General features: G+C 72.7%; 113 protein-coding genes and 1 tRNA gene (2 of these 114 running past the window's edge). 39 read left to right on the forward strand and 75 right to left on the reverse strand.

The features are described 5' to 3' along the window. A protein-coding gene (purL, locus tag ASD10_RS00700) for a phosphoribosylformylglycinamidine synthase subunit PurL (RefSeq protein ID WP_056603194.1) crosses the window boundary here: on the reverse strand, positions 1-1,681 show its 5' portion. It extends 605 nt beyond the left edge of the window; 1,681 of the gene's 2,286 nt are visible here — the first part of the coding sequence; it begins with the start codon at positions 1,679-1,681; the stop codon falls past the left edge of the window. A 50-nt stretch (positions 1,682-1,731) separates the two neighbouring features. After that, on the reverse strand, positions 1,732-2,490 hold the full coding sequence (locus ASD10_RS00705; RefSeq protein ID WP_056603197.1) for a hypothetical protein: 759 nt from the start codon (positions 2,488-2,490) through the stop codon (positions 1,732-1,734). A 118-nt stretch (positions 2,491-2,608) separates the two neighbouring features. Between ASD10_RS00705 and ASD10_RS00710 the strand changes: the two genes are divergently transcribed. After that, positions 2,609-4,975, forward strand: coding sequence for a hypothetical protein (locus ASD10_RS00710; protein ID WP_056603200.1), 2,367 nt, complete (start codon positions 2,609-2,611; stop codon positions 4,973-4,975). Between the two features lie 27 nt (positions 4,976-5,002). On the opposite strand, the gene ASD10_RS00715 is transcribed toward ASD10_RS00710, so the two are convergent. Further along, positions 5,003-5,638, reverse strand: coding sequence for a hypothetical protein (locus tag ASD10_RS00715; protein WP_056603202.1), 636 nt, complete (start codon positions 5,636-5,638; stop codon positions 5,003-5,005). A gap of 50 nt (positions 5,639-5,688) precedes the next feature. On the opposite strand from ASD10_RS00715, the gene ASD10_RS00720 reads away from it, so the two are divergent. After that, complete coding sequence (locus ASD10_RS00720; protein ID WP_056603205.1) at positions 5,689-6,516, forward strand: EamA family transporter; 828 nt, start codon at positions 5,689-5,691, stop codon at positions 6,514-6,516. A 106-nt stretch (positions 6,517-6,622) separates the two neighbouring features. Here ASD10_RS00720 and ASD10_RS00725 read toward each other — a convergent pair whose 3' ends face one another. The 13 genes from ASD10_RS00725 to purB all read right to left on the reverse strand — a co-directional run bounded on the left by ASD10_RS00725 (position 6,623) and on the right by purB (position 19,010). After that, positions 6,623-7,483 carry an Fpg/Nei family DNA glycosylase gene (locus ASD10_RS00725; RefSeq protein ID WP_056603208.1) on the reverse strand — a complete coding sequence of 287 codons (861 nt, stop codon included), beginning with the start codon at positions 7,481-7,483 and terminating at the stop codon, positions 6,623-6,625. A 7-nt stretch (positions 7,484-7,490) separates the two neighbouring features. Continuing rightward, complete coding sequence (locus ASD10_RS00730; protein ID WP_082555934.1) at positions 7,491-8,582, reverse strand: alpha/beta hydrolase; 1,092 nt, start codon at positions 8,580-8,582, stop codon at positions 7,491-7,493. A 36-nt stretch (positions 8,583-8,618) separates the two neighbouring features. Continuing rightward, a complete protein-coding gene (locus ASD10_RS00735) occupies positions 8,619-9,959 on the reverse strand; it encodes a sodium:proton antiporter (RefSeq protein ID WP_235501725.1) in 1,341 nt (446 codons plus the stop codon). Between the two features lie 28 nt (positions 9,960-9,987). Beyond that, a complete protein-coding gene (locus ASD10_RS00740; protein WP_200938282.1) occupies positions 9,988-11,169 on the reverse strand; it encodes an Nramp family divalent metal transporter in 1,182 nt (393 codons plus the stop codon). 198 nt (positions 11,170-11,367) lie between these two features. Continuing rightward, positions 11,368-12,765, reverse strand: coding sequence for a DEAD/DEAH box helicase (locus tag ASD10_RS00745; protein ID WP_056603214.1), 1,398 nt, complete (start codon positions 12,763-12,765; stop codon positions 11,368-11,370). 183 nt (positions 12,766-12,948) lie between these two features. Beyond that, a complete protein-coding gene (locus ASD10_RS00750; RefSeq protein WP_056603216.1) occupies positions 12,949-13,227 on the reverse strand; it encodes a GNAT family N-acetyltransferase in 279 nt (92 codons plus the stop codon). A 14-nt stretch (positions 13,228-13,241) separates the two neighbouring features. Continuing rightward, a complete protein-coding gene (locus tag ASD10_RS00755) occupies positions 13,242-13,460 on the reverse strand; it encodes an SCO4848 family membrane protein (protein WP_056603219.1) in 219 nt (72 codons plus the stop codon). 85 nt (positions 13,461-13,545) lie between these two features. Next, positions 13,546-14,217 carry a phosphoribosylformylglycinamidine synthase subunit PurQ gene (purQ, locus tag ASD10_RS00760; protein ID WP_056603222.1) on the reverse strand — a complete coding sequence of 224 codons (672 nt, stop codon included), beginning with the start codon at positions 14,215-14,217 and terminating at the stop codon, positions 13,546-13,548. After that, the gene (purS, locus tag ASD10_RS00765; protein WP_056603225.1) at positions 14,214-14,471 is read right to left on the reverse strand and encodes a phosphoribosylformylglycinamidine synthase subunit PurS; all 258 of its coding nucleotides are present in this window, start codon (positions 14,469-14,471) and stop codon (positions 14,214-14,216) included. The genes purQ and purS overlap by 4 nt, the downstream gene beginning before the upstream one ends. Before the next feature lie 168 nt (positions 14,472-14,639). Beyond that, positions 14,640-16,196: a long-chain fatty acid--CoA ligase gene (locus tag ASD10_RS00770; RefSeq protein ID WP_056603228.1), complete on the reverse strand. Its 1,557-nt coding sequence runs from the start codon at positions 16,194-16,196 to the stop codon at positions 14,640-14,642. 70 nt (positions 16,197-16,266) lie between these two features. Beyond that, positions 16,267-17,130 (reverse strand): phosphoribosylaminoimidazolesuccinocarboxamide synthase, encoded by an 864-nt coding sequence (locus tag ASD10_RS00775; protein ID WP_056603231.1) that lies wholly within the window; start codon positions 17,128-17,130, stop codon positions 16,267-16,269. A 9-nt stretch (positions 17,131-17,139) separates the two neighbouring features. Beyond that, the gene (locus ASD10_RS00780) at positions 17,140-17,526 is read right to left on the reverse strand and encodes a DUF3592 domain-containing protein (protein ID WP_056603234.1); all 387 of its coding nucleotides are present in this window, start codon (positions 17,524-17,526) and stop codon (positions 17,140-17,142) included. Positions 17,527-17,588: 62 nt separating this feature from the next. Continuing rightward, on the reverse strand, positions 17,589-19,010 hold the full coding sequence (gene purB, locus ASD10_RS00785) for an adenylosuccinate lyase (RefSeq protein ID WP_056603237.1): 1,422 nt from the start codon (positions 19,008-19,010) through the stop codon (positions 17,589-17,591). 115 nt (positions 19,011-19,125) lie between these two features. Between purB and ASD10_RS00790 the strand changes: the two genes are divergently transcribed. Continuing rightward, positions 19,126-20,526, forward strand: coding sequence for an acyl-CoA synthetase (locus ASD10_RS00790; RefSeq protein WP_056603241.1), 1,401 nt, complete (start codon positions 19,126-19,128; stop codon positions 20,524-20,526). On the opposite strand, the gene purD is transcribed toward ASD10_RS00790, so the two are convergent. The 5 genes from purD to ASD10_RS00815 all read right to left on the reverse strand — a co-directional run bounded on the left by purD (position 20,523) and on the right by ASD10_RS00815 (position 26,192). Continuing rightward, positions 20,523-21,779 (reverse strand): phosphoribosylamine--glycine ligase, encoded by a 1,257-nt coding sequence (purD, locus tag ASD10_RS00795; protein WP_056603244.1) that lies wholly within the window; start codon positions 21,777-21,779, stop codon positions 20,523-20,525. The two genes, ASD10_RS00790 and purD, sit on opposite strands and share 4 nt — an antisense overlap. Before the next feature lie 90 nt (positions 21,780-21,869). Then, the gene (locus tag ASD10_RS00800; RefSeq protein WP_056603248.1) at positions 21,870-22,808 is read right to left on the reverse strand and encodes a hypothetical protein; all 939 of its coding nucleotides are present in this window, start codon (positions 22,806-22,808) and stop codon (positions 21,870-21,872) included. 202 nt (positions 22,809-23,010) lie between these two features. Next, positions 23,011-24,141: an Ig-like domain-containing protein gene (locus ASD10_RS00805; RefSeq protein WP_056603251.1), complete on the reverse strand. Its 1,131-nt coding sequence runs from the start codon at positions 24,139-24,141 to the stop codon at positions 23,011-23,013. Between the two features lie 145 nt (positions 24,142-24,286). After that, positions 24,287-25,570: an adenylosuccinate synthase gene (locus tag ASD10_RS00810; RefSeq protein ID WP_056603254.1), complete on the reverse strand. Its 1,284-nt coding sequence runs from the start codon at positions 25,568-25,570 to the stop codon at positions 24,287-24,289. Between the two features lie 88 nt (positions 25,571-25,658). Continuing rightward, on the reverse strand, positions 25,659-26,192 hold the full coding sequence (locus ASD10_RS00815; RefSeq protein ID WP_056603257.1) for a CGNR zinc finger domain-containing protein: 534 nt from the start codon (positions 26,190-26,192) through the stop codon (positions 25,659-25,661). Between the two features lie 38 nt (positions 26,193-26,230). Here ASD10_RS00815 and ASD10_RS00820 point away from each other — a divergent pair, with 38 nt between their 5' ends. Both ASD10_RS00820 and ASD10_RS00825 read left to right on the forward strand, forming a co-directional pair. Further along, a complete protein-coding gene (locus ASD10_RS00820) occupies positions 26,231-27,202 on the forward strand; it encodes a DMT family transporter (RefSeq protein WP_056603260.1) in 972 nt (323 codons plus the stop codon). Between the two features lie 9 nt (positions 27,203-27,211). Next, positions 27,212-28,102, forward strand: a complete 891-nt coding sequence (locus ASD10_RS00825) for a diacylglycerol kinase family protein (RefSeq protein WP_056603264.1) — start codon at positions 27,212-27,214, stop codon at positions 28,100-28,102. Between the two features lie 99 nt (positions 28,103-28,201). Here the strand turns inward: ASD10_RS00825 and ASD10_RS00830 are convergent, their stop codons facing one another. From ASD10_RS00830 to ASD10_RS00870, 9 genes are all read right to left on the reverse strand, one after another. Then, positions 28,202-28,615, reverse strand: a complete 414-nt coding sequence (locus ASD10_RS00830; RefSeq protein WP_056603268.1) for a DUF3151 domain-containing protein — start codon at positions 28,613-28,615, stop codon at positions 28,202-28,204. Between the two features lie 84 nt (positions 28,616-28,699). Beyond that, positions 28,700-29,719, reverse strand: a complete 1,020-nt coding sequence (fbaA, locus tag ASD10_RS00835) for a class II fructose-bisphosphate aldolase (protein WP_056603271.1) — start codon at positions 29,717-29,719, stop codon at positions 28,700-28,702. A 65-nt stretch (positions 29,720-29,784) separates the two neighbouring features. Continuing rightward, positions 29,785-31,149, reverse strand: coding sequence for an FAD-dependent oxidoreductase (locus tag ASD10_RS00840; RefSeq protein ID WP_056603274.1), 1,365 nt, complete (start codon positions 31,147-31,149; stop codon positions 29,785-29,787). 84 nt (positions 31,150-31,233) lie between these two features. Beyond that, positions 31,234-31,857 carry a TrmH family RNA methyltransferase gene (locus ASD10_RS00845; RefSeq protein ID WP_056603277.1) on the reverse strand — a complete coding sequence of 208 codons (624 nt, stop codon included), beginning with the start codon at positions 31,855-31,857 and terminating at the stop codon, positions 31,234-31,236. Further along, on the reverse strand, positions 31,854-32,504 hold the full coding sequence (gene pyrE / locus ASD10_RS00850; protein WP_056609745.1) for an orotate phosphoribosyltransferase: 651 nt from the start codon (positions 32,502-32,504) through the stop codon (positions 31,854-31,856). Before pyrE ends, ASD10_RS00845 begins: the two co-directional genes overlap by 4 nt. Positions 32,505-32,534: 30 nt before the next feature. Then, positions 32,535-33,224: a sortase domain-bontaining protein gene (locus tag ASD10_RS00855; protein WP_162248807.1), complete on the reverse strand. Its 690-nt coding sequence runs from the start codon at positions 33,222-33,224 to the stop codon at positions 32,535-32,537. A 193-nt stretch (positions 33,225-33,417) separates the two neighbouring features. Then, positions 33,418-34,575 carry an MFS transporter gene (locus tag ASD10_RS00860; RefSeq protein WP_162248808.1) on the reverse strand — a complete coding sequence of 386 codons (1,158 nt, stop codon included), beginning with the start codon at positions 34,573-34,575 and terminating at the stop codon, positions 33,418-33,420. Between the two features lie 32 nt (positions 34,576-34,607). Further along, a complete protein-coding gene (locus ASD10_RS00865) occupies positions 34,608-35,870 on the reverse strand; it encodes a DUF1501 domain-containing protein (RefSeq protein ID WP_056603286.1) in 1,263 nt (420 codons plus the stop codon). Beyond that, positions 35,867-37,333, reverse strand: coding sequence for a DUF1800 domain-containing protein (locus ASD10_RS00870; protein ID WP_162248809.1), 1,467 nt, complete (start codon positions 37,331-37,333; stop codon positions 35,867-35,869). Before ASD10_RS00870 ends, ASD10_RS00865 begins: the two co-directional genes overlap by 4 nt. A 200-nt stretch (positions 37,334-37,533) precedes the next feature. Here ASD10_RS00870 and ASD10_RS00875 point away from each other — a divergent pair, with 200 nt between their 5' ends. Further along, positions 37,534-38,691, forward strand: coding sequence for a pyridoxal phosphate-dependent aminotransferase (locus tag ASD10_RS00875; RefSeq protein ID WP_082555938.1), 1,158 nt, complete (start codon positions 37,534-37,536; stop codon positions 38,689-38,691). Between the two features lie 16 nt (positions 38,692-38,707). On the opposite strand, the gene ASD10_RS00880 is transcribed toward ASD10_RS00875, so the two are convergent. After that, the gene (locus tag ASD10_RS00880; RefSeq protein WP_056603292.1) at positions 38,708-40,219 is read right to left on the reverse strand and encodes a SulP family inorganic anion transporter; all 1,512 of its coding nucleotides are present in this window, start codon (positions 40,217-40,219) and stop codon (positions 38,708-38,710) included. Between the two features lie 156 nt (positions 40,220-40,375). On the opposite strand from ASD10_RS00880, the gene ASD10_RS00885 reads away from it, so the two are divergent. Then, positions 40,376-40,759, forward strand: coding sequence for a MerR family transcriptional regulator (locus tag ASD10_RS00885; RefSeq protein WP_056603294.1), 384 nt, complete (start codon positions 40,376-40,378; stop codon positions 40,757-40,759). On the opposite strand, the gene ASD10_RS00890 is transcribed toward ASD10_RS00885, so the two are convergent. After that, positions 40,756-41,343, reverse strand: coding sequence for a TetR/AcrR family transcriptional regulator (locus ASD10_RS00890; protein ID WP_056603296.1), 588 nt, complete (start codon positions 41,341-41,343; stop codon positions 40,756-40,758). The genes ASD10_RS00885 and ASD10_RS00890 overlap by 4 nt on opposite strands. Positions 41,344-41,366: 23 nt before the next feature. On the opposite strand from ASD10_RS00890, the gene ASD10_RS00895 reads away from it, so the two are divergent. Further along, entirely contained in the window at positions 41,367-42,557 is a 1,191-nt protein-coding gene (locus tag ASD10_RS00895; protein WP_056603298.1) for an MFS transporter, read from the forward strand. 33 nt (positions 42,558-42,590) lie between these two features. Beyond that, entirely contained in the window at positions 42,591-43,025 is a 435-nt protein-coding gene (locus tag ASD10_RS00900) for a YdeI/OmpD-associated family protein (RefSeq protein ID WP_056609748.1), read from the forward strand. 10 nt (positions 43,026-43,035) lie between these two features. Here ASD10_RS00900 and nhaA read toward each other — a convergent pair whose 3' ends face one another. The 3 genes from nhaA to ASD10_RS00915 all read right to left on the reverse strand — a co-directional run bounded on the left by nhaA (position 43,036) and on the right by ASD10_RS00915 (position 45,086). Continuing rightward, positions 43,036-44,322: a Na+/H+ antiporter NhaA gene (gene nhaA, locus ASD10_RS00905; RefSeq protein WP_082555940.1), complete on the reverse strand. Its 1,287-nt coding sequence runs from the start codon at positions 44,320-44,322 to the stop codon at positions 43,036-43,038. An 84-nt stretch (positions 44,323-44,406) separates the two neighbouring features. Next, positions 44,407-44,670 (reverse strand): metal-sensitive transcriptional regulator, encoded by a 264-nt coding sequence (locus ASD10_RS00910; RefSeq protein WP_056609750.1) that lies wholly within the window; start codon positions 44,668-44,670, stop codon positions 44,407-44,409. 17 nt (positions 44,671-44,687) lie between these two features. Further along, the gene (locus ASD10_RS00915; RefSeq protein WP_056603304.1) at positions 44,688-45,086 is read right to left on the reverse strand and encodes a DUF302 domain-containing protein; all 399 of its coding nucleotides are present in this window, start codon (positions 45,084-45,086) and stop codon (positions 44,688-44,690) included. Between the two features lie 134 nt (positions 45,087-45,220). Here ASD10_RS00915 and ASD10_RS00920 point away from each other — a divergent pair, with 134 nt between their 5' ends. Together ASD10_RS00920 and ASD10_RS00925 are read left to right on the forward strand one after the other, a co-directional pair. Then, entirely contained in the window at positions 45,221-47,374 is a 2,154-nt protein-coding gene (locus tag ASD10_RS00920) for an MMPL family transporter (RefSeq protein WP_056603307.1), read from the forward strand. 202 nt (positions 47,375-47,576) lie between these two features. Continuing rightward, positions 47,577-48,617 carry an alcohol dehydrogenase catalytic domain-containing protein gene (locus tag ASD10_RS00925; RefSeq protein WP_056603310.1) on the forward strand — a complete coding sequence of 347 codons (1,041 nt, stop codon included), beginning with the start codon at positions 47,577-47,579 and terminating at the stop codon, positions 48,615-48,617. Here ASD10_RS00925 and ASD10_RS00930 read toward each other — a convergent pair. Next, on the reverse strand, positions 48,604-49,083 hold the full coding sequence (locus ASD10_RS00930; protein ID WP_056603313.1) for a MarR family winged helix-turn-helix transcriptional regulator: 480 nt from the start codon (positions 49,081-49,083) through the stop codon (positions 48,604-48,606). The genes ASD10_RS00925 and ASD10_RS00930 overlap by 14 nt on opposite strands. An 83-nt stretch (positions 49,084-49,166) precedes the next feature. On the opposite strand from ASD10_RS00930, the gene ASD10_RS00935 reads away from it, so the two are divergent. After that, on the forward strand, positions 49,167-49,988 hold the full coding sequence (locus tag ASD10_RS00935; RefSeq protein ID WP_056603316.1) for an alpha/beta fold hydrolase: 822 nt from the start codon (positions 49,167-49,169) through the stop codon (positions 49,986-49,988). 160 nt (positions 49,989-50,148) lie between these two features. Here ASD10_RS00935 and ASD10_RS00940 read toward each other — a convergent pair. Next, a tRNA-Thr gene (locus ASD10_RS00940) sits at positions 50,149-50,224 on the reverse strand. A gap of 95 nt (positions 50,225-50,319) precedes the next feature. Between ASD10_RS00940 and ASD10_RS00945 the strand changes: the two genes are divergently transcribed. Further along, on the forward strand, positions 50,320-50,607 hold the full coding sequence (locus tag ASD10_RS00945; protein ID WP_056603319.1) for a chorismate mutase: 288 nt from the start codon (positions 50,320-50,322) through the stop codon (positions 50,605-50,607). Positions 50,608-50,700: 93 nt separating this feature from the next. Here the strand turns inward: ASD10_RS00945 and ASD10_RS00950 are convergent, their stop codons facing one another. The 6 genes from ASD10_RS00950 to topA form a co-directional block, all read right to left on the reverse strand. Next, entirely contained in the window at positions 50,701-52,221 is a 1,521-nt protein-coding gene (locus ASD10_RS00950; RefSeq protein ID WP_056603322.1) for an alpha/beta hydrolase, read from the reverse strand. Beyond that, positions 52,218-53,375 carry a DNA polymerase III subunit delta' gene (locus ASD10_RS00955; protein ID WP_056603325.1) on the reverse strand — a complete coding sequence of 386 codons (1,158 nt, stop codon included), beginning with the start codon at positions 53,373-53,375 and terminating at the stop codon, positions 52,218-52,220. Before ASD10_RS00955 ends, ASD10_RS00950 begins: the two co-directional genes overlap by 4 nt. Further along, positions 53,372-54,016: a dTMP kinase gene (gene tmk / locus ASD10_RS00960; RefSeq protein WP_056603328.1), complete on the reverse strand. Its 645-nt coding sequence runs from the start codon at positions 54,014-54,016 to the stop codon at positions 53,372-53,374. Before tmk ends, ASD10_RS00955 begins: the two co-directional genes overlap by 4 nt. 9 nt (positions 54,017-54,025) lie before the next feature. Further along, positions 54,026-55,210, reverse strand: a complete 1,185-nt coding sequence (locus ASD10_RS00965; protein ID WP_056603331.1) for a low temperature requirement protein A — start codon at positions 55,208-55,210, stop codon at positions 54,026-54,028. 12 nt (positions 55,211-55,222) lie between these two features. Continuing rightward, positions 55,223-57,319: a hypothetical protein gene (locus ASD10_RS00970; RefSeq protein ID WP_056603334.1), complete on the reverse strand. Its 2,097-nt coding sequence runs from the start codon at positions 57,317-57,319 to the stop codon at positions 55,223-55,225. Between the two features lie 67 nt (positions 57,320-57,386). Then, positions 57,387-60,185, reverse strand: coding sequence for a type I DNA topoisomerase (gene topA / locus ASD10_RS00975; protein ID WP_056603337.1), 2,799 nt, complete (start codon positions 60,183-60,185; stop codon positions 57,387-57,389). Between the two features lie 114 nt (positions 60,186-60,299). On the opposite strand from topA, the gene ASD10_RS00980 reads away from it, so the two are divergent. Genes ASD10_RS00980 through ASD10_RS00990 form a run of 3 tightly spaced genes read left to right on the forward strand, consistent with a single transcriptional unit; the run spans position 60,300 to position 62,953 of the window. Further along, complete coding sequence (locus ASD10_RS00980; RefSeq protein ID WP_056603340.1) at positions 60,300-61,517, forward strand: MFS transporter; 1,218 nt, start codon at positions 60,300-60,302, stop codon at positions 61,515-61,517. After that, complete coding sequence (locus ASD10_RS00985; RefSeq protein WP_056603344.1) at positions 61,514-62,011, forward strand: GNAT family N-acetyltransferase; 498 nt, start codon at positions 61,514-61,516, stop codon at positions 62,009-62,011. Before ASD10_RS00980 ends, ASD10_RS00985 begins: the two co-directional genes overlap by 4 nt. A gap of 33 nt (positions 62,012-62,044) precedes the next feature. Next, positions 62,045-62,953: an ATP-binding protein gene (locus ASD10_RS00990; protein WP_056603347.1), complete on the forward strand. Its 909-nt coding sequence runs from the start codon at positions 62,045-62,047 to the stop codon at positions 62,951-62,953. A 24-nt stretch (positions 62,954-62,977) separates the two neighbouring features. Here the strand turns inward: ASD10_RS00990 and ASD10_RS00995 are convergent, their stop codons facing one another. The 4 genes from ASD10_RS00995 to ASD10_RS01010 all read right to left on the reverse strand — a co-directional run bounded on the left by ASD10_RS00995 (position 62,978) and on the right by ASD10_RS01010 (position 68,253). Continuing rightward, positions 62,978-63,847 (reverse strand): maleylpyruvate isomerase family mycothiol-dependent enzyme, encoded by an 870-nt coding sequence (locus ASD10_RS00995; RefSeq protein ID WP_056603351.1) that lies wholly within the window; start codon positions 63,845-63,847, stop codon positions 62,978-62,980. Between the two features lie 61 nt (positions 63,848-63,908). After that, positions 63,909-65,375, reverse strand: coding sequence for a methyltransferase (locus ASD10_RS01000; RefSeq protein WP_056603355.1), 1,467 nt, complete (start codon positions 65,373-65,375; stop codon positions 63,909-63,911). A gap of 31 nt (positions 65,376-65,406) precedes the next feature. Beyond that, positions 65,407-67,812: a sodium-translocating pyrophosphatase gene (locus ASD10_RS01005; RefSeq protein ID WP_056603358.1), complete on the reverse strand. Its 2,406-nt coding sequence runs from the start codon at positions 67,810-67,812 to the stop codon at positions 65,407-65,409. 99 nt (positions 67,813-67,911) lie between these two features. Continuing rightward, positions 67,912-68,253, reverse strand: a complete 342-nt coding sequence (locus ASD10_RS01010; RefSeq protein WP_056603361.1) for an STAS domain-containing protein — start codon at positions 68,251-68,253, stop codon at positions 67,912-67,914. 144 nt (positions 68,254-68,397) lie between these two features. Between ASD10_RS01010 and ASD10_RS01015 the strand changes: the two genes are divergently transcribed. Both ASD10_RS01015 and ASD10_RS18550 read left to right on the forward strand, forming a co-directional pair. Continuing rightward, positions 68,398-70,710 carry a DEAD/DEAH box helicase gene (locus ASD10_RS01015; RefSeq protein WP_056603364.1) on the forward strand — a complete coding sequence of 771 codons (2,313 nt, stop codon included), beginning with the start codon at positions 68,398-68,400 and terminating at the stop codon, positions 70,708-70,710. A 59-nt stretch (positions 70,711-70,769) separates the two neighbouring features. Continuing rightward, positions 70,770-70,955 carry a hypothetical protein gene (locus ASD10_RS18550; protein ID WP_157432394.1) on the forward strand — a complete coding sequence of 62 codons (186 nt, stop codon included), beginning with the start codon at positions 70,770-70,772 and terminating at the stop codon, positions 70,953-70,955. Here ASD10_RS18550 and ASD10_RS18975 read toward each other — a convergent pair. The 7 genes from ASD10_RS18975 to ssd form a co-directional block, all read right to left on the reverse strand. Further along, positions 70,952-71,314 carry an Rv3654c family TadE-like protein gene (locus ASD10_RS18975; RefSeq protein ID WP_056603366.1) on the reverse strand — a complete coding sequence of 121 codons (363 nt, stop codon included), beginning with the start codon at positions 71,312-71,314 and terminating at the stop codon, positions 70,952-70,954. The two genes, ASD10_RS18550 and ASD10_RS18975, sit on opposite strands and share 4 nt — an antisense overlap. Then, on the reverse strand, positions 71,311-71,664 hold the full coding sequence (locus ASD10_RS18980) for a TadE family type IV pilus minor pilin (RefSeq protein WP_056603369.1): 354 nt from the start codon (positions 71,662-71,664) through the stop codon (positions 71,311-71,313). The genes ASD10_RS18975 and ASD10_RS18980 overlap by 4 nt, the downstream gene beginning before the upstream one ends. Before the next feature lie 62 nt (positions 71,665-71,726). Then, positions 71,727-71,900: a DUF4244 domain-containing protein gene (locus ASD10_RS18185; RefSeq protein ID WP_082555942.1), complete on the reverse strand. Its 174-nt coding sequence runs from the start codon at positions 71,898-71,900 to the stop codon at positions 71,727-71,729. 116 nt (positions 71,901-72,016) lie between these two features. Further along, positions 72,017-72,721 (reverse strand): type II secretion system F family protein, encoded by a 705-nt coding sequence (locus ASD10_RS01030; protein WP_056603371.1) that lies wholly within the window; start codon positions 72,719-72,721, stop codon positions 72,017-72,019. Continuing rightward, positions 72,718-73,524, reverse strand: coding sequence for a type II secretion system F family protein (locus tag ASD10_RS01035; protein WP_056603374.1), 807 nt, complete (start codon positions 73,522-73,524; stop codon positions 72,718-72,720). Before ASD10_RS01035 ends, ASD10_RS01030 begins: the two co-directional genes overlap by 4 nt. Then, positions 73,521-74,681 (reverse strand): TadA family conjugal transfer-associated ATPase, encoded by a 1,161-nt coding sequence (locus tag ASD10_RS01040; protein ID WP_056603377.1) that lies wholly within the window; start codon positions 74,679-74,681, stop codon positions 73,521-73,523. The genes ASD10_RS01035 and ASD10_RS01040 overlap by 4 nt, the downstream gene beginning before the upstream one ends. Next, complete coding sequence (gene ssd, locus ASD10_RS18555) at positions 74,678-75,736, reverse strand: septum site-determining protein Ssd (protein WP_056603380.1); 1,059 nt, start codon at positions 75,734-75,736, stop codon at positions 74,678-74,680. The genes ASD10_RS01040 and ssd overlap by 4 nt, the downstream gene beginning before the upstream one ends. 169 nt (positions 75,737-75,905) lie before the next feature. Here ssd and ASD10_RS01050 point away from each other — a divergent pair, with 169 nt between their 5' ends. Further along, positions 75,906-76,706 carry an HAD family phosphatase gene (locus ASD10_RS01050; protein ID WP_235501727.1) on the forward strand — a complete coding sequence of 267 codons (801 nt, stop codon included), beginning with the start codon at positions 75,906-75,908 and terminating at the stop codon, positions 76,704-76,706. An 18-nt stretch (positions 76,707-76,724) separates the two neighbouring features. Here ASD10_RS01050 and ASD10_RS01055 read toward each other — a convergent pair whose 3' ends face one another. Together ASD10_RS01055 and ASD10_RS01060 are read right to left on the reverse strand one after the other, a co-directional pair. Further along, the gene (locus ASD10_RS01055) at positions 76,725-77,588 is read right to left on the reverse strand and encodes an SGNH/GDSL hydrolase family protein (protein ID WP_056603382.1); all 864 of its coding nucleotides are present in this window, start codon (positions 77,586-77,588) and stop codon (positions 76,725-76,727) included. A gap of 331 nt (positions 77,589-77,919) precedes the next feature. After that, complete coding sequence (locus ASD10_RS01060; RefSeq protein WP_056603385.1) at positions 77,920-78,636, reverse strand: hypothetical protein; 717 nt, start codon at positions 78,634-78,636, stop codon at positions 77,920-77,922. Between the two features lie 48 nt (positions 78,637-78,684). On the opposite strand from ASD10_RS01060, the gene ASD10_RS01065 reads away from it, so the two are divergent. Next, positions 78,685-79,368 carry a class I SAM-dependent methyltransferase gene (locus ASD10_RS01065; protein WP_056603388.1) on the forward strand — a complete coding sequence of 228 codons (684 nt, stop codon included), beginning with the start codon at positions 78,685-78,687 and terminating at the stop codon, positions 79,366-79,368. Between the two features lie 28 nt (positions 79,369-79,396). Here ASD10_RS01065 and ASD10_RS01070 read toward each other — a convergent pair whose 3' ends face one another. The 3 genes from ASD10_RS01070 to ASD10_RS01080 are packed head-to-tail and all read right to left on the reverse strand — an operon-like array spanning position 79,397 to position 83,004. Next, positions 79,397-80,200: an FkbM family methyltransferase gene (locus ASD10_RS01070; protein WP_056603391.1), complete on the reverse strand. Its 804-nt coding sequence runs from the start codon at positions 80,198-80,200 to the stop codon at positions 79,397-79,399. Further along, the gene (locus tag ASD10_RS01075) at positions 80,197-81,540 is read right to left on the reverse strand and encodes an O-antigen ligase (RefSeq protein ID WP_056603394.1); all 1,344 of its coding nucleotides are present in this window, start codon (positions 81,538-81,540) and stop codon (positions 80,197-80,199) included. Before ASD10_RS01075 ends, ASD10_RS01070 begins: the two co-directional genes overlap by 4 nt. 18 nt (positions 81,541-81,558) lie before the next feature. Next, positions 81,559-83,004, reverse strand: coding sequence for a polysaccharide biosynthesis tyrosine autokinase (locus ASD10_RS01080; RefSeq protein WP_162248810.1), 1,446 nt, complete (start codon positions 83,002-83,004; stop codon positions 81,559-81,561). A 195-nt stretch (positions 83,005-83,199) separates the two neighbouring features. Between ASD10_RS01080 and ASD10_RS01085 the strand changes: the two genes are divergently transcribed. The 4 genes from ASD10_RS01085 to ASD10_RS01100 are packed head-to-tail and all read left to right on the forward strand — an operon-like array spanning position 83,200 to position 86,950. Next, complete coding sequence (locus ASD10_RS01085) at positions 83,200-84,165, forward strand: NAD-dependent epimerase/dehydratase family protein (RefSeq protein ID WP_056603400.1); 966 nt, start codon at positions 83,200-83,202, stop codon at positions 84,163-84,165. Then, on the forward strand, positions 84,165-84,968 hold the full coding sequence (locus ASD10_RS01090) for an FkbM family methyltransferase (protein ID WP_056603401.1): 804 nt from the start codon (positions 84,165-84,167) through the stop codon (positions 84,966-84,968). Before ASD10_RS01085 ends, ASD10_RS01090 begins: the two co-directional genes overlap by 1 nt. 8 nt (positions 84,969-84,976) lie before the next feature. After that, positions 84,977-86,188 (forward strand): DUF563 domain-containing protein, encoded by a 1,212-nt coding sequence (locus ASD10_RS01095; RefSeq protein WP_056603404.1) that lies wholly within the window; start codon positions 84,977-84,979, stop codon positions 86,186-86,188. Positions 86,189-86,203: 15 nt separating this feature from the next. Further along, positions 86,204-86,950 carry an FkbM family methyltransferase gene (locus ASD10_RS01100; protein WP_056603407.1) on the forward strand — a complete coding sequence of 249 codons (747 nt, stop codon included), beginning with the start codon at positions 86,204-86,206 and terminating at the stop codon, positions 86,948-86,950. Positions 86,951-86,978: 28 nt separating this feature from the next. Here the strand turns inward: ASD10_RS01100 and ASD10_RS01105 are convergent, their stop codons facing one another. Together ASD10_RS01105 and ASD10_RS01110 are read right to left on the reverse strand one after the other, a co-directional pair. Further along, on the reverse strand, positions 86,979-87,980 hold the full coding sequence (locus ASD10_RS01105) for a class I SAM-dependent methyltransferase (RefSeq protein WP_162248811.1): 1,002 nt from the start codon (positions 87,978-87,980) through the stop codon (positions 86,979-86,981). A gap of 53 nt (positions 87,981-88,033) precedes the next feature. Further along, a complete protein-coding gene (locus ASD10_RS01110) occupies positions 88,034-88,861 on the reverse strand; it encodes an SGNH/GDSL hydrolase family protein (protein ID WP_082555946.1) in 828 nt (275 codons plus the stop codon). A 68-nt stretch (positions 88,862-88,929) separates the two neighbouring features. Here ASD10_RS01110 and ASD10_RS01115 point away from each other — a divergent pair, with 68 nt between their 5' ends. Beyond that, a complete protein-coding gene (locus ASD10_RS01115) occupies positions 88,930-90,243 on the forward strand; it encodes a lipopolysaccharide biosynthesis protein (protein ID WP_056603416.1) in 1,314 nt (437 codons plus the stop codon). Between the two features lie 26 nt (positions 90,244-90,269). Here ASD10_RS01115 and ASD10_RS01120 read toward each other — a convergent pair whose 3' ends face one another. From ASD10_RS01120 to ASD10_RS18565, 7 genes are all read right to left on the reverse strand, one after another. Then, positions 90,270-91,034 carry an SDR family NAD(P)-dependent oxidoreductase gene (locus tag ASD10_RS01120; RefSeq protein WP_056603419.1) on the reverse strand — a complete coding sequence of 255 codons (765 nt, stop codon included), beginning with the start codon at positions 91,032-91,034 and terminating at the stop codon, positions 90,270-90,272. Further along, positions 91,031-92,383, reverse strand: a complete 1,353-nt coding sequence (locus ASD10_RS01125) for a class I adenylate-forming enzyme family protein (RefSeq protein ID WP_056603422.1) — start codon at positions 92,381-92,383, stop codon at positions 91,031-91,033. The genes ASD10_RS01120 and ASD10_RS01125 overlap by 4 nt, the downstream gene beginning before the upstream one ends. A gap of 6 nt (positions 92,384-92,389) precedes the next feature. After that, a complete protein-coding gene (locus tag ASD10_RS01130) occupies positions 92,390-92,632 on the reverse strand; it encodes a hypothetical protein (RefSeq protein WP_056603425.1) in 243 nt (80 codons plus the stop codon). Between the two features lie 104 nt (positions 92,633-92,736). Beyond that, complete coding sequence (locus tag ASD10_RS01135) at positions 92,737-93,591, reverse strand: cyclopropane-fatty-acyl-phospholipid synthase family protein (RefSeq protein WP_056603428.1); 855 nt, start codon at positions 93,589-93,591, stop codon at positions 92,737-92,739. After that, entirely contained in the window at positions 93,588-94,160 is a 573-nt protein-coding gene (locus ASD10_RS19525; RefSeq protein WP_056603430.1) for a serine O-acetyltransferase, read from the reverse strand. Before ASD10_RS19525 ends, ASD10_RS01135 begins: the two co-directional genes overlap by 4 nt. Before the next feature lies 1 nt (position 94,161). After that, positions 94,162-94,887, reverse strand: coding sequence for an FkbM family methyltransferase (locus ASD10_RS01145; RefSeq protein ID WP_056603433.1), 726 nt, complete (start codon positions 94,885-94,887; stop codon positions 94,162-94,164). Next, complete coding sequence (locus ASD10_RS18565) at positions 94,884-96,071, reverse strand: glycosyltransferase (protein ID WP_056603436.1); 1,188 nt, start codon at positions 96,069-96,071, stop codon at positions 94,884-94,886. The genes ASD10_RS01145 and ASD10_RS18565 overlap by 4 nt, the downstream gene beginning before the upstream one ends. A gap of 141 nt (positions 96,072-96,212) precedes the next feature. Here ASD10_RS18565 and ASD10_RS18570 point away from each other — a divergent pair, with 141 nt between their 5' ends. Together ASD10_RS18570 and ASD10_RS01160 are read left to right on the forward strand one after the other, a co-directional pair. After that, positions 96,213-96,881 carry a methyltransferase domain-containing protein gene (locus tag ASD10_RS18570; protein WP_162248812.1) on the forward strand — a complete coding sequence of 223 codons (669 nt, stop codon included), beginning with the start codon at positions 96,213-96,215 and terminating at the stop codon, positions 96,879-96,881. After that, entirely contained in the window at positions 96,878-97,609 is a 732-nt protein-coding gene (locus ASD10_RS01160; protein ID WP_056603442.1) for a class I SAM-dependent methyltransferase, read from the forward strand. The genes ASD10_RS18570 and ASD10_RS01160 overlap by 4 nt, the downstream gene beginning before the upstream one ends. Positions 97,610-97,631: 22 nt before the next feature. Here the strand turns inward: ASD10_RS01160 and ASD10_RS01165 are convergent, their stop codons facing one another. Next, positions 97,632-98,717, reverse strand: a complete 1,086-nt coding sequence (locus tag ASD10_RS01165; protein WP_056603445.1) for a glycosyltransferase family 4 protein — start codon at positions 98,715-98,717, stop codon at positions 97,632-97,634. Between the two features lie 38 nt (positions 98,718-98,755). On the opposite strand from ASD10_RS01165, the gene ASD10_RS01170 reads away from it, so the two are divergent. After that, on the forward strand, positions 98,756-100,216 hold the full coding sequence (locus tag ASD10_RS01170; protein WP_056603448.1) for a GuaB1 family IMP dehydrogenase-related protein: 1,461 nt from the start codon (positions 98,756-98,758) through the stop codon (positions 100,214-100,216). Positions 100,217-100,275: 59 nt separating this feature from the next. Here ASD10_RS01170 and ASD10_RS01175 read toward each other — a convergent pair whose 3' ends face one another. Continuing rightward, positions 100,276-100,851, reverse strand: a complete 576-nt coding sequence (locus ASD10_RS01175) for a TetR/AcrR family transcriptional regulator (protein WP_056603451.1) — start codon at positions 100,849-100,851, stop codon at positions 100,276-100,278. A 95-nt stretch (positions 100,852-100,946) separates the two neighbouring features. Between ASD10_RS01175 and ASD10_RS01180 the strand changes: the two genes are divergently transcribed. The 11 genes from ASD10_RS01180 to ASD10_RS01225 all read left to right on the forward strand — a co-directional run bounded on the left by ASD10_RS01180 (position 100,947) and on the right by ASD10_RS01225 (position 109,747). Beyond that, positions 100,947-101,534 carry a biotin transporter BioY gene (locus ASD10_RS01180; protein ID WP_056603454.1) on the forward strand — a complete coding sequence of 196 codons (588 nt, stop codon included), beginning with the start codon at positions 100,947-100,949 and terminating at the stop codon, positions 101,532-101,534. 10 nt (positions 101,535-101,544) lie between these two features. Beyond that, complete coding sequence (locus tag ASD10_RS01185) at positions 101,545-102,243, forward strand: energy-coupling factor ABC transporter ATP-binding protein (RefSeq protein ID WP_056603457.1); 699 nt, start codon at positions 101,545-101,547, stop codon at positions 102,241-102,243. After that, a complete protein-coding gene (locus tag ASD10_RS01190) occupies positions 102,240-102,854 on the forward strand; it encodes an energy-coupling factor transporter transmembrane protein EcfT (protein ID WP_056603460.1) in 615 nt (204 codons plus the stop codon). The genes ASD10_RS01185 and ASD10_RS01190 overlap by 4 nt, the downstream gene beginning before the upstream one ends. A gap of 86 nt (positions 102,855-102,940) precedes the next feature. After that, entirely contained in the window at positions 102,941-104,080 is a 1,140-nt protein-coding gene (locus tag ASD10_RS01195; RefSeq protein ID WP_056603463.1) for a sensor histidine kinase, read from the forward strand. A 46-nt stretch (positions 104,081-104,126) separates the two neighbouring features. Continuing rightward, positions 104,127-104,867, forward strand: a complete 741-nt coding sequence (locus tag ASD10_RS01200; protein ID WP_056603466.1) for a LytTR family DNA-binding domain-containing protein — start codon at positions 104,127-104,129, stop codon at positions 104,865-104,867. After that, positions 104,864-105,268 (forward strand): hypothetical protein, encoded by a 405-nt coding sequence (locus ASD10_RS01205; protein WP_082555947.1) that lies wholly within the window; start codon positions 104,864-104,866, stop codon positions 105,266-105,268. The genes ASD10_RS01200 and ASD10_RS01205 overlap by 4 nt, the downstream gene beginning before the upstream one ends. Further along, a complete protein-coding gene (locus ASD10_RS01210; RefSeq protein WP_056603469.1) occupies positions 105,265-106,770 on the forward strand; it encodes a cation acetate symporter in 1,506 nt (501 codons plus the stop codon). Before ASD10_RS01205 ends, ASD10_RS01210 begins: the two co-directional genes overlap by 4 nt. Before the next feature lie 184 nt (positions 106,771-106,954). After that, positions 106,955-107,293, forward strand: a complete 339-nt coding sequence (locus tag ASD10_RS01215) for a DUF485 domain-containing protein (RefSeq protein ID WP_082555948.1) — start codon at positions 106,955-106,957, stop codon at positions 107,291-107,293. Further along, entirely contained in the window at positions 107,290-108,954 is a 1,665-nt protein-coding gene (locus ASD10_RS01220; RefSeq protein ID WP_056603472.1) for a cation acetate symporter, read from the forward strand. Before ASD10_RS01215 ends, ASD10_RS01220 begins: the two co-directional genes overlap by 4 nt. Before the next feature lie 131 nt (positions 108,955-109,085). Beyond that, the gene (locus tag ASD10_RS18575) at positions 109,086-109,244 is read left to right on the forward strand and encodes a hypothetical protein (protein ID WP_157432399.1); all 159 of its coding nucleotides are present in this window, start codon (positions 109,086-109,088) and stop codon (positions 109,242-109,244) included. 38 nt (positions 109,245-109,282) lie between these two features. Then, positions 109,283-109,747: a phage holin family protein gene (locus tag ASD10_RS01225; protein ID WP_082555949.1), complete on the forward strand. Its 465-nt coding sequence runs from the start codon at positions 109,283-109,285 to the stop codon at positions 109,745-109,747. On the opposite strand, the gene ASD10_RS01230 is transcribed toward ASD10_RS01225, so the two are convergent. The 5 genes in view from ASD10_RS01230 to nth are tightly spaced (each overlapping or abutting the next) and all read right to left on the reverse strand, a layout consistent with a single transcriptional unit that may run on beyond the window. After that, positions 109,722-110,555 (reverse strand): hypothetical protein, encoded by an 834-nt coding sequence (locus ASD10_RS01230; protein ID WP_157432400.1) that lies wholly within the window; start codon positions 110,553-110,555, stop codon positions 109,722-109,724. The genes ASD10_RS01225 and ASD10_RS01230 overlap by 26 nt on opposite strands. Next, on the reverse strand, positions 110,552-111,724 hold the full coding sequence (locus tag ASD10_RS01235; protein ID WP_056603480.1) for a MarP family serine protease: 1,173 nt from the start codon (positions 111,722-111,724) through the stop codon (positions 110,552-110,554). Before ASD10_RS01235 ends, ASD10_RS01230 begins: the two co-directional genes overlap by 4 nt. Then, positions 111,721-112,368: a CoA pyrophosphatase gene (locus tag ASD10_RS01240; RefSeq protein ID WP_056603483.1), complete on the reverse strand. Its 648-nt coding sequence runs from the start codon at positions 112,366-112,368 to the stop codon at positions 111,721-111,723. The genes ASD10_RS01235 and ASD10_RS01240 overlap by 4 nt, the downstream gene beginning before the upstream one ends. Further along, positions 112,365-113,009, reverse strand: coding sequence for a TlpA disulfide reductase family protein (locus ASD10_RS18580; RefSeq protein ID WP_056603486.1), 645 nt, complete (start codon positions 113,007-113,009; stop codon positions 112,365-112,367). Before ASD10_RS18580 ends, ASD10_RS01240 begins: the two co-directional genes overlap by 4 nt. Then, positions 113,006-113,190, reverse strand: partial view of an endonuclease III gene (gene nth, locus ASD10_RS01250; protein ID WP_082556234.1) — the 3' end only. It continues 481 nt past the right edge of the window; 185 of the gene's 666 nt are visible here — the last part of the coding sequence; the start codon falls outside the window, past its right edge — the gene reads right to left on this strand; it ends in the stop codon at positions 113,006-113,008. Before nth ends, ASD10_RS18580 begins: the two co-directional genes overlap by 4 nt.

The raw sequence follows: 113,190 nt of genomic DNA on the forward strand, positions 1-113,190 counted from the left end.
ACACGTTGCCGCCCGTGACGGGGATGCCGAGCACGGCGCAGGCGTCCTTCAGGCCGTGGGTCGCCTGCTCGAACTGCCACATGACGTCGGGGTTCTCGGGCGAGCCGAAGTTGAGGCAGTCGGTCACCGCCAGCGGCAGGGCTCCCGTGACGGCGACGTTGCGGTACGACTCCGCGAGCGCGAGCTGGGCGCCCGCGTAGGGGTCGAGCTTGGCGAATCGGCCGTTGCAGTCGGTCGAGACCGCCACGCCGAGGTGGGTCTCGTCGTCGATGCGCACGACGCCGGCGTCCTCGGGCTGGGCCAGCACCGTGTTGCCCTGCACGTAGCGGTCGTACTGGTCGGTGACCCACGACTTGTCGGCCATGTTGGGCGAGCTGACGACCCGGACGAGCTGGTCCTGGAGCTCGTCGCCGGTGGTCGGTCGCGGCAGCTGCTCGGCCGCGTCGGCCTGGAGCGCGTCCTGCCACGCGGGACGGGCGTAGGGACGGTCGTACGTCGGACCGTCGTGCGCGACCGAGCGCGGCGGCACGTCGACGACGGTCTCGCCGTGCCAGTCGATCACGAGGTGGTCGCCGTCGGTGACCTCGCCGACCACGACGGCCTCGACGTCCCACTTCTCGCAGATCGCCATGAACGCGTCGAGGTGGTGCGGCTCGACGACCGCCATCATGCGCTCCTGCGACTCGCTCATGAGGATCTCCTCGGGCGACAGCGTCGAGTCGCGCAGCGGCACGGTGTCGAGCTCGACGTGCATGCCGCCGCTCCCGGCCGAGGCCAGCTCGCTCGTGGCGCACGACAGCCCCGCACCGCCGAGGTCCTGGATGCCGTTGACGACCTGCGCCCGGAACAGCTCGAGCGTGCACTCGATCAGGAGCTTCTCCATGAACGGGTCGCCGACCTGCACGGCGGGACGCTTGGAGGGACCGGTCGACTCGAACGTCTCGGACGCCAGGACCGACACGCCGCCGATGCCGTCGCCACCCGTGCGGGCGCCGTACAGGACGACCTTGTTGCCGACGCCCGACGCGAACGCCAGGTGCAGGTCCTCGTGGCGCAGCACGCCGACGCACAGCGCGTTGACGAGCGGGTTGCCGACGTAGGTCTCGTCGAACACGACCTCGCCGCCGATGTTGGGCAGGCCGAGGCAGTTGCCGTAGCCACCGACGCCGGCGACGATGCCGGGCAGGACGCGCGCGGTGTCGGGCGCGTCGAGCGGGCCGAAGCGCAGCGGGTCCATGACGGCGACGGGACGGGCGCCCATCGCGAGGATGTCGCGGACGATGCCGCCGACGCCCGTCGCGGCGCCCTGGTAGGGCTCGACGTACGACGGGTGGTTGTGCGACTCGACCTTGAACGTCACGGCGTAGCCCTGGCCGATGTCGATCACGCCGGCGTTCTCGCCGATGCCCGCGAGGGTGCGGCCGAGCGGTGTCTCCTGCGGCAGGTCGCCGAACTTCTTGAGGTGCACCTTGGACGACTTGTACGAGCAGTGCTCGCTCCACATGACGGAGTACATCGCCAGCTCGGCACCGGTGGGGCGTCGACCGAGGATCTCGCGGATCGTGTCGTACTCGTCGGGCTTGAGACCCAGCTCGGCCCAGGGCTGCGCCTGGTCGGGGGTGTCGGTGGCGTGGGCCACCGTGTCGAGGCTCGGCCGGACGGGGCTGGAGGCGTCAGTCACGCCCCGATCCTATCGGTCGTCGCGCCCCACCCTCGCCGCGCTGCGCACCGTCACCGTGGGAGCGACGGACGACGCGCGCCCGGCAGGCGTCCCGCGAGCGAGCTGAGCGGCTCGACCGCCCCGCTCAGGTCGCCGACCGCCGCGTTCAGGCCGGGGATCGCGGCTCCCAGCTCCTCGAGCCGGGGCGCCAGGCGGTCGAACGTCGCGCCGAGCGCCACGAGCCGGTCGAGGGTGCCGCCGGGGGCGAGGAGCCGCTCGAGCATCCCGCCGTCGGCCAGCAGCTGCTCGACCAGACCGCCGTCGGCCAAGAGGCGCTCGAGCACCCCGCCCTCGGCCAGCAGCGTGTCGAGCACTCCCCCGTCGACGAGCACGCGGTCGAGCGCGCCCTCCTCGGCGAGCAGGGTGTCGAGGGCTCCCCCGGGCGCGAGGAAGCGGTAGAGCGGGCCGTCCTCCGACAGCGCCCGGTCAAGGGGGCCGCCGGCCTCGAGCAGCCGCACGAACGGCCCGTCCTCGTCGGCCATCCGGTCGAGCAGGCCGTCGCGGGCCAGCGCCCTTCCGATCGGCCGGTCGTCGGCCGTCAGGTCCGCCAGGGTGTTGGCCAGCCCGATGGGCCCGCGCTCGTCGGCGAGGATGCGTCCGAGCTGGTCGAGCAGACCGCCCTCGCTCAGCAGCTGGCCCAGCCGGGCCCCGTAGCCGCCCTCGCGCAGGATCGGACCCGTGGGCGAGGCCAGCTGCCCCAGCCCCAGGGTGGCGCGCGTCGCCGCGACCGAGACGCGCACGGGGAGCAGGACGAGTCCGCGGAGATCCATGACGGCATCGTAGGACCTTGACATCGGCGGTGTCAGTGTCTGCGCGTCACCTACCCCCCGACGCACCGTTCCGACTATCGTTGAGCCAGCCAGGGGGCTACCGAAGGAGAGCCGAGCCGTGCCGGAGGACGCCGAGACCGAGGTCGCGCACCGTCCGTGGCCGCCCGCGTTCCCGCAGGCCTTCGTCGCCGCGACCCGTGCCCGGCTGGACGACCGCGGCGTCCTGGTGATCGCGGGCACCGACGGCGGGACGCGTGACCTGCTGGCCGCCGAGGTCGCGGGGCTGGTCGACCGTCCGTCGCTGCACCGGCACGTCTCCCGTCCGGGCGATGCGCACCGCGCCCTGTTCGTCCTCGAGCAGCTGTGGCGCGGCGAGCTGCCGCGGGGCGCCGACCTCGACACCGCCGAGACCCGCATCCGCGAGCAGCTCGCCGGTCACGCCGGCCCGCCCTGCATCGTGCTGGCCGACGCCGAGCTGTCCGACGCCGAGAGCCTCGACGTGCTGGTGCGGCTGGCCGCGGCCGGCGACCTGCGGCTCGTCGCGACCGTCGGCGCGACGTCGTCGGCCGTCCCCGACCGCCTGCGAGCGGCGGGCGACCTGGTCGAGATCGCGCCGCTCGACGCGGCGGACGTCGCCGCGCGCCTCGAGTCGCGGTTCGGCGTGCTGCCCGACCCCGCGGTCGTCGCCTTCGTGCTCGACCGGGCCGGCGGCTCGTACGAGCTCGTCCGGCACGTCGTCGACACGTCGGTCGACGCGGGGCTAATCGACGTGCACGACGGGATCCTGATGCCGGTCGACGCGTCGGTCGACGCCACCACGGACCGCGCCTCGACCGACCCCAGCCTCGTCGACCTGCTCGACGTCACCTCGCTGGTGGGTCTGCTCGACGTCGGCGAGTGCCGCGACGTCTTCGACCCGTGCGCGCTCGAGCCGGCCGTGCGCCGCGGCATCCTCGCGGTGGACGACGACGCGGTCGGCTTCGTGTTCGCGGTCGAGGCGACCTCGGTGCGGCGCACCATGACCCAGGAGCGCCAGCGCGCGCTGCACGACCGGTACGCCGCGGCGCTCGTGCGCAGCACCGCACGCCCCGGCGTCGCGCCCAAGGTCGCCGACTGGTGGACGGCGTCCGGGCGCCTGCTGCCCGTCGACCTCGCCGCCCGGGCGACGCGCGAGGCCAACCTGCAGGCGCGGTTCCGCCGGGCGCTGGTGCACTCCGACCCCGCCGCCAACGAGGAGGGTGCCGTCGTCGCCCAGGTCGAGCGGGTCTACGCCCAGGTGCAGCTCGGCCGGCGCCGGGACGTCGGCGAGATGTTCGACGGCATCGATCCCGCGGCCCTCGACGAGGACGGGCTCTACGTCTACCTGCACGCCGTCCACCTGGTCGACGACGACGACGAGCGCGAGCGCCTCGTGCGCCGCGCCGTCATGGTCGACGACCCGACCACCCGGCGGCGGCGCGAGGCCGTCCGCGTCCTGGCCGAGCTGACGCACCAGACGTTCTCCGGCAGCGGCGACCGGGTCGCCACCCGCCTGCGCGCCCTGACGTTCTCGGGCCAGCTGTCGCCCGGCAACCGGGCCCTGACGTTCATGGCGCTGTCGGCCGCCCTGCGCGGCTCGGCGCGGCCCACCCAGGCCGTCGAGGCCGCCGAGTTCGCCCGCGAGACCCTGCGCGCCGAGGAGGGCACGCTGCACGCGTTCCACCTCGACCCGGCGGGCGAGGTGCTGATCTCGGCCCGGGTGTCGGCGCTCGACCTGGACGGCGCCCAGCAGGCCGTCGACGCTTACGCGGCCGGGCCCTTCGGGACGGGCGGCGGGCGCCTGGCGCTGTCGATGCAGGCGTTCGTCAGCCGCCAGCGGGGCGCGGTCCACGACGCGCTCGCCGACGCGCACCGGTTCCTCAACGACCTCGGACCGCACGATCCCCACGAGCTGCGGGGATGGGTCGAGGCCATGGCGGCCGACTGCCTCGTGCACCTCGACCGGCCCGACGAGGCGGTGGCCGCCCTCGAGTCCGCGGCGCGGCACCCGTCCCGCATGCCCGAGACCGATCTCGCGCGCCGCACCACGATGGCGGCGACGCGCGACGCCCTCGCCGAGCCCGAGGAGGCGCTCGAGATCCTCGACGAGGTCATCGACGAGGCGGCTGCGCGAGGACTGCTGAACGCCCGCATCGAGGCGGCCGCCGCCGGCGTCTTGGTCGGTGGGCCCCCTCAGCTGCACCGTCTGCTCGACGCCGTCGACGACCTGGTCGACCCCACCGGCACCCCCGCGGCCTGGCAGCGGTTCGCCCGCGGCGTGCAGGCCTACGACATCCCGGCGATCGTCGAGCTGGCGATCGAGCTCGAGGCGGGGCACGCGCGGCTCATGGCGTCCGGCATCGCCCAGTTCGTGCTCGACATGGCGCGCCGCGCGACCGACCTGGACGACGCGACCCGTGCGCACCTGGCGACGCTCGCCGACCTGTCGGTCCCGCGCCGCGGCTGACCCGGCGGCGGACGACGACCGCGAGGCTCAGAAGGCGCCGGCGATCGTGCCGACCAGCGAGAACAGGGCCACGACGATCGAGACCGGCACGAGCCACAGCGTCGCGACCGAGATCGTGATCGTCGTGCCGATCTTCGGCGGCCCGAAGTAGCGGGCCCGGGGCAGGTCACCGATCTCGTCGATCCAGCGCCCCGTCATCTGGGTGCCGCTCCAGATGCCGCGCAGACGCCCCATGACCCGCCAGCCGCCCGAGGCGCCGGCGACCTGCGTCAGCATGCCGCGGGCCTCCTCGACCTTGCCGGTCATCGAGAGCATGACGGCCAGCTCGGTCGCGAGACGCCGGGGGTCGTCGACGGCCCTCAGGATGCGGTGGCGGCGTCCCCAGAACAGCCCGTTCACGACGGCCAGCACGACGCCCGCCACGAGCACGACCACGCCGACCCCACCGCCGGCCAGCAGGCCCAGCACCAGGGTCGCGGCGATGAACGGCACCGACAGCGCCCCCACGATCGCGGTCGGGATGCGCAGCACGCGCACCGCCAGCACGATGACCTGGGTCGCCCGCTCGGCGACCTCCGTCGCGCGACCGTCGGCGCGTGACGCGAAGTCGTTGACGGCGGCATTGGCCTGGGCGCCGAGCGCACCCGATCTGCGGAATCTCACGGAGCCAGCCTATCGACGTCCGCACGCCCCGGTACCCGTACGCTCGGCGCGTGGCCATCGTCCTGTCGCTCGTCTCGGCCCTCGCGTACGGGGTCTCCGACTTCCTCGGCGGCATCTTCTCGAAGCGGGCGCCGGCGTGGCAGATCGCGGTCGTCGGCCAGACGTCGTCGGGCGTCGTCAGCCTCGTCGCCGCGCTCGTCGTGGGCGGCTCGCCGACGGCGCACGACCTGGCGTTCGGGGCGCTGGCCGGGCTGGGCGGGGGCTTCGGCGTCGCCTTCCTCTACCGCGGGCTGTCGACCGCCCGGATGGGGGTCGTGGCGCCCATCTCGGCGATCGGGACGGCCCTGATCCCCGTCGTGGTGGGCGTCGCGACGGGCGACCGCCCCTCGACGACCGTCGTGATCGGGATCGTGCTGGCGTTCCCCGCGATCGCCCTGATCTCGCGGGTCGTCGACGACGACCCGGCGCACCGCGGCGGCGTCCTCGACGGGGTGCTGGCGGGGCTCGGCTTCGGGCTGCTGTTCGTGAGCCTCGGTCAGGTCGGCGACGACGCCGGGCTGATGCCGCTGGCGCTGTCGCAGGTCGCGTCGGTCGTCAGCGTCGTCGTGACGGCGACGGTGCTGCGGCACGCCTGGGTGCCCCGCACCCGCGCCGCGTGGTCGGCCGTCGTGATGGGCCCCCTGGGCGCGCTGGCGCAGGGCGCGTTCCTGTACGCCTCGCACCACGGACTGCTGTCGGTCGTCTCGGTGATCTCGTCGCTCTACCCGGCCAGCACCGTCGTGCTCGCCGCTGTCGTGCTGCGCGAGAAGATCCTGCGCTGGCAGGCCGTCGGCCTGATCACCGCTGCCCTGGCAGTAGCCCTGGTAGCCGCAGGCTGAGAACCCGCCCATCGGCCGAGCGAGCGCCAGCGAGCGAAGGCAGCCGCCCCCGGCGAAGCCGGGCCGCTGCGAGGAACGAGCAGCGGGTGCCGCGAAGCGGCGCGGCCTACTTCAGGAACTTGCTGGTCGTGCGGTCCTTGAGCGGCTTGCCGCCGGTCTGGCAGGTCGGGCAGTACTGCAGGGCCGACTGCGCGTACGTCACCTCGAGCACCGTGTCGCCGCAGACCGGGCACGTCTCGCCCGCGCGGCCGTGCACCCGCATGCGGGTGCGCTTGTCGTCCTTGAGCTCGTCGGCGGGCTTGCCGCGGGCCTCCTCGACCGCCTCGCGGAGCACCTCCTGCAGCGACGTCTCGAGGCGAACGATCTCGTCGTCGTCGAGGTTCTCGGCGATCGCGAACGGCGACAGCCTCGCGGCGTGCAGGATCTCGTCGCTGTAGGCGTTGCCGACCCCCGCGATGATCTTCTGGTCGCGCAGCAGGCGCTTGACCTGCATCCGGCGGGCCAGCAGCGGGCGCAGCTCGAAGCCGTCCGCGAGGGGGTCGGGGCCGAGGGCCGCGATGCCGGCGACATCGGTCGGCGAGGTGACGATGTACATCGCCAGGCCCTTGCGCGTGCCGGCCTCTGTCACGTCGAAGCCGATCGTCGGTCCGTCGCCGCGGTCGAGGCGGACCCGGGCGGCGATGTTGCTGGCGCCGAGCTTCAGGCGGGTGTCGGGCAGCCGGTCGGACCAGCGCAGCCAGCCCGCCTTGGCCAGGTGCACGACGACGTGGATGCCGCTGACGTCGATGTCGATGAACTTGCCGTGCCGGGTCACGCCGGTGACCTCGAGGCCGCTCAGGGCCGAGGCGGGCGGATCGAACGTCTTCAGGACCGCGAACGACGCGAGCTCGACCGACGCCACGACGGCGCCGGACATCCTCTCGTCGAGCAGCTCGACCAGCGCGTTGACCTCGGGGAGCTCGGGCATGCCTCCATCATCTCGCGTCGGCGGTCGATGTCGAGTCGTCGTACTGGCGGAAGAAGACCTCCATCGCGGGCCACGTCGTGCGGCGGGCCGCTCGCCCGGTCAGCACGCCGAGGTGTCCCCCGGGTGCCCGGACGAGCCGTCCGTCGGGCGAGCCCGTGACCAGGTCGAGCAGGTGGTGCACCGCCGCCTCCGGGGCGAGGGTGTCGCCGGTGCCCGCCACGACCAGCACGGGGACGTCGATCCTGGCCAGCTCGACGGGGCGTCCCGCGAGCTCCATCATGCCGGTCGCGAACTCGTTGGTGCGCATCACGACGTGGTAGAGCTGCCCGAACGTGCGGCCCGGGTAGGCGTACATCGACGCCATGAAGCGGTCGACGCCCTCGAGCTGCGCGAGGAAGTCGCGGTCGTCGGCGTGCGCCACCATCGCGAGCGGCTTCGTGAGGTACTTGTCGAGGCTCGAGATCTGGAAGCCCAGACGGGTCAGCGGCGCCGGCACACCGCCCATGGCCCGGTAGGCGGGGCCCACGAGGGGGCCGGCCACGCGGTCGATCGGACGCGCGACGGCCAGCAGCGGCACGCGCCGCAGGTCGAACGGACTGGCGACGGCGGTCGCGGACGCCAACGGCAGCTCGGGGTGGGCGGCCGCGGTGAACATCGTGAAGATGCCGCCGAGGCTCCACCCGGCCAGGTGCACCGCATCGGCACCGGAGTGGGCCGCGACGATGTCGACGGCGGCCGGCACCACGGTGTCGACCCAGTGCTCGATGCCGAGCCCGCGGTGGGCGAAGTTGACCGGGCCGTAGTCGGCCAGGTAGACCGGGCGGCCCTGGTGCACGAAGTACTCGACGAGGCTGCACCCGCGGCGCAGGTCGAACGCCAGTGCGGGCGCGGCCAGCGGCGGCACGAGCAGCACCGGGCGTCCGCGCGGCTCGATGCCGCGCACCGCGCTGTAGCGGTACAGCGTGAACGACGCGCGGTGCTCGACGATGTCGCGCGGCATGCCGCGCAGGTCGGCGATGGGCTTGCGCCGCAGCTTGTCGGTCAGGTTGGTGCGGGCTGCCCCGAGCCGGTCGGGGATCGTGATCGTCGGGAGTGCCACCCCGTGATTCTGGCAGAAGGGCTGCCCCGGCGTCCGTCAGTGGCGAGCCGCGGCGGTGCGGTGGTCGTCCAGCCAGCGCATCACGGGGGTCGCCGTCACGCCGTGCAGCACGACCGAGACCGCGATGACGAAGGCGACCGTCGACCACAGCGTGTCGGCGCCCTCGAACTCCTCGTGCCCCGTCGCGTAGGCCAAGTAGTACAGCGAGCCGATCCCGCGGATGCCGAAGAACGCGGTCGCCAGGCGCTCGCGCGGTCCGAGCCCCTCGCCGTCGACCCCCTGCTTCGGACGCGAGCCGATGCGCAGCGCGATCCAGGCCGTGACGGGCCGCACCACGAGCAGCAGGACGACGCCGACCGCGGCGCCGCGCCAGCTCAGCGCGTCGAGCAGCCCGTTGGAGAGCGCGACGCCGAGCAGCAGCAGGACGACCAGCGTCAGCAGCCGCTCGAGGCGCTCGATGACCTGGTGCATCAGGGCGTGGTAGTCGGCGCTGCGCTCCATCGACCGCAGCGTCATGGCGCACGCGAAGACCGCGAGGAAGCCGTACCCGTGCGCGACCTGCGCGACGCCGTACGACAGCAGCACGGCGGCGATCGCGAGCAGCGGCTCGCCGGTCTCGGCGGTGCGGATCGACGGACGCTTCGAGCGGAACGCGGCCTTCGCGAGCCCCCACCCCGTCAGCATGCCGATGAGCACGCCCACCAGGGTCTTGCCCACGACGTCCCAGGCCGCCCACTCGACGCCCCAGTCGGCGAGCGATCCGGCGCCGACGACGAAGATCGCGAGGTGGACGAACGGGAACGCCAGACCGTCGTTCATGCCCGCCTCGGACGTCAGCGCGAACCGCACCTCGTCGCGCTCGTCGATCTCGGCCTCGTCGAGGCCGTCCTCGGCGGAGTCGTCGGTCGTGGGCCCGGCCACCTGGACGTCGGAGGCGAGGACGGGGTCGGTCGGAGCCAGCGCGGCACCCAGCAGGATCGCCGAGGCGGGGGCCAGGCCCATGACCCACCAGCCGAGCCACGCCGTCGCCGCGATCGACAGCGGCATCGCGACGGCCAGCAGCCGCCACGTCGTCCCCCAGCGACGCCACGAGCCCCAGGCGCGGATGTTCAACGGCCGGTCGAGGGCCAGCCCGACGCCCATCAGCGAGATGATGACGGTGAACTCGGTCAGGTGCTCGATCAGCGCGCGGTCGTCGCCCGGCGTCAGGCGCACCGCGTCGGGCAGGGGCAGCAGGCCCATCAGGACGCCGAGGCCCAGGAGCACGACGGGCGCGGACAGCGCGACGGTCCGCAGCGCGGTCGGCAGGATCACGGCCAGGAGCAGGGCGACGCCGGCGAGCAGGTAGACGGCGTCGGCGTCGATCAGGTGGTCCACCAGTACTTCTTACCCGGTGATTGAACTCTCAACCCGAGATCGTGAGCCAGATCAGCGAGACGTTCAGGGCGATCACGACCGCGGCGACGACGCAGGCCGCGGCGGTCGTGGCGCGGGAGTTGACGTGCTCGCCCATGACGTTGCGCCGGGCCGTCAGCACCATGAGCGGCACGAGCGCGAACGGGATGCCGATCGACAGCACGACCTGCGACACCACGAGCGCCCGGCTCGGCTCGGCGCCGAGCCCCAGCACGACCAGCGCGGGGACGAGCGTCACGACCCGGCGCAGGAGCACCGGCAGGCGGACACCGAGCAGCCCCTGCATGACCTCGGCGCCCGCGGCACTGCCGACCGACGTCGAGGCAAGCCCCGACCCCAGCAGCGCGACGGCGAACAGCAGGGCGACCCCCGCGCCCAGCTCGGACGTGACGACCGCGTGGACGCCCTCGAGCGTGTCGGTCCCGGGCAGCCCCTCCAGGCTCGTCGCCGCCACGACGAGCAGCGACAGGTTCAGGACGCCGGCCAGCACGAGCGCCAGGACGACGTCGGTGCGCGTCGCCGACAGCAGCTCGCGCACGCTGCGCCCCTCGCCACGGGTGCCGAGCCGCGAGGCCGTGAGGCTCGAGTGCAGGTAGATGACGTGCGGCATGACGGTGGCGCCGATGATGCCCGAGGCGAGCAGCACGCTCTCGGACCCCTCGAACGTCGGGATCAGGCCCTCGGCCAGCGGCGACACCGCCGGCGGATCGATGAAGAGCCCCGCCATGAAGCCGACCGCGATCAGCGCGAGGAAGCCCATGATGACGCGCTCGAGCGCACCGGGGCCCCGCACGTCCCCGATCCGCAGGATCAGCATCGCGACCCCCGCGGTGACGACCGCACCGGCGACGAGCGGCAGGTCGAACAGCAGGTTCAGCGCGATCGCACCACCCACGACCTCGGCGAGATCGGTGGCCACGGCGATCGACTCGGCCTGCAGCCAGAAGGCGATGCGCGGGCCCCGCGGCAGCCGCTCGCCGACGTGCGTCGCGAGCGAGCGTCCCGTCACGAGACCGAGCTTGGCCGACAGGTACTGCACGAGCACCGCCATGACGTTGGCCGTCACGACGACCCACACGAGGGTGTAGCCGAACGTCGAGCCGGCGGTCACGTTGGTCGCGACGTTGCCGGGGTCGACGTAGGCCACCGCCGCGACGAAGGCCGGCCCCAGCAGGCCGACCCGCGGCAGTCGGTCCCGTACGAGCATGCAGACAGCATCCACCACCCGGGGCCGCACCAGGGGTCGGGTCCGCTCCCCCGGCGTCGCCGGCACCGCCGGCCTGACACGCTGGCACGACGAACGGCACCACCCCCGGGCGTACCGGGGATGGTGCCGTCGTGCTGCCGGTGGCCCCGAGGGGCCGAGGGCCTACGAGGAGGAGTAGACGGTGCGCGATCCGCCGCTGCCGCCGTTGCCGCTTCCGCTGCCGCCGCCGCTGCGACGACGTCCGCCGCCACCGCCGCGGTTGCCGCCACCGCCCTGCGGGCGTCCGCCGCCGTTGCCGCGGAACCCGCCCTGCGGGCGACCTCCGCCGCGGTTGCCGCCACCGCCGCCGTTGCCGCCGGAGCGAGCACCCTGGCGCACGGCCGAGGCGTGGGGCGCCTCGGTGCCGGCACCCGAGAGCGCGTCGACCGTCATGGGCGACGGCGCGGTGCGCGCGTCGTGGTGACGGGCGGTCACGCCGGCCTTGTTCTGCAGCTGGATGACGTCGCGCAGCGCCTCCGGCGTCGTCATCGTGACGACGGCTCCGGACTCGCCGGCGCGGGCCGTGCGGCCCGAGCGGTGCTGGTACGCCTTGTGCTCGGCGGGGGCGTCGTAGTGCACGACCAGGCCGATGCCGTCGACGTGGATGCCGCGCGCCGCGACGTCCGTCGCGACGATGACGCTGGCGCGGCCGCTGCTGAAGGCCTCGAGGTTGCGCTCACGGTGACGCTGCGAGAGGTCACCGTGCATGTCGACGGCCTCGATGCCGTTCTGCGTCAGCTGCTTGGCCAGACGCATCGCACCGCGACGCGTCCGCGTGAAGACGATGCTGCGGGGGTTGGCGCGCAGCAGGTCGAACGCGGCCTTCGACTTCTCGGTCGCGGCGCTGACGAGCACGTGGTGCTCCATCGTCTCGACCGAGCTCTCGCCGGAGTCGACCTCGTGCAGCACGTGCTGCGGCAGGTGACGCTTGACGAGCTTGTTGACGTCGCCGTCGAGCGTCGCCGACAGCAGCAGGCGCTGGCTGCGCTCGGGCGTCTTGGTGAGGATCGCGTCGATCGGCTTGTAGAAGCCGAGGTCGCACAGGTGGTCGGCCTCGTCGAGGACCGTGATCTCGATGTCGTCGAGCGTCATGCAGCGGCGGTCGAGCAGGTCGGTCAGGCGGCCCGGGGTCGCGATGACGATGTCGACGCCGTTCTTCAGCGTGTTGATCTGCTTGTTGATCGGCACGCCGCCGTAGATCGTCGTCAGGCGCAGGCCCATCTTCTGGGCGAGCGGCTCCATCGCGGTGCGGACCTGGGTGGCCAGCTCGCGGGTGGGGAGCAGGATCAGGCCACGGGGGGCCTTGGAGCGGCTCGTGCGACCCGCGAGGCGCGCCAGCACGGGCAGGCCGAAGGCCAGCGTCTTGCCGGAGCCGGTGCGGGCGCGGCCCAGCACGTTCTTGCCGGCGAGGGCGTCGGGGATGACGGCCATCTGCACGGGGCTGGGGGTGACGATCTCCTGACGCGCAAGCGTCGTGACGATCGACTGGGGAAGGGACAGGGTGGAGAAAGTGGGCAGCACAGGGCTGCCAGCAGGCTGGTTCAAGAAACTCTCAGACGTCTTTGGGGGCGATGCCCGCACACCGTTCACGCGGATTCGCGCTACTTCGTCGGGCCGGAACAGCGCAGGAATTGCGCGTTCACGTGTTCACATACTAGCAGTGAGGCCACGGCGGCGACGATTCGTCGCGCTGTGACCCGGGACTCAGGCCAACAGGTCGGCGTACTCGGGGTGCTTGACGACGAAGTTCGCGACGTACGGGCACTCGGCGACGATCTTGAGCCCGCGGGCCCGGATGTCGTCGAGCGCACCCGTCACCAGAGCGCTCGCCAGGCCCTTGCCCTCGAACTCGTCGAACACCTTGGTGTGCGGCATCGTGACGATCTCGCCGTCCTCGACGGCCTGCGTGATGCCGGCGAGCGTGCCGTCGACGAAGATCTCGTAGCGCTGCTGGTCGGCGTTCAGGGAGACGGTGTTGGTCATGACTGGTGCAACGCTCAGACCAGCGCGGCGATTCCCACGACGCCGGTCGCCAGGCCCAGCGTCAGCGAGACCGTCACCAGCACGACGTGCACCGTCAGGAACGTCGTGGCCCGGCCGGCCTCGTCGCGAGCCCGCGGGTCCTTCAGCACGCGGCGCAGGAACGGGGGCCACACGACGACGTTCCACACGCCGGCGACGATCAGCAGGACGGAGACGGCGACGGGAAGATCCATGCGCCCATTCTGACGGACGCCCGCGTCGGTGCCTGAGCCACCCATCAGGAATCCGATGCGTGGCTCAGGCACCGCTCCGGGCGGGTCAGACGGAGGTGAGGGCCTTGACGGCCGACGTGAAGAAGCCGAGCCCGTCGGTGCCGGGACCGGTGAGGTCCTCGACGGCGTGCTCGGGGTGTGGCATCAGGCCCACGACGTTGCCGCGCTCGTTCGTGATGCCCGCGATGTCGCGCAGGGACCCGTTGGGGTTGACGTCGACGTAGCGGACCACGACCTGGCCCTCGCCCTCGATGCGGTCGAGGGTCGCCGCGTCGGCGACGAACCCGCCCTCGCCGTTCTTGAGCGGGACGGTGATCTGCTGACCGACCGAGTAGTCGGACGTCCACGCGGTCGCCGCGTTCTCGACCTGCAGGACCTGGTCGCGGCAGATGAACGTGCGGTGGTCGTTGCGGATCAGCGCACCCGGCAGCAGGTGCGACTCGCACAGGATCTGGAAGCCGTTGCAGATGCCCAGGACGGGCATGCCGCCGTTCGCGGCCGCGACGACCTCGGTCATGACGGGCGCGAAGCGGGCGATGGCGCCGCAGCGCAGGTAGTCGCCGTACGAGAAGCCGCCCGGCAGGATGACGGCGTCGACGCCCTGGAGGTCGTGGTCGCCGTGCCACAGCGCGACGGGCTCACCACCGGCGAGGCGGACGGCGCGCTGCGCGTCGGTGTCGTCGAGCGACCCCGGGAACGTGACGACGCCGATCCTCACGCGATGACCTCAGCGCCCTCGACGCGCACCTCGTAGTCCTCGATGACGGGGTTCGACAGCAGCGTCTCGGCCAGCTGGTGCACCTCGGCGAGCGTCGCCTCGTCGGCGACGTCGACCTGGAGCTCGAACCGCTTGCCCTGGCGGACGTCGGTGACGGCGTCGAAGCCCAGACGCGGCAGGGCGCCGTGGACGGCCTTGCCCTGGGGGTCGAGGATCTCCGGCTTGGGCATGACATCGACGATGACGCGGGGCATGCCCCGAATCCTACTGGACCTCGCCGTGCTGGGTGACGACAGCGTTCCCGAACGCTGACGAGAGACTTGCCGCCCCTCGACGAGGCTGCCGTCGGCGGATCCGCCCACGTCTCGCACGCTCGTCGAGGGGCACCAGGTCGCTCCTCAGCAGCTCTCGTGGCCTTCGGCCTACGAGAGCTCGCGCTTCAGGATCTTGCCGGTGGACGTCATGGGCAGCTCGTCGAGGAACTGGACGGCCCGCGGGTACTTGTAGGCCGCGAACTGCTCCTTGCCCCAGGCCACGAGATCGGCCTCGGTGACGTCGTCGTGGTCCTTGTTCTTGACCACGACGGCCTTGATCTCCTCGCCGTGCTGCTCGTTCGGCACGCCGATGACCGCGACGAGCGAGACCGCCGGGTGGCTCATCATGACCTCCTCGATCTCGCGCGGGTACACGTTGTAGCCGCCGCGGATGATCATGTCCTTGGAGCGGTCGACGATGAAGTAGAAGCCGTCGTCGTCCTTCTTGGCCAGGTCGCCCGAGCGGAACCAGCCGTCGCGGATCGCCTCGGCCGTCGCCTCGGGGCGGTCGTAGTAGCCCTTCATGACGTTGTGCCCCTTGATGGCGATCTCGCCGACCGCGTCGGGACCGGGCTCGACGTCCGACCAGTCGTCGTTGATGAGCTTCATCTCGACGCCCGGGATCGGCTTGCCGATCGAGCCGACCCGCGGCTCCTCGCCGTACACCGAGAACGACGCGACCGGCGACGTCTCGGACAGTCCGTAGCCCTCGAGGATCGTGACGCCGAAGCGCTCCTTGAAGTTCTTGTGGATCTCGCCCGGCAGTGCCGAGCCGCCGGCCGCCGCGACCCTCAGCTTCGCCGCGATCGCCGACACGTCGATCGTGTCGTCGAGGGCGCCCAGCAGGCCCCAGTACATCGTCGGGACGCCCGCGAAGTACGTCACCTCGTTGCTGATCATGAGGTCGAGCGCGGCCTTGGCCTCGAAGCGCGGCAGCATCACGATCGTGCCGCCGAACGCGAAGGCGCCGTTCTGGATGCAGGTCTGGCCGAACGAGTGGAACAGCGGCAGCACGCACAGGTACGTGTCGGGGTTGCTCTCGTCGGCGCCGAACAGGTCGGTGCCGGCCAGCGCGTTGTCGCGCATGTTGCGGTGGCGCAGCTCGGCGCCCTTGGGCTGTCCCGTGGTGCCGGAGGTGTAGAGGATGACGGCGGTGTCGTCGTCGTCGCGCTCGACGGTCTCGAACGTCGCGGGCTGCTCGGCCACGAGCGGGGCGAAGTACTCGGGCGGCGAGATCGGCTCGGGCCACTTGGCGTCCATGCGGATCAGAAAGAACTCGGTGCACGTGTCGGTGGCCTCGAAGCCCTCCCACGCGTTCTCGCCGATCGGCAGGTCGGGGGTGCCCTCGAACGCGAAGTAGGCCTTCGCGTCGGAGTCGGCCAGGTGGTACGCCACCTCGCGCGGACGGAGCAGGACGTTGAGGGGCACGACGGTGCCGCCGGCCTTCAGGATGCCGTAGTAGACGATCGTGAAGTACGGCAGGTTCGGGCACGACAGGGCCACCTTGTCGCCCGGCTCGATGCCGCGCTCGACCAGCAGGTTGGCCACCTGGTTCGCGGCGGCGTCGACCTGCGCGTAGGTCAGGCGCGTGTCGCCGAAGACGATCGCGGTGCGGTCGGCGTACTTCTCGACCGAGTTCTCCAGCAGGGCGGCAAGATTGGCCACTTCGACTCCTCAGGTGTGACGACGGTCTCTGCAGCCTACCTACCGGCGAGTACGTCAGCCCGGCGGTCGGTCAGAACGTCTCGCCGGACAGCGTCTCGAAGGCCTGCACGTACCGGTCGCGGGTGCGCTCGACGATCTCGGCGGGCAGCGTCGGGGGCGCGGCGTCGCCCGCGCGGTCCCACCCGCTCTCGGGCGACAGCAGCCAGTTGCGGACGATCTGCTTGTCGAACGACGCCTGCGCGCGTCCCGGCTCCCAGTCGTCGGCGGGCCAGAAGCGGGACGAGTCGGGGGTCAGCACCTCGTCGCCCAGCACGATCGTGCCGTCGGCGCGCGTGCCGAACTCGAGCTTGGTGTCGGCCAGGATGATGCCGCGCTCGCGCGCGACCTGCTCGGCACGGGCGTAGACCTGCAGCGTCAGGTCGCGCAGCGCCGTCGCCGACTCCGCCCCGATCGTGTCGACGACCTGCTCGAACGAGACGTTCTCGTCGTGCTCGCCGAGGTCGGCCTTCGTGGCGGGCGTGAAGATCGGCTCGGGGAGGCGGTCGCCGTCGACCAGCCCGGCGGGCAGCGGCACGCCGCAGACCTCTCCGGTCGCCTGGTAGTCGAGCAGGCCGGAGCCGGTCAGGTACCCGCGCACGACGCACTCGACCGGGAACATGTCGAGCTTCTCGACGACCAGCGCACGTCCGCGCACGACCTCGGGGACGTCGGTCGAGACGACGTGGTTCGGGACGAGGTCGGCCAGCTGGTCGAACCACCACAGCGACATGCGGGTCAGGATCTCGCCCTTGTCGGGGATGCCGGGCTCGAGCGCGTGGTCGAAGGCCGAGATGCGGTCGGACGCGACCATCAGCAGACGGCCGTCGGCGACCTCGTAGAGGTCGCGGACCTTGCCCGAGTGCAGGTGGGTGGCTCCAGGGATGTCGAGTGGCACGCCGACAGCCTAGAGCAGGACGATCCCGATGACGGCGCCCGCGACGACCAGGACCCCGCCCGTCGCGAGCAGGATCCGCACGAGCCGGACGGCCTCCTGCTCGGTCACGTCGAGCCGTGCCCGACGGGGGTCGGCCGGGTCGAGCAGCACCGACACCTCGTCGCCGACCGCGAACGGCGTGGCCAGCGGCCCCGGCACCCTCAGGCGGCGCCCGTCGGGGATGCGGTACTCGATGCGCGGCGGGACCTTGACGCCGTCGCCGACGTCGATCACGGTGCCCGGCACCCGCCGCCAGTCGGTCGGCACGCGGCCCAGCGTCCGCCGCCGCCGCAGCCCCCACCAGACGAGCCAGCCGCCCACGAGCAGCAGGCCGAACGGGAACAGGGAGACCGACACGTCACGAGCGTAGGCGCGCCCGGGCGTGGCCGCAGGACGGCGGGCGCCCGGGCAAGACCGGACTAGAGGATCGAGCCCGGCGTGTAGGCGGCGGCCTCGGGGCGCTCGGCGACGAGCTGCTCGACGCGGGCCACGACGGAGCGCACCTGGCTGACCGCGGCCCCCGTGAACTCGATCGGCGAGGCCACGAGGCTCGCGAGATCGGCCTCCGACAGACCGAGCCGCTCGTCGGCGGCGAGCCGCGCGAACAGGTCGTTCTCGGCGGCGCCCTGCTCGCGCATCTCGAGCGCGACCGCGACGGCGTGCTGCTTGACGGCGTCGTACGCCGACTCGCGGCCGCGTCCCTGGCGGACGGCGGCCATCAGCACCTTGGTCGTCGACAGGAACGGCAGGTAGCGGTCGAGCTCGCGCTGGATGACGGCCGGGAACGTGCCGAACTCGTCGAGGACCGTCAGGAACGTCTCGAACAGGCCGTCGGCGGCGTAGAACGCGTCGGGCAGCGCGACGCGGCGCACCACCGAGCACGACACGTCGCCCTCGTTCCACTGGTCGCCCGCCAGCTCGCCGACCATCGACACGTAGCCGCGCAGGATCACGGCCAGGCCGTTGACGCGCTCGCACGAGCGGGTGTTCATCTTGTGCGGCATCGCGCTCGAGCCGACCTGGCCGGCCTTGAAGCCCTCGGTGACGATCTCGTTGCCGGCCATCAGCCGGATCGTCGTGGCGAGGTTCGACGGCGCGGCCGACAGCTGCGCCAGCGCCGTCACGACGTCGTAGTCGAGCGAGCGCGGGTAGACCTGGCCGACGCTCGTCAGCACCGTGTCGAAGCCGAGGTGACGCGCGACGCGCTGCTCGAGGTCGACGAGCTTGGCCTCGTCGCCGCCGAGCAGGTCGAGCTGGTCCTGCGCCGTGCCGACGGGGCCCTTGATGCCGCGCAGCGGGTAGCGGGCGACCAGGTCGTCGAGTCGCGAGACGGCGTACAGCAGCTCGTCGGCCACGGTCGCGAAGCGCTTGCCCAGCGTCGTCGCCTGCGCGGCGACGTTGTGGCTACGGCCCGCCATGACGAGCTCGGCGTGCTCGGTCGCGAGGCGGCCGAGCCGCGCGAGCGTCGCGACGGCGCGGTCGCGCATGACCTCGAGGGAGGCCTTGATCTGCAGCTGCTCGACGTTCTCGGTCAGGTCGCGTGACGTCATGCCCTTGTGGATGTGCTCGGTGCCGGCCAGCGCCGCGAACTCCTCGATGCGCGCCTTGACGTCGTGGCGCGTGACCTTCTCGCGCTCGGCGATCGAGGCGAGGTCGACCTGGTCGACGACGGCCTCGTACGCCTCGATGACGCCGTCGGGCGTCTCGACGCCGAGGTCCTTCTGCGCCCTCAGGACGGCGATCCACAGGCGGCGCTCGAGCACGATCTTGTGCTCGGGCGACCAGATGCGGGCGATCTCGGGCGAGGCGTAGCGACTGGCGAGGACGTTGGGTGTGGTCACGGCACCATTGTCCCTGCGGCCGCAGCGGGTTCGTCCATGCCCCTCGGTCGGCGCGGCTATCGTCTCGACCACGACGACGGACCGCCGTCGACCCGCCGAGACGAAAGGGCGTCCCGTGCTGCTGACCTCCCTCCACGGCCCCGCCGACCTCGAGGACGCCGTGACCGTCGGCGACGCCTCGCTGTCGCGGGCCGACCTGCTGGCCGCCGCGACGCGGTTCGCCGCCTCCCTGCCGGACGACGGCCCGGTGGCGGTCGACGCGACGGCGTCCCTCGACACCGTGGTCGCCGTCGTCGGGTGCCTGCTGGCCGGCGTCCCGGTCGTGCCGGTGCCGCCCGACTCCGGTCCGGCCGAGCTGGCGCACGTGCTCCGCGACTCGGCCGCCACGACCTGGGTCGGCGGGGCCAGGCCGTCCGTCGACCTGCCGCGGCTCGACGTGGGGGACGGGACGACGCGGCGCGCGGTTCCGTCGCCGGCGTCCCTGACCGAGGGGACGGCGATGATCGTCTACACCTCCGGCACGACGGGATCGCCCAAGGGCGTCGAGATGAGCCACGGCGCGCTCGCCGCAGGACTCGACGCCCTGGCCGACGCCTGGGCGTGGACGCCCGACGACGTCCTGGTGCACGGTCTGCCCCTGTTCCACACGCACGGGCTGATCCTCGGGGTGCTGGGCAGCCTGCGCGTCGGCTCGCGGCTCGTGCACACCGTGACGCCCCGGCCCGAGCGGTACGCCGCCGCGAAGGGGTCGATGTACTTCGCGGTGCCGACGGTGTGGTCGCGCGTCGTCAAAGACGAGGCGTCGGCTCGCGCCCTGGCCGGCGCCCGCCTGCTCGTCTCGGGCAGCGCACCCCTGGTCGTCTCGGTGTTCGAGGGCCTCGCCGCGCTCACGGGGCACGCGCCGATCGAGCGCTACGGCATGACCGAGACCATGATCACCCTCAGCACCCGGGTCGACGGCGAGCGACGTCCCGGCTGGGTCGGCACGCCGGTGCTGGGCGCCGAGACCCGCGTCCTGGCCGAGGAGACGGGCGAGCAGGTCGCCGCCGACGGCGAGAGCATCGGCCGGCTCGAGGTGCGCGGCCCGATGCTCTTCGACGGCTACCTGGGGCGGCCGGAGGCGACCGCCGAGACGTGGACCGACGACGGCTGGTTCGTCACCGGCGACCTCGCGACGCGCGACGCGCACGGCTTCCACCGCCTGGTCGGACGCGCGTCGACGGACCTGGTGAAGTCGGGCGGCTACCGGATCGGCACGGGCGAGATCGAGGCGGCGCTCCTCGACCACCCCGCGGTCGAGGAGGTCGCCGTCGTGGGCCTGCCCGACGACGACCTCGGGCAGCGCGTCGCGGCCTTCGTCGTCACCGCCGGGTCGGCTCGCGCCGGCCTGGAGGCCGAGCTGATCGACCTCGTCGCCTCGCAGCTGTCGTGGCACAAGCGGCCCCGGCAGGTCGTCTTCGTCGACAGCCTGCCCCGCAACGCGATGGGCAAGGTGCAGAAGACCCAGCTCGGCTAGGCCCCCGCGGCGTCCTCCGCCGCGGTGCGGGCGATGTCGGTGCGGTGGTGCCCGCCGCGGATCGCGATGCGGTCGACCCCGGCGTACGCGCGCTCGCGGGCCTCGGCGAGGTCGGCGCCGACCGCCGTCACCGACAGCACGCGTCCGCCCGCCGTCACGAGCCGTCCGTCGACGACCGCGGTCCCGGCGTGGATGACGTCGACGCCGTCGAGCGCGTTCGCGGCGTCGACCCCCGTGATCTCGTCCCCCGTGACGGGCGACTCGGGATAGCCCTCCGACGCGACGACGACCGTCACGGACGACGCCCGGTCCCACTGCGGGAGGCCGACCTCGCCCAGGGTGCCGGTCGCGGCGCCGTGCAGCAGCGCCGACAGCGGCGTGCGCAGCATCGACAGGATCGACTGCGTCTCGGGGTCGCCGAAGCGGGCGTTGAACTCGATGACCCGCACGCCCCGGCTCGTCAGCGCCAGGCCCGCGTAGAGCAGTCCTTGGAAGGGCGTTCCGCGGCGTGCCATCTCCTCGACCGTCGGCACCAGCACGCGGCGGGACACCTCGGCCACGAGGTCGTCCGGCGCCCACGGCAGCGGCGTGTAGGCGCCCATGCCGCCGGTGTTGGGTCCGTCGTCGCCGTCGAGGGCGCGCTTGAAGTCCTGGGCGGGCTGCAGAGGCAGCACGGTCTCGCCGTCGGTGATCGCGAACAGCGACACCTCGGGTCCGTCGAGGAACTCCTCGATCACGACGCGGTCACAGCCCGCCGCGTGGTCGATCGCGGCCTGGCGGTCGTCGGTCACGACGACGCCCTTGCCGGCTGCCAGCGCATCGTCCTTGACGACGTAGGGCGGGCCGAAGGCGTCGAGCGCGTCGACGACCTGCTGGGGCGTCTCGCACACGTGGGCCAGCGCGGTGGGCACCTCGGCGGCGGCCATGACCTGCTTGGCGAACGCCTTCGACCCCTCGATCTGCGCGGCCTCCTTGGACGGGCCGAAGCACGCGATGCCGGCGGCCCGGACGGCGTCGGCGACGCCCGCGACGAGCGGCGCCTCGGGCCCGACCACGACGAGGTCGACCTGCAACGAGGTCGCGAGGGCCGCGACGGCGTCCCCGTCGAGGGGGTCGACGGGGTGCAGCGTGGCCACGTCGGCGATGCCGGGGTTGCCGGGCGCGGCGTGCACCTCGGTGACCTGCGGGTCGCGGGACAGGGCGAGGGCCAGGGCGTGCTCGCGGCCGCCGGTGCCGATGACGAGGGTCTTCACGGGACGCCACTCTAGTGGGACGGGCGGGGCCCCCGGACGCGACGAGGGGCCCCGACCTCGTGGTCGGGGCCCCTCAGCGGGTGGTGGGTGCTACTTCTTGACCGTCACCGCGCGCGAGATGCTGACGGGCTTGATCGTGTCGGTGCCGACGACCGTGACCTTCAGCGTCGACTTGCCCTTGGGCAGCTTGCCGAGGCTCAGCTTGATCTTGCCGATGCTGTTGACGGTGCCGGAGGCGACCTTCTTGCCCTTGGCGTAGCCGTCGACCTTGAGGCCGCGCGGGGCCTGCTTGCCGTCCACCGTGACCTGGACGTAGACGTTGACCGTGTTCTTGGTCGTGATCTTGCCCGACTTGGGCGAGAACTTGTAGAACTTCGCGGCCGAGACCAGCTGGACGACGGGCTCCTTGAACGTGTAGGTCGTGCCGTCCCACGTGATGTCGGTGACGGTGGCGGGCTTGTCGGACTGGACGCCGAAGCCGATGACCTTGTAGTCCGGTCCGAGCGCGGCGATGATGTCGCGCAGCGGGGTCGGCTGGTTGGCCGGGATGCTGCCGATCGCCTTGCTGGACGCCCACTCGTCGGTCAGCTTGATGCGGCTGCCGTCGTCGTCGAGGCTGCGGATCGTGGCGAACTGGTTGCCCGCGATCGCGGTGCTGCGCAGCGGCACCTGCAGGTTGGCCGTGCCGACGGTCGTCGTGAAGTCGGCGGCGGTGATCTTCGACGCCAGGTCGAAGTTGCGGTTCGCCGCGTTGGGCGCGATCGTCGCGTCGTTGTCGGCGTACCCCTTGATGACCTGCGAGGGGCCGTTCGAGAGCTCGAGGCCCTTCACGGTGACCTTGGCTCCGGTCGGGTTGTTGTCGTATCCCTGGTGCCAGGCGGTGTAGACGGCCGCGGTGGGCTTGACCTCGGCGTTGGTGACGTTGACGGTCGTGGCGGCCTGCGCGGCGGGCGCGAGGACGAGGGCCGAGGCGACGAGCGCGCCGATGCCGGCGACGGCGCCGGAGCGGCGGGTGGCGGTACGGGTCATGGGAGTTCCTTGCTGTAGGTGCGACGGACTGCTTCGTCCGCTGTCGGCCAGTGATCTGGCTCTCCCATGTGATCACAGATTCAAGACAGTGTGACGTGAATGGACGGTCTGTCTCCAAAAAAGTTGGACGCGCGTCCCGGTCGCACCACGCGCGAAGGGCCCCACCCGAACCGGGTGGGGCCCTCGTGTCGCGCGGCGTCGACTACTTGCGGACGCGGACCGCGACGGAGGAGCTGCCGCCGTTGATCTTCGACGAGCCGGACTGGACGACCTTCAGCGTCGCCTTGCCGGCCGGCAGCTTGTTCGGCAGGCGCAGCTTGACCTTGCCCGTGCTGTTGACCTTGCCCGTCACGACCTTCTTGCCCTTGGCGTAGCCGTGGACCGTCGTGCCCTGGGCCGCGGGACGGCCGTCGACCTGGACGACCGCGTAGACCGAGACCGTGCTGCGCACGGACGGGCGGCTCGGGTGGATCCGGTAGATCGTCGCCTTGCCCTTGAACTTCTCGACCTTGACCGTCACGGTGCCCGTCGACGAGCCGCCGCGGCCGTCCGTCACGGTGTAGGTGAAGGCCCCGTTGCCCTTGAACCCGCGGGCGGGCGTGAAGGTCGCGGTCGTGCCGGTCGCCGAGACGGTTCCGCCCACCGGGCCGCCGACGGAGTACGTCAGCTCGTTGCCGTCGACGTCGGACGAGGCCAACGTGACCGTCAGCGGGGTCTCGATGCGCGTCGAGACCGTCGAGCTCGGGGCGCTGGGGGCGGTGTTCTTGAACAGGTAGGTCGTGCCGTCGAAAGCGATGCTCTTGACGGTGCTCGTGCCACCCGATGCGTCGACGCCGAAGCCGTTCACGGTGTAGTCGTCCTTGACCTGCGCGCCGATCTCGTCGATCGTCGCCGAGTCGCCGGCGGGGATGTCGCCGATCGCCGTGTCGGTGGTGAACTCGCCGGCGGTCGCCGAGGGGCGCAGCGTCGCGGGCCCGCCGGCGATCGCGTCGTCCGACAGCAGCAGCACGAACGACGCCGCGGTGCCGGACGCGCGCTCGACCTGCGCGGTCGAGAGGGCGGCCAGCTTGACCGTCGACCCGGCCGGGTAGCCGTTCAGGACGCGCGACGTGCCCGCGAGCTCGAGGCCGTCGTTGGTGATCTGGTTGGTCCCGGCGGCGTCGGCCTGGTACCAGCCGAACGTCGTGGTGCCGTTCTTGGCGATCTGCGACTCGCGGACGTCGGCGATCGCGTCGGCCGCCTGGGCGGACGGGGTGAAGAGCAGTGCCGAGGTGACGAGGGCGCCGATGGCGACGCCCGCCCCTGCGCGGCGCGTGGTGATGAGTTGAGTCATGAGAATCCCTTGCAATCGATCCCCCCGGACCCCCCGGAGGATTGCCGGTGATCGGCGCACCCACCTCGGCTCGATCGCGAGACAGGCTGACCCCAGTGGATCACACCCGCCCCAGCAGGCCCAATCGCCTCCGACGTCCGGACCGTCAGAGCAGGTCGTGGCGGACGATCGACTGCTCGCGGTCGGGGCCGACGCCGATCGTCGAGATGCGCGCACCCGAGATCTTCTCGAGCGCCAGCACGTAGTCCTGGGCCGCCTGCGGCAGGTCGTCGAACGTGCGCGCACCGGAGATGTCCTCGTGCCAGCCGGGGAACATCTCGTAGATCGGCTTGGCGTGGTGGAAGCCCGTCTGCGTCATCGGCATCTCGTCGACCCGCTCGCCGTCGACGTCGTACGCGACGCACACGGGGATCTCGTCCCATCCGGTCAGGACGTCGAGCTTGGTCAGGACGAAGTCGGTGACGCCGTTGATGCGGGCGGCGTAGCGCGCGATCGGCGCGTCGTACCAGCCGCAGCGGCGGGGGCGCCCGGTCGTGGTGCCGAACTCGGCACCGTTGGCGCGCAGGCGCTCGCCGTCGTCGTCGAACAGCTCGGTCGGGAAGGGGCCCTCGCCGACACGGGTCGCGTACGCCTTGACGATGCCGATGACCCGGGTGATCTCGGTGGGAGCGATGCCCGAGCCGGTGCACGCGCCACCCGTCGTCGCCGAGGACGACGTGACGAACGGGTAGGTGCCGTGGTCGACGTCGAGCAGCGTGGCCTGACCGGCCTCGAGCAGCACGGTCTTGCCGTCGCGCAGCGCGTCGTGCAGGAGCAGCGGCGTGTCGGCGACCATCGGACGGAGGCGGTCGACGTACGTCAGCAGCTCCTCGACGACCTCGTCGACCTCGACCGAGCGGCGGTTGTAGATCTTGCTCAGGATCTGGTTCTTGAGCTCGAGCGCGCCCTCGACCTTCTGGCGCAGGATCTTCTCGTCGAACAGGTCCTGCACCCGGATGCCGAGGCGGTTCATCTTGTCGGCGTAGGTCGGGCCGATGCCGCGCCCGGTCGTGCCGATCTTGCGGCTGCCCAGGAAGCGCTCGGCGACCTTGTCCATCGTCCGGTTGTAGTCGGCGATGACGTGCGCGTTGGCGCTGATGACGAGCTTGGACGTGTCGATGCCGCGCTCCTCGAGGCCGTCGATCTCCTCGAACAGCACCTTCAGGTCGACCACGACGCCGTTGCCGATGACCGGGACGCACCCGGGGCTCAGGATGCCGCTGGGCAGCAGGTGGAGGGCGTACTTCTGGTCGCCGATCACCACCGTGTGGCCCGCGTTGTTGCCACCGTTGAACTTCACCACGTAGTCGACGCGACTACCCAGGATGTCCGTGGCCTTGCCCTTGCCTTCGTCGCCCCACTGGGCTCCGACGATGACGACTGCGGGCATGGGATGCACCACCCTCACACATGCGACAAGCCCCGTTCTCGCGGGGCTCTTACCGGTTCACCCTAGCGGAGATCGGCGTCGCGCGGGGCTAGCCGGACTGCCGCGCCCGGTACGCGGCGACGGCGGCGCGGTTGCCGCACGCGGTGCTGCAGAAGCGCCGGGACCGGTTGCGCGACAGGTCGAGCACCAGCCCGCCGCAGTCGTCGTCGGCACAGACGCCGAGCCGCGACATCTCGTCGGCGCGGATGACGTCGATCATCGCCATCGCGGTCTCGACGACGATGCGGGTCGCGAAGGGGCGCTCGTCCTCGACGGCGTGCAGGTGCCAGTCCATGGCGCCGTGGCGCACGAGCTGCGGCAGCGCGCCGGCCTCGCGCAGCAGCTCGTTGACGAGGCCGACGGCGTCGTCGCGGTCGCTCGTGAGCAGGCGCCGCAGCACGGGTCGCAGCTCGCGCAGCTCGTCGAGCTCGGCCCGGTCGCCGTCGAAGCGTCCGGTGTAGCCCTGCTCGGCGATGAACTCCGCGACCTGCTCGGTCGAGACGAGGGTGTCGGGCTCCTCGGCCGAGTTCGCGAGCGCGACGGCCGCCACGAGGGCCGCTTCGGTGTCATGGGCGAAGACCATGTTGACACCTTACAGGCAACGCCTTAGTGTCACATGCCATGACAGCCGTGACCCATGACATCGAGCTCGCCGGCTCGTCCCGCACCTCGTCCGGGATCGCCTTCGCGGTGGCCGGCGCGGCGTCGTTCGCGATGTCGGGCCCGATGGCCAAGGGGCTCATCGCGGCCGGATGGTCGCCCGGGTCCGCCGTCACCGTCCGGGTGCTGCTCGCCGCGGCGATCCTCGCGGCACCGGCCGCCGTCGCCCTGCGGGGTCGCTGGCACCTGCTGCGCGCCAACCTCTGGCTCGTCGCCGCCTACGGCCTGGTCGCCGTGGCGGGCGTGCAGCTCGCCTACTTCAACGCGGTCGACCACCTGCAGGTCGGCGTCGCGCTGCTGATCGAGTTCACGTGCCCCGTCGCGGTGCTGGCGTGGATGTGGTGGCGCCACCACCAGCGTCCGTCGCGTCTCACGGCGATCGGCGCGGTGCTCGCGATCGCGGGGCTGTTCCTGGTGCTCGACCTGACGTCGGGCGCCGCGATCGACCTCGTCGGGCTGGCGTGGGCCTTCGCGGCCATGGTCTGCGCCGCGGTCTACTGGGTCATGTCGGCCGACGAGGACAACGGCCTGCCCGGCATCGCCCTGGCCGCCGGCGGCCTGACGTTCGGCGGGCTCGCGCTGCTGCTCGGCGGGATCGTCGGCATCATCCCGCTGGCCGCCTCGACCGCCGACGTCGAGCTCGCCGGCTCGATGTGGCCGTGGTGGGGGCCCATGCTCGTCCTCGGCGCCGTGACGGCCGGGCTCGCCTACGTCCTCAGCATCGAGGGCAGCCGCCGGCTGGGCTCGCGCCTCGGCTCGTTCGTCGGGCTGGCCGAGGCCGTGTTCGGCGTGGCGTTCGCGTGGCTGCTGCTCGCCGAGACGCCCCGGGCCGTCCAGCTGCTCGGCGGGGCGCTGATCCTGCTCGGTGTCGTCGGGGTCAAGCTGGGCGAGCCCCGGCTCGACGCACCTGCGGCGCCTGGCACGGCCCCGTAGGGTGCGGGGGTGCCCTCTCTCCTCGCCATCGCCAACGCCGACGCCGGCAGCTCCGACGACGCCGCGGTCGACGAGGTGGTCGCGGCCCTCTCGGGGGACGTCGACGTCGAGCTCGTGCGGACGTCCAGCCCCGACGACCTCGCCGAGGCGCTCGCGAGCCGGCCGGCGCTCGACGGCGTCGTCGTGCTCGGCGGCGACGGCAGCCTGCACGCCGTCGTCCAGGCGATCCGCGACGCCGGCCGCCTCGCCGACCTGACGGTCGGGCTGGTGCCGCTCGGCACCGGCAACGACTTCGCCGCGACGCTCGGCCTGCCCGAGGAGCCCGCCGCCGCGGCGCGGGTGGTCGTCAGGGGCACCACCAAGGCCATCGACCTCGTGATCGACGGTGACGACGACGTCGTCGTCAACGCGGCGCACATCGGCATCGGTGCGGAGGCGGCCGCGGCGGCCAAGCCCTACAAGAAGGCGCTCGGCCCGGTCGGCTACGCCGTCGGCGCGGCCATCACGGGGCTGAAGGGCCTCACGACGCCCGGCGCGCGCCTGCGCGTCACGGTCGACGGCCAGACCCTGACCCGCAAGGAGCCCGTCATCCAGGTCGCGATCGGCAACGGCCGGTACGTCGGCGGCGGCGCCCCCCTGCTGCCGCGCGCCGATCCGTCCGACGGGCTGATCGACGTGTCGGTGTCGTACACCGAGTCGCCGCGACGACGCATCGCGTACGCGTTCAGCGTCCGCCGCGGCGAGCACCACCGCCGCGACGACGTCGTCTACCTGCGCGGCAGCACGATCGAGGTGCAGGGCGACGCGCTGCGGTGCACCAGCGACGGCGAGCTCACCGAGGCGTCCACGCGCCACGCGTGGCGCATCGAGCCGGGCGTCCTGACGATGTACGTCCCCTGACGCCCCACCCTCCGCGGTTCACCACGGTCCCGTGGTGAACCGCGTCCGCCCGGGGGAAGGCTCCCCCGGGCGGACGCGGTCTGCCGCGGTCGGACGGTCTCAGGCGGTGCGGGTGACGAGCTCGGCGTAGGCCTCGGGGCTCGACTCGTGCAGGAACTCGCGGCAGCGGTGCGCCTCGCCCTCGTCGCCGAGGCGCTCGGACGCGTCCGCCAGTGCGGCGAGCGAGCGCAGGAACGCGCGGTTGGGCTCGTGCTCCCACGGCAGCGGACCGTGGCCCTTCCAGCCGTTGCGGCGCAGCAGGTCGAGCGAGCGGTGGTAGCCCGTGCGCACGAAGGCGTAGCCCTCGAGGTCGCGGCCCTCGGCGAGCGCGAGCTCGGCCAGCGTGACCCAGGCGAGCGCCGAGTCGGGGTGCAGCGACGCGACGGTCTGCGGGCTGTCGCCGGCGGCGAGCTCGGCAGCGCCGGGATCTTCGGGCAGGAGCGTGGCGGGCGGTTCGCCGAACAGGTTCGTCATGCCCTCATCCTGTCAGGCCCGCCCAGATCCCCAGGTTCACCCCGAGAACTTCCGGGGTGAACCTGGGAATCGGCGACCCGGGGGTCAGAGCGAGGTGCCGGCGCTCCGCAGGGCCGTGCACGCCTCGGCCACGCGGGCGGACATGCCGGCCTCGGCGGCCTTGCCCCACGCGCGAGGGTCGTACTGCTTCTTGTTGCCGACCTCGCCGTCGACCTTCAGGACGCCGTCGTAGTTGCTCAGCATCCAGCCCGCGATCGGACGCGTGAACGCGTACTGCGTGTCGGTGTCGACGTTCATCTTGACGACGCCGTAGTCGACGGCCGCCGAGATCTCCTCGGGCAGCGAGCCCGAGCCGCCGTGGAACACCAGGTCGAAGGGCGACTCCTTGCCGTACTTGCCGGCGACGGCCTCCTGCGCGGCCTTCAGGATCTCGGGCTTCAGCGTCACGTTGCCGGGCTTGTACACGCCGTGGACGTTGCCGAACGTCAGCGCCGTCAGGTAGCGGCCCTTCTCGCCGAGGCCCAGCGCCTCGGCCGTGGCCAGCGCGTCCTCGGGCGTCGTGTAGAGGTGCTCGCCCATGCCACCCTCGACGCCGTCCTCCTCGCCGCCGACGATGCCGATCTCGACCTCGAGGATGATGCGGGCGGCAGCGGCGGCGGCCAGCAGCTCCTGCGCGATCTGCAGGTTCTCGTCGAGCGGCACGGCCGAGCCGTCCCACATGTGCGACTGGAAGTAGGGCAGTCCGCCGGCGTCGACCCGCTCCTGGGAGGCGGCGATCAGCGGACGCACGAAGTCGTCCAGCTTGTCCTTGGGGCAGTGGTCGGTGTGCAGCGCGACGTTGACCGGGTACTTCTTGGCGACCTCCTGGGCGAACGCCGCGAACGCGAGCGAGCCGGAGACCATGTTCTTGACGGTCGGGCCCGAGAAGTAGTCGGCGCCACCCGTCGAGACCTGGATGATGCCGTCGCTCTCGGCCTCGGCGAACCCGGCGAGGGCGGCGTTGATGGTCTGCGACGACGAGACGTTGATCGCCGGGTAGGCGTACGACTCGCGCTTGGCCTTGTCGAGCATCTCGGCGTAGACCTCGGGTGTGGCGACGGGCATGCGAACTCCAGTGGGTAGAGGGGGCGGCCCCGCCAGTATTCCAGTTGATCCGTGTCGGGGACGGACTACCCTGCGAGCGCCTTGACGGCGGCCCGCGCCGCGACCTGGATAGGGCTCCACACCGACGAGAACGGCGGCGCGTACGCGAGGTCGAGCATCACGACGTCGTCGACGGTCATGCCCGCGACGACGGCCGTGGCCGCGACGTCGATGCGCAGCGCAGCGTCCTCGGCGCCGACGATCTGGGCGCCGAGCAGCCGCCGGGTCGACCGGTCGGCGACCATCAGCACCGTCATGCTGCCGGCCCCCGGCATGTAGCCGGCCCAGTTCGACGTCTCCTTCGACACCACGACGGGGTCGAAGCCGGCGTCGCGCGCCTGCTTTTCGCCCAGACCGGTACGGGAGATCTCGAGCGAGCAGAACTTGGTGATCGCGGTCTGCACGACGCCCGGGAACGTCAGCCGCGGCTCCTCGCCCAGCAGGTCGGCGGCGAGGCTGTCGGCCGCGACCATGCCCTGCTTGTTGGCGTGCGTGCCCAACGGCAGGTGGATCAGCTCGCCGGTGGTGCGGTCGCGCGTGACGACGCAGTCGCCGGCGGCCCAGATGTCGTCGAAGCCCTCGACCCGCTGACGGTCGTCCACGACGATGCCGCCCTTCGCGCCCAGCGGCAGCCCCGCGTCGTCCGCGAGCGACGACCGCGCCGATACCCCGAGGCCCAGGATCACGAGGTCGGCCGGCAGGGTGCCGTCGTCGGTCTCGACCCCCGCGACGCGGCCCGAGTCGTCGAGCGCGAAGCCCTCGACGTCGACGCCGGTGCGCAGGTGGATGCCGCGCTTCTTCATGGCCTCGGCGACCTGGTCGCCGAGCTCGGCCTCGATGATCGGCATGACGGTCGGTGCCCGCTCGACGACGGTCGTGTCGAATCCGCGCGCGACGCACGCCTCGGCCATCTCGAGCCCGATGTAGCCGCTGCCCACCACGACGACGTGCCGCGGCTGCTTCGCGAGCTCGTCGAGGATCACCTGGCCGTCGTCGAGCGACTGGACGCCGTGGATGCCGTCGCCGTCGATGCCCGGCAGGTCGGGGCGCAGGGGCTCGGCACCCGTCGCGATCACCAGCCGGTCGTACGGCACGGGATCGCCGTCGCGGACCGACACGGTCCGTGCCGCGGGATCGATCGCGGTCGCCTCGACGCCCAGGCGGACGTCGATGCCGTTCTCGCGGTGCTTCTCCGGCGATCGGGCGACGAGGTCGTCGGCCGAGTCGACGTCGCCGGCGACCCAGTAGGGGATGCCGCAGGCCGAGTACGACGTCCAGGTGCCGCGCTCGAGGACGATGACCTCGTCGTCGTCGCCGAGGCGCTTCCGCACGCCCGACGCGACCGACATGCCGGCTGCGTCCCCACCGATGACGACCACGCGAGAGCTCATGCGTCGAGCCTAGGGGCACCCCGCGAGTGGCGCAGGATGGTCGGCTGCCGCACCGCGGCCCGCCAGCCCTGCGCCGCTCGCGGGTCAGGGCGTGGCGTGCTGGCGGATCCAGGCGTGCATCGCGATCGCGGCGGCGGCGCCGGCGTTGATCGACCGCGTCGACCCGAACTGCGCGATCGACAGGGTCTGCTCGCTGACCTCCCGCGCCTCGGCCGACAGGCCCGGACCCTCCTGGCCGAACAGCAGGACGCACGCCGCGGGCAGCGTCGCCGACTCGATCGGCACCGATCCCTCGACGTTGTCGATGCCCAGCACCGGCAGACCCTCGCCGGCGGCCCACCGCGCGAAGACGTCGACCGACTCGTGGTGCCGCACGTGCTGGTACCGGTCGGTCACCATCGCGCCGCGACGGTTCCAGCGCCGGCGGCCCACGATGTGCACCTCGGCCACCGCGAAGGCGTTGGCCGTGCGCACGATCGAGCCGATGTTGAAGTCGTGCTGCCAGTTCTCGATCGCGACGTGCAGGGGGTGCCGGCGTCGGTCGAGGTCGGCGACGATCGCCTCGAGCGTCCAGTAGCGGTAGCCGTCGACGACGTTGCGCCGGTCGCCGCCGGCCAGCAGCTCGGGGTCGTAGTGGTCGCCCGCTGGCCACTCCCCCGGCCACGGCCCGACGCCCACCGGCTCCGTGGGCCCGGTCGGCTCGCTCATGCGGAGACGCCGAACTCCTCGCGGTAGGCCCGCACGGATCCGAGGTGCTCGGCGTGCCGTCCGGTCTGCTCGACGAACTCGATGATCTGGTCGAACGTGATGATCGAGACGACCGGCACGCCGAAGTCGCGTGCGACCTCCTGGATCGCCGAGAGCTCGCTGTCCGCCCCCCGCTCCTGCCGGTCGACCGCGACGACGATGCCCGCCAGGGTGGCCCCCGCGGCGGACACGATCTGCTCGACCTCGCGGATCGCGGTGCCGGCCGTGATGACGTCGTCGACGACCAGCGTGCGGCCCCGCAGCGGGGAGCCGACGATCGACCCGCCCTCGCCGTGGTCCTTGGCCTCCTTGCGGTTGAAGCACCACGGCACGTCGAGGTCGTGGTGAGCCGACAGCTGCACCGCCGCCGCCGACGCGATCGGGATGCCCTTGTAGGCCGGGCCCATCAGGACGTCGAACGCCAGACCGCTCTCGACGATGGCGTCGGCGTAGAACCGACCGAGGTCCGCGAGCCGGGCGCCCGTGTCGAACAGGCCCGCGTTGAAGAAGTACGGCGACGTGCGCCCCGACTTGAGGGTGAACTCGCCGAAGCGGAGCACCTCGAGATCGAGGGCGAGCTCGATGAAGTCGCGCTGGTAGTCGTGCATGGGCACCACCCTAGGCCCCGGTGCGGACGGTCAGAGGGCCGTGACGATCTTGCCGGTGCGCTTGTCCTCGGTGGAGACCAGGTCGCCGATCACGACGCTGCGGTTGCGGGTGTGGAACAGCTCGGAGCACGTCAGCATCGTGATGACCGCCTCGGTCGGACGCTCGCCGGCCGCGTCGGGGTCGGGCACGCGCTGCAGCGGCCAGCCGACCGAGAAGTCGACCGTGATGGACGTGCCGGAGTTGCGCAGCTTGTACGTGAAGATCCTGCGGCGCGTCTCGACGACGACCTCGTCGCCCTTCTTGAGCTGGGGGAACTTGGTGAACGGCTCGCCGTGCGTGACGCGGTGGGCCGCGATCGCGAAGTTGCCGATCTCGCCAGGGTCGGCGCTCTTGGGGTCCCAGCCGACGCCCGAGGCCAGGGCCTTGTCGCCGAAGCCCTTCACGATCGGCTGCTCGTAGTCGCGGCCGAACCGCTCGACGCGCAGCAACCCGACGTCGTCGCCGTCGACGCCGTTGTCCCAGCTGCTCGAGATCGCCTGCTTGACCTCGGCCTGCTTCTGCTTGGCGATGACGTTGGTGCCGTAGTACTGCCACGCGCAGAACAGCAGGAAGCCGATGCCGGCCAGGATCATCGCGATGCCCAGCAGCAGGACGATCCGTCGCACCGGCCCCGGACGGGACGGTCGCGGTGGCCCGGTGGGCGCGATCGTGGCGGTCATGGGTTGGATTCTCCCATCCGGGACGCCGCCGTGCCCGGCCGTCGAGAATTTCTCGGCGATTTTCCGCAATCGCCTGCGCGGCTTGCGCGGCCCCTCTATCATCGGAGGTGCAGGGTCGGTGTGCTTCACGCCGTCGGCGCCTGTTGTCGGCCCACCGTTTCACCCCCCGAGAACGGTGGGCCGACTTATGTCCTCACACCGGTCGACCAGAGCGAGTCGTCCGGAACGAGCGGGCCGTGAGCAGGACGACCGGGACGGTCACGAGCGGGATCACGAACGCCCACCTCAGGTGGTCCGCCGTCGCCGCGGCCCCGATGAGCCCTCCCCCCAGGATCGCGCCCAGGTAGTTGGCGATGTTCATCCGCGCGATCGCGACGTCGCGGGCCGCGGGCGGCACCGCCGCCGCGAGCGCCGCGAACGCCAGCGGCGCGAGGATCGCCAGGCCCAGACCCGTCACGAAGAAGCCCGCGATCGCGACGACCGGCAGGGGCGAGACCACGACCGTCAGCAGGCCCGCGAGGCCGATGCTCGTCCCGATCGTCACGACCGCGGCGGCCCCCAGCCGGCGGACGACCAGGTCGCCGCCGAAGCGCGAGACCAGCGCGCCGGCCTGGTAGGCGCCGTAGGCCAGCGGTGCGACGGACGTCGAGGCGTCGAGGGCGTCCTCGAGGTAGACCGTGCTCCACGTCAGGGTGCCGGTGTCGGCGGCGTAGAACACCAGCACGACCAGGCCGAAGACCAGCACCGGGCGCCACGGCAGGTCGAGTCCGGCCGACGACAGCCCGGGGTCGTGCTCGCGCGCGTCGACGAAGTGGGGGGCCGCTGCGGTCGAGACGAGCCACGTCACGGCGGCCACGGCGGCGAGGGACGCCGCGAACGGCACGTCGATCTCGGCGACGCCCGCGGCGTACAGCGCCCCGACGATGCCGCCGACCGACCACAGGCCGTGGAAGCTCGCCATGATGCTGCGGCCGTGGGCCTCCTGCACGCGGACGCCCTGCATGTTCATGCCGGCGTCGACCGCACCGACGCCGAGCCCGTAGACCACGAACGCCACCGCCAGCAGGGGGGTCGACGGCGCGAGCCCGACCAGCAGGGCGCCGGCCCCGATCGTCAGCAGGGCGATGCGGAAGGCCACCGCGCTGGAGCGGCGCTCGGCGACGACGCCCGCCAGCACGCTGCCGACGCCCGACACGACGGCGACCAGCACGAGGATCGCCGTCAGTCCGCCGTCGTCGATGCCGAAGCGGTCCTTGATGCGCGGGGCCTGCGTCACGATCGCGGCGAACACCAGCCCCTGCAGGAAGAATCCCGCCGCCACGGCACCGCGGGTCCTGCGAAGGTCGCTCATCCGCGTCATCGTAGGCCGCAGGAGGGGCAGCGTCAGCGCATGAAGCCGAGGGGCGCCCGCGCGACCCCCGGGAAGACCTTCGAGAGGTCGAGCGACGAGAAGCGCGAGCCCAGCACCTCCATCAGGACGGCGCGGTAGTCGGTCGTCATGGCGAGGTCGCCGTCGACCTGCTGGACGGTCCCGAGACCGGGCCAGCGCGCGTAGTAGCCGCCGACGACTCCGGCGCCGAGGGCCAGGACGGCGTTGCCGTAGCCGTGGTCGACGCCCCGCGAGCCGTTCTCGGTGAGCCGGCGGCCGAACTCGCTGAGCGTCACGACCGTGACCCGAGAGGCGTCCGGACCGAGGTCGGTGAAGAACGCCGCCAGGCACGCCGCGAGGTCGGCGATGCTGTCCTTGACCCGCCACTGCAGGTCGACGTGGTGGTCCCAGCCGCCGGCGTCGACCGCGACGGCCTTGACGCCGACCTTGGCCCGGATGAGCCCGGCGGTCGAGCCGAGCGCCTCGCCGAGCGCCGAGTACTTCGGGTACGTGACGCCCGACGGCGCGCCAGCACCGACGGCGCTCGCGATGTCGGACGCACGACGGCCGAGCGTCAGCGCGTCGACGCCGGCGGGCCCGAGGGGGCCTTGGTGGCCGGCGTACTGCGCCTGCAGCGACGACGACACCCGCTGCATCATCGTCGCGTCGGTGTGGAACGGCAGCTGGAGGTCGTCGAAGCCGCCGGTCGCGAGGCTCGGGGCGGGGCCGACGAGCGATGTCGGGGTGACGGTCGACCCGATCTGCATGCCGTCGAACAGGTCGGGCGCGGCCGACAGGCCCGAGATCATCCGGTTGATCCAGCCGATGCGCGCCGAGCTGCCGGCGTCGGCGTCCTCGAGCAGCTCCATCGCCTCGAAGTGGCTGCGGTTGGGCGACGGCAGACCGATCGCGTGCAGCCCCGCGACCTGTCCCGCGGCCCACATGCCCTGCAGCGGCGCGAACGACGGGTGCAGGCCGAACGTCGCGTTCGGGCGCAGGAGCCGGTCGTACGCGATCGACGTCGTGGGCCGGGCCGCGTAGTAGGCGGGCTCGGCGTGCGGCACGATCATCGACAGCCCGTCGGCGCCGCCGCGCAACGACACGACGACCAGGATGTTGCCCTCCGTGGCGCCGTAGACCGTCGACGTCAGGACGTCGCCGAACATCGAGGTCGTGACGCCCGCCATCGCGGCGAGGCCCGCGGCCTTCAGGATCGATCGCCGGCTCACGCCGTAGTCGTCGCAGCCGCAGACGTCGTCGTTCGGCACCGTGCTCATCGGAGCATCCCCTCGGGAGCGTTGAGGACCGAGCCGCGCACGACGGTCCACGTCCAGTCGGAGACCGCGGTCGCGTCCTTGAAGCTGCGGCCCTCCGTCGTGTTCAGGGCGTCGGCGACGCCCTTGCGCAGCGCGGCCGTCGCGGGGCGACCGAGCAGCATGCGCGACTGGTGATCGGTCAGCTGGCCCAGCGTCTGGGGCCACGCGGCCGGCATCAGCTCGGCGCGCGCCGGGATCGAGACGTCCTTGGCCCCCCACCAGTTGCCGGCCAGGGCGTAGTGGATGTTCCAGCTGCGGACGATGCGGGCCGGCGACGTCCACGTCGTCGACGTCTCGGGGAAGCCGTCGGGGCGGGGCCAGTCGAACTGCTTCTGGCCCACGGTGCCGCTCATCCAGACGACGTGCCGCGCGAACGCCGCGTCGTCGTCGGCGGCGACGGGCCTGGTGCCCAGCACGCGGGCGCAGTTGACGACGTCCTCGGTCGGGGTGCGGACCTTGAGGCCCGCCGAGGCTGCGAACTCGGGGTGACGCACCAGGGCGCGCAGCGTCGCGCGGATGTCGGTGTCGGACGCCCGGTAGGCGTCGGCGACGGCCGTCACGATCTCGTCGGACGGGGTGTCGGAGACGAACCGCAGGCACAGGCGTCGCGCGAGCCGCCGGGCCGTCGCGGGGTGCCGGGCCAGGTGGTCGAGGTACGCCGCGACCACGGGACGTCCGTCGGCCTGGGCGTTCGGGTGCGTGAAGTCCATGACCGAGACGGCGCCGACGTAGTGGTCACGCGGGTCGTAGGAGGCCGCGTACCCGTCGAACACCTTGACCTTGAAGCCCGTCAGGATGCGCGCCGAGCTCTTGACGTCGGCCTCGTCGTAGCCCGCGGGGCGTCCGACGGTGTACAGCTCGAGCAGCTCGCGCCCGAGGTTCTCGTTGATGCCGTTCTTGGTGTTGGACGAGTTGTTGAGCCAGCCCGACATCGCGGGGTGGACGATCGCCTCGCGCAGCATCAGCCGGAAGCGGCCCAGCGCGTGGCGGCGGATCACGTCGTCGAAGGCGGGGCGCCACGGGAACGACCGGTCCTCGCCGGCGGGGATGTAGAGCAGGTTCGACCAGAAGTCGGCCATGACCTCCTGCACCTGGCGGCGGGCGACGATCTTGCGGGCGAGGGTGTAGCTCGACAGGTCGTAGCCGAAGTCCCACGCGCTCTTCTCCTCGCGCGTCACCCGGGCCCAGGCCGCGTCCGGCGTGTCGGCCAGCAGCGGGAACCACGACCTGACACGCGTGCCCGCCGTGTCGACGAGTCGGGTCGGCGCGAGCTGGCGCTCGAACCACTGCTGCCAGCCCCCGGCGGCCCGCAGGTCGGTCACGACCTGCTCGTCGACGCCGAACGTGAAGCGGCTCGCGACCAGCTGCTGCCGCGCGTCGAGGGTGGTCGGCACGGAGGCGGACGACAGTCGTGTCGCGCTCACGGCGATCCCCTTCGGACGGTCCTCCCACGGTCGTGCCGACCCACTGCGACGTCGGGGCTCCCGTGCCCGACGTCCGGCGCCACGAGGGACTCCCGACCCTCGGCACCGGTCCTGCATGACCTGACCTGGGCCCAGCGTAGGACCGGGGAGGGTCGCCCGCACACGAATCGGCCGAGGACGTCCGCGGATACAGTCGGGGGGTGAAGACCTCCAGCACGCGGATCGCCGGGCTCGGGACGACGATCTTCGCCGAGATGAGCGCCTTGGCCGCCCGGACGGGTGCCGTCAACCTGGGGCAGGGCTTCCCCGACACCGACGGCCCGGACGACGTCGTCGACCGAGCCGTCGACGCCCTGCGATCGGGCCGCAACCAGTACGCGCCGGGCGCGGGGGTGCCCGAGCTGCGCGCCGCGATCGCCGCCCACCAGGGCCGCTTCTACGGCCTGACCGTCGACCCCGACGACGAGGTCGCCGTCACGACCGGTGCGACCGAGGCGATCGCCGCGGCCCTGCTGGGCCTGGTCGACCCGGGCGACGAGGTCGTCGTGCTGGAGCCGTACTACGACTCGTACGTCGCGATGATCCAGATGGCGGGGGCCGTCCGGCGCCCCGTGACGTTGCGCGCGCCCGACTTCCGTCTGCCGGTCGACGAGCTGCGGGCCGCCGTCACGCCCCGCACGACCGCGATCCTGCTCAACTCGCCGCACAACCCGACCGGCACGGTGCTCGACCGCGCCGAGCTCGAGGCCGTCGCGAGCCTCGCGATCGAGCACGACCTGGTCGTGATCAGCGACGAGGTCTACGAGCACCTGACGTTCGACGGCGTGCCGCACGTCCCGATCGCGACGCTGCCCGGCATGGCCGAGCGCACCCTGACGATCTCGAGCGGCGGCAAGAGCTTCTCGTTCACGGGCTGGAAGATCGGCTGGGCCACGGGTCCCGCACCGCTCGTGCGGGCGGTGCTCGGTGCCAAGCAGTTCCTGACGTTCACGTCGGGCTCACCGTTGCAGCCCGCGATCGCGCACGCGCTCGACGCCGACGACGACTACTTCGCGGCGTTCACGCAGCGGCTGCAGTCGCAGCGCGACCTGCTGAGCGCCGGGCTGGCCGACATCGGCTTCGACGTGTTCGTGCCGCAGGGCACGTACTTCGCCACGACCGACATCCGTCCGCTCGGCTTCGACGACGGGATCGACTTCTGCCGGTCGCTGCCCGAGCGGGCGGGGGTCGTCGCCGTCCCGCAGCAGGTCTTCCACGACGACGTCGAGGCGGGCCGCCCCCTGGTGCGGTGGGCGTTCTGCAAGCGTCCCGAGGTGATCGCCGACGCCCTCGAGCGGCTCGGCGCCCTGCGCCGCTGAGCCCGCGGCGCCGCCCTCAGTGGCCGGACAGCCCGCCCGTCAGGCGTCCGTGGCGCTCGGCGCTGGCGGGGTCCAGGCCGACGATCTCGACGGTCTTGCCCTTGCGCTCGTACTTGGTCGTGATGGCGTCGAGCGACGCGACGGTCGAGGCGTCCCAGATGTGCGACCGCGACAGGTCGATCACGACGTGCTCGGGGTCGTCGACGTACTGGAACTGCGTGTAGAGGTCGTTGCTGGAGGCGAAGAACAGCTCGCCCGTGACGGTGTAGACCGCCTGGGGCGCGCCGTCGGGGCCGGTGCCGACGCTGCGGTGGGTCTCGGTGAGGTGCGCGACCCGGCGGGCGAACAGCGTCATCGCGACCAGCACGCCGACGCCGACGCCGATCGCCAGGTTGTGCGTCAGGACCGTCACGACGACCGTCGCCACCATGACGGCGGTCTCGCTCTTGGGCATCCTGCGCAACGTCGACGGCTGGATCGAGTGCCAGTCGAAGGTGCCGACCGACACCATGATCATGACGGCGACGAGGGCCGCCATCGGGATCAGCGCGACGACGTCGCCGAAGCCGACGACGAGGACGAGCAGGAAGACGCCCGCGAGGAACGTCGAGATGCGCGTGCGGGCACCGGACGCCTTCACGTTGATCATCGTCTGGCCGATCATGGCGCAGCCGCCCATGCCGCCGAAGAAGCCCGTGACGACGTTGGCGGCGCCCTGGCCCCAGGCCTCGCGGGTCTTGTCGGAGTGCGTGTCGGTGATGTCGTCGACGAGCTTGGCGGTCAGTAGCGACTCGAGGATCCCGACCAGCGCCATCGCGACGGCGTACGGCGCGATGATCTGCAGCGTCTCGAGGGTGAACGGCACGTCGGGCACGAACCAGGCCGGGAGGCTGTCGGGCAGCTTGCCCTCGTCGCCGACGTCGGGCACGTTGATCGCACCGACGACCGTGAACGCGGTCAGCGCGACGATCGCGACCAGCGGCGCGGGGATCACGGCGTTGATGCGCGGGAAGCCGACCATCACCGCGATGCCGACGGCGATCATGGGGTAGACGGCCCACGGGACGTCGATCATGTGGTCGATCTGCGCCTCGAAGATCAGGATCGCCAGGGCGTTGACGAAGCCGACCATGACCGAGCGCGGGATGAACCGCATGAGCTTGGCGACGCCCAGCACCGCCAGGACGACCTGGATCACTCCGCCGAGCAGCACCGTCGCGATGAGGAAGTCGAAGCCGTGCTCCTTCATGACCGGCGCGATGACCAGGGCGATCGCTCCGGTCGCGGCCGAGATCATGGCCGGCCGGCCGCCGAGGAACGAGATCGCGACGGCCATCGTGAACGAGGCGAACAGGCCGACCCGCGGGTCGACGCCCGCGATGATCGAGAACGAGATCGCCTCGGGGATCAGCGCGAGCGCGACGACGAGGCCGGCGAGCACCTCGGTGCGCAGCAGCTTGGGCGACCGAAGTGCGTGCAGGACGCTGCCCTCGGCGTGGGGGGATCGGGGGGACGTGCGAGGTGACACAGGCTTCTCCTGGGACGCGCCCGTGGGCGCGAGGTCGTGTGCGGGGGCGGCCGCGCGATGGGCCACCATGGTGGTGCCGGCGATGCGCCGGCGAAGTCTGGACACAACTCTACCGCAACGTAAGGGTTGGTCCACAACCGATGGTGGAGGACGTCCATGGCGATGCACATCGGCGAGGTCGCGGCCCGCACCGATCTGTCGCTGCGCAGCCTCCGGCACTGGGAGGACGTCGGGCTGGTCGTTCCGTCCGGGCGTTCCGAGGGAGGCTTCCGGCTCTACGCCGAGGAGGACGTCGAGCGGATCCTGTTCGTCCGTCGCATGAAGCCCCTGGGCTTCACGCTCGACGAGATGAAGGCCGTCATGGCCGATCTCGCCGCCCTGCGCGACCCGGGCGCCGGTGCCGACGACCGCGCGCGGGCCGGCGAGCACCTCGCGGACGTGCAGCGCGACGCCGCCGAGCGGCGCGCCCGGCTCGAGCGCCAGCTCGCGATGGCCGACGAGTTCCTGGGCCTGCTCGCGACCGAGCTCGACGCGCCCTAGCCCCGGGCCCGTCCGTTCGCCCACGCCGCGTCGAGCAGGGCGACGGCGACCGAGCGGGCGACGGACGTGTCGAGGTCGTCCCGCCGCAGCCGCATCGCCAGGTGGCCGCTGACGACGAGCAGCAGCTGCTCGGCGACGGCGGACGCCGCGCCGTCGCCGACGACCGGTGCCGCGCGGTCCCGCAGCCCGTCGCGCAGGGTGTCGGTGTCGCGCGCGAGGGCCAGCACGATCTCGTCGGGCGGGTCGAGGTACTCGGCCGCCGCCCCCAGGAAGGCGCACCACCGGGCGCCGAGCGGGCGCGCGCCGAACCGGTCGAGGGCGTCGAACACGGCCAGCAGCGCGTCGCGAGGCGTCGCCGCCTCGTCGGCCGCGTCGCGCCACACGTCCATCCAGGCGCGGTGGCGGCGTTCGAGCGTCGCCGCCACGAGGGCCTCCTTGCTGGCGTAGCCGCGGTACATCGTCGCGGCCGAGACCCCGGCCCGCGCCAGCACGGCGTCCACCGGCGTGAGGTTGATGCCCTGCGAGAAGAACAGCTCGTCGGCCGCGTCGAGCAGCCTGGTCTCGGTGGAGGTGCGCAGGGGCATGGTCTCAGCCTAGACTCGACGAAGTGAAACGTACGTTTTTATTTGAGGGAGCCCGCCCCGCAGCCCTCGTCGCGTCGGGCCTGGGACTCGTCGCGGCGACCTACGGCCTCGTCCGCCTGGCGTACGGCCTGTTCCTGCCGGACGTCCAGGCCTCGCTCGGGCTCGGGTCCACAGCGTCGGGACTGATCTCGGCCGGCGCGTCCGTCGCCTACTGCGCCGGCGCCGCCGCGGGGTTCGTCTGGGCGTCCTCCCGCCCGAGGCGGTTGATCGTCGCCGCGATCACCGGTGCGGCGGTGGGTTCTGCCGGCATGGCCGCGGCTCCGGGCCCGTCGGTGTTCGGGATCGCCGCCGTGCTCGCCTCGACGGGGGCCGGGCTGGCCTCCCCCGCCCTGGTCAGCATCGTGCGGCGGACCGTCGCGGCGACCGACGACGCGCGGCACCAGGCCGTCGTCAACGCCGGAACCGGACCGGGCCTGGTGGGCGCAGGCCTGCTGGCCCTCGTCCTGCTGCCCGACTGGCGGCTCGCCTGGTACCTCGTCGCAGGGTCCACCGTCGCCGTCGGTGCCGCCGTGCTGCTGCTCGACCGGGGTCGGGACGCCCCCACGGACGGCGGACGACGCCCGCTGCCGTCGCGCGCCTGGCTGGCGTCGCACCGTGCGCCGATCGCGTCCGCCCTGCTGATGGGCGCGGGATCGGCGGCCGTCTGGAGCTTCGGCCGCACCCACCTCGTCGCGGCGGGCGTCGGCGAGCAGGCCTCGGTGCTGGCATGGATCGCGATCGGCGTCGGCGGCACCGCGGTGGTCGCCTCGGCCGGGCCCATGGGGTCTCTCTCCCCGCGCGCCGCCTGGTGCCTCACGACCCTGGTGACGGGAACGGCCACCGCGACCATCGGGGTGTCCACCGGCGCACCGGCGCTTCTGGCGTGCGTCGCGTTCGGCTGGGGCTACACCGCGGGCAGCGGCGCGCTCATCGCGTGGACGACCGCGATCGACCCGCGCCACGCACCGTCCGGCACGTCGATGCTGTTCGTCGTGCTGGTGCTGGGCCAGGCGCTCGGCGCGGCGGCGCTCGGCGGCGCGATCCCGGCGACGGGATCGTCGGCAGCGTTCGTGGCGGCGGGCACGGTGGCGCTGCTCGCTGCCGTCGCGCCCTTCGCACCGTCGGCACGGACGGGCTCACCGAAACCGAAGGTGGCGGCGGGCACCCGCGCCTAGGATTCGTCCCACGGGATCGAGGAGGTGCTCGACGTGGTCACGTTCACCACACGACTGCTGCAGATGGGCAACAACGTCGGCATCGAGGTGCCCGAGGACGTGGTCCTGGGCTTCGGTGCCGGTCATCGCGTGCCCGTGACGGTGACGCTCAACGGCCACACGTACCCCTCGACGATCGCCACCATGGGCGGTCGCTTCCTCGTCCCGGTGTCCAGGGCCGTCCGTGAGGCGGCAGGGGTCGCCGGGGGCGAGGATCACGACGTGACGCTCCGGCACGACACCTCGCCGCGCCGCCCCGACCTGCCGGACGACCTCGCCGCCGCGCTCGACTCCGCAGGACTGCGAGAGGCGTTCGACGCACTGCCGCCCGGACGTGCGAAGGAGCACGTCCGGACCGTCGTGGACGCCAAGAAGGCGGCGACACGGGCCGCGCGGGTGCAGAAGGTCGTCGACGCCCTCTCGGGCTGAGGGGACGACCTCAGGTGCCGTACACGTCGGGCACGCCGTCACCGTCGGCGTCGATCGCCTCGCGCTCGGCGATGCGCGCATAGACCTTGTCGCGGCGCCGCAGCACGACCGCCGCGAGGACCGCCGCGAGGAGCGATCCGGTGAGGACCCCGACCTTGACGTGGTCGTCACGATCTGACCCGAGCCCGTAGGCGAGGTCGCCGATCAGCAACGACACCGTGAAGCCGATCCCCGCGAGGACCGCGACGCCGAACACGTCGGTCCACGCCAGCTCGTCGTCGAGACGGGCGCGGGTGAAGCGGGCGAACAGCGCCGTGGTGCCGAAGATGCCGACGGTCTTGCCGACGACCAGGCCCGCGATGATGCCGAGGGCGATGGGATCGCGCAGGGCCTCCGACAGACCGGACAGGCCGCCGACGGCCACGCCCGCGGCGAAGAAGGCGAACACCGGCACCGCCACGACCGTCGACAACGGACGGACGAGGTGCTCGAAGTGCTCGGCCAGGCCGATGCCGTCGCCGCCGTCGCGACGCAGCACCGGCACCGCGAAGCCGAGCAGCACGCCCGCGACCGTCGCGTGCACGCCCGACTCGTGCATCAGCGCCCAGGTCGCGACCGCCAGCGGCAGCAGGAGCCACCACGAGCGGATGCGCCGCTGCACCGCGACGGCGAACAGGGCCAGCGGCACCAGCGCCGCCGCGAGGTACCCGACCTGCAGGTCGGACGTGTAGAAGATCGCGATGATCGTGACCGCCAGCAGGTCGTCGACCACGGCGAGGGTCAGCAGGAACGTCCGCAGCGCCACGGGCAGGTGCGAGCTGACGACGGCCAGCACGGCGAGCGCGAACGCGATGTCGGTCGCGGTCGGGATGGCCCAGCCGCGCAGGTCGGAGCCTCCGCCGGCGTTGACCGCGACGAACACGAGGGCCGGGACGGCCATGCCGCCGACCGCGGCGACGACCGGCAGCGCAGCCCGGCTGGGATCGCGCAGGTCGCCCGCGACGAACTCGCGCTTGAGCTCGAGACCCACGACGAAGAAGAAGATCGCGAGCAGGCCGTCGGCGGCCCAGGTCGCGAGCGTCAGGTCGAGGTGCAGCGCCGACGGACCGATGCGCGTCTCGGACAGACGTTCGTACGACCCACCGGCGGGCGAGTTGGCCCACACCAGTGCGACGACGGTCGCGACCAGCAGCAGGGCGCCCCCGACGGTCTCCTTGCGCATCAGCTCGGCGATGCGCTGCGCCTCGGGCCAGCTGCCGCGGGACAGCAGGGAACGGGACGAGCGGTGGTCATTCACGAGAACGGGCTCCAATGGGGGTCGACGACGTCATGCCGACCAGACTTCCCGGCGCACCTCACACCAGCCTACCGGAACGCCCCCTCACGCCAGGCTCAGGAAGAGCTTCTCCATCTTCTGGGCGTCCACCCCACCGAGACCGTCGCCCTGGGCGATGCAGTGCTGCATCCCGGTCGAGACGATCGCGTAGCCCGCGCGCGAGAGCGCCTTGTTGACGGCCGCGAGCTGCGTCAGGACGGACTCGCAGTCGGACCCCTCCTCCATCATCCGGATGACGCTGCCCAGATGTCCGTGCGCGCGCTTCATGCGGGTGATGATGGCCTTGATCTCGGCGGGGTCCAGGCCCATCGCCTCCGCGTCGGCCATCAGGCGTTCCCGACCAGGCGGAGCAGCTCGGTGAGGCGGCGGCGCGCGTCCTCGGCGACGTCCTGCAGCGCGGCGCCCCCCGGCGCCATCGTCGTCATGACCCGTGGATCGAGCGTCTCGACGATCGTCTCGTCACCGTGCGCGCGGACGACGACGTTGCACGGCAGCAGGGCCGCGACCGACGGGTCGGCCTGGGTCGCGGCGTGCGCGAGCTCGGGCCGGCAGGCGCCGAGGATGATCTGCGGCTCGACGTCGACGCCGAGCTTGGCCTTGAGGGTCACCTGCATGTCGATCTCGGTCAGGACGCCGAAGCCCACGTCGGGGAGGTGTCGACGCACCAGGGCGACGGTCTCGTCGTACGTCCTGGTCGTCGCGGTGGTCATGGTCATCGATGTCATGGTCGCTCCTCGTGCTCGGGGGTGTTCACACCGATCCTACATCCCCCCTGGGGGATGTGTTACGGTCACGTCATAACCCCCCGGGGGGTTGTCACATCCACCACACGACACCCGAACCTCGCAGGACGGACCCCATGACGACGACCTCGACTCCCCCACGGCTCGACACCTCCGCGACCCGGCCCGGCCCCCTCGGACGACTCGGCCTGTGGCTCGTCGCGCACGCCCGTCTCGTCACCGCGGGGTGGATCCTGGTCGTGGTCGCCCTGGGTGTCTTCGCCCCACGGGTCGAGAGCGAGCTGTCGGGCGCGGGCTGGCAGGCGGACGGCTCACCGTCCGTCGAGGCTCGCGAGCTCGCCCGCACCCACTTCGGCGGTCAGGCCTCGTCGGCCATCCAGGTCGTGGTGCACCGCGACGACGGCCCCGTCACCGAGGGACGGGGCGCCGAGGTGATCGCCGCCGTCACGGCCCGGCTCGAGGCCGAGCCCCGCATCGCCGACGTCGTCGCGCCCCAGGCCGGGGCGACCCTCAGCGCCGACGGACTCACCGCGATCGTCATGGCCGGGGCCGGCGTCGACACGAACGAGATGGTGCGGGTCGCGACCGATCTCAAGCAGCCGCTGCAGGATCTCTCCGGCGACGGGATCGAGGTCGACCCGACGGGCTCCTCGCTGCTGTGGTCCGACTTCAACGAGGCCAATCTCGAGGCGATGCTGACGTCCGAGATGATCTCGTGGCCCCTGACCCTGACGATCCTCGTCATCGCCTTCGGCGCGCTCGTGGCGGCCGGCCTCCCGCTGCTGCTGACGCTGGCCGGCCTGGTCGCCTCCGCCGGCTCGCTCGTGCTGATCAACGAGCTCGTGCCCGTCTCGATCTGGGCCATGAACTTCGCGATGATGTTCTCGCTCGCCCTGGGCATCGACTACGCCCTCTTCCTCGTCGTCCGCTACCGCGCCGCCCGGATGGGTGCGGGGCTGACGGCACGACGAGCCGTCGCCGAGACGATGGACACCGCCGGCAAAGCCGTGCTGCTGTCCGGGCTGACCGTCCTCGTCTCGCTGTCGGCGGTCATGCTCGTCCCCTCGCCGTCGTTCCGCTCGATGGCCGGCGGCATCATGATCTCGGTCGTGTTCGTCCTGGCGGCGACGCTGACCCTGCTGCCGATCGTGCTGTTCGCGCTCGACCGCCGCATCGACCGCTTCTCCCTGCCATGGGTCACGACGGGCCAGCACCGGTCGCGTCGCTTCGCGGCCTGGGGCGAACGGCTGTGGCAGCGACCCGCCGCCTGGGGCGCCGCCTCCGTGATCGTCCTCCTCGCGCTCACCTCGCCCGTCGTCGGCCTGAGGACCTCGATGCCGTCGATCGGCGTCCTGCCGGACGACGCCTCGGCACGCGTCGGGTACGACCGGGTGCAGGACGCCTTCGGCGACGGCGCGCCGGGCACGCTCCAGGTCGTCGTCGAGGCGTCGCAGGCCGAGGCCGCCTCGAGCGTCCTCGTCTCCGATCCCGGCATCGCCGGGGCCCAGCCCGCACGGCTCGCGACCGACGGCTCCGGGCTCGCGATCGTCCAGGCCGTGCCCACCGTCGACCCGTCGGACCCGGCACTGGCGACGACGGTCGACCGCCTGCGCTCCGAGCTGCCCGACACGGCTCTGGTGGGAGGCGCCGCCGTGGAGAACATCGATCTCAAGAGCCAGCTCGACCGGTCGACCCCGCTCGTGATCGGCGTCGTGCTCGCCCTGGGCTTCGTGCTCCTGCTGGTCGCCCTGCAGGCGCCGTTGATCGCGCTGCTCGGCACGCTCGTGAGCCTGCTGTCGACCGCCGCGGCCTTCGGTGTCGCACGACTGGTCTTCCAGGACGGCTGGGGCGCCGGGGTCCTCGGCTTCGAGAGCCAGGGGTTCCTCGACGCGTGGGCGCCGGTCTTCTTCTTCGCGATGATCTTCGCGATCGCGATGGACTACACGGTCTTCCTGCTGGCCTCGGCCAAGGAGCACTACGAGCGGACGGGCGACCCGAAGGAGGCGATGGTCGGCGCCCTCGCGCACTCCGGCCGGGTGATCTTCGCCGCGGGCGCCGTCATGGTCGTCGTGTTCTTCACCTTCGCCCTGTCCGGCCCGCTGCCGCCCAAGGAGATGGGTGTCGTCCTGGGCGTCGCGGTGCTGCTCGACGCGTTCGTCGTCCGGCTGGTGCTGCTGCCCGTGCTGCTGCGACTCACGGGCCATGCGGCCTGGTACGCCCCCGCGTGGCTGCGGCGGGCACTGCCCACCATCACCTTCGCGCACCACTGACCAGAGGAGAGACCATGTGCAGACCCGTCCGGTGCAGGACGTGCGGCAGGACGACGTGGGCCGGGTGCGGCCAGCACGTCGCCTCGGTGAGGGCGATGGTGCCGGACGAGGAGTGGTGCACGGGCCACACCGGCCCCGACGCACCCCGGTGGTGGCAGCGTCTCCGACGATGACCGCCGAGGCCGCCCCTAGGCTGGCCGTCATGCGCGCCGTGATGTTCGACGAGTTCGGTCAGCTGCCCCGCGTGGTCGAGGCTCCGGCTCCGACCTGCCCACCCGACGGCGTGGTCGTGCGCGTCGCGTCCACCGGGCTGTGCCGCAGCGACTGGCACGGCTGGCGGGGCCACGACGCCGGCATCTCGCTGCCGCACGTCCCGGGTCACGAGCTGGCCGGGACGATCGCCGAGGTCGGCGAGCAGGTCACGTCGTGGACGGTCGGCGACCGCGTCACGACGCCGTTCGTGATCGCCTGCGGCGTCTGCGCGTCGTGCCGCCGCGGCGACCACCAGGTCTGCGACGACCAGCGTCAGCCCGGCTTCACGGGGTGGGGGTCGTTCGCCGACCTCGTCGCGATCGAGCGTGCCGAGGTCAACCTGGTGCGCATCCCGTCGGCGATGTCGTTCGACGTCGCGGCGAGCCTGGGTTGCCGCTTCGCGACGGCGTACCGGGCCGTCGTCCTCGTCGGGCGGGTCACCGACCAGGAGTGGGTCGTGGTGCACGGGTGCGGCGGCGTGGGCCTGGCCGCCGTCATGGTCGCGGCGTCCCGCGGCGCGCGGGTCGTGGCGGTCGACGTGTCGCGGGCGTCGCTCGAGCTCGCGGCGTCGGTGGGGGCGACGACGCTGCTCGACCCCCGCGAGATCGACGTGCCGTCGGTCGTCCGCGAGCTCACGGGCGGTGGCGCCGACGTCTCGATCGACGCGATCGGGCACGAGGCCGTCGTGACGCAGTCGCTGGCGAGCCTGCGCACGCGCGGGCGCCACGTGCAGATCGGGCTCGTGGCCGGTGCCGGCGCACCGCTCGCCGACCTCATCGGCACCGTCATCGGCTCGGAGCTGCAGGTGCTCGGCAGCCACGGCATGGCCGCGCACGACTACCCGCCGATGATGGACGAGATCGCCGCGGGACGGCTGCGTCCGGACCTGCTGATCCGCGAGGCCATCGGTCTCGACGACGTCCCCCACCGCCTCGCGGGTCTCGACGAGCTCGGATCGGGTGCCGGAGGGGCCACCGTCATCCGGCTGTGAGCCCACCGCCGTCCCGCACCCGGGCGGTCATGGCCTGCTCGACCCTGCGCAGCGTCGTCTGCAGGTCGCGCAGCTCGTCGGGCGTCATGCCGAGGTCGTCGCGGATCGTGCACTGCACCTCGTCGGACGCGGCGTGGACCGCCCGGCCGGCGTCGGTCAGCGTCAGCCGCACCGATCGACGGTCGGCCTCGTCGTGCTCGCGGACCAGCAGCCCGCTGCCCTCCATGCGGCGGATGATCGGCGTCAGCGTCGCGTGGTCGAGGCGCAGGGCCTGCGCGACGCCCTTGATCGTGCTGGGTCCTGCCGAACCGAGGTGGAGCACCACGAGGTACTGCGGATAGGTGATGCCGTGCTCGTCCAGCACGGGGCGGTAGCGGCGCGTCATGGCCCGGGACGCCACGTAGAGGTCGAAGCAGACCAGCGCGTCGAGCGCGTCGTCGACCTGCTCGGGGGTACTGCGCGTCATGCCTTCTCCCGGCTTCGAGTTGTGACGTCTCCGCCCCGGTGGCAGATTGTCTAGTGCACAAGATATCTCACCGAAGGGGCATCATGGCTGACATCGACGTCAACAACATCTCGCTGCACATCACCGACTCCGGAGGCGACGGTCGTCCCGTCGTCCTGATCCACGGCTGGCCGCTCTCGGGCGCCTCGTGGTCCGAGCAGGTCCCGGCGCTCACCGAGGCCGGCTACCGCGTCATCACCTACGACCGCCGCGGGTTCGGCGAGTCCGACAAGCCCGAGTCGGGCTACGACTACGACACGTTCGCGGCCGACCTCGACGGCCTGCTGACCTCGCTCGACCTGACGGACGCCTCGCTCGTGGGCTTCTCGATGGGCGGCGGCGAGATCGCCCGCTACATCGGCACGAACGGCACCGACCGCCTGCACTCGGTCGTCTTCGCCGGCGCCGTCCCGCCGTACCTGCTCAAGACCGACGACAACCCCGACGGCGGCCTCGCCGAGTCCGACGTCCAGGAGATGGAGGACGGCGCGCGCACCGACCGCGAGAACTTCCTCGACGGGTTCACGACGAACTTCTTCAGCGTCGACGGCGAGCTGAAGGTCACCGACCAGCAGCGTCAGGACGCCATCGCGCTCGAGCAGCACGCTCGTGACGAGGCGCTGGTCGCGTGCATCGGCGCATTCGGCCGCACCGACTTCCGTGACGACCTGACCAAGGTCGACGTGCCGACGCTCGTCATCCACGGCAACGGCGACGCCGTCGTCCCGTTCGAGGTCTCGGGCAAGCGCACCGCCGAGGCCATCTCGGGCAGCGAGCTCGTCGTGGTCGAGGGCGCACCCCACGGCTTCAACGTCAGCCACGCCGCCGAGTTCAACGCGGCACTGCTGGACTTCCTGAAGAAGTAGTCCCGAGCACGACCGGAGCCCACCTGCCCCTTCGGGGTGGGTGGGCTCCGTCGTGCCACGTGGGAACAACGCGACCAGGTGTGGGGCGAGCGGCCGGCCCCCCACGCGAAAGACCCCGGGCCGACGCGGTCCGGGGTCTTGGTCGTCATCGTGCCGTGCGTGGAGCCGCCTGTCGGAATCGAACCGACGACCTTTTCATTACGAGTGAAACGCTCTACCGACTGAGCTAAGGCGGCCACGGTCCGCCGGGGATCGCCCGCCGAACCGAGAGAAACTCTACCCCGTGCCGACCCGGGGCACACACCGGGCCGGTCACCGTAGACTCGCACGCGTGACTGACACGACGCGCGCCGAGCTCGAGGAGATCCGCGCCAGCATCGACAACATCGACGCGGCACTGATCCACATCCTGGCCGAGCGCTTCAAGTACACGCAGCGCGTCGGACGTCTGAAGGCCGAGCACGACCTCCCGCCGTCCGACCCGGCCCGCGAGGAGCGTCAGATCACCCGGCTCAAGGGCCTGGCGCTGGACGCCGACCTCGACCCCGCCTTCGCCGAGAAGCTGCTGAACTTCATCATCGCCGAGGTCATCCGGCACCACGAGGACATCCGCGGCTGAGCCGACTCCCTCGGAGGACGACGGAGAAATCGGGACTTGTCCGCGTCGGCGCGGACGAATCCCGATTCTCGGGTCAGCGACCCAGCGGGCCGATCAGCAGGTCGTGACGGCCTTCGGGACGGTTCCGTCGGCCAGGTAGGAGTCGACGGCCCGGGTGATGCACGAGTTGCCCGACAGGTAGGCCGTGTGGCCGTCGCCGTCGCGCGTCAGCAGCACGCCCGAGTCGAGCTGCTCGGCCAGCGCCTCGGCCGACTCGTACGGGGTCGCCGGGTCGCGGGTCGTGCCGACCACGACGATCGGCGGGGCGCCCTTGCCGTCGATCTGAGGCAGCGGGTTGGCCGACTCGATGGGCCAGTCGGTGCAGCCGAGCGCGCCGAAGGCCAGCGCCCGTCCGAACACGGGTGACTCCTCGACGAACCGGGGGGTCTGCTTCTCGACGTCGGCCAGCGTCAGCCCGCCGGGGCTGTCGAGGCAGTTGACGGCGCTGATGACCTGGCCGCCGTTGCTCGCGTACGTGCCGTCGGGCTTGCGCTCGAAGTAGGCGTCCGACAGGGCCACCAGCACCGAGCCGTCGCCTTTGAAGGCCGCGGTCAGGGCCTGGGTGAGGTACGGCCACGTCTCCTTGTCGTACAGCGTCACGGCGACGCCGTAGAACGCGAGACCCTCGGTCAGCTCGCGACCGCTGCCCCCCGGCAGCGGCTTCGCGTCGAGCTGCTGCATCAGGTCGGCGATCTTGGCGACGCCGGCGTCGGCGTCGTCGCCGAGCGGGCAGTCGTCGGACGTCACGCAGTCGGCGGCATAGGCCGCGAGCGCCCGCTGGAAGCCCTGGGCCTGCGCGAAGCTCGACTCGACGGGACCGAGCGTCGGGTCGACCGCGCCGTCGAGCACCATGCGACCGACCTTGTCGGGGAACAGCTCGGCGTAGACCGCGCCGAGCTCGGTGCCGTACGAGGCGCCGAACCAGTCGAGCGTCCTGCGACCCAGCAGGGCGCGGACGACGTCCATGTCGCGGGCGACCTCGACGGTCGACACGTGGGCCGCCAGCTCGCCGGAGTTGGCCAGGCAGGCCTCGCCGAGCGCGGTGCCCGCGGCGCGGGACGCCGCGATCTCGGCGGCGTCGTCGGGATCGGGGTCGCCGGCCGCGTAGGCGTCGAACTTCTTGTCGGACAGGCACGTCAGCGGCGAGCTGAGCCCGACGCCGCGCGGGTCGACGCCGACGACGTCGGCCGAGCGGCGGACGTCGTCGCCGAGCGAGCTCTTCATGGTGGCGGCGAAGTCGATCGCCGACCCGCCGGGACCACCCGGGTTGACGAAGACGCTGCGCGTGCTGTCGCCCGTCGCGGGGTAGACGACCATGCGCAGCCGGGTCGTGGCGCCGTCGGGCTCGTCGTAGTCGATCGGCACCGTGACCCAGGCGCAACGGCCGCCGTCGCAGTCGGACCACGTGAGGTCCTGCGTGTAGAACGACGACAGGCCCTCGGGCGCCCCGGCCTTCAGCGGCGTCGGCTCGTCGAACCCGCCCGACGAGCGGGTCGCGAAGGCGGCGTAGACGGCGACGCCGACCAGCAGCGCCAGGACGACGGAGAGCACGAGGGTCGTGCGGGCACGGGTCATCGACGGAGTCCGATCATCATGCTCTCGAGGGCGAGCAGCGGGGCGGCGTTGGCGGTGAGGGCGGCACGGCACTCGACGATGGCATCGATCGCGCCGATGGTCGACTCGGGCGTCCACATGCGGGCGATCTCGTGGACGTCGTCGGCGACGTCGGCGTTGACCAGCGCGGCCCCGTCGGTGCACTGCACCGCGAGGACGTCGCGGCAGAACGACAGCAGGTCGAGCAGCACGCCGTCGATCGCATCGCGCGTCAGCCGGGTGCGGCGGCGCTTCTGGTCCTTCTCGAGGGTCGCGGTGGCACCCGCGTAGCCGGGGGGACGGCGGCCGCGCTCCTCGACGCCCCACGCCTGCCGGACGTCGGCGAGCTCGCGCTCGTCGGCGGCGTCGCAGAACGCCGCGGCCCGCGCCGTCGCCTCGTCGCTGACGCGCTGCGCCGCCGACATGCAGTCGCCGAGGCCGCGGATCGACAGCGGGATCGACAGGATCATGCGTCGCCGCTGGCGGGCGTCGGCGTCGCGCGCCAGACCGCGCGCCCGGCCGATGTGGCCCTGCGACGCCGCCGCGACGGCCTGGGCCATGGCCGGCTCGACGCCGTCACGCTCGACCAGCAGGCGGGCGATCGCCGCCGTGCCGGGCGTGCGCAGGACGACCGAGCGCGACCGCGACCGCAGCGTGATCATGACGTCGTCGGCCGCGGGCGCGCAGAGCATCCAGACCGTGTGCTTCGACGGCTCCTCGATCGCCTTGAGCAGCGCCGCGGCGGCCTGATCGGTCAGACGGTCGGCGTCCTCGACGATCAGCACCTGCCAGCGGCCCAGCGCCGGCCGCAACGACGACGCGCGCACGTACTCGCGGATGCCGTCGACGCCGATCGTCAGCCCCTCGGTCGTGATGACGGTGATGTCGGGGTGGCTGCCCGCCATGGCCGTCGTGCAGGAGTGGCACTGCCCGCAGCCGCCGCGCTCGCACTGCAGCGCCGCGCCGAAGGCCAGCGCGGCGTTGGACCGCCCCGAGCCGGGCGGGCCCGTGAAGAGCCAGGCGTGCGTCATCGAGCGGCCGTCGCCCGACGCCGAGGCCACGGCGCTGCGCAGCGTCTCGACGACGGGCTCCTGACCGACCAGATCGGCCCACACCGACGTCGTCGACGTGGTCACGGGGCGCCGACCTGCGCGAGCCACGGCTCGACGGCGGCGCGGACCTCGTGGTGGATCTCGTCGGGCGTGCGGCCCGCGTCGACGACGAGGTAGTGCGCGGGATCGACCGCCGCGAGGTCGAGGAAGTGCTGGCGCACCCGCTGGTGGAACGCCAACGGCTCGGACTCGATGCGGTCGGCGCCCTCGAACCGCGTGTGGCCGATCGCCGGGTCGATGTCGAGCACGATCGTCAGGTGCGGGCGCAGCTCGGACGTGGCCCAGCGCGCTACGGCCTCGAGCTCGGCGACACCGATCTCGCGACCGGCCCCCTGGTAGGCCAGCGTCGAGTCGACGTAGCGGTCGGTCAGCACCACGGTGCCGTCGGCCAGTGCCGGCAGCACGACCCGGTCGACGTGCTCGGCCTTGTCGGCGGCGTAGATCAGGGCCTCGGTGCGGGGCGACAGCACCCCCGTGTCGTGGTCGAGCACGATGCGGCGCAGGACCTGCCCGACGTCGGTGCCGCCGGGCTCGCGGGTCAGCAGGACGGGGTGGCCCAGGCCCTCGAGCCACTCGACGAGCAGCGCGGCCTGCGTCGACTTGCCGGCCCCCTCGCCGCCTTCGAGACAGAGGAACAGCCCGGTCTCGGTGAAGAGGGGATCCATGGGGCGAGCCTAGTCGGCGGCACCGACGCGGGCGACGCCTGCACCGGCGCGATCGTCCGACGTCAGCACCAGCTCGGACGTCAGCAGCGCGACGCAGATCAGCCCGACCCACAGCTCCGACACCGGCACGAACGTCACGGCGACGCACGCGGCGATCGCCGCCGCGAACGGCCCCGCGGTGCGGATCGAGGGATCGTGCAGGCGGACGTTCACGACCCACAGCGCGGCCAGCGCGGCAGCCACCGGCCCCGTCACGAACGCGCTGCTGACGACGTCGGACACCTCCGCGTGGTGGCCGTAGAAGGCGATGCGCGCCGACAGCCCCACTCCCACGGCGGCGGCCGCGCCGAAGATCACGTAGTGCCCGAAGCCCCAGACGTAGCCGACGTCGTTGCCGGTCAGGACGTCGCCGTTCTCGCGGGCGAAGTACAGCCACCAGGCGCAGAACGTCACGAGGACGCCGCCGGCGACGACGAACCACAGCTCGACCGGCGGATCCTGCTCGGCGAAGGCGGCCTGGAGGGCCAGCGTGACCGACAGGATCGTCTCGCCCAGCACGATGATGAAGAACAGCCCGTAGCGCTCGGCGATGTGGTGCGGGTGCCACGGGGTCGTGCCGGCGCGCTCGGCCCACACCGGCACGGCGAAGTCGAGCGCCACCAGGACGACGAACAGCCACACGGGGATGTCGCGGGCCGTGACGACCAGCGCGACGACCCAGCCCAGCTGGACGGCCGCCAGCCCGCCGACGTACCGCAGTGCCGTCGTCCGCCGCTCGGGGTGCCCGGCGGCGGCCCGCAGCCACATCAGGACGAGGCCGACGCGCATGATGACGTAGCCCACGACTCCCAGCGTGAAGTCGTGGTCGAACATGCGGGGCACCCCGGCGGCGAGCACGAGCGAGCCGAAGACCTGCAGCAGCGTCAGGACGCGGTGCACCGTGTCGTCGGGGTCGTACGCCGAGCTGAACCAGACGAAGTTGAGCCACGCCCAGAAGATCGCGAAGAACGACGCGGCGAACCAGATCAGCCCGTGGGCCACGTGCCCCTCGGCGATCTCGTGCTCGAGCGTCAGCGCGCCCTGGGCGATCGCGACGACGTAGCAGAGGTCGGTGAACAGCTCGAGCGGCGACGCCACCCGGTGCGCCTCGTGGGGATCACGGGGGCTCAGTGGCCTGACGAGAGCGCGCATCATGGGGGGAGTCTGTCAGTCCACGCCGTTGAGCACGTCGACCGCCGACAGGAGGTCGCCCTGGTCGTAGTTGTCGACCGCGACGAAGTTCGGCAGGCGGCCACGCTGGTCGCGACACTGCTGCAGACGCGGCAGCAGGACGGGCTCGGCGTTGACCTCGCGCGCGTCGGTCACCCGCGACGAGTAGTTGCTGAGCCAGTGGTTGACCAGGAAGAGGGGCGCGTCGGCGGTGCCGCGGAACGGCTCGCAGCTGAACTGGTCGGCGCTCGTGAACGAGAACGGCGTGTCCTGCACCTCGGTCCTGCTGTCGATGAGCCACGGGGCCTGCGCTCCGCCGCTGGAGTTCTCGAGCAGGAAGACCACGCGGCGTCCCGACGCGATCATCTCGCCCAGGGTCGGCCACGGCTCGCCCGCCGCCGGGACGTGGACGTACGGCATCAGGCCCGCGCGCTCGACGAGTGCCGCGGTGTCGGCGGCCGAGACCTCGTCCTGGACGAAGAACGTGACGACCTCGCGCGGGTGCCGGTCGAGCCATCCCTTGACGTCCACCATGAGCGGCTCCCACTTCGTCGAGCCGAGCTCGCAGAGCGCGTGGCACAGATAGGGCTCCGCGCGGCCGGTCGGGGTCAGGCTCAGGGAGTCACGCAGGCGCAGGGCGCTCTGGACGAGCTCGGGGCCGTACGTCGCCTCGGCCTCCGCGAGGCCGGCCGAGCGGCTCTCCTCGGTGTTCGCGACGACGCCGGAGCGCTGCGTGCCCTGCCCGTTCCAGCTGTCGACGAGGAGCACGCGGATGCCGTCGTCGAGCTGCCGCAGGATGCCGTGCGGCTGCTCGCCGAGGAACCACCCGGGCTGGTCCGCCGCCGACATCGAGTTGTGCGTCGCGGGGAAGGCCACCTGGTCGAACCGGCGGTCGCACAGCTGCACGTGACCGTTGCACGCGTCGTCGCCGGCGGCGACAGTGGCGGCGACGGGGAGGTCGTCGCTCGCCGGCAGGGCGGCGACGACGAGCAGCGCCACCAGCGCCACGCCCGCGACGACCGCCACGACCGGACGTCCGCTCCTCGGGGCCGCCCCCGACGGACGGCCCGCGCGCTCCAGCACCGCCAGCACTGCCATGCGTCCCAGCACCTGGGCCCCGCTGAGCGCCAGCAGGAACCCGACGACCGCTCCCACCACCCCGACCACGAGGACGGGACGCAGCACCAGCAGGACGCCCGCACCGAGCATGATCGCCGCCCGCAGCGCCTCGGCGGCGGGATCGGCGCCGCGGTCGAGCAGCGCCGCGCGACCGCGGCGCAGCAGCGTCGCGGGCTCGAGGGCGGACCCGCGACTGCCGGCCGCCCGCAGCACGAGCCCGACGGCCGCCGTGAGGCCGGCCGTCCACCACAGGGACCCGTCCAGCTCACCCCACGCCGCGCGGCCCAGGGCCCCGGCCAGCGACCGGTCGTCGGCCTGCGACGCGGCCAGGCTCCCGGCGACGAGCAGCAGCGCGACGAGCCCCGACGCCGCCAGGGCACCGGCGCCGACGTGGCGCACGGCCGAGCGCCAGCCCCGCTCCCTGACGCGTCCCGCCACGACGATCAGCGTCACGCCCAGCAGCGGGCACAGCCAGGCCAGCAGGTCGACGAGCCGAGCGGCGTCGACCACCCCGTCGGACGCGCTCTGCCCACCGATCGACGCCAGGGTCAGGTCGAGGTCGCGCGGGATGACGGCCTCGGTGCTGGGCGACACCGTCGTGATCGCCGCGACCAGCAGCGCTCCGACGTCGGCGAGACGCAGCACGACCTGGTCGTCGTCGTCCGACGTGAGGGCCTGGTGCAGCGGGGTGACCGTGGTGCGGACGACCGGCCCGAGCGCCGGGCTGGCCACCAGCGCGGTCGAGGCCGACTCGATCAACGGCCGCAGACCCGTCAGGTCGGGCTGCTGCTCCAGCAGCCGGTCGGTGACGAGCAGCCCGAGCTGCCGGGCCACCGCCGGGTCGGCGCGGACCGCGTCGACGTGCTCGGCGAAGCGGTCACCGTCGAGCACCTGACGGTTGACGACGCCGGCGACGAGACCGACCGCGAGCAGGAGCGACCCGGTGACGAGCAGCAGACGGGCCAGCACCCTCATGAGACGACCTCCGGCGACGACGGCGAGGTCGCCACCTCGCACTGTAGACCCGCCGGGGGTCGGGGCGTCAGGCCTTCTCGGCGGCCGTCTTCCTGGTCGTCGTCTTCGTGGCGCCGGTGGTCTTGGCGGTCGTCTTCTTCGTCGCCGTCTTCTTGGCCGCCGTCTTCTTGGCCGCGGTCTTCTTCGCGGGGGCCTTCTTGGTGGCGGCCTTCTTGGTGGTCTTCTTGGCGGTCGTCTTCTTGCCGCCCTTCTTGGCCGGCCCCTTGGCGCGGCGCTCGGCCAGCAGCTCGAAGGCCCGCTCGGGCGTCAGCGTCTCGAGCGAGTCGTCCTTGCGCAGCGTCGCGTTGTACTCGCCGTCGGTGACGTACATGCCGAACCGGCCGTCCTTCGCGACGACGGGGCTGCCGCTGACGGGGTCGTCGCCGAGCTCCTTGAGCGGGGCGGCCGCGGCCTTGCGTCCGTACGTCTTGGGCTGGGCGTAGATCGCCCTGACCTCGTCCTCGGTGATCGTGAGCAGCTGGTCCTCGCGCTCGAGCGAGCGCGAGTCGGTGCCCTTCTTGAGGTACGGGCCGTAGCGGCCGTTCTGCGCCGTCACCTCGACGCCGTCCTCGACGTAGACGACGCGCGGAAGCGTCAGCAGCTGCACGGCCTGCTCGAGCGTGATGGTGTCGAGGTCCATGTCCTTGAACAGGCTCGCGGTGCGCGGCTTGTCGGCCTTCTTGGCACCGTCGGGCAGCGCCTCGGTGACGTAGGGGCCGAACCGGCCGTTCTTGGCCGTGATCGCCAGGCCCGTCTCGGGGTGGTCGCCGAGCTCCTTCTCCAGGCCCGAGGGCGTGGCGAGCAGCTCCTTGGCCTTGTCGAGCGTCAGCTCGTCGGGCGGCAGGTCGTCGGGCACGTTGGCGCGCGTCGGCACCTCCTTGCCGTCGTCGCCCTTCGTGAACGGGGGGCCCTCGACGTACGGGCCGTAGCGGCCGACGCGCAGGTCGATGCCCTCGCCGAGCGGGAACGTCGCGAGACCGCGGGCGTCGATGTCGGGCAGGTTCTCGATCAGCCGCTTCAGGCCGGTGTTGCCCTCGCCGCTGCCGGTCCAGAAGCCCTGCAGGACGTTGAGCCGCTCCTCGCGGCCGTTCGCGACCTCGTCGAGGACGTCCTCGAGCTCGGCGGTGAAGTTGTAGTCGATCAGCCGCGGGAAGTGCTGCTCCATGAGCCGGATGACCGAGAACGCGATCCAGGCCGGCACGAGGGCCGTGCCCTTCTTGTAGACGTAGCCGCGGTTCTGGATCGTGCCGACGATCGAGGCGTACGTCGACGGCCTGCCGATCTCGCGCGTCTCGAGCTCGCTGATGAGCGAGGCCTCGGTGAAGCGCGACGGCGGCTTGGTCTCGTGCCCCGCCTTGCCGAGCTCGGCGGCCGTGACGGTCTGGTCCTGCGACAGGTTCGGCAGCTTGGTCTGCTGGTCGTCGCCCTCGGCGTCGGCGTCGTCGTTGGACTCGACGTAGGCCTTGAGAAATCCGTAGAACGTGATGGTGCGGCCCGACGACCCGAACACGACGTCCTCGCCGGACGTCGCGGTGGCGCCGATGCGGATCGACACCGAGTTGCCCTTGGCGTCGTTCATCTGGCTGGCGATCGTGCGCTTCCAGATGAGCTCGTAGAGGCGCAGCTCGTCGCCGCTGAGGCCCGTCGCCTGGGGCGTCTTGAACTTCTCGCCGGCCGGGCGGATGGCCTCGTGGGCCTCCTGCGCGTTCTTGACCTTGCTGGCGTAGGTGCGCGGCTTCTCGGGCAGGTAGGCGTCGCCGTAGAGCTCGAGCACCTGGGCGCGGGCCCCGTCGAGCGCGGTCTGCGACAGCGTCGTGGAGTCGGTGCGCATGTAGGTGATGTGCCCGTTCTCGTACAGCCGCTGCGCGACCTGCATCGTGCGGGCGGCACCGAAGCCGAACTTGCGCGAGGCCTCCTGCTGCATCGTCGTGGTGCGGAACGGGGCGTAGGGCCGCCGCGTGTAGGGCTTCTCCTCGACCGAGCGGACCGTGAACGGCTGGTCGGCGAGCGCGTCGGCCAGGGCGCCGGCCTGCGTCTCGTCGAGGTGGGCGACCTTGTCGGACGTCAGCGCGCCGGTGTTGTCGAAGTTCGAGCCCGACGCGATCCGCTTGCCGTCGACGCTGAACAGCTTGGCCGGGAACTGGCGCGGGTCGAAGCCCTCGCCGGCGTCGAACGTCGCCTCGAGGTCCCAGTACGACGCGACGCGGAACGCCATGCGCACCCGCTCGCGCTCGACGACCAGGCGGGTCGCGACGGACTGCACGCGGCCGGCGGACAGGCCGCTCATGACCTTCTTCCAGAGCACCGGGCTGACCTCGTAGCCGTACAGGCGGTCGAGGATGCGGCGGGCCTCCTGCGCGTCGACGAGGTCCATGTCGATGTCGCGGGGGTGGGCGATCGCGTACTGGATCGCGTCCTGGGTGATCTCGTTGAAGACGATGCGCTTGACCGGCACCTTGGGCTTGAGCTCGTCGAACAGGTGCCACGCGATGGCCTCGCCCTCGCGGTCCTCATCCGTCGCCAGGACGAGCTCGTCGGCGTCCTTCAGCAGCTTCTTGAGCTTGGTCATCTGCGACTTCTTGTCGGCCGAGACGACGTAGATCGGCTCGAACTCGGAGTCGATGTTGACGCCCAGGCGCGCCCACGACTCGCCCTTGAAGGCGACGGGGACCTCGTCGGCACCCCGTGGCAGGTCGCGGATGTGGCCCACGGAGGCGTCCACGACATAGCCGTCCCCGAGGTAGCCCGCGATGCTGCGGACCTTGTTGGGGGACTCGACGATGACGAGCGTGGTCACAAGAACTCCTGGGGTGGTCGGACGGGGCATACGCTAACGCGTCTCGTCAAGGAACGCCGAACCGCACTACTACAGAGCGTCGTTGATGGAATCGCGCGGCCACCGAGACGCATCGACTGTCAGCGGCCGGTGAGAGGATGTCCTGTGGCTTTCTCGGGGTATGCGCAGCTGTGGGCGGACCGTCGCGTCCGGGCCCTGCTGGTCGCGGCGTTCTTCGCCCGCATCCCCGCGATGACCGCTCCCCTGGTGCTGACGCTGTTCGTCGTGCGCGAGCTCGACGCCAAGTTCGTCATGGCCGGCGTCGTGGCCGCCGCCTCGACGGTCGGCGCGGGCATCGGCGCACCGTGGCGCGGCCGCCTGATCGACCGGCTCGGCATGCGGCGCGCGATCGTCCCGTCGATCGTCGCGGTCGCGGTGCTCTACCCACTCGCCGCCATGACGACGTCGCCGCTCGTGCTGGCCCCCATCGCGTTCCTGATGGGGCTCTTCCTCATCCCGATCTTCTCGATCGTGCGGCTGTCGCTCAGCGTCATGGTGCCGCAGGACCAGCACCGCACGGCGTTCGCCGCCGACAGCGTCATCGCCGAGGCCGGCTTCATCATCGGGCCGGCCGTCGGCGGCATCCTCGTCATCCAGGCCGGCGCCGACGTGTCGCTCGCGCTGATCGGCGCGTGCGAGGTCGTGGCCGGGCTGATCTTCTGGCGGCTCGACCCACCCACCCGGTCCGACGCCGCCCCCGACCGGAGCGCCGGCACCACGACGTCCGCGCCGGTCTCCTGGGTGTCGAGCCAGGTGCTGTTCCTGTTCCTGATCTCGGCCGGCACCATGATCGCGCTGATCTCGACCGACCTGGGCATCGTCGCCGAGCTCGACGACCTCGACCACGTCGGATCGGTCGGCATCGTCTTCGGCGCGTGGGGCCTGGCCTCGCTGGTCGGTGGGCTGCTCTACGGCGCCCTCGACTTCTCGGTGCGTCCGACCTGGTTGCTGCTGGCCCTGGGCGTGACGCTGATGCCGGTCGGCCTGGCCGACAGCGTCTGGGTGCTCGCGCTGTGCGTCATCCCCACCGGGTTCCTGTGCGCACCCACGATGTCGGCCGCGAGCGAGTGGATCGCCAAGCTCGTCCCCGAGCAACGGCGCGGCGAGGCGATGGGCTGGCAGGGCACGGCGTTCACGATGGGCGGCGCCGCGAGCTCGCCCGTCATCGGCGCGGCGATCGACGGGGTCGGTCCCTGGGGCGGCTTCCTCGTCGGCGGCTCGATCGCGACGCTCATCGCGGTCGTCGCCTTCGCGGGCCAGCTCGTGCCCCGGTGGCGGCCCGACACGGCCGGGCACCTCACGTCCTCGGGGGCACCCCGGTGACGGCCGCGCTCGTCCGCGACGCCACCGGGTCCGACGCCGCCGACCTGCTGGCGATCCACAACGAGGCCGTCCGCACGACGTCGGCGATCTGGGACGAGGACGAGGTCGACCTCGCCGACCGCGCGGGCTGGCTCGACGGACGCCTGTCGGCCGGTCTGCCCGTGCTCGTGGCCGAGGTCGACGGACGCGTCGTCGGCTACGCCTCCTACGGGCCGTGGCGTCCCCGCTCGGGATACCGGCACACGGCCGAGGACGCCGTCTACGTGCTGGCGGCGCACCACGGGCAGGGCCTGGCGGCGAGGTTGCTCGACGCCCTCCTCGACCGTGCCCGACGCGACGACCTGCACCGCATGGTCGCGATGATCGAGTCGGGCAACACCGTCTCGATCGGGCTGCACGAGCGCCGGGGCTTCCGGGTCGTCGGGCACCTGCCGGAGGTCGGCCGCAAGTTCGACCGGTGGCTCGACCTGACGATGCTGCAGCTCGATCTCTGACGAGACCGGCACCGCAGGCCTAAACTGACGCCCGTGGTCCCTCGCACCCCCGATCCGGTCGTCCCGCCCGACGGGGTCGACGGCTGGGCCACATCGGCGCTCGACGAGCTGAGCCGTCTGCCGGGCGTGGCCCGCGCCGGGGTCGCCGTCGTCGAGGGCGGCGGACGACGTCTGCTCTTCACCGCCAGCGACCGCCCCCGCGGCGCGACCCACGAGTGGTGCCATCTCGACGCGTTCGCGACCGCCCCGCTCAACCACGCGATCGCGACGGGCGACCTGGTCGGCGAGGCCCTCGCCGACCTCACCGCCCGGGACCGTCGGTGGGCCGACTTCGTGGCCGCTCAGCGCGACACCCCCTACGTCGCGGTGGCGGTCGTGCCGTTCGCCGACGAGCAGCGCGCCCCCGGCGGCTTCGTGCTCTACTACGAGCGGTCCCAGGCGTTCGACCCGGCGCAGCGCGCCGACCTGCGCGAGACCGCCGAACGTCTCGGTCGCGCGCTACGGACGATCCTGCGGCCGGCCGCCGGCCCCGCCGTCGCCCCGCACCGACCGATGCCCGGGACCCTCGTCGCGGAGCACGAGATGCCGGCGGACGCAGCGGGGGTCGGCGTGGCCCGACGCTTCCTGCGCGAGACCCTCACCGACTGGAGCGTGGCCGCCGACGCCGCCGACCGGGCCGTCCTGTGCCTGTCGGAGCTGGCCACCAACGCCCTGATCCACACCGGCGGCGGCTGCCACGTGCGGGTCGAGCTGCTCGACGGCGTGCTCACGACGCGCGTGCACGACAACGGGGCGACGGCCGAGCCGCGGGTGCGCGCCACCCACGACCCCCTGCCGGGCAACGGGCACGGGCTTCGGCTCGTCGACGCCCTGGTCGACGACTGGGGACGCACGACCGACGCGCACAGCGCCGCCGTCTGGTTCGCCCTCGCGGTGTCGTAGCCGCCGACAGGGTCGATGCGGAGCTCAGCGGTTGAACAGACCGCCGAGCGTCTTCGCGGCGGTCTTGAGCCCCCGGCCACCGGGCAGTCCCGGCACCTGGTCGATGATCGGCGTCAGCGCCAGCAGGCCGCCGAGGTGCTTGACCTTGAGATGGCGCAGCGTCACGAGCCGCACGGGGTCGGCCCGACCCGCCGAGGCCTCGAGGAGGTCCTCGGCGCTGCCCGACACCCGGGGCCCGTGGGCGGAGCCCTCGACCAGGTCGACGGTCCAGCCGCCGTCGGCCCGCGACGCGAACGCCCACGACGCCTCGTCGGCGTCGATGCCCACCGACGCCTCGATCCCCTCGCGGGCCGCGAGGCAGCCGGTCGTGTCGGCGAGCGCGGCGACGCCCGAGGCCAGCAGCCGCGGGTCGACGTCGGCCCGCACCGCATCGGCGACGTCGAGGGCGTGCAGCGCGAGCTCGTAGCAGCCGGCGTGCACGAGCGTCAGCAGCGGGACCGGGCCGAGCTGGCTCGCGACGGGCTCCAGACCGGCCGCGGTGCCGACGGTCGACGACAGCACCTCGACCACGGCGTCGCGAGACGCCTGCAGCGCCGCCAGGATCTCGTCGGCGGACGCGTCGCCGTGCGCCACGATCATCGCGGCGTTGACGGCGTCGGGGTCGAGCGGCGTGTCGACCGCGTCGGTGCCCCGCGTCTCGAGCGCCGCGCGCAGCGACGACTCGCCGTCCCACGTGCCGAGGTGCAGCACGACGTCGCGCACGGTCCAGCCGTCCAGCCGGGTGCGGGCCGACAGGTCGACGTCGGCCACCAAGGCGATGAACGCGTCCCAGCTCGCGGTCACCGCGGCCGGCAGGTCGTACGCGTCACTCGTGGCCAGTCCCTTGTCGGTCATCGGTCGAGCATCCCAAGGGACACCGGGGCACGCATCCGCAAGCGGCCGTCGACGGGAGGCGTCACACCAGGAAGCCGTCGTCGACCAGCTCGCGCACCGACGGCGCGTACCGCTGCCGCAGCTCGACGGGATCGCGACCCAGCAGCGACCCGAGGGCGTCGAGGATCTGCCCGGCCGTCAGATCGCCGTCGCTCGCGCCGACCAGGCCGGCCTCGACGGTGTCGACCTGCCGGGTGCGGCGCACGCCGTGCTGCAGGCGCACGACGATGCTCTCGGGATCGTCGGCGCCCGCAGCCCCACGGGTCTCCTCGACGAGGTCGATCGCCTGCCGGAAGCGACGGTCGAGCAGCTGGGCGTCGTCCGCGCCGCGCAGCGCGTCGACGCGCCGCCCCCACGCCGCCACCCCGGGCCCGACGGGCTGCGCGATCTCGCCCGCCCACTCCTCGAGGCGGTGCACCGGGGTCGCGGACGTCTTGCGCAGGCTCAGCCAACCGAAGCCGATCGCCTCGATGCGCTCGCTCGCGAACCAGTCGAGCCACGCGTCGTAGCGCTGCGTGTAGTCGGGCGCCGTCGCCAGGCCGGCGTCGGCCAGCCACATCTCGACGTACGCGGCGGGGTCGACGAGCTCGCGCTGGAGGATCCACGCGTCGAGCGGGCGTCCGTCGAGCCAGCGGCCCAGGTCGTCGTGCCAGTCGAGGTCGTCGTGGTGCGCCCAGTTGGCCAGGATCTGGCACCAGCCGCCGTCGTTCAGGTGCGTCTCGGCGTTCTCGACGAGGTGCCGCACGACGCTGTCGCCGGGCATGCCGGAGTCGCGGTAGACCAGCACCTGGCTGCCCGGGGGCGAGATGACGAACGGCGGGTTGGTCGCAATCAGGTCGAACATCTCGCCCGCGACCGGCTCGAACAGGCTGCCGTCGCGGACGTCGACGTCAAGCTCGTTGAGCTCGGCGGTGAGCCGCGCCATCGCGAGGGCTCGCGGGTTGACGTCGGTCGCGACGACGTCCTGCGCGTGCTGCGCCAGGTGCAGGGCCTGGACGCCGCAGCCCGTGCCGAGGTCGAGCGCGCGCCCGATCGGCTCGCGGATCGTCAGCTGAGCCAGCGACGACGAGGCCTCGCTGATCCCCAGGACGTACGACGGGTCCATCGGCGCCTGACGGCCATCGAGGCCGGACGTCGGATCGCACACGATCCACCAGTCGTGCTCCTCGTCGCCGTACGGGCGGACGTCGACGAGCGCCCGTACCTCGCCGCCCGACGCGACGAGCATGCGGGCCGCCACGAGCGGCTCGACGAGCCCGGGCAGGGCGGCGTCGGCGCGGTCGCGGTCGACCGGCACCTGGAGGGCGAACAGGCGCACGAGGGTCGCCAGGTCTCCTCCCCCGCGCGTCGCCCGCTGCGCCGGGACGGTCTGGTTGCGACCGAGCGCGCGGTGGGCGTCGTCACCCAGCAGGGCGTAGACGCCGTCGACGGTGAAGCCGGCGCCGCGGAGGGCGGACCGGAGGGCAGGAACGTGCGCAGACCCGAGCATGCCCCCAGCCTGTCACCCCGCGGCTCCGCGGCTAGGCGGCGGGTTCCGGCTCGACGGCGTCGGTCTCGAGGGTGATGGGGCGACGCTTCGAGACGTAGACCGCGACCGCGATGACCAGGGCCGCGACACCCGCGATCGTGTAGCGGATCGGCTCGCTCGCGTCGTCGCCGTAGGTGAACTTGATGATCAGCGGGACGATCAGCAGCGACACCAGGTTCATGACCTTCAGCAGCGGGTTGATCGCGGGCCCGGCGGTGTCCTTGAACGGGTCGCCGACGGTGTCGCCGATGATCGTCGCCTCGTGCGCCGGCGATCCCTTGCCGCCGTGGTTGCCGTCCTCGACGAGCTTCTTGGCGTTGTCCCACGCGCCGCCGGCGTTGGCGAGGAAGACCGCCATCAGCAGGCCCGTGCCGATGGCGCCGGCCAGGTAGGCGCCGAGCGGTCCGACACCCAGCCCGAAGCCGACCGCGATCGGGGCGAAGATCGCGAGGATGCCCGGCGTCGCGAGCTCGCGCAGCGAGTCGCGGGTGCAGATGTCGACGACCTTGCCGTACTCGGGACGACCCGTGCCCTCCATGATGCCGGGGATCTCGCGGAACTGGCGGCGCACCTCGTAGACGACGGCGCCGGCCGCGCGGCCCACCGCGTTGATCGCCAGCCCGGAGAACAGGAACACGACCGCCGAGCCGATGATGAGGCCGACCAGCAGGCTCGGGTCGCCGACGTTGAGGATGCCCTGCAGCACCGTGTAGTCGCTCTGGTCGAGACCGTTCGCGAAGGCCTCGAGGGCCCCTTGATCGGTGACGTCGATGGCTCGCAGGATGTCGGAGAACGACTCCTTGATGCCGTCGGCGAACGAGCCGAACAGGGCCGTCGCGGCCAGGACGGCCGTCGCGATCGCGATGCCCTTCGTGATGGCCTTGGTGGTGTTGCCGACGGCGTCGAGCTCGGTGAGGATCTGCGCGCCCTCCTCGTCGACGTCGCCTGACATCTCGGCGATGCCCTGCGCGTTGTCGCTGACGGGCCCGAACGTGTCCATCGCGACGATGACGCCGACCGTCGTCAGCAGGCCGCAGCCCGCCAGCGCGACGGCGAACAGCGACACCACGATCGAGCCGCTGCCCAGCAGGAACGCGCCGAACACCGCGGCGCCGATGACCAGGGCCGTGTAGACCGCCGACTCGAAGCCGACCGACAGCCCCGACAGGATGACGGTCGCGGCACCGGTCAGCGACGTCTTGCCGACGTCCTTGACCGGACGCGTCTCGGTGCCGGTGAAGTAGCCCGTCAGCGCCAGGATGACCGCCGCCAGCACGATGCCGATCAGCACCGCGACGATCGCGATGATGCGCGGGTCGCCGTCGAGCGTCGAGGGGTCGGCGGTCTGGAAGAACTGCGTGACGAGCTGGTTCTCCTCCTGGCCCGCGGCGAAGTCGAGGCCGCTGAACGACGACGGCAGGTAGAACCATGCGGCCGCCGACGACAGGACGGCCGAGATCAGGGCCGTCGCGTAGAACGAGCGGTTGATCGTCGTGAGGCCGCCCTCGCCGGCGCGCGGACGGGTCAGGTAGACGCCGGCGATCGCGGTCAGCGCGCCGATCGCAGGCACGACGAGCGGGAAGACGAGCCCCTGCTCGCCGAACGCCACCGAGCCGAGGATCAGGGCCGCGACGAGCGTCACGGCGTACGACTCGAAGAGGTCGGCGGCCATGCCGGCGCAGTCGCCGACGTTGTCGCCCACGTTGTCGGCGATCGTCGCGGCGTTGCGCGGGTCGTCCTCGGGGATGTTCTGCTCGACCTTGCCGACGAGATCGGCGCCGACGTCGGCCGCCTTGGTGAAGATGCCGCCGCCGACGCGCATGAACATCGCCAGCAGGGCGGCGCCGAAGCCGAAGCCCTCGAGCACCGACGGGGCCTGCCCCTGGTAGATCAGGACGACGGCCGCCGCGCCGAGCAGGCCCAGGCCGACCGTCAGCATGCCGACGTGGCCGCCCGTGCGGAACGCGATGCGCATCGCGGGCTCCCGCCCCTCGGTCTGCGCCGCGGCCGCGACCCGGACGTTGGCGCGCGTCGCGAGCCACATGCCGAGGTAGCCGATCGCGGCCGAGAAGCCCGCGCCCAGCAGGAAGAACAGGGAGCGCCCGATGCGGACGCCGGTGTCGCCCGGCAGCAGGAACAGCAGGCCGAACGCCAGGATCGCGAACACCGCGAGCGTCCGGAACATGCGAGCGAGGTAGGCCGACGCCCCCTCCTGCACGGCCAGCCCGATCTCCTGCATGCGCTCGGTGCCCTCGGACGTCCTCAGGACGTCGGCCCGGAAGACCGCCGCCATGACGAGCGCGAGGAGGCCCACGCCCGCGACGACGCCCACGATGACCGTGTTGTCGCTCGACAGGTCGATGTCTCCGGCAGCGGCAACGAGCGTCACGTTCGCCATGTGTTCCTCCAGGGGTCAGAGCCTTGACGTCCCGCGTCCCGGAGACCGAGGCGCGTGACGCACGTTACATGCCCCGCCTGACGGTGTGTGTGACCTACGTCACGCGTTGGCGCCGCGCGCCTCGTCGACCGTCGCGTGCAGTCCGAAGACCTTGTCGAGACCCGTGATCTCGAAGATCTTGAGGATGCGCTCCTGCGTGCAGACGATGTCGAGCGAGCCGCCGTCGCCGCGGACGCGCTTGAGCGCCCCCACCAGCACGCCGAGCCCCGTGGAGTCGAGGAAGTCGACCTTGCGGACGTCGATGACCAGGCGCGTGTGGCCGGCGTCGACCGCCGTGACGATCGCCTCGCGCAGGCGGGGAGCCGTGTAGACGTCGATCTCGCCACCGACCTCGATGATCTCGAAGTCACCCTCCGTGCGGGCGGTCAGTGCCAGCTCCATCGCCGTTCTCCCCTGCTTCCGTTCCGTCAGGCCGAGCGGCCCGGACCCCGGTTGGTCACTGAATTCAATCATGATCCCCGCGTCCGTGTTCCCTGGAGACCGTGGCACGGCCGCGCCCGAGGGACGTTCTGGGAGACTCGACCGGTGGACCCCGCCGATCTCGTGCTGCGCTACGGCGACCGCGTGACGCACGTCGAGCAGGTGCCGGCGCGCGAGGCCGTGGTCGAGCCGTGGCCCGCCTGGGTCGACCCCGGGGTGCGCGCGATGTACGAGGCCGAGGGCATCACGGCCCTGTGGGGGCACCAGGCCGAGGCGCTGCACCACGTCCACGCGGGACGTCACACCGTCGTCTCGACGGGCACCGCGTCGGGCAAGTCGCTGGTGTTCCAGGCGCCGGCGCTGACCGACCTGGCCGCGGGACGCACCGGCAGCGCGCTGCGCGGCAACCGCATGCCGACCGTGCTCTACCTGGCACCCACCAAAGCGCTCGCCGCCGACCAGCTGCGCCGGCTGCGGGGCGCCTCGGCATTCGCGCGTCCGGCGACGGTCGACGGGGACAACTCGCGCGAGGAGCGCGCCTGGGCCCGCGACCACGCCAACTACCTGCTGACCAACCCCGACACCCTGCACCACTCGATCCTGCCCGCCCACGCCCGGTGGGCCCGGGTGCTGGGTGGGCTGACGCACGTCGTGGTCGACGAGTGCCACCACTACCGGGGCGTGTTCGGCGCGCACGTCGCGCACGTGCTGCGGCGGCTGCGGCGGGTATGCGCACACTACGGCGCCGACCCCACGTTCGTCCTGTCGTCCGCGACGGTCGCCGACCCCGAGGTGTTCGCGGGCCGGCTCACGGGGCTGGACGTCGTGCCCGTCACCGACGACGCCTCGCCGCACGCGGCCCGCACGATCGCCCTCTGGGAGCCTCCCATCATCCCGGGCGTCGACCCGGCGACCCCGGGAGTCGTGCGCCGGTCGGCGACGTCCGAGGCCGGCGAGCTGCTGACCGACCTCGTGATCGGCGGCGTGCGCACCCTGGCGTTCGTGCGGTCGCGCCGCGGCGCCGAGGCCGTCGCGGCGACGGCCCAGCGACGTCTCGGCGAGGTCGACCCCGAGCTGGTCGGGCGGGTCGCGACGTACCGGGGTGGCTACCTGCCCGAGGAGCGACGCGAGCTCGAGCAGCGGCTGCGCAGCGGCGACCTGCTGGGCCTGGCGAGCACCAACGCGCTCGAGCTGGGCATCGACGTCGCGGGCCTCGACGCCGTCATCACGGTGGGCTTCCCGGGCACGCGGGCGGCCCTGCAGCAGCAGTTCGGACGCGCCGGGCGGTCGGGACGCGACTCGCTCGGCATCCTCGTGGCGCGCGACGAGCCGATCGACACGTACCTCGTGCACCACCCCGAGGCCCTGCTGGGCAGGGCCGTCGAGGCGTCGGTGTTCGACCCCGACAACCCGTACGTCCTGGGGCCCCACCTCGCCGCGGCGGCGCAGGAGATCCCGCTGACCGAGACCGACTTCGAGATGTTCGGCCCCCGTGCGGCCGAGGGCGTCGCGGCTCTCGAGGCCGCGGGCTGGCTGCGCAGGCGGGCCGCGGGCTGGTTCTGGACCAAGCGCGAGCGCGCCAGCGACCTCGCCGACATCCGCTCGAGCGGCGGGGCGCCGGTGCAGATCGTGGACGGCGTGACGGGACGCCTGATCGGCACGGTCGACGCGGGCTCGGCCGACTCGACCGTGCACGAGGGCGCCGTGTACGTCCACCAGGGGGACGTGCACGTCGTCGACGAGTACGACCTCGCCCACGGCGTCGCGATGGTGCACCGCGACGCCCCCGAGTACACGACATCCGCGCGGTCGGTCACCGAGATCGCGGTGCTCGAGACCGAGCGGACCGAGCAGTGGGGGGCCGCGGCGATGTCGTTCGGCTCCGTCGAGGTCGTCAACCAGGTCGTTTCGTACCTGAAGCGCAGCACGAGCGGCAGCGGCGTCCTGGGCGAGGAGGTGCTCGAGCTGCCGGCCCGCGCCCTGCAGACCAAGGCGGTCTGGTGGACGCTCGACGCCGAGACCGTCGCCGCGACGATGGAGCACGACGACGTGCCGGGCTCGGCCCACGCCGCCGAGCACGCCGCGATCGGCCTGCTGCCCCTGCTCGCGACGTGCGACCGCTGGGACATCGGCGGCGTCTCGACGGCCCTGCACCCCGACACCGGCACCCTGACGGTGTTCGTCTACGACGGCTACCCGGGCGGCGCGGGCTTCGCCGAGCGCGGCTACGAGGTCGCGGCCACGTGGCTGCGCGTGACGCGCGACGCGATCGCGGCGTGCGCGTGCCGCGACGGCTGCCCGTCGTGCGTGTACTCCCCCAAGTGCGGCAACGGCAACGAGCCGCTCGACAAGGCGGGAGCGATCCGGCTGCTCGACGCCTTCCTGGCCGACGCCCCGGCCGCCGCCCCCACGACGTGAGCGGGCACGCTTCTCGCGAACCCGCCCGCGCGGGACAGCCGGCGTGCGACACTCCGGGCATGACCGTCATGGCGCACCTGAAGTCGCTGACCTTCATGGTCACGGCCATCGTCGTCGGCGGCGTGACGGCCTTCTCCGTCCTGCACGCCGATCGCTGGGTGGGGGGCGTTCTCGCCCTCGCGGTCTACGGGGCCCTGCTGGCGGCCGACCGCCTGTGGACGAGGCGCAGTCAGGCGCCGACCTAGTCGAGGTACGACTGCGGCGCGGCCCGGGCCCTCTGCTCGGAGGCCCACCGGCCGCCCCACCACGGCGGGCTGACGGCCCGCGCCGTGACGGTCGCGACGTCGAAGTCCATGCGGCACGAGACCAGGCGGGCCCCGTTGCGGCGTGCCGCGTCCCTCGCGGCACGGCACCCGTCGTCACCCGCGACGCTGGCCCGGGACGCCGCGAGGGCGGCGAGATCGGCGGCCGCCGCGACCCGGTGCCGCATGCGCACCAGGCTCGTGGCCTGGACCAGCACGAGGGTCATGACGACCAGCAGGACCGAGACCGTGACGGCGTGCACCGTCACGGCGCCCCGCTGCCGCTCGCACGCCGCGCTCACGGCTCCTCCGCGGCCGCGACCGACGTCGACTCCAGGGCCCGCGAGCCGATGCCGGAGAAGAACGGGATCGGCAGCCGCGACCGGGTGCCGACCGTGACCGTCACGGTGCCGCGACCCGTGCGCACGCGCACCGTCGCCCGTCCGGGCGCGTGCCGCCGCGCCATGGCGGTCGCCGCCTCGGTGGAGTCGCCGCGCGCCACCATGCGGGCGGCCTCGCGCGAGGCGTCGGCCAGCCGCACCTGCGTCAGGCCGAGCGAGACGACCCACAGCAGCAGGAAGGCGAATGCCACCCCCAGCGGCGCGATCGTCATCAGCTCGGCGGTGACCATGCCGCGCTCGCGACGGGCCATGGTGCCTCCTCAAGTCGGGTCGGGTCTGGCCGGGGCGACGCCGTGGCGCCGCCCCGGACGGGTCAGAACGGCAGGATGCTCGGGATCTTGTCGAGCAGCTCGCGGACCAGGTCGCCGAACCACTCGGACTGACCGATCTTGACCAGCACGCCGCCGATCGTGCAGGCGCCGACCGTGCCGACGGCGTACTCGGAGGTCGACATGCCGCGCTCGTCGCGGGTGAACAGCTTCTTCATGGAACGTCCCTTCGTGGGTGGATGTGTCACCGAGAAGATGGGCGCGCACCGACCGCTGCTGCGATGTCGTCGACCGGCCTGGGGACACGCTCCGCGCCGCCGGCGGGCTGTGGACGTCACCACGAGAAGCTGCTGAACGTCGCGACGACCGTCGGCACGATGCCGACGAGGAAGAACGCCGGCAGGAAGCACAGCCCCAGCGGAGCGGCGGTGCGCACCCCCACCCGCTGACCGTGCTCGCGCAGGCGGGCCACGCGCTCACGGCGCAGCTCGTCGGCGACCCCGCGGACGACGTCGGCGACCGGCATGCCCGACGCCGTCGCGCGCCGGAAGGCCCGGCCGACCGCCGCCAGCCCGGGGTCGTCGGCCACTCCGAGCCACACGGTGTCGGGGTCGACCGCGACCGCGAGACGGCCCGCGACGAGCGCCAGGTCGTCGCCCACGGGGCCGTCGGTCGCATCGGCGGCCAGCGCGAAGGCCGTCTCGGGCGGGCGGCCCACGACGAGCGCCGCGACCACCAGGTCGAGCGCTCCCGGCAGGTCGGCCGCGACGCGGGCCGAGCGGCGACGGGACGCGGACGACTCGAGTCGCCCCACGCCGCGGTGCACGACGGGCGCCACGAGGCCGCCCACGACCAGACCGACCACGGGCCCCAGCAGGACCATCCCGGCGACGGGCGCGAGCAGGGCGGCGACCAGGGCCGGGTCGGCCCGGCGACCACCGGGGGCCGAGCCCGGCAGCAGCACCCGACGGGCCCTCGTGCGGGGCGAGCCGGGCACGACGCACCAGGCCGCCGCGGCAGCGAGCAGTGCCGCGATCATCGCCGGCCCACCTCGGCACTCGCGGCCGAGGCGATCTGCTCGATCCACGCGATCCCCGCACAGGCGAGCGCGCACCCCGCGGCCAGGCACGCCGCCCCGATCCACGTGCCCGTCAGCACCCCGACGGGATCGCCACCCATGCCCGAGCCGAGCAGCAGGCCCAGGACGGGCAGCACCGCCATCAGGCGGCCCGTGGCGCGGGCCGGCCCGACGCCGGACTCGATCTCGCGGGCGTTCTCGCGATCGTCGCGGGCCGACCGTCCCAGCCGCTCGACGACCGCCGCCAGACCCGCACCCGAACGCTCCGAGACCGACCACGCCGCGGCGACGTCGCGCAGTAGACCGCGGCCGTCGACCCGTGAGGCCTCGCGCAACGCCGCCGGCACGTCGCCACCGAGCCCGGCCGCGCGGGCCGCCGGCCCGAGGACCGTGAACTCGACGGCCAGCCCCTCGAGCATGCGCTGCGGCAGCACGCCGGCACGGAGCTCGGCCGCCATGAGCGCCACGATCTCGACGGCCTCGGCGCGCCGGTGCACCGTGCGGACCCGAGCACGCGCCCGGCGCACCTGCGCGACCGCGAACCAGCCCACGCCGGCCGCCGTCGTCGCGACCACGAGCCCCGGCCCGGACGGTCGAGGCAGCCACGGCGCCGCCACGGCGCCGACCACCACCGCGCCCGCCACCACTCCGCCGGGCGCGGGTGCCGGTGGCGAGCCGTCGAGGCGCCACCTCACCCACGACCGTCCGTCGGGCCAGCGCAGCCGCACCGCGATGCCGACCAGCACGGCCGCCGCGACGGTCATCGCACGACCTCGGTCAGTCGCCCCCAGCCCGGCCCGCGCTCGGACGCCCCGTGGTCGTACGTGACCGCCGGGACGCACGCCACGATGCCGTCGGTGCCGCGCTCGACGACCGCGACCTGCTCGACCGCGCGGTGCCCGCCGCGCGCCGGACGCCCCACGTGCACGACGACCCGGATGCCCGCCGCGAGCTGGCTGTGGACGGCCGCGCGCGGCAGCCCGGCGGCCACCCCGAGCGCCTCGAACCGCGCCGGGACGTCGGCGGTGGAGTTGGCGTGCACGGTTCCGCACCCACCCTCGTGCCCCGTGTTGAGCGCCGCGAGCAGGTCGACGACCTCGGCCCCGCGCACCTCGCCCACGACCAACCGGTCGGGCCGCATGCGCAACGCCTGCCGCACCAGGTCGCGCACCGTCACCTGGCCGGCCCCCTCGACGTTGGCGGGCCGGGCCTCGAGCCCCACGACGTGCGGATGGTCGGGCCGCAGCTCGGTGGCGTCCTCGACCACGACGATGCGCTCGTCGGGGGCGACCGACGACAGCAGGGCCGACAGCAGCGTGGTCTTGCCCGACCCCGTGCCCCCGCTGACGACGAAGGCGACCCGCGACGCCACCAGCGAGCACAGCACGTCGTGGCCCTCGGACGTGAGCGACCCGACGTCGCGCAGCTGCGCCAGCGAGAAGGACCGGCGCGGCGGGACGCGCAACGAGATGACCGTGCCGGGGCGGGCGATCGGCGACAGCACCGCGCGCAGCCGCGTGCCGTCGCGCAGACGCGCGTCGACCCACGGGCTCGCGTCGTCGAGTCGGCGGCCCGCCTGGGCTGCCAGCCGCTGGGCCAGGCGCCGCACGGCCTCGTCGTCGGCGAAGGAGACGGGCACGCGCTCGAGCCCGCGTCCCCGGTCGACGACGACGAGGCCGGGGCCGTTGACGAGCACGTCGGTCACGTCGGGCATCGCCAGCAGGGGATCGAGGAGCCCGGCACCGCGGGACTCGCTGCGCAGCTGGTCGACGACCCGCAGCACCGTGCTGCTGCCGGCCACCTGCTGCTCGGCCCGCAGGGCGTCGGCGACCGTCAGGGCCGTGGGCTCGGAGGCCTCGGCGCTCAGGCGTCGGCGCACCCGCTCGACGACCGACGTCTCGCGCTGCGACGGGGCGCTCACCGCTGCTCGACCCCCACGGCGTCGAGCACCGCGCCCGCGACCCGCCGCAGCGACCGCGACCGTCCGGGCCCCCTCCCCTGGTCGACCGCCGACCGCACCCCGTGGTCGGGCCGCACGCGCGCGAGCGACCGCACCCCCAGCGCCTCCTCGACGGCACCCCGACCGATCCCGGAGCGGCGGGCGACGGTCACGAGGCCGACCGAGGGAGCGCGGGTCGAGACCTCGGCGAGCACGCGACGCGCGGCGGAGACGGCCGCGATCTCCTCGGGCACCACCACGAGCGTCAGGACCGACCGCCCCACGATCTCGGCGCCGGACACGTCGAGGTGGCGGGGGACGTCGACCGCCACGAGGTCGAAGCCACGCACCGCTGCCGACACCACCTCGCTCCAGGCGTCGGGAACCCGGCGGTCGGAGCCGCGGGTCCACGTCAGGTGCTGCACGCCGGCGTGCGACGGCAGGACGTCGACCAGCGAGGTGGCGTCGATCCGGCCCTGCGTCGTGTCGAAGTCGTCCCACCGCACCCCGCGGGAGCCCTCGGCGCCGAGCACGAGCTCGAGCCCGCCTCCCCACGGATCGGCGTCGACGACCAGCGGCCGGACCCCACGGCGCGCGGCCTCGACGCCCAGGGCCGCCGTCACGGTCGAGGCGCCGGCACCCCCCGATCCGCCCACGACGGCCACGACGCACGCCTCGCCCGAGCCGTCGAGCGCCCGCACCAGCAGCTCGACCACGGCGTCCTCGTCGTGCGGGGCGCACACGGCGGTCGCGCCGATCGCGACGGCGTCGGCCCACCGCCGCGACGGCTCGCGCGCGAGCACCACGACGTGCTCGCGCCGCGGCAGCGCCGCCCGGGCGACGTCGTCGACGAGGTCGTCGCCCAGGAGGACGGCCGAGGAGGTTCGCCACGCGCGCCGGACCGCCGCGAGGTCGGCGGCCCGCTCGGGAGTGGCCCCGACGGCGGCGCACCACCGGAGCGCGTCGTCGACGAGGCCGGCGTCGTCGGTGGCGATCAGCGGCGCCGACGCGGGGACGACGGGAGCGGCAGAGGTCATGGCACCGAGCCTCGTCGCCACGGACGCCCCGCGGAAGGACGCCGCCACGCCCTGTGGACCGCGCCGCGACCGCCCCGAGGGTGTGGATACGGCCCGCGAAACCGCGATTCGTGCCGCCCGGACGGCGAAGCCTGGCCCATCACTGTGCCGACCGCCCTATCCTGAGGGGGTGAGCCCTTCGCGGACTGCGGCATTCTTCGACCTGGACAAGACGATCATCGCCAAGTCGAGCACGCTCGCCTTCGGCAAGCCCTTCTACGACGGGGGCCTGCTCAACCGGCGGGCCGTGCTGCGCAGCGCCTATGCGAACTTCATGTTCTCGATCAGCGGCGCCGACCACGACCAGCTCGAGAAGATGCGCGCCTACCTGACCGAGATGGTCAAGGGCTGGGACGTCGAGGTCGTGCGGCAGGCGGTCGCCGAGACGCTGCACACGATCATCGACCCCATCGTCTTCGAGGAGGCCGTGACGCTGATCGAGCAGCACCAGGCCGCCGGGCGCGACGTCATCATCGTGTCGGCGTCGGGCATCGAGGTGGTCGAGCCGATCGGCGCGATGCTGGGCGTCGACCACGTCATCGCGACGACGCTGGTCGCCGAGGAGGGCCGCTACACCGGAGAGGTCGCCTTCTACGCGTACGGCCCGCACAAGGCCGCGGCGATGCGGCAGCTCGCGGACGAGCGCGGCTACGACCTGAGCCGGTCGTACGCCTACTCCGACTCCGAGACCGACATCCCGATGCTCGAGGCCGTCGGCCACCCCTTCGCGGTCAACCCCGACAAGGCCCTGCGCAAGCAGGCCGACGAGAACGACTGGCCCGTGCTGGTGTTCGCCCGGCCCGTCGCGCTGCGACGCCGCCTGGGTCTCGACACGCGGGCTGGCAAGGCCGCGGCGACCGCGGTCGTCGCGGGAGCCGTCAGCGCCGTCGCGGTGGCCGTCGTGTCGCACCGCCGCGGCCGCTCCGCCTGAGCCACGGCCTCCGGGCCGTCAGCCGAGACGCTGCTCGACCACCTCGGCCGCTGCCCGCATGCCGGCCGCGGTGGGGTGCAGGAAGGCGCCGTCGCCCGTCGCCGTGCTGTCGTCCAGCCCGTTGACCCAGGCCTGGTCGCCGGCGCAGGCGTCGTGGCCCTCCGATGCGGCCCAGAGGTCGACGAACGGCACGTCGGCCTGCTGCGCGGCCGCCGCGAGCGTCGCGTTGAGCGCCTGCTCGTGCCGGGTCACGAGCTGTGTCCGCGCGGCGCTCAGCCCCAGGTCCGGGCACGACGCGGCCCCCTCGTCGGGAGCGATGCGCAGGTAGCCCACGAGCCGGATCTGGGCCCTCGGCGCCCGCTCGCGCACCTCCTCGAGCACCGAGACGACGCTCGCGCGCGTCGTCTCGAGCACGCCCGGCATGTAGGACGTCGTGAACGTGCGGCACTGCGCGTCGTCGGCGCTCGTGGGCAGCAGGCAGTAGGTGTACAGACCGGCGGTCGCCGAGCCGTCGTTCGCGCCGATGCCGACCGTGACGAGCCGCGTGTCGCGCCCGATCGACGCGAGCTGCGGCTCGACGACCGTCCCGTCGGTCAGCGTGCGCCCGTCGCGCAGCATCGTGGTGTCCTCGCCACCGCAGCTGACGTCCGCCAGCCGGCGTGACGTCGCGGTCGCCACCAGGTGCGGGTAGTTCGACAGCGACCGCAGGCAGCCCGGCTGGTCGGGGTCGGTCGTCGCGATGCCCGGGCCCGAGACGAAGGAGTCGCCGATCGCGACGTAGCCCGGCCGGCCGGTCGGGCCCCCACCGTCGGACGATCCCGAGCACGCCGCCACGAGGACGACGGCGAGACCCGTCGCCGCGGCGGCCAGGAGACGACGCATGCGTGCATCGTAGACAACCGCGCCCGCACGTGTCGCTTGTGAAACGAAGCGCACAACGTTACGGACGGGTAGGCCTTCCGTGCACGCCCGTCGAGGCGTACACATGGAGGCACAACACCACAGCGGAACGACACCTCGGTACCCACGCGGCGATCACCCGTCTCTGGGACAGTCGCTCGCCGGACTCCGGACCTCTCAGGGATGACGGAGCCATGACGACTCAGATCCAGCACGCCTGGTAGCCGGCCTGTGTCGAACCGGACGGCGTCGGCCCACGCGGACCGGCGCCGTCGTGCTGTGCCCTGCCGTGCCGTGCACCCGCCGTCGCGTGTCAGCGGGCGAGCGGCGACGCCTCGGCGGCGCGGGTGAACGCCTGCGACGCGTACATCAGCCACTGGTGGACGCCGGTCGGCGTGCCGCCCGAGTAGGCCGACAGCGCGGACCGGTAGCCGGCCGGCTCGGCCGCGTGACCGGCCTCGGGCACCAGCACCGACGCCGGGTCGACGCCCTTGGCCAGCAGCACGAGCCGCTCGGCGGCCCGGCCGATGACGCCGTTGTGCGAGGCGAACGCCCCCGCCGCGGTGATCTCGGCGTTGACGAGCGCCGCGACGACCAGACCGGGGGCCTCGGTGGGCTGGCCGAGCATCCAGGCGAGCTCGGTCAGCCGAGCGACGCCGTCGGGGTTGACCGGACGCCCGAGGTCGGCGTCGTCGACCGAGCCGGCCGCCGCGAGCGCGTGGATGCGGGCCAGGGCCTGCACGGGCGACCGGTTCCAGGTCGGCAGCAGGCCCAGCAGCTCGGTCGACAGCCGCACCGCGCCGCGGGCCAGTGCGTCGCCCCCGCCGCTCGCGAGCGTCTCGGCGTCGAAGTCGCTGCCCTCGAGCGAGGCCGTCGCGGCGGCGCCGAGCAGCAGCGAGCGGGCCGTGTCCTCGGGCGTGCTGCGGCGCAGGCCCCGGTCGCGCAGGATCGAGTCGATGCCGTCGCGGGTACCCGCGTACGTCGACGGGATGCCCTCGAGCAGGGCGGCCGAGATGAAGGGATCGGACACGACCGAAGCGTACCGGCCCCCCGTGGCCCGAACGAGTAGCCTCGGGACGTGACCGAATCGCCGGAGGACCGCACCGCCAAGTGGCTCGTCGGCGACCGCCTGTCCTGCGTGCTGCACCTGGGGGACGGCTCGCTGGCCTACCGCCTGGTCGAGCAGGGCCACGAGGTCGTCGTGGCCGGCGACGACGTCACCGCGAGCCGTCACCCCGACATCCAGTACGTCCGCTGCGGCGGGGGCGAGCGCCTGCCGTTCGTCGGCGACGCCTTCGACGTCGTGATCGTGCCCGAGCTGCGCGAGGCGCCCACGGCCCTGTCCGAGTACGCCCGCGTGCTGCGCCCCGACGGCCTGCTGTCGACCGTGTCGCGCCAGCACGACGACTCGATCCCGTGGATGCGCAAGCTGCGCGAGATCACCCGCGCCCGCGACTCGGCGCCGCCCCAGGCCGACACGTTCAGCGCGTCCGGGCTGTTCCACGAGCCCGAGGTGCACGAGGTCGGCAGCTGGGAGAAGCTCGACCTGCCCGGTCTGCTGCGGTTCGCCGAGGCCACCAAGCACCCGTCGGTCGGCGAGGCGGCGCTGGCGCAGGTGCGCGAGCTGTTCATGAGCTACGGCGGCCAGACCGGGTTCTTGCGGCTGCGGCACGAGACGACGTGCGTGCGCGCCCGGGTCGACAAGTCGGCCATGGCGCACGAGACCGAGCCGCCCGACACGATGCTGCTCGACTTCCGCTGAACCGACCCGCCGCGACCCGACCGGGCCGTCAGGCCGGGGTCAGCTCGTCGCGCGAGAACCACGCCAGGCCGAGGCCGTCGGTGTAGCGGTCGCGCCGCACGAGCGTCAGGCCCGCGCCCGCCAGGTACGTCTCGAGCTCGTCGAACGAGTGGCCGGGCAGCGGGTGGTACTCCATGACGAGCCGCCGCACCGCGGCCCAGCGCTCGGGCGGCGAGTTGAGGATGACGTCGTACTCGGCACCCTCGGCGTCCATCTTCATGATGTCGACGCGATCGCCGGCGGCCTCGAGCACCGAGACGAGCCCGACGCACGGCACCTCGATGCTGACGGCGCCGGCCTCGCCGAGGTGCAGGACGCCGTTGTGGCCGCTGCCGGCCCCGTTGTCGGCCATGACCAGGACGCCCGACGACGCCGACACGGCCTGCTGGTGCACGCGGACCCGGCCGGCGAGCCCGTTGTCGTCGACGTTGCGCTGCAGGTAGGCGCTGGTCGACGGGGTCGGCTCGAACGCGTCGACCGTCGCGCCCGGGAAGCGGGTCGCGAAGGCGACCGAGAAGCAGCCGATGTGCGCGCCGATGTCGACGAGGGTCGGCGCGTCGCCGAGACCCTGCGCGAACCACTCGATGCCGTACTCGTCCTCGGCGAACACCTCGTAGACGGGCACGCGGGCTCCCGGCACGTTGGGGCCGGTGATCCGCACCGGCCCGACCCGGTAGACCAGCTCGTCGCTGCGCATCGCGATGCGGCGCAGCACGTCCCACCCGTTGTCGAGGACGGACAGCGTCTGGCGGGTGCGGAGCAGGGCGAACCGGCCACGGCGGACGATACTCATGCGGTCTCCTCGAGGACGTCGGTGCGGGACTCGTCTGGGTCGTCCGCCGAGGTGCCGGGCACCGACATCAGGAACGGCAGGGCCAGCAGACACCAGATGTAACGATCCCAGAGCAGCGGAGTGATGAATCCGACCAGGACATATCCGAACGCCGGCAGGGCCAGCAGCCGGTAGCGGGCCGGCAGCCTCAGCGGCTGGCGCACCACCGAGGCCAGCAGCACGAGGTAGAACGCCAGCCCCAGGACGCCGCCGGACGCCGCGACCTGCAGGTAGATGTTGTGCGCCTCGAGGGCGTCGCCGAAGCCGACACCCAGCACGGGGCTGCTGAGGAACCGCTCGACGGCCTCGCGGACCAGCTGCTCGCGGGCCAGGTCGGAGGCGCTCGCGCTGCCGCCGCCGGCGAAGCGGTTGAGGATGTTGTTGCCGTAGTCGCCCGAGCTCAGGGTGCGACCCACGAGGTACACCGGCAGGATGCTGGCCCCGAACAGCAGCAGGCCGCGCTCGACCGAGCGCGACAGCACCAGGTAGACCAGGACCATCGCGACCGCGACGAGCAGCGCGGCGCGGCTGCCGCTGATCCACACGCCGTAGCCGCAGACGCCGGCCGCCGCGAGCACGAGCCAGCCGCACCACCGCGGCAGCTCCTGCAGGACGAACGGGATCAGGGTCAGCGCCAGCATCGAGCACAGGCCCAGGATGTTGGGGTGCCGCGTCAGGCCGATCGACCGTCCCTCGTACGAGACCAGGCCGCTCGTGACCGCCTGCAGGACGCTGATCGAGTTGCCGACGACGTACGCCGTCGCGAGCAGCGCGACGATGTCGCGGCGCGGACGCCACAGCATGAACGTGATCGGCAGGATCAGCGCACCGACCAGCAGGCGCAGCAGGCCGTTGAGGCTCGACGACGGATCGGCCGCGGCGACCGACGTGACGAGGCCGAGGCCGAGCACGCCCGCGGCACCGACGAGGAACAGCACCTGGCGCTCGACCGTGCGCGTGATCAGCATCGGCACGAGCAGGCCGACGCTGAGCACCAGGAAGACGTCGGACATCGTCACGAACGTCAGGGCGGCGACGGGGCGCACGTCGTTCATGGGCGCCAGCGCGAAGCTCAGCACCAGCAGGCCGATCGCGGTGCTCTCGATGCCGAACGTCACGAGCGCGATCATCAGCACCGCGGCGCCCAGCGCCACGGCGGCCCCGAACGACGAGCCGACCGCCATCGGCAGCAGCAGCAGGAGCACGAGAGCGACGACGACCGGCGCGACGAGGCCGCGGGTCCACGCCGGGAGCCGCCTCCCGGACGTCCCGGAGGACCACGGCGGGCCCGGGACCGTCATGCGCACGACCGTCCGCCGTCAGCGCGAGACGCGACGGCCGGACGAGCTGCGGCTCTCGCCGCGACCCAGCGCCCCGACCATGCGGCGCGCCTGCTCGCCGATCGGCTCGTGCTGCTCCTGCCCGTAGCCGTATCCGTATCCGTAGCCGTAGACGTCGCCGGCCCGCCGCGGGGTGCGGTTGAGGATCGTGCCGAAGAGCTTGCCGCCGACCGTCTCGATGCGGGCGACCGCCAGGCGCAGCTGCTCGCGGGTCGTCGACCCGTGGCGCACCAGCATCAGCGCGCCGTCGACCTCGCGCATCAGGATCGACGCGTCGGCGACCGGCAGCATCGGCGGCGCGTCGATCACGACGACGTCGTACTCGCTGCGCAGCCCGTGCAGCAGGTCGCGCATCGCCTGCGTGTCGAGCACCTCGGCGGGGTTGGGCGGCTTGGGGCCCGTGCCGAGGAAGCTGATGCCGCTGTCGTGGACCTGCGTCGCCTCGTCGAGGCTCGTGCGCCCGATCAGCACCGTCATGAGCCCGACCGAGTTCTCGAGGCCCAGCAGGTCGGCGACGTTGGGATTGCGCATGTCGGCGTCGATCAGCAGCACCGACCGCCCCGACTGCGCCATCGACATCGCGAGGTTGGTCGCCACGAGCGTCTTGCCCTCGTTGGGCACGGCGCTCGACACCAGGATCGACTCGACCTTGGCGTCGAGGTTGGCGAACTGCAGATTGGTGCGCAGGACGCGGAAGGCCTCGGCGAGCGCACCGTGGCCCTCGCTCGTCAGGGCCTGCTTCTTGAGCTGGCGGTCGAACGGCAGGGTCGCGAGCACGGCGCCGCCGCTCAGCTCCTCGGCCTCCTGGCGGGTCTTGACGGTGCGGTCGAGCAGGTCGCGCAGCACGGCTCCCGCGATCGCGACGAACAGGCTCAGCAGCAGGCCGACCGCGATGTTGAGGGGGACGTTGGGCGCCACGGGGGTCTGGCTGATGCTGGGCGGGCCGACGATGCGCGCCACGAAGGCCGGCGAGCCGTTGCCCGAGGTGGGCTTCTCGAGGCGTGCCACGAGCGAGACGATCCCCTCGGCCTCGGCCTCGGCGATCTGCTGGGCGAGCTCGGCCGAGTCGGCCGTCACGTCGACCTGCAGGGTCTGGGTCGTCGCGATGATCTGGGCCGTGACCTGCCCCGCGAGCTCCTCGCGCGTGACGCCGGTCAGGTTGAGCCGGTTGATGACGTCCTGCAGCAGGGACGGCTCGCGCGCCAGGTCGGCGTAGGACGCCAGACGCTGCGACGCGAAGTAGGCCGCGGTCGGGTCGGTGACCTGCTGGCCGACGGGGGACGTGATGAACAGCTTGGCGCTGGAGCCGTAGACCGGGGACATGCTGAGCACGAGCAGGATCGTCGCCACGGCGCCCACCACGAACGTCGAGACGCTGAACACCCAGCGCGATCGCAAGATGCCCAGAAACTGTCGCAGGTCCACGAGATCCCCGTTCAGGAAGAGTCGCCTCACTCGGAATGAGTGGGAGTCTAGGCGAGGCCGCGGACGCTGTCCGGCCCTCACCACACAGAACAACGACCGATGTCGTCTTTCGTAACCATCGTTCACCGCCGGCGTTGAACAGCGTGGAACCGCACGGGTTCCGCACCGGACGACCCTGGGAAGAGGTAGTGCGCCATGACGATTCTCGTGACCGGCGGCGGCGGATTCATCGGTGGCCACCTCGTGGCCGACCTGCTCGACCTGGGGCACGACGTCCGCTCGGTCGACGTCAAGCCGCTCGACGAGTGGTACCAGGTGCACGACGACGCCGAGAACGTCGTCGCCGACTGCTCCGACGCGTCCGACGCGCACAAGATCGCCGTCGGCACCGAGACGATCTACAACCTCGCGGCCGACATGGGCGGCATGGGGTTCATCGAGAACAACAAGGCCGAGTGCATGCTGTCGGTGCTGACCAGCACCAACATGCTGGTCGCGGCCCGCGACGCCGGCACCGAGAACTTCTTCTACAGCAGCTCGGCGTGCGTCTACGCCGGCGACAAGCAGACCGACCCCGACGTCACGGCCCTCAAGGAGTCGGACGCGTACCCGGCCGACCCCGAGGACGGCTACGGCTGGGAGAAGCTGTTCAGCGAGCGCATGGCCCGCCACTTCCGCGAGGACTTCGGCCTGCGCACCCGCGTCGCGCGCTACCACAACGTCTACGGGCCCGAGGGGACGTTCGAGGGCGGCCGCGAGAAGGCTCCCGCCGCGCTGTCGCGCAAGATCGCGCAGGCCAAGCTCAGCGGCGACCACACGATCGACGTCTGGGGCGACGGCGAGCAGAGCCGCAGCTTCATGTACATCGACGACTGCGTGCGGGGCACGCAGGAGATCCTGCGCGGCGACAACGTCGAGCCGGTCAACCTCGGGTCGTCCGAGCTCGTCACGATCAACCAGATGATCGGCATCCTCGAGGACATCGCGGGCATCACCGTCACCAAGCGGCACGACCTGACGGCCCCGCAGGGCGTGCGCGGCCGCAACAGCGACAACACGTTCTTCCACGAGACGTACGGCTGGGAGCCCTCGATCTCGCTGCGCGACGGTCTGGAGAAGACGTACGCCTGGATCCACGACATCCTCGCCCAGCGCGCCTGATGGGTCTTCGCGGCGCGGCGTACGCCTCCCGGCGCATCCGGCAGTCGTTCACGCACTTCGACAACGGGCCGCAGGTGCTGTGGGACACGCTGCGGGGTCGCGAGATGACGTTCCGCACCCGCACGGGCCTGACGATCCACGCCCCGAGCGTCGACGGCGCCCGCTTCCCGGTCTACGAGATCACCGCCGACGACGTGTACCGCCTCGACGAGCTGCTGGCCGGCCTGCGCCCCGACCTGGTCGCGGTCGACATCGGCGCGCACATCGGCAGCTTCTCGACCGCGGTGTGCGCCGCCGCCCCACGCGCCACCGTGCACGCCTACGAGGCGTCGCCGTCGACCGCCACGTGGCTCGAGCGCAACGTCGCCGCCAACTCGCTCGGCGACCGGCTCGTGGTGCACCGCCGGGCGGTCTCCGACCACGAGGGCGACCTCGAGATCGTCGACAACGGTGAGGCCAGCGCCCACAACGGCCTGACGGCACCCGACGGCTCCGGGGCGGTCGTGTCGGTGCCGTGCGTGACGTTCGCCGACATCCACGCCGAGACCGGCGGCACGATCGACCTGGTCAAGAGCGACGCCGAGGGCGCCGAGTACGGCGTGATCCTCACGAGCGACCCGGCGCACTGGGCGACCGTGCAGCGCGTCGTGATGGAGTACCACCCCGTCGACGGGTACGAGCTCGACGACCTCGTCCGCTTCCTCGGCGCCGTCGGTCTCGACCTGGTCCGGCACGAGCCCGCCGACCGTCCCGGCCTGGGCAACGCCTGGTTCGCCCGCGGCGCCGGGCCCGCGGCGGCCTGAGCCGGACCATGACCCGGCTCCCTCCCGCCCTGCAGCCCCTCTGGCCCGCGGCCAAGGTCGCGCACCGCGCCGCCAGCAGGACCGCCGGCCGCGTCACGCGCTCCCTCCCGGTGTCGCCCGACCGCGCAGTTCCCGCGACCGCGACCCTGACGTCGACGCAGACCGCGGCCACCGAGCCCGACGCCGTCCGGGTGCACCGCTGCGGCCCCCCCGAGCACGCGGTGCGCGACCTGCCGGTCGGCACGCCGCACGCGATGCGGTTCTGGGGCGAGGTGCGCGAGCTCGAGGTGCCCGAGCGGTTCGTGCTCGAGGTCGCCGACGGCCGCCTGGTCGGCGACTACGCCGCGACGATCACGCCCGGCGGGCGGCTCGACCTGCAGACGAGCCCCTACTTCCGCATCCGTGGCTGGCAGGAGCACCCGATCTACCTGCGCCCGCGCCTGCCCGAGGCGACACCGCTCGACGGCACGACGCTCTCGCTGTCGTCGCAGGCGTCGGGCCGCAACTACTACCACTCGCTGATGGACACGCTCCCCCGCTGGGGCGTCCTGCAGGAGGCGCTGCCCGGCACGCGTCCCGACCACGTCGTCGTCAGCCACCGGACGCCGTGGGACCGGCAGCTGCTCGCGATGGCCGGCATCGACGCGCACCGCCTGGTCGAGCCCGTCAAGCACCTCAGCGTGCGGGCCGACCGGCTGCTCGTCCCGTGCCTCAACAACCACCACACGCTGGCGCCGCGGTGGGTCACGCAGTGGCTGCGCGACCACCTGCCGGCCCAGCGCGTGAGCGGGCGCCCCACGCGGCTGTTCGTCACGCGCGGCGCCGCACCCCACACGCGCCGGTTCGTCCGCGAGGCCGAGCTGATGACGCTGCTCGCGCCGCTCGGCTTCGAGCGGCTCGACCCCGGTGCGGTGTCGGTGCAGGAGCAGATCGACCACTTCGCGGCGGCCGAGGTCGTCGTCGCGCCGCACGGCGCCGGGCTCGCCAACCTCAACTTCGCCCCCGCGGGCGTGCGGGTGCTCGAGCTGTTCGCCCCGCGCTACCTCAACCCCGGCTACTGGGCGATCACCGACAACGTCCCCGACTCGGTGTACCGCTACCTCGTGGCGGACCCTGCCGAGCCCGACCGTCCCGAGCGCCGCATGCTGAACGTCCAGGACGACATCGACATCGACCCCCGCGTCGTCCTCGCAGCCGTCGAGGAGCTCCTCGCCGCATGACCACGGAGACCGCCCATGAGTGACCAGACCCGCGCCAACCGGGCCCGCGAGACCGCCAAGCTGCTCATCCGGCGCACGCTGCAGCGCGCCGACCTCGAGATCGGTCGCGGCTCCTACGCCGGACGCCTCGTGCGCACGCTCGACGCGCGCGGCATCGACACCGTGCTCGACGTCGGCGCGAACGTCGGGCAGTACGCGACGCTGACCCGCAGCGCGGGCTTCGCAGGGCGCATCATCAGCTGCGAGCCGCTCGGCGGGGCGTTCGCCGAGCTGGCGCGCCGGGCCGGGCGCGACGACCGGTGGACGACCCTGAACGTGGCGGTCGGCGCCGAGACCGGCGAGGCGACGATCAACGTCTCGGCCAACTCGTTCTCGTCGTCGATCCGCGGCATGACCGACGCCCACCTGCGCACCGCCCCGGGGTCCCGCTTCGTCGCCACCGAGGTCGTGCCGGTCACGACGGTCGCCGACCTCGTCGCGACCCACGCCGTCGACCCCGCCCGCACCCTGCTCAAGATCGACACGCAGGGCTTCGAGGGCGAGGTGCTGCGGGGCGCCGGCGACCTGGTCGGCCGCGTCGCCGCGATCCAGCTCGAGCTGTCGTTCGTCGAGCTGTACGACGGGCAGCTGCTGTTCGACGAGCTCGTGGGGGCGATGGCCCACGACGGCTACCGCATCCAGCAGCTCGAGCCGGGCATCTCGGACCCCGACGGTCGCATGCTCCAGGTCGACGGCCTGTTCGTCTTGGCCTCCGGCGACTGACCGGACTCGCCGGCCGGCGACGGGTGGGTCAGATCCGCTCGAGCCACAGGGACGAGGGCGGGTTGACGTCGCGCGCCAGCGGCACGTAGTCGTCGAACAGGCCCGTCAGCACCGACTCGTCGGTGTGGCGGATCATCGGCGTCGACAGCAGCACCCGGTAGGCCGAGCTGTGCGCGAGGAAGATCTGCACGACCATCGCCTCGTTCCAGTACACGGGCCAGCGCTCGCCGAACAGCCACGTGTCGGCGGGGAACGGTCCGTTGAACGGGAAGTGCACGTCGTGGATGTGCACGACGACGCCGGGCGCGAGGCGCGGCAGCACCTCGAGGAACAGGAAGGCCACGTCGCTGTCGATCTTGAGAGCGTGGGACGAGTCGATGAACAGGACGTCGCCGGCCTCGAGCGCCTCGAAGGTCGACAGGGGGACGTCCTGCACGAAGCCCTCGACGAGCTCGAAGTTGTCGAGCGTGCGCAGGGCGTCGAACGGGTACGGCTCGACGCACGTGATCTGCAGGGGCGAGCCGTCGGCGGCGTTCTGCCGGGCCGCGATCGAGGCGTAGTACGTCGACAGCCCCGAGCCGATCTCGAGGTACCGGGCCGGCTTGTGCTCGCGCAGCATGAAGTACAGCGTGCGGGCGTCGAGCTGTGGGTAGCCGGGGCCGAAGCCCTGGCGGGTGTTGGTCAGGTAGTCGCCCGTGACGGCCGTGAACTCCTTCTCCCACCGGTCGGCCAGGCCCCGGAGGGTCTGCGTCATCGCCGGGACGTCGAGGTCGATGCCGACCAGCTCGCTCGGCCGGTCCCACCGCTCGCGGGTCTGCTCGATCTCGGCCAGCACGGGCAGGGTCGAGTAGTAGTCGTCCTTCTTGACGATGTTGAAGCCGAACAGCCCGAAGAAGCGTTGGATCGCGCGGATCCGTGCCCGACGCACCCGGAAGACGGCGGTGTCGAGGAGCTCGACGACGGGTCGCGGGAGGACGCGGGCTGCACGCTGCTTCGCGGATGCGGGAGCAGGGGAGGTCGTGGTGGCCATGCCGTCCATCGTACGGAGTCCGGGTCCCGCGCCGGGGCCGTTTGACGCTGCCATCACGAGGTTTCCGCCCCTCGGACGGACGCCGACAGATGGGGCTGCGTCTCGGCCCACGCCGCGATGTCGTCGGCCAGCCGCTCGCCGACGTGGCGGTGCATCGCGGGCGAGTAGTGGAAGCCGTCGGGGATCGCGACGTCGACGTCACCACCGGCGTGCAGCTCCACGAGGTCGGCCACCCGGAGGTAGCGGACGTGGTCGAGGCCCACCTCGGCGACCATGGCCTCGAGCGTCGCGTTCATGACCTCGATGCGGCGCGCCATGCCCGGGAACCAGCTCTGGAACCGCGTGCCGGGAGGCAGCAGCTCGAAGACGTAGACCAGCGGACTGCCGACCTCCTGGACGTGGTCGATGTACTGCCGCAGGTCGGCCGCGACCTGCCGGGGCCGCCCCCGACGCAGCGTCGGGTCGAGGATCGTGTCGAGCCTGGCCTGGGCCTGCGCGAGCAGCTTCCAGACCGGCCGCAGCACGGCCCGCCGGTACAGCGCCGACAGGCGCCGCGGCCGCGCCCTCAGGCTGTTGGCGTGCACCTCGAGCCACCGCGGCAGGAACAGGTGGATCGTCTCGTAGTGGCCGTAGACGAGCACGATGACGTCCGGCGAGAACCCCAGCACCTCGGACTGCCACGTGCGCAGCACCGTCGACGCGCGCTGCGACGTCATCGAGCGGGTCTCGACGTCGGCCGGCCACCCCTGCGCGAGCAGCTGCTGCTCGATGACGCGCGGGAAGATGAAGTCGGTGCGCGGGCCGCCCATGAACGACACCCAGTTGACGGTCGACGCCCCCTTGACCAGCACGCGGACGGGGAGGGGAAGGGGTGCGGACATCGCGTCTCCGGGGGTGATGGCGGTCGTTTTCACAGCGGCCGGCCGGTGGTTGACAGTATGCTCGACGGGTGTCGGAGGAGCCCAGCGATCCCGCCGCCGGCACCCGTCAGATGCGCGACCGGTTCACGTTCCTGCTGATCGTGACGGCCACGTTCGGCCTGCAGCTCCTGACGCTCGTGACGGGCATCATCATGGCCCGGCTGCTCGGCGTCGAGGGGCGCGGACTCATCGCGCTGGTGATCGCGGTGGGGCTGTTCGCGTCGCAGATCTCGCTCGGGGGCAGCCTGCCGTCGTCGGTCACCAAGCTCGTCGCCGAGCGGCGCGTCACGGCCCGCGACGGCCTGCGCGACGTCGCACGGCGTCGAGGCTGGCTCGTGCTGGTGCCGTGCCTGCTGGCGGGGGCGGTGACCCCGGTCGTGCACCACTCCGGCGGCACGTCCGACACCGTCGCGGCGGCCGTCGTGGTCGCGGTCGTGACGTTCCAGACCATCGCGTTCCAGGTGCTGGCGGGGTGCCTGCAGGGCGAGGGCCGCCTGGTGCGCATGGCGTGGGTCGCGCTCGCGCCGCAGGGCATGTTCACGGTCGTGCTCGTCGTCGTCCTGGCCGCGGGCTGGTCGTGGGACGCCTACGCCGTGCTCGCCGCCTACGTCGTGACGGGCCTGCTCAGCGTCGGGTTCGCGCACGCGTCGTTGCTGCCGGCCCGCGGCCGTGCGGACGACGCGATCGACGAGTCGCTCGTGTGGCGCGAGGCGCGGGGCAACTACGTCAGCAGCGTGCGCCCGATCGACGGCCTGGGGCTCGAGCGCATCCTCGTCGGCGCGCTGCTCGGCACGGTGTCGCTGGGTCTGTTCGCGACGGCGCTGGCGGTCTCGAACCTGTGCCGCCTGGTGAGCAACGCGGTGCGGGTCATCGTGCTGCCGCGCGTCGCGACCCACCAGGACGACCCCGTGGCCCAGCGCGCCGTCGTCCGCCGCTGGGTCGGCATCACGGTCGTGCTGGCGACGGCCATCGTCGTGGTGCTCGAGATCGTCGTGGAGCCGGTCGTCAGGCTGGCGTTCGGGCAGGAGTTCGTCGGGGCGGTCGGCTGCGCGCGCTGGCTCATCGTGGCCGACGGCCTGCTCGCGGTGCGCAGCGTCCTCATCGCGGTCATGCAGGGACAGGGGCGCGGCAGCACCGCGTCGTGGATCGAGCTGGCGCTCGTCCCGGTGCTGCTGGTCGGCATCGTCGTCGCGGCGGCGCACGAGAGCCTCGTCGGCGTCGGCATGACGCTCGCGGCGGTGGGCCTGCTGAGCTGCCTGGCCCTCGGCCGGGCCGTCGGGCGCGGACCCCGCGCGGCCGGCCGTCACGCGCGGCGGCGCGGACGCGACGTCGTCGTCGGCTGAGACCGCCGCCGGGCTGGGCGCTCGCATCAGCTCGTGAGACCGCCGTCGACCACGATGACCTGGCCCGTCAGGTAGTCGTTGCGCGGATCGGTCAGGAACTGGCAGACCCGCGCGATGTCGCCGGGGTCGCCGAGGCGGCCGGCGGGCGTGCGCCGGACGATCTGGTCCATCTGGCCCTCGTCGAGCCCGTGGCTCATCTCGGTGCGCAGGTAGCCGGGCGCGATGCCGTTGACCGTGATGCCGCGCGACCCCAGCTCGCGCGCCATCGAGCGGGTCAGCCCGTCGAGCGCGGCCTTGGTCGCGCTGTACACGCCGAGGCCGCGGTAGCCCGAGCGCCCGACGATCGACGAGATGTTGACGACGCTGCCCGACCGGCGCGCCAGCATGCGCCGGGTCACGAGCCGCGAGACGTACAGCGTCCCCTTGATGTTGAGGTCGACGACGGTGTCGATGTCGTCGTCCGACGCCATCGCGAGGATGCCGTCACGCGCGACGCCGGCGTTGTTGATCAGCACGTCGACGTGGCCCCAGCGGGCGACGACGGCGTCGACGAACGTCTTGGCGTCGGCCGACCGCGACAGGTCGGCGGTCTCGAACAGGAAGTGGTCGGGGTGCGACGCGCGCCACGCCTCGACCTCGGGGGTCACCGACCGCGCGCAGGCCGCGACGCGGTCGCCGGAGGCCAGGTACGACTCGACGATGCCGGCGCCGAGGCCCCGGCTGCCGCCCGTCACGACGACGACGCGGGGCTCGGCGGCGGCGGTGGCGGTGGCGGTGACGTCACTGGTCATGCGTGGCTCCTGACGATCTTGCTGCCGGTGGTGTCGACGGTGTCGACGAAGCGGATGCTGCGCGGACGTGCCGCGGCCGGCAGGTCGGCGCACGCCGACCGGAGGTCGGACCGCAGGGCCTCGAGGTCGACGCCCCGCGACGGCACGACCTCGAGCGCGACGATCGCGCCGGTCATGGCGTTGGGACGTCCGTGGACGCGGGCCATGTCGACGCCCGGCACGGCCGCCACGCGCTCCTCGATCGGCAGGGGGTGCACCTTGACGCCGCCGACGTTGATGATCTCGGACGTGCGACCGCGGAACAGCACGCGGTCGCCGTCGACCTCGACGAGGTCGCCCGTGGCACGCCAGCCGTCGGCGTCCACGGGGGGCTCGCCGTGATAGCCCAGCATGCCGGTGCGCGAGCGGATCCACAGCTCGCCGTCGACGACCCGCATGTCGACGTCGGCGTCGTCGCCGCGGTCGAGGACGTCGACCGACAACCCCGGACGTCCGTCGCGCATCGAGCCCGTCGACCCGAACTCCGAGGCGGCGTAGACCTGCGACACCGAGGCGCCCGCGAAGGTCGAGCGCACGACGTCCAGCAGCGGACCCGGCACGGCCTCGCCGCCGAGGGTCACCTGGCGCAGGGCCGGCACGGGGCCACCGTCGGACCGCATCTCGGCCACGAGGAACCGCCAGTACGTCGGCGTCGCGCTGGCGTGGGTGACCCCCAGCTCGCGCATCGCGGCGAGCCCCTCGCGGGGGCGCCGCGGCGCCGGTGCCACGAGCGTCGCGCCCGCCGCGAGGACGTGCAGCAGCACCTGCAGCCCCGCGAACTGGTGCAGCCCGTAGGCCAGCAGCCAGCGCTGGCCCGGGGCCGGGGCGACGCGCGACGTGCCGCGGACGAGCCGTGACCAGTCGTGCCGGACGCCCCGCGGCGCGCCCGTCGTGCCCGTGGTCAGGACGAGGTGCGGGCGGTCGACCGGCAGCGGGCCGGACGGTGCGGGGTCCGTGGCGAGCAGCTCGTGCGTCGCCAGCACGCGGGCACCGAGACCCGACAGGTCGGCCCGGTCGGTCACGAGGACGTCGTGACCGAGGCGCGCCAGCAGGTCGCGCACCTCGTCGGGCTCGACCGGCGGGTACTGCGTGACCTCGACGCCCGCGAGCGCCGCCCCCGCCAGCAGCGGGACGACGAAGGGGGCCTCGTGGTCGACGACCGCGAGACGGCCGACGCCCTCGCGGGTCAGCGCCGCCGCGACGCGGCGCGCATCGGCCAGCAGCTCACCGTACGAGCGCGAGACCGTGTGCGTGACGACCGCGGCCCGCCCGGGCTCCTCGCCCGCGACGCGCTCGAGCAGCTCGAACACCGTGGCTCAGGATCCCGCGGCGAAGAACGCCTGGATGTCGCCGAGGGTCTGCGGCATGTCGCCGGTCGCGTACGGATCGCTGCCGTGGACGTCCTCGAGCGTCGCCGACAGCTCGGCGGTCTCGAGCGAGTCGAGACCCGCCCCGTCGGCGTAGAGGGGCGTGTCGTCGGCGAAGCCCTCGGGCAGCTTCTCGATCAGCGTGAGGAACTCGACGACCGTGCGCCGGACGTCTTCGGGCGAGGTGCTCATGGCGCGGTGGTCTCCTTGCGGGAAGGGCGGGACGGGGCGGCGGGCGGAACGGGTGCTCCTGCGAAGGTCAACGACGCAGCGACGCGGTTGTCACGAGTCGGCCGTCACGACGTCGACCCTCCGGGCCTCGTCGCCGAGACGAGCCCGTAGCCGAAGGTGCCGTCGCGCCAGAAGGCCTCGAGGATGTCGCAGGAGCGCACGAACGCGTCGCGACCCGCGGTGCCGATCAGCTCGACGACCGCGTCGTGGTGGGCGTCGGCGTTGGCGCGCCACCGGTCGAACGTCGGCAGCGTCGCCGCCGTGAGGTCGTCGCCGCGGTCGACCACCAGGCCGTGCCCCCTCGCGAGGGCGCCGAAGCCGTCGAGCGACTCGAAGTGCGCGTCGCCGAACGCCTCGCGCAGCACCGCGAAGTCGTCGCGCCGCTCGCGCACCTCGCGGAACGCGATCTCGCGCCACCGCACCAGGTCGCACAGCACGAGCCGGCCGCCGGGCCGCAGGACGCGCGCGCACTCGGACACCAGGGCGTCCTTGTCGCGCATGAGGTGCGCCGACTCCATGACCCACACGCGGTCGAACGAGGCGTCGTCGAAGCCGTTGGCGGTGCCGTCGCGCTGCTCGAACGTGACGCCGTCGACGCCCGCCTCGGCCGTGCGCCGCCGGGCCGTCTCGACGCCCACCGCGCTGGTCGTGATGCCGACGACCTCGACACCGAACCGGCCCGCGATCGTGCGGGCCGGGGCGCCCGAGCCGCAGCCGACGTCGAGGACCCTGAGGTGTCCGGACGTCTGCAGGTCGGCCGCCGCGACCATGCGCTCGGTCAGCGCGCGGGTCGCGACGTCGAGCGGCTCGTCGCCGTCGTCGAAGACGCCGTAGTGCAGCTCGTCGCCCAGCAGCAGCTGCCACGCGGCCATGACGCGGTCGTAGTGCGAAGCCGGGTCGTAGGACTCCTTGACGGTCATGACGCGTCCTCCCTCGTGCCGACACGGCGGGCCGGCGACCCCATCACGACGGCGTCCTCGGGCACGTCCGACAGCACGACCGAGTTGGCCCCGACCACGGCGTTGCGCCCGATCGTCACCCCGCCGACCAGCACCGCGTTCGCGCCGATCAGCACGCCGTCGCCGATCGTCGCGAACTCCTGCTCGCGTCCGGGCCTCGCGTCGTAGTGGCGCGCCGCGCACGTGACGCCGCCCGCGAACGTCACGTCGTCGCCGATCACGAGGCCGAAGCCGATCGTCACGCCGACGGGGTGCGCCAGCATGAACCCGCGGCCGACCTGCATGCCGGCGCCGAAGTCGGCGCCGACCAGGACGTTGCCGAGCGTGCGCAGCGAGTGCGCCGCCGTGACGTGGCCCGAGCGGAACAGGCACTGCTGCGAGCGCAGCAGCAGCGAGGCGAGCAGGCCCGGGACGCTCGGGACACGCAGCAGGACGTGCAGCCAGCCCTGCCGCGCGCCCGGGCGGTAGCGGGCATAGTCGGAGAACACGAGGTCGCGGAAGCTCGGCGCGTCGGAGGAGGGCGTGACCACGTCAGACCTCCGTCCCGGGACGGACGAACACGCCGTCGATCTGCAGGATCTCGCCGGTCGGTGCCGCGTACCCCTGCTCGAGACCCACCATCTGGAACCCCTCCTCGTACATGCGCCCCACGGCCTCGTCGATCAGCATGCCGCCGCCGTACAGCGGCACGAGCGACAGCTCGAGCTGCACGCCGACGCACGCCGCGAGCGTCGCCGGCCCGCCGTCGAGCACCTCGCGCTCGAAGCCCTGCGTGTCGATCTTGAGGAACGGGCGCCGGTGGCCGGCCAGCGCCTCGGCGACCTCGTCGTCGAGGCGTCCGACCGTGACCGACTCGGTGCCGACGTAGCGGACCGACGGTGCCGCGGCGACGTGCGTGTCGAGCATCGGCAGCACCGAGCTGCTGGTGCTGTTGGACGCGATGTTCATGGTCAGCTCGCCCGGCTCGGCGCCCAGCGCCAGGTGGCGGGCCGTCCAGCCGGGATCGGCCGCGATCGTGCGGCGCAGGCGGTCGAACGCCCGCGCCTGCGGCTCGAACGAGACGATGTCGCCGCGGTAGCCGAACGACCGCAGCGACGTGCCGTAGCCGCCGTCGGCCGCGCCGACGTCGAGCACGAGGTCGACACCGTGCCGGGTCAGCACGTGCTGCCGCCGCGTCGCGGGGTGCCGGCGCAGCTCGAACCCGCGACGTCCGAGACGGTCGGCCACCGCGTGCATCGCGCGGGTGCGGACGTTCACCGGGCGCCCGCCTGCAGCACGCGACGACGGTCGAAGGTGCGACCGTCGGCGTCGACGCCCAGCAGCGTCATCGCGAACTCCTCGGCCGACACCTCGCCGAGCGGCGTGCCGGCGACGATCCCGCCGTCGACCGCGCGCCGCATCGCGTCGCCGATCGAGGCGGCCGTGAAGTCGCACGCGATGCCCGTGCCGGTGGCCTCGACCTCGCGGGCCCGCACGCGCGAGCCGGCCGTCACGACCGGGACGCCGGCGGCCTGCGCCTTGCCCATGATGCCGCTGGGGCCGTTGTTCGTCAGGGCCAGCGGGACGACGTCGACCGACGCCACGAACCGGTCGAGCACGTCGTTGTCGAGGAACTCGTCGCGCAGGAAGACCCGGGCACGGTCGACGTCGTCGAGGCCGCGCGCCCACGCGCGCACCTCGTCGTCGAAGCCTCCCGCGACCACCAGCGTGGCGTCGAGGCCCGCCGCCGAGATCGCGTCGAGGACCAGCTGCGGGTTCTTGCGGGCGTCGACGGCACCGAAGATGCCGACGAGCAGCCGGTCGGGGTCGAGCCCCAGCAGCGCGCGGTGCTCGGCACGGTCGCGCGAGTGGGCCGAGCAGTAGTGCGGATCGCGGACGCGCTTGACGATCCAGCCCTGCGCGGTGTCGTCGCGGCCGCTGAAGCCCACGACGCGGTGCAGGCTGCGCGTCGCCATCGCGACGACCGCGAGGACGGCCTTGGGGCCCCGCAGGCGCCAGCCCGTCAGGTCGGTCAGCGCGAGCCGCGCCGGGTAGCGGGTCAGCATGAAGACGACGCGCGGGCGCACGGGCAGGCCACGGAACAACCGCGGCGCGACGGCCCACCAGCGCTTGAGCGCCTGGTCGGCGTCCATCACGACGACGCGTCCGACCGGCGCGTCACCGCGGCGCGCCGCGGCCGCGCACCGGCCGGCGACCTCGGACGCCATCGCGCGGGTCGGCGGGTGGATCTCGTCGAACGGGTCGAGCACCGTCAGCTCGCCGCGGCCGACCAGGTCGCCGAGGTAGACGTCGAGGGCCACGCTGCGGCGTCCCTCCGAGCTCGTGAGCAGCACGACGGGTCCGAACGCGCGAGCCAGCCGGGCGACGGCCGCGACGGCCTGGAAGCGGTGGCCGCCGGGGTCGGGCTCGACGACGAGCGTCGTGCTCCGGGCGTCGCTCATCGGCCCTCCAGACCGTCCGGGTGCCCGGTCGGACGACGGCACCTGTCCCCCAACCAACGAGCCCGGACCCGAGTGGTTACTGCCGTTCACGAGGTCTCGGATCACGGTGAAATCAGGCGACGCAGACGTTATGGTCGGGGCGTGAACCCTCGACTGCACGCCGTGCTGCGGCCTCCCGTGCTGGCCGTCAACACCCCGCTCGCGCGGCGACGCACGTCGCGCACCCTGGCCTCGACCCCCCGGCCGCTGCGGCTCGAGCTCGGCGGCCTGGCGCCCCGCGAGGGGTGGGTCGTGACCAACGTCAACGCCGTCACGCGCCACTTCCTCGACGCGACCCGCACGTGGCCGCTCGAGGACGCCTCGGTGTCGCACGTCTACTCCGACAACGTCATCGAGCACGTGCCGCTCGAGGCCGGGCGCACGCTGTTCGCCGAGGCGTTCCGCTGCCTTCGACCCGGCGGCGTCATCCGGTTCGTGACGCCCGACCTGCGCGGCCACGTCGACCGCTACCTCGCGGGCGTCTCGCCCAAGGGCGATCCCGAGGCCGCGGTCTACGAGCAGTACGGGCTGACGGTCGACCACCCGCTCGACTGGGTGCGCATCCCGATCGCGTCGTTCGGCCACCACACGGGCTACGTGTACGACTTCGAGACGCTCGCCGGCGAGCTCGAGCGCGTCGGCTTCACCGACGTCACCCGCTCGGTGCCGGGCTCGAGCGAGCACCCCGAGCTCGACGGCCTCGACCAGCGGGCCGACGAGGGCGGGGCCCAGATGGCCGTGGAGGCGACCAAGCGCGGGGACGTCGCGTGACGTCCGACGGCCTGACGTCGCGGATCGCCACGTCGCTGTGGAACCGCCGCCACCCGCAGTGGGCCGCGGGGCGTCCGGGCCACCTGTCGCCGCACCTCGGGCTCGGCGCTCGCGACGTCCCGCGCTACCTGCGCGACTCCCTCACCGTCCGGGCCGCCGCCCTGCGACCGCAGCGGCGCCCGTGGATCACGCGCGACGCGCTCACGATCCTCGACCAGCTGCTCAGGCCCACCGATCGTGGCATCGAGTGGGGCTCGGGCGGCACGACGGCGTGGTTCGCCGGACGCATCGAGCACCTGACGTCGGTCGAGGGCTCGCCGCAGTGGCACGCGAGCCTGCGGGCCGACCTCGACGCCGGTCACGTCGACAACGTCGACCTGCGGCTCGTCTCGTTCGACGAGCTCGGCTACGAGACGCCCGAGCACCGGTCGGCGTACGTCGACGCAGCGCCCGAGATCGCGCCCGCGTCGCTCGACCTGGCCTTCGTCGACGGCGAGTACCGCGACGGCTGCGTGCTGCGGGCGCTCGACCTGCTGCGCCCCGGCGGCATCCTGGTCGTCGACAACGCCGAGACGTACCTGCCCACGACGACCCGCTCGCCGTGGTCCGTCGAGGCCCCGGCGACGGCCGGGTGGCAGGAGTTCGTCGACCGCACCGAGCGCGAGGGCTGGCGGCGCGTCTGGACGACCAACGGCGTGTGGGACACCGCGATCTGGTGGGCGCCCTAGCGCTCGCGCACGACTCGGCTCGTCAGGCGCCGCGGCGACGGGCGATCTGCTCGGCGACGTTGCGCGCCCAGATCTGCGGCGACAGCCGGGTCGACAGCGCCCGGCTGACGCGCGACATGTCGGCCAGCGTCTCGGGCGAGCAGCCCGACACGCGGGCCATCGCCGCGGCCCACTCCTCGACGTGGCCGGCCGGCACGACCCACCCGTTGGCGTGGTCCTGCACCAGGCCCGCGGCGACGCCCGCGAAGTCGGTGCACAGCACCGGCAGCCCCGACGCCGTCGCCTCGTGCACGACGACCCCGTAGGGCTCGACGTGCGACGGCACGACGCTGCACGAGACCGTCCGCATCAGCTCGGCGACGCCCGCGGGCTGGACGAACCCGTGCATCGTGACGCCCGGCTGGTCGCGCAGCAGGTGGTCGAGCGGGCCCAGGCCCACGACCTCGAGCGTCCACGGGTCGTCGACCAGCTCGCGGTACCGCCGGTACGCCGCCGCGAGGACGTCGGCGCCCTTGTGGTCGACGAGCCGCCCGACGAACAGGAACGAGCGGCGCGCGGCGAGCTCGTCGCCCGAACGCTCGTCGCCGCCGCCGAACAGCGACAGGTCGGCCGACAGCGAGCCCCGGATGACGTCGGCCGGGCCGAACCCGAGCATGCGCGCGTACGTCTCGGAGCGCTCGCTCGGCACCATCGCGACGTCGGCGACCGAGTGCACGTACCAGCGGCTCGTCGCGCGCCCCAGCCACTGCCGCGGCGCCGCCCGCCAGAGGTTGTCCATGACCAGCACGCGGACCACGCCGGGCGGCAGCGACTTCATGACGGCGCGGTACGAGTCGGCGAAGTTCCACGAGCTCATGACGACGGCGTCGGGGTCGAAGCGGCGCACCCGGTCGACGAGGTCGGCGGCGGACGGCTCCGACGTCCACTCGAGCAGCTCGGCGAACGACGCGACCCCCAGCTCGTCGAAGGCCGTGTCGCGCATGGCCCCGACCGCGACCTCCGGGCTGCCCGGCTGGACGACCAGCAGCTCGTGGCCCAGGCGGGCGAGCTCGCGGTACTGGGCGGCCAGGTACCCGGTCAGCCCGTTGCCGAGGAAGGCGATGCGCACGACGGCACCCTAACAGCGCGGCCGCCTAGACTCTGGGCGTGAAGTTCCTCAACGACCTGCTGCCCCATTACGACCTGACGTACAACGACGTCTTCATGGTCCCGGCCCGTTCGGGGGTCACGAGCCGCTTCGACGTCGACCTCTCGACCGCCGACGGAACGGGCACGACGCTGCCCCTCGTGGTCGCCAACATGACCGCGATCTCGGGCCGCCGCATGGCCGAGACGATCGCGCGCCGCGGAGGGGTCGCGATCATCCCTCAGGACATCCCGCTCGACGTCGTCGCCTCGACCGTCGACCGCGTCAAGGCCGCGCACACGGTCTACGACACCGCCGTCACGGTCAGCCCGTCCACGACGGTCGGCGAGGCCATGAGCCTGATCCCCAAGCGCGCCCACGGTGCCGTCGCGGTGGTCGACGACGACGGCGCGTTCCTCGGCGTCGTCACCGAGCGCGACGGGGCCGAGGTCGACCGCTTCGCGCAGGTGCGCGAGGTCATGACGACCGACGTCCTCACGCTCGCGGTCGGCGCCGACCCGCGCACGTGCTTCGACCAGATGACGGCGCAGCACATCGACGTCGCCCCGGTCGTCGCCGACGGACGCCTCGTGGGCGTCCTGACCCGCAAGGCCGCGCTGCGGTCGACGATCTACGAGCCCGCCGTCGACCCCGACGGACGCCTCGTGATCGGCGCCGCGGTCGGCATCAACGGCGACGTCACGGGCAAGGCCGAGGCCCTGCTGGCGATGGGCATCGACGTCCTCGTCGTCGACACCGCGCACGGCCACCAGGAGAAGATGCTCGAGGCCCTGCCGCTGGTCGTCGCGGCCCGCGACGCGCGGGTCGCCGCGGGCGGCCGACGCGTCCCCGTCGCGGCCGGCAACGTCGTGTCGGCCGACGGCGTGCGCGACCTCGTGGCCGCGGGCGCCGACATCGTCAAGGTCGGTGTCGGACCCGGCGCGATGTGCACGACCCGCATGATGACCGGCGTGGGCCGCCCCCAGTTCTCGGCCGTGCTCGAGTGCGCCGCCGCGGCGACCGAGCTCGGCGCGCACGTGTGGGCCGACGGCGGGGTCCGCTACCCCCGCGACGTCGCGCTCGCGCTGGCCGCGGGGGCGGCGAGCGTCATGATCGGCTCGTGGTTCGCCGGCACGCTCGAGAGCCCCGGCGACCTCAAGGTCGGCACCGACGGGCGGCCGTACAAGGACTCGTTCGGCATGGCGTCGGCGCGCGCGGTGTCGAACCGCACCCGCGACGCGGCCGGCTTCGAGCGCGCCCGCATGGCGCTGTTCGAGGAGGGCATCTCGACCGGACGCATGTTCCTCGACCCCGACCGTCCGGGCGTCGAGGACCTCGTCGACTCGATCGTCGCGGGCGTCCGCTCGAGCGCGACGTACGCCGGAGCGCGGTCGGTCGCGGAGTTCCACGACCGCGCCGTCGTCGGGCTGCAGAGCTCGGCCGGCTACGACGAGGGCCGTCCGCTCCACGCGTCCTGGTGATAGGCGGGCGGGGCTCGTTCCTCGCCCCTCGTCTCGCCGCTCGCGCGGCCGCCTGCTCGCTACGCCCCGGTGACGGGTTGGTGGTGGCGGACGCCGTCGAGGATGAGCGAGAGCCCGAGGTCGAACGAGGCCGCGTCGGCGCCGGCCGGGGCGTCGTCGCCGATCGCGCCGACGCTGCTGGCCTGCAGGTGCGCCTGCTCCTCCGAGACGTGACCGAAGACGAAGTGCAGGATCGTCGTCGCGGCGGCCCGGGCCAGTTCGGGAGGCAAGCCCCCGCGGTCGACCGCCCGCACCAGCGGCACGAGGGGCGAGACGTGTCCCAGGCCGAAGGCCTGCACCGTCGCGATCAGCTCGGCGCCGTCGCGGTACGCCAGCATGGCGTCGCGCAGCGCGTGCCCGGCGCCGACGACGGCGACGTCCCACGGCACGTCGTCGGCGGACGGACGACGACCGCGCTCGAGCAGCTCGTCGGCGACCGCGGCCAGCAGGTGCTGCTTGCTCGCGAAGTGGTGGTAGAGGGCGGACGGCTGCAGGCCCAGCTCGGCGGCGATTCGCCGCATCGACAGATCCGCCAGGCCGTACTGGTCGAGGACGCCGACGGCCCGCTCGACGACGTCGCTCCTGCGGTAGCGCACTCCGACTCCTGACGTTGACAACCGACGGCGATCCTACGCTAACCTGAACGCCGTTCACCTGAGCACCGTTCAGGTATCGCCCCCCAGGAGCCCCGATGTCCAGCACCACGACCCGTCGCCCCGTCGCGAGCACGACCGATCTCGCCCTGATCGCGACGTTCGCGGCCCTCATCGCGGTGTGCGCCGTCTCGGCCGCGCTGCCGTTCGGCGTCAACGGCGTGCCCGTCACGCTGCAGCTGTTCGGCATCTTCCTGGCCGGCGCGGTGCTGGGCGCGCGCCGCGGGTTCCTCGCCGTCGTGCTCTACCTCGTCGTCGGGGCCGCGGGCCTGCCGATCTTCGCCGGCGGCACGTCGGGCGTCGCGCCGTTCACGGGCGTCACCGGCGGCTACCTGCTCGCGTTCCCGTTCGCCGCACTGATCGTCGGCCTGGCCGTCGAGCGGGCGCACCGCCGCAGCGTCGCGGTCACGGCCGGGGTCGTCCTGGCCGGCGGCGTCGTCGCCGAGGCGCTGGTGTGGGTCGTCGGCGCGACCGGCATCGCGCTGTACGCCGACACGCCCTGGGGCACGACCGTCACGAGCTCGTTCGCCTACGTCCCGGCCGACCTGGCCAAGCTCGCCGCCGCCGCGGTCGTCGCCGCGGCCGTGCACCGGGCCTTCCCGGCCCTGCTGTCGCGCGCTCGGTAGCGTTCGGCCCATGGCCGACATCGCGTTCGACGGCGTCACCGTCACCGCCGAGGCGTCCGGCGGCGACGTCGTCATCCTCCGCGACGTCGCGGCCACCCTGACGCAGCACCGCGTCGCGCTCATCGGCGGCAACGGGTCGGGCAAGTCGACGATGGCGCGGCTCGTCAACGGGCTGGTCACGCCGTCGTCGGGCACCGTGACGGTCGACGGCCTCGACGTCGCGTCCGAGGGCCCGGCCGTCCGCCGGCGGGTCGGCTTCGTGTTCACCCAGCCCGCCGCCCAGCTCGTCATGCCGACCGTCGCCGAGGACGTCGCCCTCTCGCTGCGGCGACTCGTCAAGGACAAGGACGAGCGGCAGCGCCGCGTCATGGACGTCCTGGCGACGTACGGCCTGGCGCACCTCGCCGACACCAGCGTGCACGCACTGTCGGGGGGCCAGCAGCAGCTGCTCGCGCTCGCCGGGGTGCTGGCGACCGAGCCGTCGATCGTCGTCGCCGACGAGCCCACGACGCTGCTCGACCTGCGCAACTCCGCGATCGTCGCCGACCGGCTGCTGTCGCTCGAGCAGCAGCTCGTGCTCGTGACGCACGACCTCGACCTCGCGCTGCGCTGCGAGCGGGTGCTGGTCGTCGAGGGCGGGCGGATCGCCGCCGACGGCGAGCCCGCCGAGGCCGTCGCCTGGTACCGCGACAGCGTGACGTCGGCGTGAGGGGCGCACTGCCGCTCGGCACGTACCGTCCGGGCACGACGGTCTGGCACCGCATCCCGGCGGGGCCCAAGCTCGGGCTCGTCGTGCTGACGAGCATCGTCGTCGTCGCGCTGCGGGGGCCGTGGCCCCCCGTCGCGGCGCTCGCCGGCGCGGTGCTGCTGTCGGCCTGGGCCCGCGTGCCGCCCGGGGCCGTGTGGCGTGGGCTGCGGCCGCTGCTGGTGGTGGTCGCGGTGCTGGGCGGCTTCCAGTGGTGGCAGCGCGGCTGGCCCGTGGCGGTCGAGGTCGTCGCGACGACCCTCGCGCTCGTCGTGGTCGCGACGACGTTCACCGCGACGACGCCCATGGACCGGATGCTCGACGCGATCGTGCGGGGGCTGCGACCGTTCCGACGTCTCGGCGTCGACCCCGAGAAGGTCGCCCTCGCGTTCTCGCTCATGATCGGGGCGATCCCCGCGATCTTCGAGATCTTCCGCGAGACCCGCGAGGCCGCCAAGGCCCGCGGGCTCGAGCGCAGTCCCCGCGCCAACCTGTCCCCCATGGCGATCCGCACCGTCGCCCACGCCTACGACACCGGCGCGGCCCTCCACGCCCGCGGCATCGGCGACGACTGACCGTCCCCGGACGTCATCACATCAGGACCTGCGCCACCGCTTCTGCGATGAGGTCCGCACCGAACCCGGCGCGGTAGCGTCGGCGGATGGACAACCTCCTGACCGCCCTGGTCGCGGCAGCCGCACTCGTCGCGGTCGCGGCGTTCGCGCGGTGGTGGCTGCTGGCGCGCCGCCCGAGCCTCGGGACGCCGGAGGACCGCGCGACCTACGAGACCCTGCACACGACGGCCCTCGCGGCACCCGCGCTGCGCCGCGGGCTCGACGCCGAGAGCGCCGCGAGCGCCCTGCCCCACGTCCGGACGCTGCTGGGCGCCCGCACCGTCGCGATCACCGACACCGAGGGCCCCCTCGCGTGGGACGGGCCGGGCGAGCACACCGACGTCGCCGACCTCGTGCGCGCCGCGATCGGCAGCGGCACGACGCGGGCGGCGGGACGCGTGATCGTCGCACCCCTCGCGGTCGAGGAGCGCGTCGTCGGCAGCGTCGTGATCGTCACCGACGAGGCCTCGGCGGGCCTGGCCCGGGCCACCACCGAGGTGGCGCGCTGGATGTCGAGCCAGCTCGAGCTCGCCGAGCTGGCCACGTCGCGCACGGCCCTCATGGAGGCCGAGCTGCGCGCGCTGCGAGCCCAGATCTCGCCGCACTTCATCTACAACTCGCTCGGCGCGATCGCGTCGTTCGTGCGCACGGACCCCGAGCGGGCCCGCGAGCTGCTGCTCGAGTTCGCCGACTTCACCCGCTACTCGTTCCGCCAGCACGGCGAGTTCACGACGCTGGCCGAGGAGCTGCGGTCGATCGAGCGCTACCTCGTGCTCGAGAAGGCCCGGTTCGGCGACCGTCTGCGGGTCGTGACGCTCGTCGCGCCCGAGGTGCTGAGCGTGACGCTGCCGTTCCTGTCGGTGCAGCCGCTGGTCGAGAACGCCGTCCGGCACGGTCTCGAGAGCCGTGCGGGCGACGGCACCATCACCGTCACGGCGCTCGACACCGGCCCCGAGTGCCTCATCACGATCGAGGACGACGGGGCCGGCGTCGACCCCGAGGTCGTCCGGGCGGCGCTGTCGGGGCGCAACCCCAGCGCGTCGGTGGGCCTCGCGAACGTCGACGAGCGCATGCGGACGGTCTACGGCAACGCGTACGGCATCGTGGTCGAGACGGCGCCGGGCTTCGGCACCAAGGTCTCGCTGCGGGTGCCCAAGTTCTCGCCCGACGTCGACACGTCGTCCTGACCGACCGACTTGTGGCGCGGGTCACCATCGGGGCAGGATCGGCCCCATGCCCGCCTCGCTGCACGCCCTCGTCGTCGACGACGAGCAGCCCGTCCTGGACGAGCTGGTGTGGCTCCTGCAGCGCGACGACCGCATCGCCTCGGTGCGCGGCACCCACAGCGGCACCGACGCGCTGCGGCTGCTCGAGCAGGGCGGCATCGACCTGGTGTTCCTCGACGTCGCGATGCCGGGGCTGAGCGGTCTCGACATCGCCCGGCTGCTGGGCCACTTCCGCGCCGCGCCGCAGATCGTGTTCGTCACGGCCCACGAGGCGCACGCCGTCGAGGCCTTCGAGATGAACGCCGTCGACTACCTGCTCAAGCCGATCCGCGAGGAGCGGCTGCGCGAGAGCGTCCGGCGGGCCAGCGCGGGTGCCGACGCCGACCGGGGCACGTCCGCGGGTGACGAGCAGATCGCGGTCGAGCTCGGCGGCGTGACGCGCTTCGTCTCGCGGGCGTCCGTCGCGCACGCCGAGGCGCAGGGCGACTACGTGCGCCTGCACGTCGCCGACGGGGCCAGCCACCTCGTGCGGACGCCGCTGGGCACGCTCGCCGACGAGTGGGCCGACGCGGGGTTCGTGCGCATCCACCGCAGCATCGTGGTCAACCTGGCCCACGTGCGCGAGGTGCGGGTGCAGGCCGGACGCTGCAGCGTCGTCGTGCCGTCGGGCACCGAGCTCGTCGAACTGCAGGTGGCCCGCCGCCACACCCGGGCCCTGCGCGACCTGATCCACGAACGCGCCCTGTGAGCGACGACGGGCAGCACCCGCCGCCCACCGGACGGGTGCGCGTCACCAACCCGCTGACGTCGGCGCCGGCGCACGTCCGCCGCAGCGTGCGCCAGGAGATCGACGAGTCGACCGGGATCGGCGAGATCTACATGCAGTCGCTGATCCGCTCGCAGCTGCGGGCCGCGATCGCGGTGGCCCTGACGCTGGTGTTGTCGATCGGCGCCCTGCCGCTGACGTTCATGGCCTTCGACACCGTCACGGAGTTCCGCGTGCTGGGGGTGCCGGCGCCGTGGCTGATCCTGGGCGTCGCGGTCTACCCGGGACTGTTCGGCCTGGGGTGGGTCTACATCCGCCAGGCCGAGCGGGCCGAACGCGACTTCGCCGAGCTCGTGCAGCCTGAACGCGCCGACGAGCCGTGAACACGACCTACGGCGTCGTGGCCGTGGCCCTGGTGTCGCTCGCGACGCTCGGCATCGGTGCGTTCGGCCTGCGGTTCAGCCGCACGACGAGCGACTTCTACGTCGCGTCGCGCTCGGTCAGCCCCGTGTGGAACAGCTCGGCGATCGGCGGGGAGTACCTGTCGGCGGCGTCGTTCCTCGGCGTCGCGGGGCTCGTCCTGGCCTACGGCGCCGACATGCTCTGGTACCCGATCGGCTGGACGACGGGCTACCTGATGCTGCTGGTGTTCGTCGCGGCGCCGCTGCGCCGGTCGGGCGCGTACACGATCCCCGACTTCGCCCAGGTGCGGCTGCAGTCGGTGCGGGTGCGGCAGGTCGCCAGCGTGCTCGTCGTGGCGGTCGGCTGGCTGTACCTCATGCCCCAGTTCCAGGGCGCGGGCCTGACGCTGCGCACCGTCACGGGGGCGCCCACGTGGGTCGGCACGGTGCTGGTCGCGGTCATCGTCGTGATCAACGTCGTGTCGGGCGGCATGCGCAGCATCACGTTCGTCCAGGCCTTCCAGTACTGGCTCAAGCTCACGGCGCTGCTCGTCCCGGTGTTCTTCCTGGTGCACGCGTGGACCGACGACGGACGACCGTCCCCCGTCGCCCCCGAGGCGTGGTTCACGCCGTTCGGCGGCACCGACGGCCCCGGCCTCTACCTGACGTACTCGGTGCTGGTCGCGACGTTCCTCGGCACGATGGGCCTGCCGCACGTCGTCGTGCGGTTCTACACCAACCCGGACGGTCGTGCGGCGCGTCGCACGACCCTGATCGTCCTGGCGCTGCTCGGCACGTTCTACCTGCTGCCGACGGTCTACGGCGTGCTGGGGCGCATCTACGCGAGCGACCTGCTGGCCTCGGGCAGCGCCGACACCGTCGTGCTCGAGCTGCCGTCGCGGGTCCTCGGCGGAGGGCTGGGCGAGGTGCTCGCGGCGCTGCTGACGGCGGGGGCGTTCGCGGCCTTCCTGTCGACGTCGTCGGGCATCACGATGTCGGTCGCGGGGGTCATCGGCCAGGGCCTCTCGCGCGGACGCGCCGGACGTCGACGCCTCAGCACCATCGCGGCCCTGCGGATCGCCGCGGCCGGCGGCATCCTCGTGCCGCTGCTGCTGGCGCTGTCGGCCGAGCGCATCGCGGTGGCCAACTCGGTGACGTTCGCCTTCGCCCTGGCCGCGTCGACGTTCTGCCCCCTGCTGGTGCTGGGCATCTGGTGGCGCGGGCTGACGGCGCGGGGAGCCGTCGCGGGCATGATCGGCGGCGGCCTGTGCGCCGGCATCGCCCCCGTCATGACGATCGCGTGGCAACCCGCCGGGTGGCTCGGCGTGCTGATGAGCCAGCCCGCGGCGTGGTCGGTGCCGGTCGGCTTCGGGCTCATGGTCGGCGTCTCGCTGCTGACCCGCGCCGACGTGCCCGGCAACGTCTCGCGCACCATGGTCCGGCTGCACACGCCCGAGCACATCGCCGTCGACCGCCGCGACTGAGGCGGGGCAACCGCTCGTCCCGCCGGGACGACCGCTCGTCGCGCCCCTCCGACCGCACGCCGCACCGCGACCCCACCTCCGGCGCACGGGGCCCGTGGTGATCTGGCTCACACCCCTGGAGCGCCCTAGCGTCGTGGACGGCCGCGCCCCTCGCGCCGCCCTCACACGGAAGAGGTGAACCATCGTGGCGGAGAGAGCGACTCCCCAGGCTCAGGCGGCCTACGACCGCATCCACGCGTCGGACGAGTTCAAGCAGCTGAAGAAGACCTACATGGGCTTCGTCGTGCCCATGACGGTCGGCTTCATGGTCTGGTACCTGCTGTACGTCCTGTGCTCCAACTACGCGCCGGGCCTCATGAACACCCAGGTCTTCGGCAACGTCAACATCGCGCTGCTGTGGGGCCTGCTGCAGTTCATCACGACCTTCGGCATCGCGTTCTGGTACGCCCGCTTCTCCGCCAGGAACATGGACCCCATCGCCGACGCCCTCAACGAGGCGTACGAGAAGGAGGCCAACGCATGAGCACCTCGCTCGCAGGCATCACGTTCGTCCAGGCGTCGTCCTCCGACGACCACCAGGCCCTCACGGCCACCCTGTTCCTGCTCGTCGTGCTGCTGACCGTCGGCATCACGTTCTGGGCCAGCCGCAACACCAAGACGGCGGCCGACTACTACGCCGGCGGGCGCAGCTTCAGCGGCGTCCAGAACGGCTTCGCGATCGGCGGCGACTACATGTCGGCGGCCTCGTTCCTCGGCATCTCCGGTGCCATCGCGCTGTCCGGCTACGACGGCTTCCTGTACTCGATCGGCTTCCTCGTGGCGTGGCTCGTGGCGCTGCTCCTGGTCGCCGAGCTGCTCCGCAACTCCGGACGGTTCACGATGGCCGACCAGCTCGCCTACCGGATGCGGCAGACGCCCGTCCGGACCGCCGCGGCGACGTCGACGATCGTCGTGTCGATCTTCTACCTGCTGGCCCAGATGGTCGGCGCCGGCGCCCTCGTGTCGCTGCTGCTCGGCGTCGACAGCCAGACCGCCAAGAACCTCACGATCGTGGCCGTCGGCATCCTGATGATCTTCTACGTCGTCATCGGCGGCATGAAGGGCACCACGTGGGTCCAGATCGTCAAGGCCGTGCTGCTGATGGGCGGCACGATCCTGATCAGCGTCCTGGTGCTCGCCAAGTTCGGCTTCAACGTGTCCGAGCTGCTCGGGCAGGCCGCGCAGAACAGCGGCAAGGGCTCGGCCTTCCTCGAGCCGGGGCTCAAGTACGGCGCCACGACGACCAGCAAGATCGACTTCATCTCGCTCGGCATCGCCCTGGTGCTCGGCACCGCCGGCCTGCCGCACATCCTCGTGCGGTTCTACACCGTCCCGACGGCACGCCAGGCCCGCCAGTCGGTCCTGTGGGCGATCGGCATCATCGGCTCGTTCTACCTGCTGACCCTGATCCTCGGGTTCGGCGCGGCCGCTCTCGTCACGGGCGACGCCAAGCAGCGCATCATCGACTCCGGCGGCAACCTCGCCTCCCCCCTGCTGGCCGAGGCCGTGGGCGGTGGTCCCGGCACGACCGGTGGCGCGGTCCTGCTGGCCCTCATCTCGGCGGTCGCCTTCGCGACGATCCTCGCCGTCGTGGCGGGTCTGACGCTGACGTCGGCCTCGTCGGTGGCGCACGACCTGTACGCGAGCGTCTGGAAGAAGGGCACGGCGTCGGGCGCCGACGAGATCAAGGTCGCCCGCATCTCGGCGTTCGTCATCGGCGGCATCGCGATCGCCCTGGCGATCCCCGGCCAGAGCCTCAACGTCGCGTTCCTGGTGGCGCTGGCCTTCGCCGTCGCCGCCTCGGCCAACCTGCCGGCGCTGCTGTTCAACCTGTTCTGGAAGCGCTTCAACACCCGCGGCGTGCTCTGGAGCATCTACGGCGGACTGATCTCGTCGGTCGGCCTGGTGATCTTCTCGCCGATCGTCTCGGGCAAGGGCGTCGACGCCACCGGCAAGAACCTGTCGCTCCTGCCGACCAGCGTCGACATCAGCTGGTTCCCGCTCGAGAACCCCGGCATCGTGTCGATCCCGCTGGGCTTCCTGCTCGGATACCTCGGCACCATCACGTCGAAGGAGCGCTCGAGCGAGGACCGCTTCGCCGAGCTCGAGGTGCGGTCGCTGACGGGGGCCGGCTCCGAGAAGTAGCGCGCTGCGCTCGCTCGGTCCGTGGACACCTCCACGGGCCGGGCGGGCCTTCCGCGCGCGGTCGGGGGATGCACAGGTTCCGGACGCTCGGCGTTCAGGTTCGTCACACGTGGGCCGGGCAGGGTGGTGCCATGCCCACCCCCTCGGACGCCGACGAGTCCCCCGCGTCGCGGCGCGCGGTGCGGGTCGATCTGTGGGCCGGGACGGCCCTCCTGCTCGTCGTCATCGGCGGCGACCTGGTCTGGCGGGTGTCGGACGCCGGACTGATCTCGGCGCTCGCCCGACGCTGACCTGCGCCCCCGGCCCGATCGCTTGTAGGCTCGCGGGTATGAGCACCCAGGACGAACCGACGATCGGCCGGCTGATCGGCGACGCGATGCGCGACATCACGCTGCTGCTCCAGACGGTCATCAAGCTCGCCAAGAGCGAGCTGCGCGTCAGCGTCAAGGCCGGCGGCATCGGGGCCGGCATGATCGCGGTGTCGGCGTTCTTCGGCCTGCTCATCATCGTGATGCTGTCGATCTCGGTGGCGTACTTCATCGTCATGGCCGGGCTCGACCCCGCCTGGGCGTTCCTGATCGTCGCGGGCTTCTACCTGCTCGTCGTGGTGCTGCTGATCCTGCTGGGCATCAGGCTGCTCAAGAAGGTCAGCGTGCCCGAGAAGACGATCGCCGCCGCCAAGGAGATCCCGGCGGCGCTCAAGGGCCAGACCGGCACGTCGTCCCCGACGCTGCCGACGCCCGGAGCCGCAGGCCCGGGCCGGCACGTCAGCTCGCCGCGCCGGACCTCCTGAACCCCACGACGATCCGGCCCAGCAGACCCACCACCAGGGCGACGGCGCCCACCAGGGCGATCTGCTCGAGCCACGCCGACAACGAGTCGGCCGCCCGCTCGACCAGCAGCCTCTGCACCTGCTGCGCGAACGGCGACAGGCCCTCGGCACGGTCGACGGCCTGCGGGGCGACGATCTCGGTCGCGACGCGCAGCACGCCCGCGACCACGAGCGCCCCGGCCCCCAGTCCCGCGACGGCGAGCGTGCGACGCCGCGCCACGACGAGGCACAGCGCCGCCCCGGCCAGGACGATCATGAGCCCCAGCAGCGAGTAGGTCTGGGCCCGCTCGAGCTGCTGCAGCCTCGACCGGTCGGCGGCCGTGCCCACGGGCGCCGCGAGGTCGGTCGACACGTCGAGCGACACCGGCAGGCGCTCGCCGGCCCGATCGGCCACGAACCGACCGAGCGGCTGGAGACGCACGGTGAGCGGTCCGCTGCCGTCGCCGAACGCCGAGCGGTGCAGGCTCCGCTGCGTCTCGTCCCACGCCGCCACGAATCCCGGCTGGTTGGCCGCGGCCTGCGCGACGCTCGTCAGCACCCCCGCCGCGGTGTCCTGCAGCGGGGCCGGCACGAGGCCGCGCTGCACGAAGTCGTCGGCCAGGTAGGCCGCGACCGCGGCCTGCAGGTCGTCGTCGGTCGCGAGGGAGCTGCTGAACGTCACGTACCCGTCCTCGTCGACGACGTGCGTCGACACCCAGAACATCGGCACCGTCACGATCGCGACGACGACCGCGACGAGACCCGCGACGAGCGCCGTCACGGTCCTCACGCGCACTCCCCCGTCGACACCTCGGCGGTGGCCCGGGCGCCCTCGCGGGCGTCGTCGGCGACCTGGTCGGCCGTCAGCGCGTAGCCCGTCGACGTGTCGGACACCGATGCCGCGAAGACGACCCCCAGCACGTCCCCGCGCTCGGACACCAAGGGCCCGCCGGAGTTGCCCGAGCGCACCAGCCCGCGCACCGCGAAGGTCTCGCGCACGACCTGCCCGCGGTCGTAGATGTCGGGGCTGCGCAGCCGCAGCTCGCTGCGGATGCGGGCCGCGCGGGCGTCGAACGGACCGTTCTGCGGGTACCCCAGGACCGCCGCGGGCTGGCCGGCCTCGCCGGAGTCGTCGAACGAGAGCGGCTCGAGGTCGACCCCGTCGACGGCCAGCACCGCGATGTCGAGCCGCTTGTCGAACAGCACGACCCGGGTCGGCACCTGCCGGCCGTCGACGACGATCGAGGGCGTCTCGACGCCCGCGACGACGTGCGCGTTGGTCATGATCCGGCCATCGGCGTAGGCGAAGCCCGAGCCCTCGATGCCCCGGTCGCAGCGCGCCTGGCCGAGCACCTTGACGACGCTGTCACGCGCCCGTCGGACACCCGTGCTGGCGAGCGTGGCCTCGTCGGGCGGCGAGACCTCCGTGATGTCCTCGGACTCGAACGGGTCGATGTAGCGCGGGAACAGGTTGGAGTCGAGCACCTCGTTGAACGACCTCAGCACCGAGGTCGCCCGGGTCGGCATGACGCCGTCGACCTTCTCGAGGATCGACGAGTCGCGCGAGGCCGTCGAGAGGTACGGGATCGACGTGCCGCTGACCGAGTAGCCCAGGGCCCACGCGGCGGCCAGCACCGCGACGATGCTGAGCGCGCTGCCCCCGACGGCGTCGAGCGATCGCAGGGGCTGCCACGTCAGGCCGCGCCGCAGCCCCGAGCCGACGAGCGTGCCGATCGCCTGGCCGACGGCGCCGGCGCCGATCACCAGGCCCAGCGCGAGCAACGAGCTCGACAGCGTCGGCATGTCGCCCGACAGCAGCCGCGGGACGACCGCGAGCGCCAGCAGGCCGCCGGCCAGGAGACCCAGCGTCGCGACGAGGTTGACCACGAACCCCTGGAAGTAGCCCGACACGGCGTAGGCGACGAGCACCACGACGATGATGACGTCGAGGGAGTTCACGAGGGCAGCTCGGGCAGGGGACGGGTCACGGTGTCGTCCCACGGCTGGTCCCAGCCCAGCACCTCGAACAGCCGCGCGACGATGCCGGCCGTGAAGCCCCACAGCGGCATGGGCGTGCCGACCTCGAAGGCGGGCCCCCGCCAGCCCGACGGGTGCGCGACGCTGAACCGGTTGGCGGGGTCGACGAGCTCGGCGATGGGCTGGTGCAGCACCGTCACGACCTCGAGGTCGCTGACGGGACGCAGGGGGGTCGGCGTGCGCCAGTAGCCCAGCACCGGGGTGACCGCGAAGTTGCTCGGCGGGAGCCACAGCGTCGGCAGCGTGCCGAACACGTCGACGGTCGTCAGGTCGAGCCCGACCTCCTCCTCGGCCTCGCGCAGGGCCGTCGCGACGGAGTCGGCGTCACCCGGGTCGGCCTTGCCGCCGGGGAACGAGATCTGGCCCGCGTGGTTGCGCATCGTGGTGGCGCGCTCGGTCAGGAGCAGCTCGGGCCCGTCGGCGCCGTCGGAGAACAGCAGCAGGACGGCGGCGGGACGCGCGTCGGGCGGCACGTCGGGGAACCGTGGCGACAGCTGGAACGACTGCACGGACCCCGCGAGCTCGGCCAGCGGACGGAGCCAGTCGGGCAGCGTCTCGGCCGTCATGGCGTCACTCCCAGGTGTCGTCGGATCGCGGACGTGAGGTCGTCGTACGAGTCGTAGGCGGTTCGTTCGGTGGCGACCATTCTTCCCTGCGCGTCCACGAAGATCGTCTGCGGCAGACCGACGACCTTCAGATCGGCCTTGGTCGCCTCGTCGGGGTCGGCCAGCAGCGGGTAGGTGACGCCGGCCGAGCGGGCCAGCTCGATCGCGGCGTCGGGATCGCCGTCCTTGTAGTCGATGCCGATGAAGCGGACGTCGTCGCCGTAGGCGTCGGCGGCGCGCGCCAGCACGGGCAGCTCGGTGCGGCACGGCCCGCACCAGCTCGCCCAGAGGTTGATGACCGTCGGGGTGCCGGTTAATGTCGACAAATCGACCGGGGTGCCGCCGCCCAGGCACGACAGCGTCGTGGCCGGGAGGGTCTCGTCGCCCGCCGCGGGCGCCCCGGCTGCCGGGCAGTCGGCGATGCCGGCCGCCTCCTTGGCCGCGGCGAGCTCGGCCGGCGCGACGGTGCTGCCGGACGAGTCGGCACCGCCGCCCCCGAACGTCGGCTTGGTGCCGTCGTCGCCATCGCCGGTGCCGGACGACGAGCAGCCCGCCACGACCAGCAGCGACGCGAGCGCCGTCGCCGCGAGGCGCCTCCTCACGCCGGCCCCTGGGTCGTGACGAGGGCCGCGGCCTCGACCGGGTCGGTCGGACCGGTGCCGAACGCGGGGCACCAGCGGGCCACGGGACACGCTCCGCAGGCCGGCTTCTTGGCGTGGCAGCGACGGCGTCCGTGCCAGATCAGGCGGTGGCTCAGCATCGTCCAGTCGCGGCGCGGGAAGA

This window comes from Aeromicrobium sp. Root472D3 (assembly GCF_001426485.1).
Lineage (GTDB): Bacteria > Actinomycetota > Actinomycetes > Propionibacteriales > Nocardioidaceae > Aeromicrobium.

Bases quoted from the DNA above. Each gene is read 5' to 3' on its own strand.
- ASD10_RS00705 (WP_056603197.1), bottom strand. From the start codon at position 2,490: ATGGATCTCCGCGGACTCGTCCTGCTCCCCGTGCGCGTCTCGGTCGCG.
- ASD10_RS00725 (WP_056603208.1), bottom strand. From the start codon at position 7,483: ATGCCCGAGCTCCCCGAGGTCAACGCGCTGGTCGAGCTGCTCGACGAG.
- ASD10_RS00750 (WP_056603216.1), bottom strand. From the start codon at position 13,227: ATGACCAACACCGTCTCCCTGAACGCCGACCAGCAGCGCTACGAGATC.
- ASD10_RS00755 (WP_056603219.1), bottom strand. From the start codon at position 13,460: ATGGATCTTCCCGTCGCCGTCTCCGTCCTGCTGATCGTCGCCGGCGTG.
- purS (WP_056603225.1), bottom strand. From the start codon at position 14,471: ATGCCCCGCGTCATCGTCGATGTCATGCCCAAGCCGGAGATCCTCGAC.
- ASD10_RS00800 (WP_056603248.1), bottom strand. From the start codon at position 22,808: ATGACCCGTACCGCCACCCGCCGCTCCGGCGCCGTCGCCGGCATCGGC.
- ASD10_RS00805 (WP_056603251.1), bottom strand. From the start codon at position 24,141: ATGACTCAACTCATCACCACGCGCCGCGCAGGGGCGGGCGTCGCCATC.
- ASD10_RS00810 (WP_056603254.1), bottom strand. From the start codon at position 25,570: ATGCCCGCAGTCGTCATCGTCGGAGCCCAGTGGGGCGACGAAGGCAAG.
- ASD10_RS00815 (WP_056603257.1), bottom strand. From the start codon at position 26,192: ATGGTCTTCGCCCATGACACCGAAGCGGCCCTCGTGGCGGCCGTCGCG.
- ASD10_RS00820 (WP_056603260.1), top strand. From the start codon at position 26,231: ATGACAGCCGTGACCCATGACATCGAGCTCGCCGGCTCGTCCCGCACC.
- ASD10_RS00830 (WP_056603268.1), bottom strand. From the start codon at position 28,615: ATGACGAACCTGTTCGGCGAACCGCCCGCCACGCTCCTGCCCGAAGAT.
- fbaA (WP_056603271.1), bottom strand. From the start codon at position 29,719: ATGCCCGTCGCCACACCCGAGGTCTACGCCGAGATGCTCGACAAGGCC.
- ASD10_RS00840 (WP_056603274.1), bottom strand. From the start codon at position 31,149: ATGAGCTCTCGCGTGGTCGTCATCGGTGGGGACGCAGCCGGCATGTCG.
- ASD10_RS00845 (WP_056603277.1), bottom strand. From the start codon at position 31,857: ATGAGCGAGCCGACCGGGCCCACGGAGCCGGTGGGCGTCGGGCCGTGG.
- pyrE (WP_056609745.1), bottom strand. From the start codon at position 32,504: ATGCACGACTACCAGCGCGACTTCATCGAGCTCGCCCTCGATCTCGAG.
- ASD10_RS00855 (WP_162248807.1), bottom strand. From the start codon at position 33,224: ATGACCGCCACGATCGCGCCCACCGGGCCACCGCGACCGTCCCGTCCG.
- ASD10_RS00860 (WP_162248808.1), bottom strand. From the start codon at position 34,575: ATGAGCGACCTTCGCAGGACCCGCGGTGCCGTGGCGGCGGGATTCTTC.
- ASD10_RS00865 (WP_056603286.1), bottom strand. From the start codon at position 35,870: ATGAGCACGGTGCCGAACGACGACGTCTGCGGCTGCGACGACTACGGC.
- ASD10_RS00885 (WP_056603294.1), top strand. From the start codon at position 40,376: ATGGCGATGCACATCGGCGAGGTCGCGGCCCGCACCGATCTGTCGCTG.
- ASD10_RS00890 (WP_056603296.1), bottom strand. From the start codon at position 41,343: ATGCCCCTGCGCACCTCCACCGAGACCAGGCTGCTCGACGCGGCCGAC.
- ASD10_RS00910 (WP_056609750.1), bottom strand. From the start codon at position 44,670: ATGGGCCTGGACCCCGCCGAGATCAAGGCCATCATCACCCGCATGAAG.
- ASD10_RS00915 (WP_056603304.1), bottom strand. From the start codon at position 45,086: ATGACATCGATGACCATGACCACCGCGACGACCAGGACGTACGACGAG.
- ASD10_RS00920 (WP_056603307.1), top strand. From the start codon at position 45,221: ATGACGACGACCTCGACTCCCCCACGGCTCGACACCTCCGCGACCCGG.
- ASD10_RS00925 (WP_056603310.1), top strand. From the start codon at position 47,577: ATGCGCGCCGTGATGTTCGACGAGTTCGGTCAGCTGCCCCGCGTGGTC.
- ASD10_RS00930 (WP_056603313.1), bottom strand. From the start codon at position 49,083: ATGACGCGCAGTACCCCCGAGCAGGTCGACGACGCGCTCGACGCGCTG.
- ASD10_RS00935 (WP_056603316.1), top strand. From the start codon at position 49,167: ATGGCTGACATCGACGTCAACAACATCTCGCTGCACATCACCGACTCC.
- ASD10_RS00950 (WP_056603322.1), bottom strand. From the start codon at position 52,221: ATGACCCGTGCCCGCACGACCCTCGTGCTCTCCGTCGTCCTGGCGCTG.
- tmk (WP_056603328.1), bottom strand. From the start codon at position 54,016: ATGGATCCCCTCTTCACCGAGACCGGGCTGTTCCTCTGTCTCGAAGGC.
- ASD10_RS00965 (WP_056603331.1), bottom strand. From the start codon at position 55,210: ATGATGCGCGCTCTCGTCAGGCCACTGAGCCCCCGTGATCCCCACGAG.
- ASD10_RS00970 (WP_056603334.1), bottom strand. From the start codon at position 57,319: ATGAGGGTGCTGGCCCGTCTGCTGCTCGTCACCGGGTCGCTCCTGCTC.
- topA (WP_056603337.1), bottom strand. From the start codon at position 60,185: ATGCCCCGTCCGACCACCCCAGGAGTTCTTGTGACCACGCTCGTCATC.
- ASD10_RS00995 (WP_056603351.1), bottom strand. From the start codon at position 63,847: ATGACCGACAAGGGACTGGCCACGAGTGACGCGTACGACCTGCCGGCC.
- ASD10_RS01000 (WP_056603355.1), bottom strand. From the start codon at position 65,375: ATGCTCGGGTCTGCGCACGTTCCTGCCCTCCGGTCCGCCCTCCGCGGC.
- ASD10_RS01005 (WP_056603358.1), bottom strand. From the start codon at position 67,812: ATGGCGAACGTGACGCTCGTTGCCGCTGCCGGAGACATCGACCTGTCG.
- ASD10_RS01010 (WP_056603361.1), bottom strand. From the start codon at position 68,253: ATGGAGCTGGCACTGACCGCCCGCACGGAGGGTGACTTCGAGATCATC.
- ASD10_RS18550 (WP_157432394.1), top strand. From the start codon at position 70,770: ATGACCGTCATGGCGCACCTGAAGTCGCTGACCTTCATGGTCACGGCC.
- ASD10_RS18980 (WP_056603369.1), bottom strand. From the start codon at position 71,664: ATGGCCCGTCGCGAGCGCGGCATGGTCACCGCCGAGCTGATGACGATC.
- ASD10_RS18185 (WP_082555942.1), bottom strand. From the start codon at position 71,900: ATGAAGAAGCTGTTCACCCGCGACGAGCGCGGCATGTCGACCTCCGAG.
- ASD10_RS01030 (WP_056603371.1), bottom strand. From the start codon at position 72,721: ATGATCGCGGCACTGCTCGCTGCCGCGGCGGCCTGGTGCGTCGTGCCC.
- ASD10_RS01035 (WP_056603374.1), bottom strand. From the start codon at position 73,524: ATGACCGTCGCGGCGGCCGTGCTGGTCGGCATCGCGGTGCGGCTGCGC.
- ssd (WP_056603380.1), bottom strand. From the start codon at position 75,736: ATGACCTCTGCCGCTCCCGTCGTCCCCGCGTCGGCGCCGCTGATCGCC.
- ASD10_RS01055 (WP_056603382.1), bottom strand. From the start codon at position 77,588: ATGCGTCGTCTCCTGGCCGCCGCGGCGACGGGTCTCGCCGTCGTCCTC.
- ASD10_RS01070 (WP_056603391.1), bottom strand. From the start codon at position 80,200: ATGAGTATCGTCCGCCGTGGCCGGTTCGCCCTGCTCCGCACCCGCCAG.
- ASD10_RS01075 (WP_056603394.1), bottom strand. From the start codon at position 81,540: ATGACGGTCCCGGGCCCGCCGTGGTCCTCCGGGACGTCCGGGAGGCGG.
- ASD10_RS01085 (WP_056603400.1), top strand. From the start codon at position 83,200: ATGACGATTCTCGTGACCGGCGGCGGCGGATTCATCGGTGGCCACCTC.
- ASD10_RS01090 (WP_056603401.1), top strand. From the start codon at position 84,165: ATGGGTCTTCGCGGCGCGGCGTACGCCTCCCGGCGCATCCGGCAGTCG.
- ASD10_RS01095 (WP_056603404.1), top strand. From the start codon at position 84,977: ATGACCCGGCTCCCTCCCGCCCTGCAGCCCCTCTGGCCCGCGGCCAAG.
- ASD10_RS01100 (WP_056603407.1), top strand. From the start codon at position 86,204: ATGAGTGACCAGACCCGCGCCAACCGGGCCCGCGAGACCGCCAAGCTG.
- ASD10_RS01105 (WP_162248811.1), bottom strand. From the start codon at position 87,980: ATGGCCACCACGACCTCCCCTGCTCCCGCATCCGCGAAGCAGCGTGCA.
- ASD10_RS01110 (WP_082555946.1), bottom strand. From the start codon at position 88,861: ATGTCCGCACCCCTTCCCCTCCCCGTCCGCGTGCTGGTCAAGGGGGCG.
- ASD10_RS01120 (WP_056603419.1), bottom strand. From the start codon at position 91,034: ATGACCAGTGACGTCACCGCCACCGCCACCGCCGCCGCCGAGCCCCGC.
- ASD10_RS01130 (WP_056603425.1), bottom strand. From the start codon at position 92,632: ATGAGCACCTCGCCCGAAGACGTCCGGCGCACGGTCGTCGAGTTCCTC.
- ASD10_RS01135 (WP_056603428.1), bottom strand. From the start codon at position 93,591: ATGACCGTCAAGGAGTCCTACGACCCGGCTTCGCACTACGACCGCGTC.
- ASD10_RS18565 (WP_056603436.1), bottom strand. From the start codon at position 96,071: ATGAGCGACGCCCGGAGCACGACGCTCGTCGTCGAGCCCGACCCCGGC.
- ASD10_RS01180 (WP_056603454.1), top strand. From the start codon at position 100,947: ATGTCCAGCACCACGACCCGTCGCCCCGTCGCGAGCACGACCGATCTC.
- ASD10_RS01185 (WP_056603457.1), top strand. From the start codon at position 101,545: ATGGCCGACATCGCGTTCGACGGCGTCACCGTCACCGCCGAGGCGTCC.
- ASD10_RS01195 (WP_056603463.1), top strand. From the start codon at position 102,941: ATGGACAACCTCCTGACCGCCCTGGTCGCGGCAGCCGCACTCGTCGCG.
- ASD10_RS01200 (WP_056603466.1), top strand. From the start codon at position 104,127: ATGCCCGCCTCGCTGCACGCCCTCGTCGTCGACGACGAGCAGCCCGTC.
- ASD10_RS01220 (WP_056603472.1), top strand. From the start codon at position 107,290: ATGAGCACCTCGCTCGCAGGCATCACGTTCGTCCAGGCGTCGTCCTCC.
- ASD10_RS18575 (WP_157432399.1), top strand. From the start codon at position 109,086: ATGCCCACCCCCTCGGACGCCGACGAGTCCCCCGCGTCGCGGCGCGCG.
- ASD10_RS01225 (WP_082555949.1), top strand. From the start codon at position 109,283: ATGAGCACCCAGGACGAACCGACGATCGGCCGGCTGATCGGCGACGCG.
- ASD10_RS01240 (WP_056603483.1), bottom strand. From the start codon at position 112,368: ATGACGGCCGAGACGCTGCCCGACTGGCTCCGTCCGCTGGCCGAGCTC.